The organism is Duganella sp. Dugasp78 (assembly GCF_059491455.1).
Genome location: NZ_CP168506.1, coordinates 6601694 through 6716021, shown reverse-complemented (window position 1 = coordinate 6716021; position 114328 = coordinate 6601694). Strand labels below are relative to the sequence as shown.

General features: G+C 64.4%; 98 protein-coding genes, 2 tRNA genes and 3 pseudogenes (2 of these 103 cut by a window edge). 68 read left to right on the top strand and 35 right to left on the bottom strand.

The window, feature by feature from the left end; translation table 11 throughout:
- Together ACEN9O_RS29795 and trxB are read right to left on the bottom strand one after the other, a co-directional pair.
- A protein-coding gene (locus ACEN9O_RS29795) for a Smr/MutS family protein (RefSeq protein ID WP_495615386.1) crosses the window boundary here: on the bottom strand, nt 1-237 show its start. 432 nt of this gene lie to the left of the window's left edge; the window shows 237 of its 669 coding nt (coding positions 1-237); the start codon lies at nt 235-237; its stop codon lies beyond the left edge, outside the window.
- Between the two features lie 4 nt (nt 238-241).
- Nucleotides 242-1195, bottom strand: a complete 954-nt coding sequence (gene trxB, locus ACEN9O_RS29790; RefSeq protein ID WP_495615385.1) for a thioredoxin-disulfide reductase — start codon at nt 1193-1195, stop codon at nt 242-244.
- A 247-nt stretch (nt 1196-1442) separates the two neighbouring features.
- Here trxB and ACEN9O_RS29785 point away from each other — a divergent pair, with 247 nt between their 5' ends.
- The 6 genes from ACEN9O_RS29785 (at nt 1443) to ACEN9O_RS29760 (ending at nt 10140) form a co-directional block, all read left to right on the top strand.
- Nucleotides 1443-3800 (top strand): DNA translocase FtsK, encoded by a 2358-nt coding sequence (locus tag ACEN9O_RS29785; protein ID WP_495615384.1) that lies wholly within the window; start codon nt 1443-1445, stop codon nt 3798-3800.
- A 72-nt stretch (nt 3801-3872) separates the two neighbouring features.
- Entirely contained in the window at nt 3873-4529 is a 657-nt protein-coding gene (gene lolA, locus ACEN9O_RS29780) for an outer membrane lipoprotein chaperone LolA (RefSeq protein WP_495618556.1), read from the top strand.
- A gap of 65 nt (nt 4530-4594) precedes the next feature.
- Nucleotides 4595-5899, top strand: a complete 1305-nt coding sequence (locus ACEN9O_RS29775; protein WP_495615383.1) for a replication-associated recombination protein A — start codon at nt 4595-4597, stop codon at nt 5897-5899.
- 320 nt (nt 5900-6219) lie between these two features.
- The gene (locus ACEN9O_RS29770) at nt 6220-7515 is read left to right on the top strand and encodes an NRAMP family divalent metal transporter (RefSeq protein ID WP_495615382.1); all 1296 of its coding nucleotides are present in this window, start codon (nt 6220-6222) and stop codon (nt 7513-7515) included.
- A 92-nt stretch (nt 7516-7607) separates the two neighbouring features.
- Nucleotides 7608-9242, top strand: coding sequence for a diguanylate cyclase domain-containing protein (locus ACEN9O_RS29765; RefSeq protein ID WP_495615381.1), 1635 nt, complete (start codon nt 7608-7610; stop codon nt 9240-9242).
- A 61-nt stretch (nt 9243-9303) separates the two neighbouring features.
- Entirely contained in the window at nt 9304-10140 is an 837-nt protein-coding gene (locus ACEN9O_RS29760) for an alpha/beta fold hydrolase (protein ID WP_495615380.1), read from the top strand.
- Nucleotides 10141-10144: 4 nt separating this feature from the next.
- On the opposite strand, the gene ACEN9O_RS29755 is transcribed toward ACEN9O_RS29760, so the two are convergent.
- The gene (locus ACEN9O_RS29755) at nt 10145-10558 is read right to left on the bottom strand and encodes a hypothetical protein (RefSeq protein ID WP_495615379.1); all 414 of its coding nucleotides are present in this window, start codon (nt 10556-10558) and stop codon (nt 10145-10147) included.
- A gap of 87 nt (nt 10559-10645) precedes the next feature.
- The gene (locus ACEN9O_RS29750; RefSeq protein ID WP_495615378.1) at nt 10646-10969 is read right to left on the bottom strand and encodes a DUF2917 domain-containing protein; all 324 of its coding nucleotides are present in this window, start codon (nt 10967-10969) and stop codon (nt 10646-10648) included.
- Nucleotides 10970-11145: 176 nt separating this feature from the next.
- Here ACEN9O_RS29750 and ACEN9O_RS29745 point away from each other — a divergent pair, with 176 nt between their 5' ends.
- From ACEN9O_RS29745 to ACEN9O_RS29680, 14 genes are all read left to right on the top strand, one after another.
- Nucleotides 11146-12597, top strand: coding sequence for an aminotransferase-like domain-containing protein (locus tag ACEN9O_RS29745; protein WP_495615377.1), 1452 nt, complete (start codon nt 11146-11148; stop codon nt 12595-12597).
- A gap of 154 nt (nt 12598-12751) precedes the next feature.
- Complete coding sequence (locus tag ACEN9O_RS29740; protein ID WP_495615376.1) at nt 12752-12949, top strand: hypothetical protein; 198 nt, start codon at nt 12752-12754, stop codon at nt 12947-12949.
- 90 nt (nt 12950-13039) lie between these two features.
- Nucleotides 13040-14329 (top strand): serine--tRNA ligase, encoded by a 1290-nt coding sequence (gene serS / locus ACEN9O_RS29735; RefSeq protein WP_445230684.1) that lies wholly within the window; start codon nt 13040-13042, stop codon nt 14327-14329.
- 66 nt (nt 14330-14395) lie between these two features.
- A tRNA-Ser gene (locus tag ACEN9O_RS29730) sits at nt 14396-14485 on the top strand.
- 32 nt (nt 14486-14517) lie between these two features.
- A tRNA-Ser gene (locus tag ACEN9O_RS29725) sits at nt 14518-14607 on the top strand.
- Between the two features lie 291 nt (nt 14608-14898).
- On the top strand, nt 14899-16098 hold the full coding sequence (locus ACEN9O_RS29720; protein WP_495615375.1) for a helix-turn-helix transcriptional regulator: 1200 nt from the start codon (nt 14899-14901) through the stop codon (nt 16096-16098).
- Between the two features lie 534 nt (nt 16099-16632).
- On the top strand, nt 16633-19137 hold the full coding sequence (locus tag ACEN9O_RS29715) for a cellulose binding domain-containing protein (protein WP_495615374.1): 2505 nt from the start codon (nt 16633-16635) through the stop codon (nt 19135-19137).
- Nucleotides 19138-19169: 32 nt separating this feature from the next.
- Entirely contained in the window at nt 19170-19754 is a 585-nt protein-coding gene (locus tag ACEN9O_RS29710) for a PEP-CTERM sorting domain-containing protein (RefSeq protein ID WP_495615373.1), read from the top strand.
- Between the two features lie 171 nt (nt 19755-19925).
- A complete protein-coding gene (locus ACEN9O_RS29705) occupies nt 19926-21125 on the top strand; it encodes a XylR family transcriptional regulator (protein ID WP_495615372.1) in 1200 nt (399 codons plus the stop codon).
- A gap of 74 nt (nt 21126-21199) precedes the next feature.
- Nucleotides 21200-23143, top strand: coding sequence for a glycoside hydrolase family 97 protein (locus ACEN9O_RS29700; RefSeq protein ID WP_495615371.1), 1944 nt, complete (start codon nt 21200-21202; stop codon nt 23141-23143).
- Nucleotides 23144-23297: 154 nt separating this feature from the next.
- Nucleotides 23298-24548 (top strand): hypothetical protein, encoded by a 1251-nt coding sequence (locus tag ACEN9O_RS29695; RefSeq protein ID WP_495615370.1) that lies wholly within the window; start codon nt 23298-23300, stop codon nt 24546-24548.
- 97 nt (nt 24549-24645) lie between these two features.
- The gene (locus tag ACEN9O_RS29690; protein ID WP_495615369.1) at nt 24646-27771 is read left to right on the top strand and encodes a TonB-dependent receptor; all 3126 of its coding nucleotides are present in this window, start codon (nt 24646-24648) and stop codon (nt 27769-27771) included.
- 63 nt (nt 27772-27834) lie between these two features.
- Nucleotides 27835-29340 carry a tryptophan halogenase family protein gene (locus tag ACEN9O_RS29685; RefSeq protein ID WP_495615368.1) on the top strand — a complete coding sequence of 502 codons (1506 nt, stop codon included), beginning with the start codon at nt 27835-27837 and terminating at the stop codon, nt 29338-29340.
- A 222-nt stretch (nt 29341-29562) separates the two neighbouring features.
- On the top strand, nt 29563-30606 hold the full coding sequence (locus ACEN9O_RS29680; protein ID WP_495615367.1) for a glycoside hydrolase family 62 protein: 1044 nt from the start codon (nt 29563-29565) through the stop codon (nt 30604-30606).
- 162 nt (nt 30607-30768) lie between these two features.
- On the opposite strand, the pseudogene ACEN9O_RS29675 reads toward ACEN9O_RS29680, so the two are convergent.
- The 3 genes and pseudogenes from ACEN9O_RS29675 to ACEN9O_RS29665 all read right to left on the bottom strand — a co-directional run.
- Nucleotides 30769-31138: pseudogene (locus ACEN9O_RS29675) on the bottom strand (transposase); the annotation flags it as partial.
- 148 nt (nt 31139-31286) lie between these two features.
- Nucleotides 31287-32711, bottom strand: a complete 1425-nt coding sequence (locus ACEN9O_RS29670) for a sugar porter family MFS transporter (protein ID WP_495615366.1) — start codon at nt 32709-32711, stop codon at nt 31287-31289.
- Nucleotides 32712-32839: 128 nt separating this feature from the next.
- Nucleotides 32840-34501, bottom strand: a complete 1662-nt coding sequence (locus ACEN9O_RS29665; RefSeq protein ID WP_495615365.1) for a glycoside hydrolase family 32 protein — start codon at nt 34499-34501, stop codon at nt 32840-32842.
- Nucleotides 34502-35062: 561 nt separating this feature from the next.
- Between ACEN9O_RS29665 and ACEN9O_RS29660 the strand changes: the two genes are divergently transcribed.
- The 10 genes from ACEN9O_RS29660 (at nt 35063) to ACEN9O_RS29615 (ending at nt 46036) form a co-directional block, all read left to right on the top strand.
- Nucleotides 35063-36091 (top strand): LacI family DNA-binding transcriptional regulator, encoded by a 1029-nt coding sequence (locus ACEN9O_RS29660; protein WP_495615364.1) that lies wholly within the window; start codon nt 35063-35065, stop codon nt 36089-36091.
- Nucleotides 36088-37356, top strand: coding sequence for a sugar ABC transporter substrate-binding protein (locus ACEN9O_RS29655; RefSeq protein WP_495615363.1), 1269 nt, complete (start codon nt 36088-36090; stop codon nt 37354-37356). The genes ACEN9O_RS29660 and ACEN9O_RS29655 overlap by 4 nt, the downstream gene beginning before the upstream one ends.
- Nucleotides 37353-38405, top strand: coding sequence for a carbohydrate ABC transporter permease (locus ACEN9O_RS29650; protein ID WP_495615362.1), 1053 nt, complete (start codon nt 37353-37355; stop codon nt 38403-38405). Before ACEN9O_RS29655 ends, ACEN9O_RS29650 begins: the two co-directional genes overlap by 4 nt.
- The gene (locus ACEN9O_RS29645) at nt 38402-39286 is read left to right on the top strand and encodes a carbohydrate ABC transporter permease (protein ID WP_495615361.1); all 885 of its coding nucleotides are present in this window, start codon (nt 38402-38404) and stop codon (nt 39284-39286) included. The genes ACEN9O_RS29650 and ACEN9O_RS29645 overlap by 4 nt, the downstream gene beginning before the upstream one ends.
- A 26-nt stretch (nt 39287-39312) precedes the next feature.
- Nucleotides 39313-40296, top strand: a complete 984-nt coding sequence (locus tag ACEN9O_RS29640; protein ID WP_495615360.1) for a hypothetical protein — start codon at nt 39313-39315, stop codon at nt 40294-40296.
- Nucleotides 40297-40300: 4 nt separating this feature from the next.
- Complete coding sequence (locus ACEN9O_RS29635; protein ID WP_495615359.1) at nt 40301-40435, top strand: hypothetical protein; 135 nt, start codon at nt 40301-40303, stop codon at nt 40433-40435.
- Nucleotides 40436-40455: 20 nt separating this feature from the next.
- Nucleotides 40456-41550 (top strand): ABC transporter ATP-binding protein, encoded by a 1095-nt coding sequence (locus ACEN9O_RS29630; RefSeq protein WP_495615358.1) that lies wholly within the window; start codon nt 40456-40458, stop codon nt 41548-41550.
- Complete coding sequence (locus ACEN9O_RS29625; RefSeq protein WP_495615357.1) at nt 41547-41774, top strand: hypothetical protein; 228 nt, start codon at nt 41547-41549, stop codon at nt 41772-41774. The genes ACEN9O_RS29630 and ACEN9O_RS29625 overlap by 4 nt, the downstream gene beginning before the upstream one ends.
- 92 nt (nt 41775-41866) lie before the next feature.
- On the top strand, nt 41867-44416 hold the full coding sequence (locus ACEN9O_RS29620) for a TonB-dependent receptor domain-containing protein (protein ID WP_495615356.1): 2550 nt from the start codon (nt 41867-41869) through the stop codon (nt 44414-44416).
- Nucleotides 44417-44527: 111 nt separating this feature from the next.
- Entirely contained in the window at nt 44528-46036 is a 1509-nt protein-coding gene (locus ACEN9O_RS29615; RefSeq protein ID WP_495615355.1) for a tryptophan halogenase family protein, read from the top strand.
- 475 nt (nt 46037-46511) lie between these two features.
- Here the strand turns inward: ACEN9O_RS29615 and ACEN9O_RS29610 are convergent.
- Both ACEN9O_RS29610 and ACEN9O_RS29605 read right to left on the bottom strand, forming a co-directional pair.
- A pseudogene (locus ACEN9O_RS29610) lies at nt 46512-46694 on the bottom strand (IS3 family transposase); the annotation flags it as partial.
- A gap of 260 nt (nt 46695-46954) precedes the next feature.
- The gene (locus tag ACEN9O_RS29605) at nt 46955-48505 is read right to left on the bottom strand and encodes a glycoside hydrolase family 43 protein (protein WP_495615354.1); all 1551 of its coding nucleotides are present in this window, start codon (nt 48503-48505) and stop codon (nt 46955-46957) included.
- Nucleotides 48506-48693: 188 nt separating this feature from the next.
- Here ACEN9O_RS29605 and ACEN9O_RS29600 point away from each other — a divergent pair, with 188 nt between their 5' ends.
- Nucleotides 48694-48960, top strand: a complete 267-nt coding sequence (locus tag ACEN9O_RS29600) for a PAAR domain-containing protein (RefSeq protein WP_495615353.1) — start codon at nt 48694-48696, stop codon at nt 48958-48960.
- On the opposite strand, the gene ACEN9O_RS29595 is transcribed toward ACEN9O_RS29600, so the two are convergent.
- Nucleotides 48957-49466 carry a UPF0149 family protein gene (locus ACEN9O_RS29595; protein WP_495615352.1) on the bottom strand — a complete coding sequence of 170 codons (510 nt, stop codon included), beginning with the start codon at nt 49464-49466 and terminating at the stop codon, nt 48957-48959. The two genes, ACEN9O_RS29600 and ACEN9O_RS29595, sit on opposite strands and share 4 nt — an antisense overlap.
- A gap of 111 nt (nt 49467-49577) precedes the next feature.
- Between ACEN9O_RS29595 and ACEN9O_RS29590 the strand changes: the two genes are divergently transcribed.
- Nucleotides 49578-50093, top strand: a complete 516-nt coding sequence (locus ACEN9O_RS29590; RefSeq protein WP_495615351.1) for a hypothetical protein — start codon at nt 49578-49580, stop codon at nt 50091-50093.
- A 1-nt stretch (nt 50094) separates the two neighbouring features.
- Here the strand turns inward: ACEN9O_RS29590 and ACEN9O_RS29585 are convergent, their stop codons facing one another.
- On the bottom strand, nt 50095-50244 hold the full coding sequence (locus ACEN9O_RS29585) for a hypothetical protein (RefSeq protein WP_495615350.1): 150 nt from the start codon (nt 50242-50244) through the stop codon (nt 50095-50097).
- A 118-nt stretch (nt 50245-50362) separates the two neighbouring features.
- Here ACEN9O_RS29585 and ACEN9O_RS29580 point away from each other — a divergent pair, with 118 nt between their 5' ends.
- The 6 genes from ACEN9O_RS29580 (at nt 50363) to ACEN9O_RS29555 (ending at nt 56705) form a co-directional block, all read left to right on the top strand.
- Nucleotides 50363-51094 carry an SIMPL domain-containing protein gene (locus ACEN9O_RS29580; RefSeq protein WP_495615349.1) on the top strand — a complete coding sequence of 244 codons (732 nt, stop codon included), beginning with the start codon at nt 50363-50365 and terminating at the stop codon, nt 51092-51094.
- Nucleotides 51091-52077: a phosphotransferase family protein gene (locus ACEN9O_RS29575; protein ID WP_495615348.1), complete on the top strand. Its 987-nt coding sequence runs from the start codon at nt 51091-51093 to the stop codon at nt 52075-52077. Before ACEN9O_RS29580 ends, ACEN9O_RS29575 begins: the two co-directional genes overlap by 4 nt.
- 194 nt (nt 52078-52271) lie before the next feature.
- Complete coding sequence (locus ACEN9O_RS29570; RefSeq protein ID WP_495615347.1) at nt 52272-52415, top strand: hypothetical protein; 144 nt, start codon at nt 52272-52274, stop codon at nt 52413-52415.
- A 141-nt stretch (nt 52416-52556) separates the two neighbouring features.
- A complete protein-coding gene (locus ACEN9O_RS29565; RefSeq protein ID WP_175001208.1) occupies nt 52557-52694 on the top strand; it encodes a hypothetical protein in 138 nt (45 codons plus the stop codon).
- Between the two features lie 141 nt (nt 52695-52835).
- On the top strand, nt 52836-53201 hold the full coding sequence (locus ACEN9O_RS29560) for a hypothetical protein (RefSeq protein WP_495618555.1): 366 nt from the start codon (nt 52836-52838) through the stop codon (nt 53199-53201).
- A gap of 75 nt (nt 53202-53276) precedes the next feature.
- The gene (locus ACEN9O_RS29555) at nt 53277-56705 is read left to right on the top strand and encodes a response regulator (RefSeq protein ID WP_495615346.1); all 3429 of its coding nucleotides are present in this window, start codon (nt 53277-53279) and stop codon (nt 56703-56705) included.
- A 108-nt stretch (nt 56706-56813) separates the two neighbouring features.
- Here ACEN9O_RS29555 and ACEN9O_RS29550 read toward each other — a convergent pair whose 3' ends face one another.
- Both ACEN9O_RS29550 and ACEN9O_RS29545 read right to left on the bottom strand, forming a co-directional pair.
- Nucleotides 56814-58217 carry a M16 family metallopeptidase gene (locus ACEN9O_RS29550; protein ID WP_495615345.1) on the bottom strand — a complete coding sequence of 468 codons (1404 nt, stop codon included), beginning with the start codon at nt 58215-58217 and terminating at the stop codon, nt 56814-56816.
- 4 nt (nt 58218-58221) lie between these two features.
- Entirely contained in the window at nt 58222-59535 is a 1314-nt protein-coding gene (locus ACEN9O_RS29545) for a M16 family metallopeptidase (protein ID WP_495615344.1), read from the bottom strand.
- Nucleotides 59536-59810: 275 nt separating this feature from the next.
- Here ACEN9O_RS29545 and ACEN9O_RS29540 point away from each other — a divergent pair, with 275 nt between their 5' ends.
- Genes ACEN9O_RS29540 through ACEN9O_RS29525 form a run of 4 tightly spaced genes read left to right on the top strand, consistent with a single transcriptional unit; the run spans nt 59811 to nt 61604 of the window.
- Complete coding sequence (locus tag ACEN9O_RS29540) at nt 59811-60290, top strand: acyl-CoA thioesterase (protein ID WP_495615343.1); 480 nt, start codon at nt 59811-59813, stop codon at nt 60288-60290.
- A gap of 9 nt (nt 60291-60299) precedes the next feature.
- Nucleotides 60300-60578 carry a KTSC domain-containing protein gene (locus tag ACEN9O_RS29535; protein WP_495615342.1) on the top strand — a complete coding sequence of 93 codons (279 nt, stop codon included), beginning with the start codon at nt 60300-60302 and terminating at the stop codon, nt 60576-60578.
- A gap of 14 nt (nt 60579-60592) precedes the next feature.
- Nucleotides 60593-61123, top strand: coding sequence for an SET domain-containing protein (locus tag ACEN9O_RS29530; protein ID WP_495615341.1), 531 nt, complete (start codon nt 60593-60595; stop codon nt 61121-61123).
- A complete protein-coding gene (locus tag ACEN9O_RS29525) occupies nt 61116-61604 on the top strand; it encodes an MgtC/SapB family protein (RefSeq protein ID WP_495615340.1) in 489 nt (162 codons plus the stop codon). The genes ACEN9O_RS29530 and ACEN9O_RS29525 overlap by 8 nt, the downstream gene beginning before the upstream one ends.
- Before the next feature lie 15 nt (nt 61605-61619).
- Here the strand turns inward: ACEN9O_RS29525 and ACEN9O_RS29520 are convergent, their stop codons facing one another.
- Nucleotides 61620-64463: a bifunctional diguanylate cyclase/phosphodiesterase gene (locus ACEN9O_RS29520; protein ID WP_495615339.1), complete on the bottom strand. Its 2844-nt coding sequence runs from the start codon at nt 64461-64463 to the stop codon at nt 61620-61622.
- Nucleotides 64464-64568: 105 nt separating this feature from the next.
- Complete coding sequence (locus ACEN9O_RS29515; protein WP_495615338.1) at nt 64569-65327, bottom strand: spermine/spermidine synthase domain-containing protein; 759 nt, start codon at nt 65325-65327, stop codon at nt 64569-64571.
- A 136-nt stretch (nt 65328-65463) separates the two neighbouring features.
- Between ACEN9O_RS29515 and ACEN9O_RS29510 the strand changes: the two genes are divergently transcribed.
- From ACEN9O_RS29510 to fdhD, 9 genes are all read left to right on the top strand, one after another.
- A complete protein-coding gene (locus ACEN9O_RS29510; RefSeq protein ID WP_495615337.1) occupies nt 65464-65739 on the top strand; it encodes a hypothetical protein in 276 nt (91 codons plus the stop codon).
- Between the two features lie 13 nt (nt 65740-65752).
- On the top strand, nt 65753-66928 hold the full coding sequence (locus tag ACEN9O_RS29505) for a GGDEF domain-containing protein (RefSeq protein WP_495615336.1): 1176 nt from the start codon (nt 65753-65755) through the stop codon (nt 66926-66928).
- A gap of 123 nt (nt 66929-67051) precedes the next feature.
- A complete protein-coding gene (locus tag ACEN9O_RS29500; RefSeq protein ID WP_495615335.1) occupies nt 67052-68506 on the top strand; it encodes a Ppx/GppA phosphatase family protein in 1455 nt (484 codons plus the stop codon).
- 15 nt (nt 68507-68521) lie between these two features.
- On the top strand, nt 68522-69328 hold the full coding sequence (locus ACEN9O_RS29495) for a substrate-binding periplasmic protein (RefSeq protein WP_495615334.1): 807 nt from the start codon (nt 68522-68524) through the stop codon (nt 69326-69328).
- 28 nt (nt 69329-69356) lie between these two features.
- Nucleotides 69357-71984 (top strand): ATP-binding protein, encoded by a 2628-nt coding sequence (locus ACEN9O_RS29490; RefSeq protein WP_495615333.1) that lies wholly within the window; start codon nt 69357-69359, stop codon nt 71982-71984.
- On the top strand, nt 71981-72358 hold the full coding sequence (locus ACEN9O_RS29485; RefSeq protein WP_495615332.1) for a response regulator: 378 nt from the start codon (nt 71981-71983) through the stop codon (nt 72356-72358). Before ACEN9O_RS29490 ends, ACEN9O_RS29485 begins: the two co-directional genes overlap by 4 nt.
- A gap of 64 nt (nt 72359-72422) precedes the next feature.
- A complete protein-coding gene (locus ACEN9O_RS29480) occupies nt 72423-73010 on the top strand; it encodes a hypothetical protein (protein WP_495615331.1) in 588 nt (195 codons plus the stop codon).
- 108 nt (nt 73011-73118) lie between these two features.
- Complete coding sequence (locus ACEN9O_RS29475) at nt 73119-73892, top strand: GNAT family N-acetyltransferase (RefSeq protein ID WP_495615330.1); 774 nt, start codon at nt 73119-73121, stop codon at nt 73890-73892.
- 53 nt (nt 73893-73945) lie between these two features.
- A complete protein-coding gene (gene fdhD, locus ACEN9O_RS29470; protein ID WP_495615329.1) occupies nt 73946-74764 on the top strand; it encodes a formate dehydrogenase accessory sulfurtransferase FdhD in 819 nt (272 codons plus the stop codon).
- Nucleotides 74765-74837: 73 nt separating this feature from the next.
- On the opposite strand, the gene ACEN9O_RS29465 is transcribed toward fdhD, so the two are convergent.
- Complete coding sequence (locus tag ACEN9O_RS29465) at nt 74838-77159, bottom strand: FdhF/YdeP family oxidoreductase (RefSeq protein ID WP_495615328.1); 2322 nt, start codon at nt 77157-77159, stop codon at nt 74838-74840.
- 72 nt (nt 77160-77231) lie between these two features.
- Between ACEN9O_RS29465 and ACEN9O_RS29460 the strand changes: the two genes are divergently transcribed.
- From ACEN9O_RS29460 to ACEN9O_RS29435, 6 genes are all read left to right on the top strand, one after another.
- Nucleotides 77232-77489 (top strand): ArsR family transcriptional regulator, encoded by a 258-nt coding sequence (locus tag ACEN9O_RS29460; protein ID WP_495615327.1) that lies wholly within the window; start codon nt 77232-77234, stop codon nt 77487-77489.
- A 64-nt stretch (nt 77490-77553) separates the two neighbouring features.
- Nucleotides 77554-80112, top strand: coding sequence for a cation-translocating P-type ATPase (locus ACEN9O_RS29455; protein ID WP_495615326.1), 2559 nt, complete (start codon nt 77554-77556; stop codon nt 80110-80112).
- 21 nt (nt 80113-80133) lie between these two features.
- A complete protein-coding gene (locus ACEN9O_RS29450; RefSeq protein ID WP_495615325.1) occupies nt 80134-80676 on the top strand; it encodes a cytochrome b in 543 nt (180 codons plus the stop codon).
- Between the two features lie 92 nt (nt 80677-80768).
- Nucleotides 80769-81236: a nuclear transport factor 2 family protein gene (locus ACEN9O_RS29445; protein WP_495615324.1), complete on the top strand. Its 468-nt coding sequence runs from the start codon at nt 80769-80771 to the stop codon at nt 81234-81236.
- Between the two features lie 25 nt (nt 81237-81261).
- The gene (locus ACEN9O_RS29440; RefSeq protein WP_495615323.1) at nt 81262-81834 is read left to right on the top strand and encodes a TetR/AcrR family transcriptional regulator; all 573 of its coding nucleotides are present in this window, start codon (nt 81262-81264) and stop codon (nt 81832-81834) included.
- Nucleotides 81835-81879: 45 nt separating this feature from the next.
- Nucleotides 81880-83604 carry a putative bifunctional diguanylate cyclase/phosphodiesterase gene (locus ACEN9O_RS29435; protein WP_495615322.1) on the top strand — a complete coding sequence of 575 codons (1725 nt, stop codon included), beginning with the start codon at nt 81880-81882 and terminating at the stop codon, nt 83602-83604.
- On the opposite strand, the gene ACEN9O_RS29430 is transcribed toward ACEN9O_RS29435, so the two are convergent.
- The gene (locus ACEN9O_RS29430) at nt 83601-84788 is read right to left on the bottom strand and encodes a DUF1501 domain-containing protein (protein WP_495615321.1); all 1188 of its coding nucleotides are present in this window, start codon (nt 84786-84788) and stop codon (nt 83601-83603) included. The two genes, ACEN9O_RS29435 and ACEN9O_RS29430, sit on opposite strands and share 4 nt — an antisense overlap.
- A gap of 115 nt (nt 84789-84903) precedes the next feature.
- Nucleotides 84904-86457, bottom strand: coding sequence for a DUF1800 domain-containing protein (locus ACEN9O_RS29425; protein WP_495615320.1), 1554 nt, complete (start codon nt 86455-86457; stop codon nt 84904-84906).
- A gap of 104 nt (nt 86458-86561) precedes the next feature.
- Here ACEN9O_RS29425 and ACEN9O_RS29420 point away from each other — a divergent pair, with 104 nt between their 5' ends.
- Together ACEN9O_RS29420 and ACEN9O_RS29415 are read left to right on the top strand one after the other, a co-directional pair.
- Nucleotides 86562-87896: a hypothetical protein gene (locus ACEN9O_RS29420; RefSeq protein WP_495615319.1), complete on the top strand. Its 1335-nt coding sequence runs from the start codon at nt 86562-86564 to the stop codon at nt 87894-87896.
- Between the two features lie 28 nt (nt 87897-87924).
- Nucleotides 87925-88524: a YdeI/OmpD-associated family protein gene (locus tag ACEN9O_RS29415; protein ID WP_495615318.1), complete on the top strand. Its 600-nt coding sequence runs from the start codon at nt 87925-87927 to the stop codon at nt 88522-88524.
- Between the two features lie 10 nt (nt 88525-88534).
- Here ACEN9O_RS29415 and ACEN9O_RS29410 read toward each other — a convergent pair whose 3' ends face one another.
- The 7 genes from ACEN9O_RS29410 to ACEN9O_RS29380 all read right to left on the bottom strand — a co-directional run bounded on the left by ACEN9O_RS29410 (nt 88535) and on the right by ACEN9O_RS29380 (nt 94880).
- Nucleotides 88535-90151, bottom strand: coding sequence for a methyl-accepting chemotaxis protein (locus ACEN9O_RS29410; RefSeq protein WP_495615317.1), 1617 nt, complete (start codon nt 90149-90151; stop codon nt 88535-88537).
- A gap of 233 nt (nt 90152-90384) precedes the next feature.
- A complete protein-coding gene (locus tag ACEN9O_RS29405) occupies nt 90385-90672 on the bottom strand; it encodes a hypothetical protein (protein ID WP_008447145.1) in 288 nt (95 codons plus the stop codon).
- 180 nt (nt 90673-90852) lie between these two features.
- Nucleotides 90853-91548: an ABC transporter ATP-binding protein gene (locus ACEN9O_RS29400; protein WP_495615316.1), complete on the bottom strand. Its 696-nt coding sequence runs from the start codon at nt 91546-91548 to the stop codon at nt 90853-90855.
- A gap of 16 nt (nt 91549-91564) precedes the next feature.
- Nucleotides 91565-92359, bottom strand: a complete 795-nt coding sequence (gene phnE, locus ACEN9O_RS29395; RefSeq protein ID WP_495615315.1) for a phosphonate ABC transporter, permease protein PhnE — start codon at nt 92357-92359, stop codon at nt 91565-91567.
- Nucleotides 92356-93183, bottom strand: coding sequence for a PhnE/PtxC family ABC transporter permease (locus ACEN9O_RS29390; RefSeq protein WP_495615314.1), 828 nt, complete (start codon nt 93181-93183; stop codon nt 92356-92358). Before ACEN9O_RS29390 ends, phnE begins: the two co-directional genes overlap by 4 nt.
- Nucleotides 93183-94001 carry a phosphonate ABC transporter ATP-binding protein gene (locus ACEN9O_RS29385; protein ID WP_495615313.1) on the bottom strand — a complete coding sequence of 273 codons (819 nt, stop codon included), beginning with the start codon at nt 93999-94001 and terminating at the stop codon, nt 93183-93185. The genes ACEN9O_RS29390 and ACEN9O_RS29385 overlap by 1 nt, the downstream gene beginning before the upstream one ends.
- 3 nt (nt 94002-94004) lie before the next feature.
- A complete protein-coding gene (locus ACEN9O_RS29380) occupies nt 94005-94880 on the bottom strand; it encodes a putative selenate ABC transporter substrate-binding protein (RefSeq protein WP_495615312.1) in 876 nt (291 codons plus the stop codon).
- Nucleotides 94881-95035: 155 nt separating this feature from the next.
- Here ACEN9O_RS29380 and egtD point away from each other — a divergent pair, with 155 nt between their 5' ends.
- Nucleotides 95036-96046, top strand: coding sequence for an L-histidine N(alpha)-methyltransferase (gene egtD, locus ACEN9O_RS29375; RefSeq protein WP_495615311.1), 1011 nt, complete (start codon nt 95036-95038; stop codon nt 96044-96046).
- A gap of 15 nt (nt 96047-96061) precedes the next feature.
- Nucleotides 96062-97315, top strand: coding sequence for an ergothioneine biosynthesis protein EgtB (egtB, locus tag ACEN9O_RS29370; RefSeq protein WP_495615310.1), 1254 nt, complete (start codon nt 96062-96064; stop codon nt 97313-97315).
- 14 nt (nt 97316-97329) lie between these two features.
- Here egtB and ACEN9O_RS29365 read toward each other — a convergent pair whose 3' ends face one another.
- Nucleotides 97330-98907 carry a cytochrome C gene (locus tag ACEN9O_RS29365; RefSeq protein ID WP_495615309.1) on the bottom strand — a complete coding sequence of 526 codons (1578 nt, stop codon included), beginning with the start codon at nt 98905-98907 and terminating at the stop codon, nt 97330-97332.
- A 153-nt stretch (nt 98908-99060) separates the two neighbouring features.
- Between ACEN9O_RS29365 and ACEN9O_RS29360 the strand changes: the two genes are divergently transcribed.
- The 3 genes from ACEN9O_RS29360 to ACEN9O_RS29350 are packed head-to-tail and all read left to right on the top strand — an operon-like array spanning nt 99061 to nt 101867.
- Nucleotides 99061-100626, top strand: a complete 1566-nt coding sequence (locus ACEN9O_RS29360; protein ID WP_495615308.1) for an ATP-binding protein — start codon at nt 99061-99063, stop codon at nt 100624-100626.
- A gap of 11 nt (nt 100627-100637) precedes the next feature.
- On the top strand, nt 100638-101309 hold the full coding sequence (locus ACEN9O_RS29355; RefSeq protein WP_495615307.1) for a response regulator: 672 nt from the start codon (nt 100638-100640) through the stop codon (nt 101307-101309).
- Between the two features lie 30 nt (nt 101310-101339).
- The gene (locus ACEN9O_RS29350) at nt 101340-101867 is read left to right on the top strand and encodes a GNAT family N-acetyltransferase (protein ID WP_495615306.1); all 528 of its coding nucleotides are present in this window, start codon (nt 101340-101342) and stop codon (nt 101865-101867) included.
- On the opposite strand, the gene ACEN9O_RS29345 is transcribed toward ACEN9O_RS29350, so the two are convergent.
- A complete protein-coding gene (locus tag ACEN9O_RS29345; protein WP_495615305.1) occupies nt 101842-103389 on the bottom strand; it encodes a methyl-accepting chemotaxis protein in 1548 nt (515 codons plus the stop codon). The genes ACEN9O_RS29350 and ACEN9O_RS29345 overlap by 26 nt on opposite strands.
- A gap of 227 nt (nt 103390-103616) precedes the next feature.
- Nucleotides 103617-105317, bottom strand: a complete 1701-nt coding sequence (gene leuA, locus ACEN9O_RS29340) for a 2-isopropylmalate synthase (RefSeq protein ID WP_495615304.1) — start codon at nt 105315-105317, stop codon at nt 103617-103619.
- A 423-nt stretch (nt 105318-105740) separates the two neighbouring features.
- Here leuA and ACEN9O_RS29335 point away from each other — a divergent pair, with 423 nt between their 5' ends.
- The gene (locus ACEN9O_RS29335) at nt 105741-106127 is read left to right on the top strand and encodes a DUF8817 family protein (protein WP_495615303.1); all 387 of its coding nucleotides are present in this window, start codon (nt 105741-105743) and stop codon (nt 106125-106127) included.
- A gap of 60 nt (nt 106128-106187) precedes the next feature.
- Complete coding sequence (locus tag ACEN9O_RS29330) at nt 106188-107123, top strand: cupin-like domain-containing protein (protein WP_495615302.1); 936 nt, start codon at nt 106188-106190, stop codon at nt 107121-107123.
- Here ACEN9O_RS29330 and ACEN9O_RS29325 read toward each other — a convergent pair.
- Nucleotides 107107-107997 (bottom strand): LysR family transcriptional regulator ArgP, encoded by an 891-nt coding sequence (locus ACEN9O_RS29325; protein ID WP_495615301.1) that lies wholly within the window; start codon nt 107995-107997, stop codon nt 107107-107109. The two genes, ACEN9O_RS29330 and ACEN9O_RS29325, sit on opposite strands and share 17 nt — an antisense overlap.
- Before the next feature lie 85 nt (nt 107998-108082).
- Here ACEN9O_RS29325 and ACEN9O_RS29320 point away from each other — a divergent pair, with 85 nt between their 5' ends.
- Nucleotides 108083-108901, top strand: a complete 819-nt coding sequence (locus ACEN9O_RS29320; protein WP_495615300.1) for an arginase family protein — start codon at nt 108083-108085, stop codon at nt 108899-108901.
- 3 nt (nt 108902-108904) lie between these two features.
- Here the strand turns inward: ACEN9O_RS29320 and ACEN9O_RS29315 are convergent, their stop codons facing one another.
- The 3 genes from ACEN9O_RS29315 to ACEN9O_RS29305 form a co-directional block, all read right to left on the bottom strand.
- Entirely contained in the window at nt 108905-109192 is a 288-nt protein-coding gene (locus ACEN9O_RS29315; RefSeq protein WP_495615299.1) for a hypothetical protein, read from the bottom strand.
- 1 nt (nt 109193) lies between these two features.
- Nucleotides 109194-109514, bottom strand: a complete 321-nt coding sequence (locus ACEN9O_RS29310; protein ID WP_495615298.1) for a heavy metal-binding domain-containing protein — start codon at nt 109512-109514, stop codon at nt 109194-109196.
- A gap of 92 nt (nt 109515-109606) precedes the next feature.
- Nucleotides 109607-110485 carry a LysR family transcriptional regulator gene (locus tag ACEN9O_RS29305; protein ID WP_495615297.1) on the bottom strand — a complete coding sequence of 293 codons (879 nt, stop codon included), beginning with the start codon at nt 110483-110485 and terminating at the stop codon, nt 109607-109609.
- 75 nt (nt 110486-110560) lie between these two features.
- Between ACEN9O_RS29305 and ACEN9O_RS29300 the strand changes: the two genes are divergently transcribed.
- Nucleotides 110561-111217 (top strand): glutathione S-transferase family protein, encoded by a 657-nt coding sequence (locus tag ACEN9O_RS29300; protein WP_495615296.1) that lies wholly within the window; start codon nt 110561-110563, stop codon nt 111215-111217.
- A 17-nt stretch (nt 111218-111234) separates the two neighbouring features.
- Here ACEN9O_RS29300 and ACEN9O_RS29295 read toward each other — a convergent pair whose 3' ends face one another.
- The 3 genes and pseudogenes from ACEN9O_RS29295 to selD form a co-directional block, all read right to left on the bottom strand.
- Nucleotides 111235-111771, bottom strand: a complete 537-nt coding sequence (locus tag ACEN9O_RS29295; protein ID WP_495615295.1) for a prolyl oligopeptidase family serine peptidase — start codon at nt 111769-111771, stop codon at nt 111235-111237.
- A gap of 313 nt (nt 111772-112084) precedes the next feature.
- Nucleotides 112085-113386: pseudogene (locus ACEN9O_RS29290) on the bottom strand (prolyl oligopeptidase family protein); the annotation flags it as partial.
- Between the two features lie 78 nt (nt 113387-113464).
- Nucleotides 113465-114328: the 3' portion of a selenide, water dikinase SelD gene (selD, locus tag ACEN9O_RS29285; protein ID WP_495615294.1), read on the bottom strand. Its footprint extends 186 nt past the window's final position; 864 of the gene's 1050 nt are visible here — the last part of the coding sequence; its start codon lies beyond the right edge, outside the window — the gene reads right to left on this strand; it ends in the stop codon at nt 113465-113467.

Below are 114328 nucleotides of genomic sequence, written 5' to 3'. Positions count from 1 at the left end.
GGTCAGCTTGCGCGCCGGCGCGGCGGCCACGGACGCCGTCTTCGGCATCTGCGGCACATAGCGGTCCGACACCGGCATGCGCTTGACGCCGCCCACGCTGGACTGGAAGATATTCGCTTCCGCTGCCTGCACCTTCTCGCGCTTGACGCGTTCCGCCTCGGCGGCGGCGCGCGTGTCGGCCTGCTCCTTGAGCTGCTTGGCCAGCGATTTCAGATCGGCGAAGTCTTTCAGTCCCACGGTATTACTCCTGGCCTTCGAGGTAGCGCTGGGCATCCAGCGCGGCCATGCAGCCGGTGCCGGCGCTGGTGATGGCCTGGCGGTAGATGTGGTCCTGCACGTCGCCGGCGGCGAACACGCCCGGCACGCTGGTGGCGGTGGCCATGCCTTCGGTGCCGGTCCGGGTCTTGATGTAACCGTTGTGCATTTCCAGCTGGCCTTCGAAGATGCCGGTGTTCGGCTTGTGGCCGATGGCGATGAACAGGCCGTGCACGGTGACGTCGGTGACGGCGCCGTTTTCAGTCGAGGCGATCTTGACGCCGGTAACGCCGCTGTCGTCGCCGACCACTTCCTGCAGCGTGTGGTTGTACTTGATGACGATCTTGCCCTCGGCGACCTTGGCGTTCAGGCGGTCGATCAGGATGGCTTCGGCGCGGAACTTGTCGCGGCGGTGGATCAGCGTGACCTTGGTGGCGATGTTGGACAGGTACAGCGCTTCCTCGACGGCGGTGTTGCCGCCGCCGACCACGGCCACTTCCTGGCCACGGTAGAAGAAGCCGTCGCAGGTGGCGCAGGCGGACACGCCCTTGCCCATGAAGGCCTGTTCCGACGGCAGGCCCAGGTACTGTGCCGAGGCGCCGGTCGAGATGATCAGCGTGTCGCAGGTGTACTCATGGCTGTCGCCGATCAGGCGGATCGGTTTCTCTTGCAGCTTGACGGTGTGGATATGGTCGAACACGATGTCGGTATTGAAACGTTCTGCGTGCTGCAGGAAGCGTTGCATCAGGTCCGGGCCTTGCACGCCCATCGGGTCCGCCGGCCAGTTTTCCACGTCGGTGGTGGTCATCAACTGGCCGCCTTGCTCGACGCCGGTGACCAGCATCGGCTTCAGATTGGCGCGGGCGGCGTAGATGGCGGCGCTGTAGCCGGCTGGGCCGGAGCCAAGAATCAGTACACGGGCGTGTTTAGGTGTGGTCATGGAAGGCTTCTTAATATGTTGGATTAATCCGAATTTGGGGGCAATTTTAGTGACGGCAAGGGCGGCGGCAGGGCTGCCGCTATTGCATTCACGTAGGCAATACAAGATTATAGTGCAAGCAGCCGATCAGGATGAATCGTCGGGCCGGTTGGGGCCCATATGCCTTAGAATAGCCATATCCGAATTTCCTGACCGATAAGATTGCAACACCTTTATACCTATGAGCAGTAAAAAAGTTCAGGAACGCATGCCAAAAGCCTCTTCTGCCGGATCTTCCGCCTATACCCGTACCCCGACCGAACGCCAGCCCCTGCCCAATCGGCTGGTGCGGCTGCTGTCCGAGGCGCGCTGGCTGGCGCTGGCCGTGCTTGGCCTGTATTTCGTGCTGATACTGGTCAGCTACGACAAGATGGACCCCGGCTGGTCCCACGGAACGCTGGTGCCCAAGGTGCACAACCTGGGCGGGCGCGCGGGCGCCTGGCTGTCCGATCTGCTGCTGTATATCTTCGGCTTCTCGGCCTGGTGGTGGGCGTTTTGCCTGCTGCGCATCGTCTGGCTGGGCTATCGCCGGCTGACGCAGAAATACGTGCTGTCCAGGGAGCCTGATCCGGAACACGCGCAGGAGCCGCTGATACGCGGCATAGGCTTCGTGCTGCTGTTCATCGGCAGCGTCGGGCTGGAATACCTGCGCATGTACACCCTGCATGTGCAGCTGCCGCGCGCGCCGGGCGGCGTGCTGGGCCAGTTGATCGGCCATTCGGCCCACGTGGCGTTCGGCTTCACCGGCGCGACCTTGCTGCTGTTGCTGCTGTTCGGCCTGGGGCTGAGCCTGTTCTTCCACGTCTCGTGGCTGACCCTGGCCGAGCGCATCGGCGGCGGCATCGAGACGGCCATCGACTGGTTCATCCAGCGCTACCAGTACCGTGAAGACCGCCGCCAGGGCGAGGTCGCGGCCGTCAAGCGCGAGGAGGTGGTGGTGATCGAGCGCGCCAAGCACGTGGAGAAGCATCCCGTGGCCGCGCCGCCGGTCAAGATCGAGCCGCAGGTGGTTGCCGTGGTCAAGTCCGAGCGCGTGGAGAAGGAACGCCAGGCCAATCTGTTCCAGGACCTGAGCGGCGACAGCGCATTGCCGGCCCTGTCCCTGCTGGACGAGGCGGCCGAGGTGCAGGAAACCGTGTCCATCGAAACGCTGGAATTCACCAGCCGCCTGATCGAGAAGAAGCTCTCCGACTTCGGCGTCGAAGCCAAGGTGGTGGCGGCCTATCCGGGCCCGGTGGTCACGCGCTACGAGATCGAGCCGGCCACCGGCGTCAAGGGCAGCCAGATCGTCGGCCTGGCGCGCGACTTGGCGCGTTCGCTGTCGCTGACCTCGATCCGCGTGGTCGAGACGATTCCGGGCAAGAACTACATGGCGCTGGAGCTGCCCAATCCCAAGCGCCAGATCGTGCGCCTGAGCGAGATCGTCGGTTCCAAGGTCTACAACGACAATCCGTCGCCGCTGACGGTCGCGCTGGGCAAGGACATCGCCGGCAAGGCCGTGGTGGCCGACCTGGCCAAGATGCCGCACTTGCTGGTGGCCGGTACCACCGGCTCGGGTAAATCGGTGGGCATCAACGCCACCATCCTGTCGCTGCTGTACAAGTCCGACCCGGCCGACGTGCGCATGATCCTGATCGATCCGAAGATGCTGGAGATGTCGGTGTACGAGGGCATACCGCACCTGCTGGCGCCGGTGGTGACCGATATGCGCCAGGCCGGTCATGCGCTGAACTGGGCGGTCAACGAAATGGAGCGCCGCTACAAGCTGATGTCCAAGCTGGGCGTGCGCAACCTGGCCGGCTACAATGCCAAGATCGCCGAGGCCAAGAAGAAGGAAGAACACATCCCGAATCCGTTCAGCCTGACGCCGGATTCGCCGGAGCCGCTGGAAAAACTGCCGACCATCGTCATCATCATTGACGAGCTGGCCGACCTGATGATGGTGGTCGGCAAAAAGGTCGAGGAGCTGATTGCCCGTATCGCGCAGAAGGCCCGCGCCGCCGGCCTGCACTTGATTTTGGCGACGCAGCGTCCATCTGTAGACGTGATCACCGGCCTGATCAAGGCCAACATCCCGACCCGTATCGCGTTCCAGGTCTCGTCGAAGATCGACTCGCGTACCATTCTGGACCAGATGGGCGCGGAAACCCTGCTCGGCATGGGCGACATGTTGTACATGCCGCCGGGCACGGGCCTGCCGGTGCGGGTGCACGGCGCATTTGTGTCGGATGACGAGGTGCACCGCGTGGTCAAGCACTTGAAGACCACCGGCGAGCCGAACTATATCGACGGCATCCTCGAAGGCGGCACGCTGGAGGGCGAGGGCGGCGGCGCGGGCGGCGAGGCGGGCGAGGCCGGCGGCGAGGCCGATCCGATGTACGACCAGGCGGTGCAGGTGGTGTTGAAGAACCGCCGCGCCTCGATCTCGCTGGTGCAGCGCCATCTGCGCATCGGCTACAACCGCGCGGCGCGCTTGCTGGAACAAATGGAAAATAGCGGCGTGGTCTCCGCCATGCAGTCGAACGGCAACCGCGACATTCTGGTGCCGGCTGCCAGTGCAGAATAAAACAGGATAAATCGTATGACTATTTTCACCACCACCTCGTCATTCCCGCGCACGCGGGAATCCATGCTGACTATGGATTCCCGCATGCGCGGGAATGACGTGCTCAAGTCCCTGGCCGTCGTGGCGTGCGGGTTGTTGTTGTCAGGCTTGGCCCAGGCCAGCGCGCTGGAGCAGTTCAAATCCTTCGTCGCCTCGACCAAGGCCGCCAAGGGCGAGTTCACCCAGAAGCAGGTAAAGAACACCAACGGCGAAGCGCCCAAGGTGTCGACGCCGGCCACCGGCACCTTTGTGTTCGCCCGTCCGGGCAAGTTCATCTGGACTTACGTCAAGCCCTACGAGCAGGTGCTGCAAGCCGATGGCGACCAGCTGTTCATCTTCGACAAGGACCTGAACCAGGTCACCGTGAAGAAGCTGGGCGATGCGCTGGGCTCGTCGCCGGCCGCGATCCTGTTCGGCAGCAACGACCTGGAAAAGAACTTCACGCTGTCGGAAGCCGGCGCCAGGGACGGCCTGGAATGGCTGAAGGCCGTGCCCAAGGCCAAGGACACCAGCTTCGAGCAGATCACCATCGGCCTGCGCAACGGCTTGCCGGAGGCGATGGAGCTGAAGGATTCGTTCGGCCAGACCTCGGTGCTGTCGTTCCGCAAGATTGAAAAAAATCCGGCGCTGACTGCGACGAGTTTTAAATTCGTCATGCCCAAGGGCGCCGACGTATTCAATAATAACTAAGCCCCTGCTGTCGCGGGCGCCAACGCCGCAGCTGCGACGCTGCGGCGTTTTTCCTTTCAGAGATCATGGCAGATTTATTTTCCACCGAACCGCGCCAGCCGCTGGCCGAAGCGCTGCGGCCCAAGACGCTGGACGACGTCATCGGCCAGCATCACCTGCTGGGGCCGGGCAGGCCGCTGCGCCTGGCGTTTGAATCGGGCCAGCCGCATTCGATGATACTGTGGGGCCCGCCGGGCGTGGGCAAGACCACGCTGGCGCGGCTGACCGCCAACGCCTACGAGTGCGAGTTCATCGCCCTGTCTGCCGTGTTCTCCGGCGTGAAGGATATCCGCGCCGCGATGGAGCAGGCCCAGCACAACCTGGACATGGGCAAGCACACCATCCTGTTTGTCGACGAGATCCACCGCTTTAACAAGTCGCAGCAGGACGCCTTGCTGCCGTACGCCGAATCCGGCCTGGTGACGCTGATCGGCGCGACCACCGAGAACCCTTCGTTCGAAGTCAACTCGGCACTGCTGTCGCGCTCGCAGGTCTATGTGCTGCACTCGTTCGACGAGGCCGAGCTGCGCCAGCTGGTGGACAAGGCCCGTACCAAGGTGCTCACGCACCTGGAGTTCGACGAGGCCGCCATTGACACGCTGATCGGCTACGCCGACGGCGACGGCCGCCGCCTGCTGAACCTGCTGGAGCAGACCAGCACGGCCGCCAACGCCGCCAAGACCAACAAGATCACGCCCGAGTTCATCCAGAACGCGCTGACCCTGAACGCGCGCCGCTTCGACAAGGGCGGCGACAATTTCTACGACCAGATCTCGGCCCTGCACAAATCCGTGCGCGGCTCGAATCCGGACGCCGCCCTGTACTGGCTGTGCCGCATGCTGGACGGCGGCGCCGACGCCAAGTACCTGTCGCGCCGCATCGTCCGCATGGCGTGGGAGGACATCGGCCTGGCCGACCCGCGCGCCATGCAGCTGGCCAACGACGCCGCCGCCACCTTCGAGCGGCTCGGTTCGCCGGAGGGCGAGCTGGCGCTGGGGCAGGCCGTGATCTACCTGGCCATCGCCGCCAAGAGCAACGCCGGCTACAACGCCTTCAACCAGGCGATGGCCTTCGTCAAGAAGGACAAGTCGCGCGAGGTGCCGGTCCACTTGCGCAACGCGCCGACCAAGCTGATGAAGGAACTGGGCTACGGCCATGAATACCGCTACGCCCACGACGAACCGCACGCCTACGCGGCCGGCGAAACCTATTTCCCCGACGACATGCGCGAGCCCGGCTGGTACCAGCCGGTTCCGCGCGGCCTGGAAAGCAAGATCGCCGACAAGATGGCCTTCCTGCGCAAGCTGGACGAGGACGCCGGCAAGAGCTGAGGCGCCGTGGCAATAATTGTTATTGACTAAACCAGCAAATTTCCCGTATCTTTCGCTTGTTTTCCATTTCCGGAGACCCTCATGGGTACTTGTTCGAGTGATAGTTGTAGCCAGACCAGCTCTGGCACCGCCTCGGCAAGATAACGCAGTTTCCCCTGCCGTCATCTTGCTCACCGCGGATGATGGCGTCTAACGCGGGCCCGGCCCGCGTCACACCCATCCAATGTTTGTTGCTGCGCCGCGCCCCCACCGGTTGCGCCGGCGTCGCCGCACCTTCGTTTTGCGCCCGCCGCCGGGCGATCTCTGTTGTTGGATGATTTATGTTGAATGCTTATCGTGCCTCCACCGCGCCCGCGCGCGCCTTCGCCGCCTCCTGGCTGAAAAAACTCGGCCCCGGCCTGATCACCGGCGCCGCCGACGATGACCCGAGCGGCATCGCCACCTATTCGCAGGCCGGCGCGCAGTTCGGCTTGCAGATGCTGTGGACCGTCCTGTTCACCTACCCGCTGATGGTCGGCATCCAGGTGGTGAGCGCGCAGATCGGCCGTGTCAGTGGCAAGGGCCTGGCCGGCAATATCCGCGAACATTTCCCGGCATGGCTGGTGCGCGTCATCGTCGCCTTGCTGCTGATCGCCAATACCGTCAACATCGCGGCCGACGTCTCGGCCATGGGCGAGGCGGTGACGCTGGTGGTCGGCGGTTCGTCGCGCTGGTACGCGGCGCTGTTCGGCCTGATCTCGCTGCTGTTGCAGGTGCTCATACCGTACCACCGTTATGTGCGTTTCCTGAAGTGGCTGACGCTGGCCTTGCTGGCGTATGTGGCCACGGTGTTCACCATCCACGTGCCGTGGTTGCAGGTGGCGGCGGCCACCACGATGCCGCGGCTGGAATGGTCGCCGGCCTACATCACCACCATGGTGGCGGTGTTCGGCACCACCATCAGTCCCTACCTGTTCTTCTGGCAGGCCTCGCAGGAAGTGGAGGAGTTGCAGGCCTGCCCGCAGTCGCAGGCGTTGCGCGAAGCGCCCCAGCAGGCGCGCGCCAATTTCCACCGCATCAAGGTCGACACCGTGATCGGCATGGGCTTCTCCAACCTGGTGGCGTTCTTCATCATGCTGACCACGGCGGTGACGCTGCACATGCACGGCGTCGCCGTGATCGACACCTCGGCGCAGGCCGCCGCCGCCTTGCGTCCGCTGGCCGGCGAGTTTGCGTTTGCCCTGTTCAGCGCCGGCATCATCGGCACCGGCATGCTGGCGGTGCCGGTGCTGGCCGGCTCCGCGGCGTACGCGGTGGCGGGCGCCCTCCAGTGGGAGAAGGGGCTGGAGAAAACCGCGTCGCAGGCCAAGGGCTTCTACGGCATCATCGCGGTCTCCACCATCGTCGGGATTTTGCTGGGCTTTACTTCCATCGATCCGATCAAGGCCTTGTACTGGAGCGCGGTGATCAACGGCGTGATCTCGGTGCCCATCATGGTGGTGATGATGCTGATGGCGGGACGCGCCGCCATCATGGGCCGCTTTGTGATCGGCCGCCGCCTGCGCATACTGGGCTGGAGCGCGACGGCGGCCATGACGCTGGCGGTGCTGGCCATGTTCTGGATGATGATGGCTTGATGGTGTTGTTATGTGGCAACTGAATCGGTGTGGTCCCCAACCGGCGTAATATACTGTTTATATCCTGACGGACCGGCATCGCAGGAGTTGTCATGCGGCCTCTATTTGGCTTCTTTCTCAGCTTTAAGTTCAAGATCACCTCACTCGTGATCGCGCTGGTGCTGTTCGCGGGCATCGGTGCGGGCGGCATTTCCCTGCTCATCGCGGAATCGGAAATGCGGCAGGTGATCGCGCGCCAGGAGCTGGCGCTGCTGACCAGCGCGTCCGCCCTGATCGACAGCGATCTGCAGGACAAGCGGCAGCTCCTGAGGCTGCTGGCCGAGCAGTTCCAGGCGCACGAGCTGACGCTGGACCAGGTGCAGCTGGAACTGGAAAGCCACGAATCCCTGCGCGACGCGTTTTTCAACGTCACCGCCTTCGACGCCACCGGCAAGCTGATCGCCAGCCTGCGCGACCGCAACGCCAAGCGCATCAGCATCGCCAACCGCCAGTACTTCCAGGAGACCTTGCGCCTGAGGGAGGGCGTGATTTCGGCGCCTTTCAAGAGCATGCTCTCGGGCCGGCCGGTGTTCGTGCTGACCCAGCCGCTGCGCGACGCCAAGGGCAAGATCGTCTGCGTGCTGCTGGGGGCGATCGATTTGCTGCGGCCGTCGTTCTCCGCGCAGATCGACTCGCTGCGCGCCAGCTCCGAGGGCTATCTGTTCATCGTCACCGACGACGGCGTGATGGTTCATCATCCGAATAAAAACCTGCTGCTCGAAAAGGGCGACGACGGCCCCGGCACCGTGCTGGAGGCGGCCCTGCAGGACGGCGAAGGCTGGCAGGACGGCGTCCTCGACGATGGCGTGCCGGTGCTGCTGGTGCATAAGCACCTGCGCGAAGTGGGGTGGACCATCGCCTTGTCGTATCCGGTGGAAAGCGCCTTCGCGCCCATGCGCAGCGTGCGGCTGCGGGCGTTTGTCGGGGCGGCGATCCTGACCGGGCTGGCCGGGCTGTTCGGCTGGGGGATCACCAAGAAGCTGTTGCAACCGCTGGGTCGGCTGCATCGGCACGTCGAGGACATCAGCGCCGGCAAGGCCGGTATCGCCGTGTTCGATGTGGACCGGGCCGACGAGTTCGGCCATCTCAGCCGGGCGTTCTATGCGCTGTCGCAGAGTCGCGAGCGGGCCGAGGTGGAGCTGCACCGCCTGGCCACCACGGATGTCCTGACCGGCATCGGCAACCGGCGCATGTTCGACGATTTCCTGCCCAAGGCGCTGGCGCGGGCGGCGCGCGCTGGCGCGCAGGTGGGGCTGGCCTTCCTCGATGTCGACCATTTCAAGCAGATCAACGACACCCTGGGCCACGCCGCCGGCGACCAGGTGCTGGTGGAGTTTGCCCGCCGCCTGGCCGCGGCGGTGCGCACCACGGACACGGTGGCCCGGCTGGCCGGCGACGAATTCGTGATCGTGTTCGAGCAGCTGGCCTCGAATACCGAAATCGACGTGCTGGGCCGAAAAATACTGGAGGCCATGCATGAGCCCTTCCTGTGCGGCGGGACGTCGCGCCAGGTCACGGCCAGCGTCGGCATTGCGGTCACCACCAGTCCGACCGTCACCGTCGACGAAGTCATGCGCGCGGCGGACCAGGCGCTGTATGGCGTCAAGGCCGCCGGCCGAAATGGTTTCGCGGTGAACCAGGTCGGGGCGGAGCGCGTCCTGCGGGCGCGGCAATTGCCCGGCCGATGATTTCGGCCGCGCCCAAATGTTGTAAGATGACGGATTGTGGACACGCGTAACGGGGAGTAGCATGCAGCAGGTGACCAAGGTCGACGGCATCGAAGTCTATATCGAAGGCGAGGGGACCGAGACCATCGTGATGATTCACGGCTGGCCGGATACCTACCGCGTGTGGGACGCCCAGGTTGAGGAACTCAAGCATCGTTACCGTTGCGTGCGCTTTACCTTGCCCGGCTTCGACATCAGCAAGCCGCGCCGCGCCTACTCGCTCGACGCCACCATCCGCCTGATTTCCTACATCGTCAACAGCGTGAACCAGAAACAGAAGGTGATCCTGATGCTGCACGACTGGGGCTGCGTATTCGGCTACGAGTACTACATGCGCAACAAGCAGGCGGTGTCGGCGATCATCGGCGTCGACATCGGCGACGCCCAGTCCAAGGCGGTGGAGCGGTCGCGCACCATGTCGCAGAAAATGATGGTCAAGGGCTACCAGAGCACGCTGGCGCTGGCCTGGGCGATCGGCGGGCCGATCGGCACCATGATGACGCGCTACATGGCGCGCGTGCTGCACGCGCCGTCGCCGCGGGAATACATCAGCGTCAAGATGAACTTCCCGTACTACATCCTGGCCGCCGGCGAGGCCGGCTCCTATCGCAACCTGGTGCCGTTCGTGCCGCAGGTGCCGCTGTTGTTCATCTACGGCACCCGCAAGCCCTTCATGTTCCATTCCGATGCGTGGGCCGACAAGCTGGAGGCCAGGGAAGGCTGCAAGGTGGTGGCCCTCAACACCGACCACTGGCCGATGCTGCGCCAGCCCGAGCGCTTCAATGAGGTCGTGCTGGGCTGGCTGGAAAAGCCGGCCGACAACGACGATGGCGCCGCCGAGCAGGACGCGGCGGCCTGATCCATCAGCGCAGCTTGATCGGCTTCACGTAGGGCGCGAACGGCGGCGCCGGCAGCTGGGCCGAGGCGTACGCCTGGCGGAAGCACTCGGCCTTGCTGTTTTCCACGTCGGTGGTGCTGCGCACGACCTTGCCGCTGGCGTCCAGCGTCAGCACGATCACCACCGGATACCTGGACTTGTTGTGGCAGTTGCCGCGCTCGTCCAGCTTGTTCGAGTTGTTGTAGTTGATCGACACTTCCTCATACTTGCTGGCCTTGTCGTTCGGGAACTGGGCGTTGAATTTGGCCATCTCGCCGGCGAAGGCCGGGTTGGCCGGCGGCGGTGCCTCGTCCTTGGGCGGGCCGCCCATGGTCGAGCAACCGGCCGCGATCGTCATGACGGCGCCGGCGGTGGCGATTTTCAGGAATGGACGGTTCAAAATTGTTCTCCTCGGTGTCAATACTGTTGACGCATCGTACATAGTCCGGGGATAGCGTGGCGCACGATTAGTTGCGTAGGAGAAATCCTACAACCCCCATTCATGCAGCGCGGAGGCGAATCTGGCCTGGAATGCGGCCCATCCGTGCGGCACTTCGGTCTCGGCCGGCAGCCGTACCCGCACCGCGCGCGGGCCGACCGCGTCGATCAGCGTCAGGCCGTCGTTCGGCACCTCGAAGGTCTGGCCCTGGCGCAGCATGAAGTCGGTATGCTCGCCGTAGGCGGTGATCCAGGCGGTGCCGGCCAGGCACTCGATGTGCCGGCCCGCCGCGCCGGCGATGCGCAAGGGATGGTTCTCCGACAGGCTGTATTCGGCTTGGCCCTGGGTCAGTGCGAGTAATTCCGGTTTCATGGCAGCTCCCGCTGTGGTGGTTCGAGCAGCCAGAATACGCAGCGGCGGCCGGCCATAACAGATGCAGCAAATCGAAATTGTGACCGTCACAATGGCGGATGCACTAAACTGTGATGGTCGAAATTTGCGCCCGCTGTACCTGTCGCCACAGGGCCGGGCGGGGGCACAATAAGCGGATGTCCAATCAACTCAACCTGTACGAGCACCTGGCCAACGAACTGGGCGGGCTGATCGCCAGCCGCGTGTTCGCGCCGGGCGACCGCTTGCCGTCGATCCGCCACCTGGCGCAGCAGAAGCGGCTGTCGATCAGCACGGTGATGCAGGCGCTGCGGCTGATGGAGGATCGCGGCCTGGTCGACGCCAAGCCGCAGGCGGGCTACTACGTGCGCCATCGGCCGCGCGTGATGGCGGTGATGGCCGGGGCCGAGCATTTGCAGGAGCCGGCCTATGTCGGCATCAACAACCTGCTGATGCGGGTGCTGAGGGCCAACGAGGACCCCGGCCTGGTGCAGATGGGCTCGGCGTGGCCGCTGCAGGAACTGCTGCCGATGAAGCGCATGCAGAAAACCGTGGCCGCCGTGGCGCGGCGCGATCCAGGCCTGCTGAGCACGGTCAGCTGCTACGACACCAACCATCCCGAGTTCATCCGGCAGATCGCCCGCCGCGCGCTGGACTGGGGCCATCTGGACCTGAGCGAAATCGTCGTCACCGGTTCCTGCACCGAGGCGCTCAGCCTGTGCCTGCGCGCGGTGGCCAAGGCCGGCGACACCATCGCGATCGAGTCGGCCACCTATTTCGTGCTGCTGCAGTTGATCGAGTCGCTGGGCATGAAGGCGCTGGAGATTCCGACCCATCCGAAGACCGGCCCGTCGATCGACGCGCTGGAGCTGGCGATGAACGCCGGCCTGGTGCAGGCGGTGCTGCTGATCCCGAACGCCAACAATCCGCTGGGCTGCATCATGCCGGAGGCGAACAAGCAGCGGCTGGCCGGGCTGCTGTCGCAGCACGATATTCCGCTGATCGAGGACGATGTCTACGGCGACCTGTGCTTCACGCCGGAGCGGCCGCGGCCGGTCAAGGCCTACGACACCGGCGGCCATGTGCTGCTGTGCTCGTCGTTTTCCAAGCCCATCAGCCCCGGTTCGCGGGTCGGCTATGTGGTGGCGGGGCGCTACGCGCAGGATATCGTGGTGCAGAAGATGATCTCCAGCGGCGCCACCAGCCACTTCTTCCAGGCCGTGCTGGCCGATTTCCTGACCGGCAGCGCCTATGAAAACCAGCTGCGCAAGATGCGGCGCGCGCTGTCGCAGCGCATCGCCCGCATGTCGGACGCGATATGCGAGGCTTTCCCGCAGCAGTGCACGGTGTCCGAACCGCAGGGCGGCTTCGTTGTGTGGGTCGGCCTGCCGGAGCAGGTCGACGCCCTGGCCCTGCACGGCGACGCCGTGGCGGCCGGCGTGGCCTCGATGCCGGGGCAGTTGTTCTCCGCCACGGGCAAGTTCCGCAACTATCTGCGCCTGAACTGCGGCAATCCGTGGGGGCCGCGCACCGAGGCCGCCATCGCCACGCTGGGCCAGCTGGTGCACCGCCATGCCGAGCAGCCGGGTGTGCTGCGCAGCGCCGCCTGAATCTTTCGTTTCCGACCCGTTTTTTGCAGTTCAGGCGCCGTTTCCGGCGCTTCGTCGCATCCCGATGGCGACGCGTAGGGCCTTTAGGTACAGTACAACCATACCAAGCAGCGTTACAAAGTAGCGCGAAACCAACCACCTGAAGGAGTACATCATGAACATCGCTAAAAACATGGAAATCATCTTCGTCGCCGCTACCGTACTGGCCGCCGCCACGAGCTTCGCCACCGCCGCCGACACCGTTGTCGCACCGGTCGCGCCAGCCGCCAAGGTCGCGTTCGCCAGCGCCAAGATGCAAGTCGTGACCGTGAGCGCCAAGCGCCTGACCGCCGCCGAAAAAGCTGCACTGTAATCACCGCAGCCGGCGGGCTGTTCAAAACTCGCAGGGAAGTGGCATCCTCTTGGTACAATTGACGTTTTCGATACAACGGCACTTGTTCCCATGATTGATATCCAACTTCTCCGTAAAGATATAGCCAACGTCGCCGCGCGCCTGGCGACCCGCAAGTTCCAGCTCGACGTGGACGGGTTCAACGCCCTCGAAGCCGAACGCAAAGCGATCCAGACGCGCACCGAAGAGCTGCAGGGCAAGCGCAACTCGCAGTCCAAGCTGATCGGCATGATGAAGGGCAAGGGCGAAGACACCACCGCCCTGATGGCGGAAGTGGCCGGCCTGGGCGACGAGCTCAAGGCCAACGAAACGGCGCTGTCGGCCGTGCAGGCCAAGCTGGGCGATTTCATGCAGGCGATCCCGAATCTGCCGCACGAATCGGTCCCGGTGGGCACGGATGAAAGCGGCAACGTGGAAGTGCGCAAGGTCGGCACCCCGCGCAGCTTCGAATTCGAGGTCAAGGATCACGTCGATGTCGGCTCCCCGCTGGGCCTGGATTTCGATGTGGCGACCAAGCTGACCGGCTCGCGCTTCTCGGTCATGAAAGGCGGCATCGCCCGTCTGCACCGCGCACTGGCGCAGTTCATGCTGAACACCCACACCGACGAGCACGGCTACACCGAGTGCTACACCCCCTACATGGTCAACGCCGACTCGCTGCGCGGCACCGGCCAGCTGCCGAAATTTGAAGCCGACCTGTTCTCGGTGAAAAAAGGCGGCGCGGAAGGCGAGGGCGAGAACTTCTACCTGATCCCGACCTCGGAAGTCACGCTGACCAACCTGGTGCGCGACGAGATCGTGGCGGCCGACACGCTGCCGCTGAAGATGACCGCGCACACCCCGTGCTTCCGCTCGGAAGCGGGCAGCTACGGCCGCGACACCCGCGGCATGATCCGCCAGCACCAGTTCGACAAGGTCGAGATGGTGCAGGTGGTGCATCCGGACACCTCGTACGCGGTGCTGGACGAAATGGTCGGCCATGCGGAAACCATCCTGCAGCGCCTGGGCCTGCCGTATCGCGTGATGTCGCTGTGCACCGGCGACATGGGCTTCGGCGCCACCAAGACCTACGACCTGGAAGTGTGGCTGCCGGCGCAGAACACCTACCGTGAAATCTCGTCGCTGTCGAACTGCGAAGCCTTCCAGGCGCGCCGCATGCAGGCGCGCTTCCGCAACGCCCAGGGCAAGCCGGAACTGCTGCACACGCTCAACGGATCGGGCCTGGCGGTGGGGCGCACCTTGGTCGCCGTGCTGGAAAACTACCAGCAGGCGGACGGCTCGGTGGAGATCCCGCCGGTGCTGCGTCCGTACATGGGTGGCTTAACTCACCTGAAGGCGTAAATACTCCTTCCCTTTTCCCAGCGGCCTGCTATAATCTTGCCTTCTCGCAGCAGCAGGTGGGAAAACGGAGAGGTGGCAGAGTGGTCGAATGTACTTGACTCGAAATCAAGCGATGGGGCGACCCATCCGTGGGTTCGAATCCCACCCTCTCCGCCACAAAACGCTGCTGCAGGAAAAATGTACCACCAGGAGAGGTGGCAGAGTGGTCGAATGTACTTGACTCGAAATCAAGCGTACGTTAAATCGTACCGTGGGTTCGAATCCCACCCTCTCCGCCATAATTAAACGAAAAAGCTCCCGCAAGGGAGCTTTTTTGTTTCTGCGGCGGAAAGGAGCGAGCGCAGTTCGCGCGTGGGATTCGAAGACTCGCGCGTACTAGCGCGAGGGCGGCCTGCGAAACGTAGGCGAATCCCACCCTCTCCGCCATAATTAAACGAAAAAGCTCCCGCAAGGGAGCTTTTTCGTTTCTGTAACGGGTTGGGATCGACCTCTCCAAGCTTCGCCTGTTATGATGCCGGAACCGTACCATCAAGAAGTGCGGCGACGAGACAGGCCCATACCCTATATATATGCAAGAGTTCTATAAGAAGACGCTGCTGGCGCTGATTTTCCTGCTGGTCGTGGATGCGCTGCTGGCGGTGTTTTTCGTCTATCAGGCCTTTCCGACACGCACGCTCTTGCCGAGGCATAAAGATGGCGCGCGCACGCGTTTCGGCACGTATTCCGATGTGTTTACGGGGGGCGCGTCGACGGTGCGCTTGCACGCTACCTCGCCCGACAGGCTGCGCTTCGACTTCACGCTCAAGGAGAGCGCCTATCCTTTTGTCGGCGCCGACCTGGTCCTCGATGACGACAAGGGGCGTCCGGTCCACGAGGATTGGTCGCGGTTCCGTACCATTACCTTCGTTGCCAAATGCGCGCCGGCCACTTCCCTGATGATGGAGATGTCCACCTTCGACGAAAAATTATCCAAGCCGGGCCTGTACGCGACCTACGTTCCGCCGAGGGCGTATTTTTCGTGCAGCGAACAGGGCATGCCGGTGACGCTCGACCTGGCCCGGCTAATGATTCCCGAATGGTGGTTCCCTACGAGGAAGCGGGACCTGGCGCTCCAGGAGTATAGGCTCGACAAGGTTGGGAAGATCATGTTCGGCACCAGCACGGTCACGCCGCGCAATGTGGATGCCTACGCTGAAATTAGCGAACTGACCTTGCATGGCCGCGATTACCGCTATCTGGCTGCGCTGGCGGTCATGGTCCTGGGGGGCTGGGTGGTATTTGGTGTCTGGTTTTTCCTGGCCTATTCCCGCGCGCTGCTGGCCAGCGTGGATTCAAAAATGAAAATAAATTTGCCCTTGGTGGCTTATCGCCAGTTAACCCTGGAACCGTATAAGGACAAGGAAAAGGCGTCGATCTTGCGGTATATCGCCAGCTCTTATACCGATCCCAAACTGGATCTGGAAACCGTGGTGGAGGGGACCGGGGCGAACCGCTATAAAATCAATGAAGTGCTGAAATCTGAACTTGGCATGACATTTACCGGTTACCTGAATAAACTGCGGCTGACCGAGGCATCCAGATTGCTGACTGAGAAAAGCAGCGCCGCCGTCTCGGAAATCGCGTATTTGGTTGGCTATTCAAATGTTCCTTATTTTAATAGGCTGTTCAAGGAAGAATTTGGCTGTGCGCCGAAGTCATTCCGGATGCTGGCCGCTCAGCGGCAGCCGGAGCAGCCCACCGACAGCACCACGTCAGAAACAGTCGCCTGACCCCCCCTTATCCCAATCATTCAGCCTGAGCCGGCTTGTTCCGGCCAGGCAACCTGATCCTGTTCTTCCCCTCGCCACCCGGCCTGAACACCCCGGCTGAGCCGCTGCCGGCCAGTGCTCGCGCCAGGCGCAGGCGCGCACCCGTCATCCTGGCCCTTGCCGGCGCCCATTGCTTCCGGCCCGCTCGCCCCGGCTCGCGCCAGCTGCCACGGCCGATTTGCACCATAGCTAACATTGTTTGCAATTTCTGCGCTGTGCAAGAAATTCGCTTAACGGCAATACCGTTACCCATGCTGGACGGCCTATGCTTCAGACGTGGGCAGGATTCCGCCACCACCCCGGTCGTAGATGGAACAGATTTATGCGCTGATATCCCCAGGCTGATTAAAGGCGCCGACGGTCCACTAATTACTGGCTAATAAATGTTCTTCATATATCAAAAACTTAAATCGATTAAATCGATTTAAAACTTGCGCGCCGCCGATGGTTGCGGCTTGCAAGTTGAAAAATAAAATAAATATAAAGGAGATGGTAATGCAGTTGAAGAAAATGATCGCCTGCTTGACCACAGGCTGGCTGATGTCGCTCGGCGCCACAGCTGAGAATTATCATTGGGATAATGTCGCGATGGGCGGCGGCGGCTTCGTCAGCGGCATCGTGACCAGCAAGAGCGAGCGCGGCGTGGTATTCGTACGCACCGACGTCGGCGGCGCCTACCGCTACGACGCCCAGAACGGCCGCTGGACCGCCCTCATGGATTGGGTTTCCGCCAACGATAGAGGCCTGATGGGGGTGGAGTCGCTGGCGATCGACCCGCGCAACGCGGCCAATGTGTACATGCTTGCCGGCACCAGCTACTTCAGCAACGGCAAGACCGTGATCCTGCGCTCGAGCGACTACGGCAAGCACTTCGAGACGACCGACGTGAGCGCCCAGTTCAAGGCCCATGGCAACGGCCTGGGCCGCTCGACCGGCGAGAAGCTGCAGGTCGATCCGGGCTCGGGTAATGTGCTGTACGTGGGGACGCGCCGCGACGGCCTGTTCAAGAGTGTCGATGCGGGCGCGACCTGGGGCCGGGTGAGCTCACTCAACGTGACCAGCACCCCCAACGACAACGGCATCAGCTTTGTGCTGCTCGATCCCACCAGCGTGAGCCAGGGTACGGCCAAGCGCATCTATGTCGGCGTGTCGCGCTACGGTTCGGTGGGGCCGAACCTGTATATGAGCAAGGACGGCGGCGCCACCTTCACCCCGGTCGCGGGCGCACCGGGCGGCCTGATGCCGCAGCGCGCCGCGATCACCTCCAAGGGCCGCCTGTACCTGACCTATGCCAATGGCGCCGGACCGCACGGAGGCGCCGACAGCGAGCCGATGAACACGGGGCAGATCTGGGAGTACAACACCATCGGCGGTGCTTGGACCAACATCACGCCGCCCAACTTCGCGCAGGGCGGCATGACATCTCCGTTCAGCGGCATCAGCGTCGACCCGGGCAATCCCAAGCATCTGGTGGCGTCGACCGTCAACACCTGGCAGTACCAGCAGCATCAGCCCGCCACTTGGGGCGACCGCGTCTTTACCTCGCTGGACGCCGGCCGCAGCTGGACCGACGTGTTCGGGGCCGGCATGACGGTGGACACGAACGGCATCGACTGGATCGGCAGCGAGGCGATCCACTGGTCCGGCTCGGTCGAGTTCGACCCCTTCGATCCGAAGAGCGTGTGGATGGTGTCGGGTAACGGCCTGTTCAAGACCAGCGACATCGACGCGCCCACCACCAGCTGGAAATTCGATGCGCACGGGATCGAGGAGGCCGTCCCGTTCACCGCCGAGAGCCTGCCCGACGGGTCGCTCGCGTCCGTGATCGGCGACTTCGACGGCTTCATCGCCGATCCGGCCCAGTACAGCCGGCGCCTGACGCCGTCGATGGGGACGAACACCGGCCTGGCCGTGGCCGCGCAGGCTCCCCAGGTGATGGCGCGGGTGGGCAACCAGCTCTATACCTCGGCCAACTCGGGCGCCAGCTGGACACGGGCGTCGTCCATGATGGCGGCCAAGGGCAGCTTGGCCCTGTCGGCCGACGGCTTCGTGCTGATGCACAGCCCGGAGAATTCGACCACCAGCTACCGTTCGACCGATTTTGGCACCAACTGGACGGCCGTGAGCGGCCTGGCCGTGAACAACGCGCGTCCGGTGGCCGATCCGGTCAACCCGGCCAAGTTCTACGTCTACGACCGCGACACCGGCAAACTGATGGTGAGCACCGACGGCGCCGTCTCGTTCAGCGCCAAAGCCCAACTGGGCAGCTTCGGCTCGGACTTCCTGCGCGCCACCCCCGGCATCGAGGGCGACCTGTGGGTATGCCTGAATGGTGGCGGCCTGAACCATTCGACCGATTCCGGCGCCACCTTCACCAAAGTAGCCGGCGTGAACAGTTGCGCCGCCTTAGGCCTGGGCAAGGCAGCGCCGGATGCCCTCTACCCGACGCTCTACATGTGGGGCGCGGTAGGCGTCGACCGCGGCCTGTTGCGTTCCACCGACAAGGGCGCGAGCTGGGTCCGCGTCAACGACGATGCGCACCAGTACGGCGGCGGCGACCGCATGGTGGTCGGCGACATGAACACCTACGGCACGGTCTACATGAGCACCAACGGCCGCGGCATCGCCTACGGCAAGATCGACCCGGACGGCGAGGTCCAGGCGGTGCCGCAGGTGCCGGCGGTGCCAGGGAAGGGCACGGCTGTGTGCACCTACGCCGTGACCGCCAAGTGGTGGGGCGGCGGCATCGCCGAGGTGAGCATCGCCAACCAGGGAAACGAGGTCATCAGCGGCTGGTCGGTGCACTGGACCTACGACGACAACTCGCAGGTGAATGGGATCTGGGGCGGGGTCGTGAGCGGCAGCACACCGACCTTCACGGTGACCGGCGGCGGCGACATCTATCCGGGCCAGACCTATAAGTTCGGCATGTCCATCGGTGGCCAGGCCGGTCCGGAACCAGTCTCGATACCGGTCGTGACCGGTGACGTGTGCAAATAACCCATCTTTATTGAGTATTGAGCAAACACATCATGAAAAAAACCTTGTTCGCATTGCTCGCCGGCGCCACCGTGCTGCTCGCTGGCGCCGCCCATGCCGGCGTGACCAATTTCGATGACCTGACCACCGGCGGCGACTTCAGCGGCCTGAACGATATCAACCCGTATGCGGGCCTGACCTGGAGCGCCGACTGGTATGTCGGCGACAACACCATCGGCGGCTATGCGAACGCGGCCCACTCCGGCCAGAACTTCGCCGTCAACGGCTTCGGTGACGATGCCGCCAGCGTCAGCAGCGCTACGGCGTTCCATTTTGCCGGCGCCTGGTTCGCCACGCCCCAGGGCGGCGCCGACCAGGCCAGCTGGATCAACATCAGCGCCTACGATGCCGCCCACCAGCTGATAGGCAGCACCGGCAACGTCGCCATCGGCGCCGCCTACGTCTGGGTGGGCGCCGGCTTCGACAAGGTGTCGTCCCTGAGCATCACGCGCGACAGCGGCTGGTATGTGATGGACGACTTCACCGCCGCCGCCGCGGTGCCCGAGCCCGGCACACCGCTGATGCTGGGGGCCGGCCTGCTGGCGCTGGCGGTGGCGCGGCGCAGAGCTTCGCGCTGAAGATCCCGTCAGTCCAGCCGCCACACATTTTTGCTCTCCTCGCTGCGTGCTTGCGCGGCGATTTTACGGGGCAGCTTTGGCTGCCCCTTTTTTTTGCGAGCGAAGCCAACGGCGGGCAAGTGTGCGGCTGTTATCGTTTTTTCGGAAATGTTCTCTAGGCATATAAGTAAAATGAAGACGACGAAAGTACACCGGATCGCGCTGTTATTCAACGCGAACAAGATATTCGATCACGAAGTCATCGCCGGCATTGCCGCATATGTTGGAAGTACGCGCGCGGCCTGGGATGTCTACCTGGAAGAAGATTTCCAGTTGCGCCTGTCAGGCATAGAGCACTGGCAGGGCGATGGCATTATCGCCAATTTTGACGATCCGGCCGTGGCGCAAGCGTTGTCGCGCTGTCGCGTACCGGTGGTGGCGGTGGGCGGTTCCTACGCCGACCCGGCCAGCTACCCGGCCGGGGTGCCGTATGTGGCGACCGACAATTTCAAGCTGGTCGAAATGGCACGCCAGCATCTGATTGATGTCGGCCTGCAGCGTTTCGCCATGTTCAGCGTTCCCGCCACCGGGGAAAACCGCTGGGCGCAGGAGCGCGAGCATGCCTTCCGCAGCCTGATGCAGGGCGACCAGCTGAAGGCGGAGATTTTCCGCGGCTGGGAAACCAACGCCCACTCGTGGGATGCGGCGGTCCAGGTCCAGATCGACTGGTTGCGCAGCTTGCCCAAGCCGGTCGGCGTCATCGCCGTCTCGGACGCGCGCGCGCGCCAGCTCTTGCAGGCCTGTATCCTCGCCGGCATCGAAGTGCCGGAACAGGTGGCGGTGATCGGCATCGACAACGACCCGCTGGTGCGCAGGCTCACCCGCATACCGCTCAGCTCCGTGATCCAGGGCACGCATGAGATGGGGCGCACGGCAGCCCAGCTGATGGAGCAGATGCTGCACGGCGTACGCCCGCCGCACACGCCGGCCGTGGTGCCGCCGGCCGGTGTCAGCGTCCACGCGTCCAGCCAGTATCAGCTGATCAAGCATCCCAACGTGATGCGGGCGCGCCATTTCATCCGCCAGTATGCCTGCCAGGGCATCAGGACCGAACAGGTGGCCCAATACGTGGGCGTATCGCGCTCTTCGCTCGACGCCGACTTTCGCCAGGAGCTGGGATGCAGCGTGCATGACGTGATCATGAGCTTCAAGCTCAATGCCGCCAAGGCCGGCCTGGAAAGCGGGGATTGCAGCATCGCCGACGTGGCGCTGGGCAGCGGCCTCACCTCCACCCAGTACATGCATCGGGTATTCAAGCGCGAACTTGGCTGCACACCGCGCGCCTACCGCGACCGCGTGCTCAACGAGCTTCGACAGGATTTGCCGGCTTAGCACCGGACGAGGTTGTACCTCAGGCCTGCGAGCGATATCCGGGCCGCCATGACATTTTGAATCAGGAGTTTTTTTTGAAGCTATCGTCCCCGTTGATTGCGGCCGTTGCAGTTTTCACGCTGTCTGGCATGACCGGCCCGGCGGCTGTCGCGGCGGCGCCCGGCGCGCTGGTGGTCACCTCGCCGGATGGCCGCTCGTCCATTACGATCGAACGCGATGCGAGCCGGTTCTCGGTGGCGCGCCGGGGCGAGAGCGTGATCGCCTCGTCGCCGCTGGGGCTCGATCTCGATGGCGTTCCGGCCTTCGGCCCGCTGGTGCTGGAGCGCCGTCAGGATACCAGGGTCGACCAGGTCGTTGCCCTGGTCGCCACCAAGGCCGACCGGGCGCGCGACCATTATCGCGGCGCCACGCTCACTTTTCGCGAGAGCGCGGCCGACGGACGCCGGCTGTCGATCGATGTGCGTGCTTATGACGACGGGGTGGCGTTCCGCTACCGCATCGACGGCGATGAGCCGTTGAGCTTGCGCGGCGAACGCACGGCGTTCACCCCGGCCGGCGACCCGGAATGCCTGGTCACGCCCGCGCAAGGCTCGCATGAGGAAGCGTTTGCGCGCATGAGGGTGTCGCAGCTGCCAGCCGACCGCGCTTACGATGTGCCGGTGGTCTGCAGCACGCCTTCCGGGCGCACCGCGTATGCCGTCACCCAGGCGCATCTCGCGGGCTATACCGGTGCCTCCCTGTGGCGCGAAGGCAGCGCCCTGCGGCTGCGCTTGTCGGCGGTGCCGAACCGGGCCGGGCCGGCGTTCGTGTCCAAGGCCGGGCTGACGACGGCCTGGCGCGTGGTCATGCTGGGCGAGCGCGCCGGCGACCTGATCGGCTCTGATCTGATCGGCAACCTGAATCCGGCGCCGCAGGGCGACTTCAGCTGGGTGCGGCCGGGCAAGGCTGCCTGGGACTGGTGGTCGGGCCCCTTGAAGGGCATGAAGCCCGGCATGGACAGCTATCGCCGCTTCATCGATTTCGCCGCCGCCGCCGGCTTGCCGTATTACCTGATCGACGCAGGCTGGGCCTCGGGCCCCGCCGAGTGCTGCGACGCGTTGCCGACGGTCGACATCACCCGTGCCGCCGACGGCATCGACATGCCGGCGCTGGTGCGCTACGCTGCCGGCAAGGGCGTGGGGCTGCTGCTGTGGGCGCACTGGGAGCACGTGGCGCCGCGCATGGACGAGGTGCTCGATACCTATGTGCGCTGGGGCATCAAGGGCGTCAAGGTCGATTTCATGAACCGCGACGACCAGGACGTGGTCGCGTTCTACCAGCGTGTCGCGGCCGCCACGGCGCAGCGCCATCTGCTGCTCGATCTGCACGGCGCCTATATTCCCGACGGGCTGCAGCGTACCTATCCGAATTTCATCACCCAGGAAGGCGTGCTGGGCGCGGAATGGAACAAGATGACCGACCGGGTCACGCCGCGGCACAACCTGACGCTGCCGTACACGCGCATGCTAGCCGGTCCGATGGACTACACGCCGGGCGGCTTTCGCAACGGCACGCCGGCCAGCTTCGAGGTGCGCGCGGAGATGCCGCTGACGCAAAGCACGCGCGGCCAGGCGCTGGCCATGTACGTGGTCTACGACAGCCCGCTGCAGATGGTGTCCGACCATCCCGACGCTTATCGCGACGCCGCCGGCTTCGATTTCATCAAGAGCGTGCCGACGGCCTGGGACCAGACCCGGTTCCTGTCCGGCCAGCCTGGCGTGGACATCGTGCTGGCGCGGCGCCAGGGAACAACCTGGTACGTCGGCGCCATGCAGGCCGAGGAAAACGGTGGCGCCGTCAAGCGCGTGCCGCTGCGCTTCCTGGGGCCGGGCAAGTACCGCGCGACCGTCTGGGAGGACGGCGCCACGCCGAACCAAGTGGTGCGCGTGGAGCGCGAGGTCGGTGCCGGCGATGTGCTGGAACTGCATCTGGCGTCCGCGGGCGGCGCGGCGGTGATCCTTGCACCCCTTACAAAATAGCCCATCGGCCCGGGACCTTGGGGCGGCAATGAAGGCGCCGCGAACGCGGAGTGGAGCGGGGCAGAGCCCCCTCCCTCCTTGTTATCGGCGCAGCCGGTGCCGGGCAATTGTAGTCAACATAAAAGAGAGGACTATCCCAATGAGGAGACATACCATGAGATTCCAGCTGACGGCAGTCGGACTGGCCTGTGCCACGTTGCTGGCCGGTTGCGGTGGCGGTGGCGGTGGCAGCGGCAGCGGCAGCGGCAGCGAGGGCGGGTTGATGCAGGCCATTTCCTTCCCGTTCCCGGGCGGCGCGACATTGACGCCTCCGCCCGAGGTCGCAACCGTTACGCTGGCAGCGACGGCCAGTTCCGGCGGACCGGTGACCTACGTGTCGAACACGCCGGCCGTGTGCAGCGTCAGCGGCGCCACGCTGTCGCTGCTGAAGGCGGGCGAGTGCTCGGTGAGCGCCAACCAGGCCGGCGGGAATGGCTTCGCCCCGGCCACGGAACGCCAACTGTTCGTCGTTCCCAAGACTGACCAGACGATTCTGGGCTTCCTCAACCCGGGAGGCGTGCCCGTTGGGACGTCGATGCAGGTGGCGGGAACTTCCAGCAAGAGCGCTGTGGCCGACCTTCCCGTCACCTTTGCCACCAGCACCCCCGCAGTGTGCTCGATGACCGGAACCACACTGCAGACGCTCGCCGATGGGCTGTGCATCGTGTCCGCCACCCAGGCCGGCAACGATTACTTCAATGCGGCTTCGGTGAGCAAGACCATTCCGGTCGGCACCGCGGAAGCACCCACGCTGACTTTCACCGGCGGCTACAAGGCAAACGATAACGGACGTACCGCGGAGAACGGCAAGATCGAATGGTACGCCTCCTCTCCCAACAAAACCGCTGCGGCCGCCGACGGCAGCACCTACACGTTCTCCATGGACAAACCGTCGAACGACTCTGATCCCGGCGGCTACTTCGGTCTCCGGTTGTACGCCGCCACCCTGGATGGTCTCGTCGCCGACGCCGACACGACTGCCGGTGTGCGGATCGATTCCCAGAAGGCCATCAAGTTCGATCTGATGATGAATCCGGAAATGATCACTGCGCAAAAGACCCAGCTCAGGGTCTGGCTCTACCTCGGCCACCACGTCAAGGACAATTGCAATGTGATTCTGGAGAAGTTCATGACCCCGGTGTTTGCGTCACCCGTACAGGGCCTGCAAGAGCAAAGCATCGATCTCAAGACGTTCACCGTGTCGGAGAGCTGTGGCCTGCCAGCGCTCGACGTCTGGAAGGAGCTGCAGGGCTATTCGATCGCCAAGCTCGAGTTCAATGTGCCTGATATCAACAATAAGGTGCTCACCGCCGGAACCCAGACCTACACCACCAGCATGACGATGGGAAAAATCACCTTCAAGTGACGGCGTACGAGGTAGGTAATTAGAACAACTACACGAATTCAAGAGGACAGAGACAATGAGAACAATAGTAAAAACGGCCAACCGGAACCCTTTGAGGATGACCGCCCTGGCATTCGCGGCAGCGCAGCTGGCGGCGCTGTACAGCGCCGGCGCGCAGGCGCAAACGGCGCCTGCGGCGCCGGCCGCCAAGGAAGGCGAGGTCGTCACCGTGGTCGTCAGCGGTCAGCGCGAGGCAATGAAGTCGGCTGCCAAGCTCAAGCAGAATGCCGAAGAGGTGATCGACGGCGTCGTCGCGGAAGAGGCCGGCAAGCTGCCCGACAAGTCGATCACCGAGGTGCTGCAGCGCGTTGTCGGCGTGACGATGGACCGCAACAAATCGCGCACCGACCCGGAGCACTTCTCGGTCGAGGGTTCCGGCATTTCGGTGCGCGGCCTGACCTGGGGTTCGTCGACCTTGAATGGCCGCGAATCGTTCTCGGCCGGCTGGCCGGGACGCGAATTGAGCTGGGGCGACATTCCGCCCGAGCTGATGTCCGCGGTGATCGTGCACAAGAATCCGCCGGCCGAACTGATCGAAGGCGGCGTCAGCGGTCAGGTCGACTTGCGTACCGCGCTGCCGTTCGACTACAAGGGCGATAAATTCACCGCCGCGACCAGCCTCAACTACAACGCGCTCGGTTCGAAATCCTCGCCCGCGCTCTCCGGCCTGGTGTCGAAACGCTGGGAAAACGACTTCGGCCAATGGGGCGCGCTGCTCGACCTGTCCGCCAACGAGAGCAATACCCACAACGACTCGCTCCAGGTGGACTCCTACTTCCCGCGCACCGACGTGGTCGCGGGACAAACCGTGTGGGTGCCGAAATCCGCATCGTGGCGCACCAACACCAGCAAGAACGACCGCGCCGGCATCTATGGCGCGCTGCAGTGGAAGAAGTCGGGCATGGAATCCTCGCTCACCTATTTCCACTCGGGCTACAAGGAGACCAGCGTCGAGAATGCCTCGTTCAGCGGGGTGGAAAACCCCTATATGTCCAAGCTCATCGACCCCGTGTTCGACGCCAACGGCATCCTGCAATCTGCCAAGTACACCTATCCGATCGGCGGCGCGGGCGCGAACCAGTTCGCGGCGGGCGGCCTGGGCTTCAATTCCAACCAGGCTTTTGCCGAGCGGAAGTCGCAGACCCGGGAGATCGCCTGGAATGCCAAGTGGACCATCAATGATCGCTGGTCGGTCCAGAACGACCTGCAATGGGTCCATGCAACGAACAGGTCGATGGGGGGCGGCATCGTCCTGGCCACCTTCGTGCCGAGCATGACTGTCGACCTGAGCAAAAATCCCGGGCAGATCACGTTTGACGACGCGGCGAGAAAATTCCTGGCCGATCCGGCCAATTACTACATTACAAACGTGCAGGCCAACAATGACAAGGCGAAAGCCGACCTGTACGCATGGAAGACCGATGTGCGCTTCAAGTTCGACCACCCGGTGCTGCGCGACCTGCGTTTCGGCGTGCGCCTGACCAAGCGCTCGTCCGACCACACCGAGGCCACCGGCGATACCTGGTACAGCAACGCCGAGCCATGGGCGGTCCTGCCAACGAGCACGCCGGGCCAGCTGCCCAGCCAAACTGATAAGGACAAGAGCTGGCAGCCGTACGCCAACTTCGGCTATTTGAGCGATCCGAAGTACGCGGCCCTGGTGCCGGTCACCGCCTTCAATTACACCAACTTCTTCAACGGCAAGGTCCCCATGCCGCCGACCCTGGTGCAGCCGACCATGGACGCGGTCAAGGACTATCCCGCGGCCTACCAGAAACTGGGGCTGATCCGCCAGTACTCCTGCGAGGACGCCAACGCGTATTGGCACCAGAACAACGACTGCTCGAACAAGGTGGACTGGAAGCCGTTCGTCTTCGACGGCAACCCGGCAAAAACCAGGCTGCAGTCGGAGAAGACCCAGGCCGCCTACATGATGACGCGTTTCGGGTTTGACGATCTGCGCTTCCCGGTCGAGGGGAGCGTCGGCGTGCGCGTGGTCCACACCAACACGACCGCCCATGGTTACACGGTGTTCAAGCCGACCTACAGCAGCACCACGCCGGCCTCGGTGCCGCGGTTTGGAACCATCGACCAGCCGATCGACTCGAACCACGACTATCTCGACGTGCTGCCGAGTGTTAACCTGAAGGCGGACTTGACCGACAAGCTGCAGGCGCGCCTCGCGTTCGCGAAGTCGATGTACCGGCCGAGCTTTGGCGACCTGGCCGAATACGTCGAGCTGGAGCAATCGCTCGGCTTCAACAGCCAAACCAAGAACTTGCAGAGCATCCTCTACAAGGGAACCAACAAGGGTAACGTCAAGCTGAACCCGACCAGGGCCAACAGCTTCGACGCGACGCTCGAGTGGTATCCGGGCAACGGTTCGTCGCTGACGGGCGCCTTCTTCTACAAGAAGGTGCACGACATCGTCCTGAACTCGGCCTACGTCGCTGAATACAACGACCTGGCCGGCAGCCCGCAGACCTTCCTGATCAGCGCGCCGACCAATGCAGCGGACGGCAAGGTGGCCGGGCTGGAGCTTGCCGGCCAGACCTACTTCAACAACGTGCCTGGGCTGGAGGGCAAGCTGCCGGAGTGGGCCAAGGGCTTCGGCATCTCTGCGAACTACACCTACATCAAGAGCAAGCAGACGCTGCACCATCCGTTCCCGCTGAAGTACTGCCCGGCCGCCGGCTCGTTCAATAACAGTTCCTTGAGCTTGTATGGCTGCGACACCGACGGCCTGCCGTTCACCGACATGCCCCTGCAGTATATGTCGCCCAACGCCTTTAACTTGATGTTCCTGTACGACCGGGGGCCGCTGTCGTCGCGCCTGGCCTACAGCTGGCGCAGTCGTTTCCTGCAGGGCGTGAACGTCAATGGCACCTCGGATCCCCTGGGCGGCGCCACCAGCGCCGATCCATCCCGGGCAACGGTGGTCGACGGCAAGACGGTCTATCCGACGGACGTGGCCTGGGGTCTGCCGACCTGGCAGGAAGCGACCGGACAGCTGGACTTCGGACTCGACTATCGATTCAGCGACCATGTGCAGGTCAGTTTCTCTGCAAGCAATCTGCTGGATGTCATCGTTAGGCAGACCCAGCAGCAGCATATCGGCGCCATGACCCGTGCCTGGTTCGAGCCTGGCCGCAGCTATCGCCTGTCGCTGCGCTACACGTACTAAAGGGCCCAGGCGGTCCCGCGTGCGGGACCGCCTGTCAAGGTACACCATCAGAAAGTGACACTTATGTCCGATACCGGAATCCGGAAAGTCGTCATCGTCGGCGGCGGCACCGCCGGCTGGATGACGGCGGCGCCGCTGGCGCTCAAGCTGGGCGGGCGCTGCGAGATCGTGCTGGTCGAGTCGCCCGAGATCGGCACCGTTGGCGTGGGCGAAGCGACGCTGCCGACCATCCGCTACTTCAATCACGCGCTGGGCCTGGACGAGGCCGATTTCGTCAGGAAGACCCAGGCGACGTTCAAGCTCGGCATCGAGTTCAAGGATTGGGGGCAGGTCGGCAACCGCTTCTTCCACGGTTTCGGCGACTTTGGCCCGCCGATCGACAATCGACCGGCTTATATGTACTGGCTGCGCCTGTCGCGCGCCTTCAAGGATATGCCGTCGTACGAGCAATGGTCGATGGCGACGGCGATGGCGCGCAACAACCGCTACGCGCCGCCGCACGACGAGCTGCCCTCGATCACCGACGCCTATAGCCACGCCTACCATTTCGACGCCGGCCTGTATGCCGCCTATTTGCGCGACGATGCCATGCGCCGCGGCGTGGGGCGGATCGAGGGCATGATAGACGGCGTCGAACAGCACCCCGAGACCGGCTTCATCACCGCCCTCAAGCTGCGCGACGGACGCCGCGTCGAAGGCGACCTGTTCGTCGATTGTTCCGGCTTTCGCGGCCTGTTGATCGAAGGCGTGTTCAAGGCCGGCTACGACGACTGGAGCGCCATGCTGCCGTGTAACAGCGCGCAGGCCATGCCAAGTGCCCGGGCCGGCCAGCTCATGCCCTACACGACATCGACCGCCCGTAGCGCCGGCTGGACCTGGCGCATTCCGCTGCAGCACCGCACTGGCAACGGCCATGTGTACTGCGACGCCTTCACCACCGACGAGGAGGCGGGCCGCGTGCTGCTGGACGGCCTGGACGGCGAAGCGCTGGACGCGCCGCGCCAGCTGCGCTTTACCACCGGCCGGCGCCGCAAGTCCTGGATCAAGAACTGCGTCGCCATCGGTCTGTCGGGCGGCTTTCTGGAGCCGCTCGAATCGACCAGCATCAACATCATCGAACTTGCGGTCGGCTGGCTGCTCCAATACTTTCCTGGTCGCGATTGCCGTCCCGAGCTGGCCGACGAGTTCAACCGCCTGATCGCGGAACGCTACGCGTTCGTGCGCGACTTCATCGTCTTGCACTACAAGGTCACCGACCGGACCGATTCGGCATTCTGGCGCTACTGCGCCAACATGCCGATTCCGGATTCGCTGCGGCACCAGATCGACATGTTCCGCGAAACCGGGCGCGTGGTCGTCTACGATCCGCAGGGCTTTGGCGCGGCGTCCCACGTCTCGCTGCTGATGGGACTGGGCGTGGTGCCCAAGCAGGACGACCCGCTGATCGACACCCTGCAGTTCGAGCAACTGCTGGCGCATTTCGCCAGCCGGCGCGAGATGATCGCGCAGACGGTCAAGGCGATGCCCGACCACGCCGACTACCTTTCCCGGTACTGCGGCCCGCCATGAACCTTCCGTTCAAACGCATCGTGGTGGCCGGCGGCGGCACGGCCGGATGGATGACGGCATTGTCGATCGACTTGCTGGTCAGACCTAACACTTCCGTCACACTTTCTTCAAAAAAATAGCGAGTTGTAGAAGTCATTACGCTCTGCTTTATCTGTAGCACGTGTTTCGGTCTATGCTCCGTTCCGCAAAAAAGTTTTGATACGCAAAAAAAGGAAGATATTAATGAGACTAAAAAAACGCAGTTTGGTGGTGGCTCTGTGGGCCGCCTTGGCGGTATGTGGCGTGAGCAATGCGATGGCCAACAGCACCACATTTAACTGGACTTCGAGCCCGCAGCTTATTGCGCCTCAACCAGACCCAACCCAGACAATTTACGGCGTGAAAGATCCTTCGATAGTTTACGCGAATGGAAAATATCATGTATTTATGACCACCGCCGGATCCGCTGGCTGGGGGCTTGGGTACGCCAGCTTTGACAAGTGGTCGAACGCGCCGGCCGCGAAAATAGTCCCGCTCGACAAGTCCCCCATGGGGCCAGGCTATCGCGCAGCGCCGCAAGTATTCTATTTCGCTCCGCAGAAAACCTGGTATCTCGTCTATCAAGGTGGCGATCCGCAGTATTCAACCTCGAAAGATATCGGCGATCCGATGTCCTGGAGCGCGCCCAAGCCGTTCTTTTCGGTCGTACCCGACATCGTCAAGGCTCCGCAAGGCACCGGCTGGCTGGATTTTTGGGTGATCTGCGACGATAAAAAATGTTATCTGTTTAATACCGACGACAATGGACGTTTGCTTCGCTCAGAAACCGAGTTAGGCCAGTTCCCGATGGGATTCCATAACACCGTCGCTGTCATCAACGAAAAAAAGGAAGACGTGTTCGAGGCGAGCAATACCTATAAGATTGCCAACACGAATACCTACATTACTCTGGTGGAGGCAATTTCGAACAAAGGACGTTACTTCCGGATTTGGAAGAGCAACGGCCTGGACGGAAAATGGGAGCCGTTCTCTTCCGCATCAATGAACGCTTTCGCGACGCGCGATAATGTTGAACAGATTTGGTCGGAAGGGATTTCCCACGGTGAGATGGTGCGGACTAACCCGGATCAAACGATGACTATCGATCCTTGCCGGCCGCTCGAATACCTCTTCCAGGGGAATGACCCTGCAGTGCGTACGGACGATTACATCAAAATTCCATACCGCCTGGGTGTTATCACTGCGAAGGGTGACAATCCGGTAAGCGCACTCTGCCGATCGAAGTAAAATAAAAGGGGCCTAATGGCTAATGCCGTTCAGTCAAGGGCTTTTCTTTAACGCCTTGGCGGCATATTTTCTGGGTCTGCCCTTGACGGCCCGGTCGGATTTACGACCGGGCCGTTCTTCATTGGGGAGGCTAACCAGCCTTTTCCGCAGAGTTCATCGACCTCCGGTACTATCGACCAGCAAGTACAAGCCCGACGTCGTCCCGTTCGCCGTAATCGTCACGGCAAGATGTTTTTGTCGGCGGCTTACGGTGCTGAAATCAGGAGCTTCCCCATCCAGGCCCGCTGGCTTGAGCACGCTTTGCGCCATGCCCACCGCCTGCAGCCCCCCAGTTGAACAGGCCCTGGATGGTCAAGCAGAATTGAATCGCCGCTTCGCTGTACTTCTGGCGGCGCCCACGCTTTCCACTTGCACTGCCGTGCCAGCACATGTCCTGGTCCAGCCAGATGAGCAGCGAGCCACGCGCCTTGAGCGCCGCGTTGCACTCCTTGCAGTTGGTCGTTCGATACTTTGGTTTGGCCCGTGCGTTCATCTTGTCAGTTTACCCGAACGTCATGTCAGGCGATGCTGGCGCGGATTTGTGCAACAAGGCCTATCTCGACCTTGTTGGCAAGCAACGCATGCACCAAGGCGCTGCAGACCGGACCGATGCGCTGTCTTGGTCGTGCTGGCTGGTAATTTCAAGAACCTGATCTACCTGGGCTTGATGGTCCGTGTCCCCGGGTGATGGCGCGCGGGCGGCTATCGGCCGCTTCGTCGGCAGCGCCTTGCCCGTTCGTGGTGTCGCCTGGCTGGCCGAGTGATCGTGCCATGTCTTCGAGCGCCACCCCTTTTGTTTCAGGAAAATATCTCATGACCACAAACAGCTGCGCGACCATTGCCAGGGCGAAAAAGATAAACGGCAATCCCTTCGAGTACGCCGCGAGCAGCGGAAACGCCGTGGCTATAATGGCGTCCATGAACCAGTGGGTGGAGGCGCCTAGGCTCTGCCCGCGGGCCCGTACTTCGGTTGGAAAAATTTCCGCGATGTAGACCCAGATGACCGCCCCCTGCGAGAAGGCGAAAGAGGCGATGAACAGGATCAGCATCCACAGCAAAAGCGCCTGATAGGTCCCGGTCAGCTGAATGAAGGCGGTACCGAACAGCGCGGCTATCATGCCCACCGACCCGATCAGCAATAGGGTCTTGCGCCCGACCCGGTCGATAATCGTCAAGGCCAACAGCGTAAACAGCAGATTGGTCGCGCCGATCGCTACCGACTGCAGATCGGCGGACACTTTCGCGAACCCGGCCGCGGCGAAGATGTCGTTGAGATAATACAGAATCGCATTAATGCCGGATAACTGGTTGAACGCGGCTAGCGTGAAGGCCAGCAGTATCGGCTTGCGATAGCGGCTCCACGACAGTCGCGCCGCCTTGCCGGCACCAGCCCCCTGCGCCTGGACGTAGCTGTTCAATTCCGCCGCGACATTGATGATCCCGACCTGGTTCAGCACCCGGATCGCCTCGTCCCGCCTGCCTTTGACGGCAAGCCAGCGCGGACTATTGGGGATCAGGAACAGCAGGCCAAACAGCAGCAGCGACGGCAGCGCCGCGACGCAGAATTTCCAGCGCCATTCCTCAGCCCCCAGACCCAGCAATCCGATCAGATAATTACTGAGATAGGCCACCAGGATACCCAGCACGATATTGAACTGGAAGGCGCCCACCATGGCGCCGCGCCACTTGGCCGGGGCGATCTCTGCCAGGTAGATCGGCGCCAGGACCGACGAGGCGCCAATCGCGATGCCGCCGATAATGCGCGACACGATCAGCAGCGTCAGATTGGGCGCAAAAAAGCAGCCGATCGCCGACACGATATACATGATGGCGATGACGCGCAAGCAGTTGCGGGCGCCGAAACGGTCACCCGGGGTACCGGCCAACAAGGCGCCGACCAGGGTGCCCCACAGTGCGCTGGAGACGGTCATGCCCAAGCCGCCGGGATCGAGCTGGAATGCGGCGGTCAGCCCTTGGGTCGTGCCCGCGATGACCGCGGTATCGAAGCCAAACAGCAAGCCGGCCAGTCCACCGACCAGCGTTCCCTTCAAGAGTGTCGAATTCATGCTAAAAATACCTTTTCTTGTAACGTGGTAGGGATGCCAGCCATGACGCCGGCGACTTCATATGGTGTGCGGTGCCCACCGCAGTCGGCCTGGCGCGCACGCGCGCCCGACCAGTGCTGCAATGGGGCTTATTTCACCGCGGGCCAGATCGATCCCAAGGCCCAGATGTGCAAGTCGTGCACCTGGGCTGGCGCGCCTTCGGCAAACAGCGCCAGCCCGTGAGCGGCAGGATCGGGGAATATCTGGCTGGTCAAGACGGTCTCGCCCTCGCCGGCAAACACCGTCACCGATGCGCTATCGACCAGGATGCGCAAACTGAGCTGTCCTTGGCGCAGCGATACCGGCGCAATCTGCCGACCGGCAAACTCGGGGTGGAAGGCATGTTCGCCGGCATGGCTGCGATCGAGGTACAGGAGCCCGAGCGCGCTGTCATAGCCGACTTCGGTGTGCCTGCCGTCGGCGCCGCCACGCAGACGCACGCCGGCGCGACCGGCCTTGCCGGGTTCGAGCCGCAATTCCAGTTCGATCGGCCCGGGCTTGTCGGCCAGTGCGATCGGTTGGACCCCGGCCGCCACGTCCAGTGTGGGCGCGCTGTAGAGCAAGTCCGAGCGCAGCCGCTTGAACTCGGCGATCGGTTGCTGGACCAGTCGCACGCGGCCATCGAGGGTGCGCAAGGACAGTTCGCGCGGCACCGATTGGGCGCTGCGCCAGGGCGCGGTCGGCACCTGTTGTGCGTACGTCCAATTGCTCATCCAGCCGGTCAGGTAACGGCGGCTGCCGGCGACGCCGTTCCAGCTCACCGCGGCATAAAAGTCGGCCCCATAGTCCAGCCATTGAACTTGATCGCCGGGCCGCGCCGTCGCCACCAGCGGTGAGCGCGCCGCGCCGGCATCGGGCACCGGCGTATCGGCCACAAAGCGGGTCCCGTCAAACGCGCCGATGAAGTACTGGGTGCCGGAGCCGCCTGCCGGGCCGCCGGGATTGAGGCTAATCACCAGCACCCATTTGCTGCGCGTGGCATCGCCGTCGACCGGCAGTTCGAACAGGTCGGGGCACTCCCACACGCCGCCGACCGCGTTGCCCGGGCCGAATTCGCTCATGTAGTCCCAGTGCAGCAAGTCTTTCGAGGAGTAGAGCAAGGCCTTGTGGTGGGTCGGCAAGGCTAGCACCATCACCCACTTGCGCTCCGGCGCGTACCAGAACACCTTGGGATCGCGGAAGTCGCGGAACTCGTCCCCATACGGGGCCGGCGGCAGCGCGATCACCGGATTGCCGGCGTACTGCACCCAGCTGCGGCCACGGTCCAGGCTGTAGGCGAGCGATTGCGCCTGCGTGCCCGCGCGCACCGACAGGCCGTTGGCCAGCGACAGCGCCTGGGGATAGACACCGGTGAACAGCGCGACCATGGCAGGGTGGCCGGGCCGGCCCAGGCCGCTCGTATTGGCCGCGTCGACCACCACGCTACCGGAGAAAAACATGTGCGTGAGCATACCCTTTTCATCCTTTTCAGCCAGCAGCGCCGGCGCCAGTTCGTCCCAGTGGACCAGGTCGGTACTGACCGCGTGCCCCCAGGACATGTCGCCCCAGGTGTTGCCATTCGGGTTGTATTGATAAAACAGGTGGTATTCGCCGTCGTGATACACCAGGCCGTTCGGATCGTTCATCCAGTTGTGCGCCGGCGAATACGACAACTGCGGGCGATATGCCTGGTGATAGGGCGCCGTTGGCGGCGTGGACCGGGTGGCGCATCCGGCGCTCAGTAGCGCGATGCCGATGGTCAGCAGTTGCATGGGCTTTCTTGTTTTCATCGATGAGTTCCTGGACAGGTTGTTCAATAACGTGGCGACGGTCGCTGTCGAGCCGGCCATTACAACGCTTGCTGCGGCGCCAGGCCGGTTGAGTGCCGACAGGTCGGCCTGGCCCAAGTCGTACGGCTGAACAGCGGCCGCGCCACACGTATCGCTTAGGCGGCATGGTTTTATCTAACGTTGTCATCCCTGGCAAATGACGCCAGGACGGTATGCCGGGGAAGCGGGATTGATCGCCCGTTTCGCCATGCGCGACATAGCTTTTGGTGAAGCGCCTGCAGTTTCGGCGGTACCGCGCACGGTGGGCACGGTTGTCTCCTTCGCACGATAATTGTCTATCGTTGTCATTTTGGTCCATGATATGCAAATACGCCTGAGAAGTCAATCGATGACGTTGTTGCCGCCGGCATGGGGCTGCCGGGGGAGATGGAAGGCGCGTAAAGGCAAGGTCAGGGCTATTGACTTTGATTATGGTGGCGCGTATACTCGCCAAAAATGACAACGATAGACAGTTGTCGCCACAGAAAATATTGGGAGATCGCAGTGGCTACCATTCATGATGTTGCCGAGAAGGCCAATGTCTCGATCAAGACCGTATCCCGCGTGATGAATGGCGGGGCCGACGTGTCGGAAAAGACGCGGCTGCGGGTCGAGCGTGCCATGGCCATGCTCGACTTCGCGCCATCCGCGGCCGCCCGCTCCCTGCGCGGCATGCCCGCCGGGCTGGTGGCCGTGGTGGCCGACGAGATCACCACCACTCCCGATTCCTACGAGATCATCAAGGGCATCCAGAAGGTGTGCGACCAGCAGGGCAAGATCCTGCTGATCGGCGAGGCCGGCGGCCGGCCCGGGGCGATTCACAATCTGGTGGCCAGCTTCCGCGCGCACCGGGTGGAAGCCATCCTGTTCGCCACCCAGTCGCACCGCCAGACGATGCTGGAGGCGACGCTGGGCAGCACGCCGGTGGCGCTGGCCAACTGCTACGAACCCTATCCGCGCTATATGCAGATCGTTCCCGACGACGAGGAGGGCGGCTACGAAGCGGCCCGCATGCTGCTCGACGCGGGACATCGCGAGATCGCTTTCCTTCAGCTCGTTCCCGGTATGGTGGCGACAGGGCTGCGCCTGCGCGGATTCCAGCGGGCGCTACGCGAATACGGCGTGGTGGCCCATCCCGAGTGGCTGCTGCACGGCGCTGAACCGAGCCAGCATGATGAGTTCTCCCATCTGTCGGAAACGCTCGACCGGCTGTTCCAGGGCGAGCGCCAGCCGACCGGCATTCTGTGCGGTAACGACAAGATGGCCATGCGCGTAATCTTCCTGCTGCAGGGCCGCCAACTGCGCATACCGGAGCAGGTATCGGTGGTGGGGTTCGATGATTTTCGCTTGATCTCCGAGGCGCTGCATCCCGGACTGAGCACGGTCGCGCTGCCTTACCGCGAGATCGGCGAACTGGCCACCCGGCACGCGTTGGCGGGCGGTGTCGCCCAGGCGTTCAGCATCAAGGTGCCGTGCCTTCCCGTCCGGCGCGGCACGGTCGCAGCGCCCGCCACTGGCAGGGCGGTGACATGAGGGGCGCCTGCCTGGCCGCCTGCCTGCTGCTGCCGGCGCTGGCGGGCGCCGCCCCGACGGAAATCCGCGCCTGGCGGCACGATACGGGCGACGCCGAAATGGCCGCCAGCAAGGCCGCCGTGGCGCGCTTTAACGCGTCGCAGCGGCAATGGAAAGTGGTCATGGAGGCCATCCCGCAAGGTTCGTATGAGCAGGCTATCGGCGCCGCCTCGCTGGTCGAGGGTTTGCCCTGCGTACTGACGATGGATCAGCCGAGCGTGCCCAATTTTGCCTGGGCCGGCCATGTGCGTCCGCTCGATGGCCTGCTGCCGGAGGCCAGCATCAACGCGCTGCTGCCTGGCGGGCGGGGCACTTACCAGGGCCGGACCTACAGCGTCGGCCAATTCGACGTGGTGCTGGCGCTGTTTGCGCGGCGCTCGGCGCTGCTGGCGCTGCGCGCGCGCGCGGCCACCATGGAGCAGCCCTACAGCGCCGCAGAACTGCGCGACATCCTGCTCAAGGCCCGGCGTGAGGGCCGCTATCGCTATCCGTTGGACCTGAACAGCGGTTACAAGGCGGAGTGGCCCAGTTATGCGTTTTCGCCCTGGCTGCAGAGCGCCGGTGGCGACCTGATCGACCGGCGCGATTATCTGCGCGTGGACGGCGTGCTCAATGGTCCCGACGCGGTGCGCGCCGCGCGGTATTTTGGCCAGCTGTTCAGCGACCGCCTGGCGGAGCGCAATCCGGCCGACGACCAAGCGTTCATACAGGGCCGGGCGCTGTTCCATTACACCGGCTCGTGGGCCGCTGGCGCGTACCGCCAGCGCTTCGGCGACGATTTGCTGGCGATGCCGCCACCGGATTTCGGCCAGGGTCCGAAAGTCGGCGCCGGTTCCTGGCAATGGGGGATCAGCCGTTCCTGCCCGACGCCGCAAGGGGCTGCCGCCTTCCTGGCCTTTCTGGTCACGCCCGCCGAAATGGCCGCCGTATCCAACGCCACCGGGCTGGTGCCGATGAGCGAACAAAGCGCGGCGCTGAGTGACAACTACCGTCCCGGCGGTGCGTTGCGGTTTTTCTACGAATTCGCCCGGCGCTACGCCGTGGTGCGGCCTGCCACGCCGCTTTACCCGGCCATGTCGTCGGTGTTCGCGAAGGCGCTGAGCGATATCCGCAGCGGCAAGGATGCCGCCGAGGCGCTCGACGAGGCGGTCGAGGCAATCGAATACAACATCGCGCGCAACAAAGGCTACGGCTTGCAGGCGCCGCACACCGGAACCATGAAATGAAATCCGCTTCCTCCCTTGGCCAGGACAGCGCATGGTCGGCGGCCTTGTTTGTCGCCCCCGCCATGCTGCTGTTCCTGGTGTTTTTGCTGCTGCCGCTGATCGTCGCGGCGGGCGCAACCTTGAGCAATCACCGCCTGGTGTCGCCGCAGCCAACCGAGTTCGTCGGCCTCGATAATTTCCGCCGCCTGCTGTCGCTGCAAGTGGTCGTCGTCGAACCTGTCGCCGCCGACGGTGCGCCGCGCTACCCCGGCTGGCGCGCCGTGCGCGCCGCCCAGCCGCGCCTGGACGGCTATCGCGAAGCGTTCCGCCTGCAATTCGGCCGTACGCGCGTGGTGCTGGCGGCCACCGACCCGCTGTTCTACCGCTCGCTGGCGAACACCTTCCGGTTCGCGGCGATGGCGATGCCGCTGCAATGCGCCATGGCGCTCGGTCTGGCCCTACTGGTCAACCAAAAAGTGCGTGGACGCGGCTTTTTCCGCACCGTATATTTTTCGCCCGTCGTGACCTCGATGGTGATCGTCTCCATCGTCTGGTCCTTTCTGCTGAACACCGATCGAGGCATGATCAATGAGCTTCTGCGCGCCGTGACCGGCGACGGCAACGCCGGTCCCGACTGGCTGGGCGACCCGGCCTACGCGCTGCCCGCCATCGCCGTGATGTCGGCCTGGCAGGGCGCCGGCTTCCAGATGCTGATCATTCTGGCCGGCCTGCAGTCGATCAATCCCGAACTGTACGAGGCCGCGACGTTGATGGGCGCCAACGCCTGGCAGCGCTTTGTTTACGTCACGCTGCCGGGCTTGCGCAACACCTTGATTTTCGTGTTGCTGTCGACGACCATCATGGCCTTCGGCCTGTTCACTCAGGTCGACGTGATGACGGCCGGCGGCCCGCTGGACTCGACCAGCACCGTGATCTACCACGCGGTGCGCACCGGCTTCCGCGAGCAGGACGTCGGCTATGGTTCGACCGTGGCGCTGGTCTTCTTTGTGCTGGTACTGGCTGCCACATTGTTGCAGCGCAAGTGGTCGTCCCAAGAGGCGGCCGCATGAGGCCGCTGATCGCGCGCCGGCTGCGCGCGCTGGGCATGGGCATGGTGATGAGCGCCATCGGCCTGCTGTTCGCCTTGCCGCTGCTGTTCATGTTTGCTGCGTCGTTCAAGAGCGACACCGCGATCTTCAGGGACTTGAGTAGCTGGACCGCCTTGCTGCCCGCGCCGGACTGGTCGCTTGTCAACTATCGCGCCGTGTTCGAGAAAAGCGAGCTGCCCACCTTCATGCTCAACTCGACGGTCGTCGCCGCGCTGACGGTCGCCGGCGGCATTCTGGTCAACAGCATGCTGGCCTTCGCGCTGGCGCGGCTGCGCTGGAAAGGACGCCAGGCTGTGCTGACGCTGGTGCTGGCGATGCTGGTGGTGCCGTTCGAGGTGATCGCCATTCCCTTGCTGTCCGTGGTGGCGCGCCTGCCATGGCCGGGCTACGCGCATGGTGCGCTGCTGCTGCACCACGGCTGGTTCAACAGCCTGCAGGTGCAGATCGTGCCCTTCCTGGCCAACGCGTTCTGCGTCTTCCTGTTCTATCAGTTTTTCCGCGACATCCCCGCGGAGCTGGACGAGGCGGCCAAGATGGACGGCGCCGGTCCGTGGACCATCTACTGGCGCATCATCATGCCCAACAGCGGTCCCGTGATCGCCACCGCCGCCATCGTGCTGTTTCTCGGCGCCTGGAACCAGTACCTGTGGCCGTCGATGGTCATCCAGGGCGCCGCGCTGAGGCCGGTGCAGCCGGGCATACAGCAGTTCTTTGGCCGCACCAACTCCTGGGGACAGATCATGGCTTACGCCTCGATCATCACGCTGCCGGTGCTGGCCGTGTTCATGGCCTGCCAGCGTCGTTTCGTGGCGTCGGTGCTGGGCTCGGGCATCAAGGGTTAAACCATTTACCACCAGGAGCATAGACGATGGCATTAAAGTTGGACGACAAATATATCTGGGATTTCTGGCATTACGCCGAGCAAGGTGAGCAGCATCTGTTCTTCCTGCAGGCCGACAAGGCCATCGGCGATCCCAATCTGCGCCACTGGAATGTGTCGATCGGCCATGCCGTGTCCGGTGATCTGCGCGACTGGCGTTACGCCGGCACCGTATTCGGCCCGGCGGCGGAGCCGGCGTGGGACGATTTCACCACCTGGACCGGTTCGGTCATCCACGCCGAAGGCCGCTACCACCTGTTCTACACCGGCACCTGCCGTGCCGAGCAGGGCCTGCGCCAGCGCATCGGCCACGCCGTCTCCGCACATATCGGTGGCCCATGGCAGCGCGTCGGCAGCGGCCTGGCGCTGGATCTGGATACCCGCCACTACGAGGAGCACGACGCGGCCGATCCGCAATGGCACGACCGCGCACTGCGCGACCCGTATGTATTGGCCGAGAAGATCGACGGCATGTACCACATGTTCTTCACCGCGCGGCGGCCGGACGGCCCGGTCTATGGGCGCGGCGTGATCGGGCATGCGGTGTCGGCCGACCTGGTGCATTGGGAGGCGACCGCGCCCGTTTACCAGGGCGGACATTACGGCCAGCTCGAGGTGCCGCAGGTGTTCGAGCGCGACGGCCGCTGGTACTGCACCTTCTGCAACGTCCGTGAACACTGGATGCCGCATATGCGCGAACAGCAAACGGGCGGCGTATCCGGCACGCATTACCTGATGGCATCCGATCCGCTCGGGCCGTGGGCGCCGGCGCCGGGCTTCCTGGACGGCGACGCGCCATGCCGCCGCTACGCCGGCAAAATCCTGCCCGACCCGTTGACCGGGCAGGACAGCCTGATGGCGTTTGTCGACAATGCCGCCGACGGCCAGTTCGGCGGATTCATCTGTGATCCGATGCCGTTGCGGCGGACCGATGGCGAATACCGCGTCGCCGATTTTTTTGCCAAGAAATGACAACGTGAGACATTTTATTTTTTTCCTGCTTAGGGCGGCTCCGGCCGGGCATGGCGGCGTGCAGCGTGTCGCGGTGATCGGCGATCCGGAGGATCGCTTCCAGGCGCCGCAGGTAGGGCGGCCGGCCGTGACGCACTGACAATAACAGCGGAGACAACAATGGCAGAAATCATATTGCAAGGGGTGGCCAAGACCTACCCCGGCCGGCTGGCCCGGCAATTGCTGAATAACGTCAGCCTGGAGATCGGGGATGGCGAGTTCGTGGCGCTGGTCGGTCCTTCCGGTTGCGGAAAGTCCACCTTGCTGCGCATGATCGCCGGCCTGGAAGACGTCAGCGGCGGCGAGATCCGCATTGATGGCGTGCGCGTCAACGAGCTGGCGCCGGTCAAGCGCGGCCTGTCGATGGTATTTCAAAACTATGCGCTGTACGGCCACATGAGCGTGTTTGAAAACATCGCCTTCGGCTTGCGCCTGAACCGCACGCCGCGAGCGGAGCTCGATCGTCGGGTGCGCGATGCGGCCCAGCTGCTGCAGATCGACCATCTTCTGGAGCGCCGCCCGCCGCAACTCTCGGGCGGACAGCGCCAGCGGGTGGCGATCGGTCGCGCCATCGTGCGCGCGCCGCGCGCCTTCCTGTTCGACGAACCCTTGTCCAATCTGGACGCCGCGCTGCGCGCCGACATGCGCGTCGAGATCGCCCGGCTGCACCGGCGGCTGGGTGCCACCATGGTCTACGTCACCCACGATCAGGTCGAGGCGATGACGCTGGCTGACCGCATCGTGGTGCTGGGGCCGGACGGTGTCCAGCAGATCGGCGCGCCGATGCGCTTGTACGAGCGCCCGGCCAACCTGTTTGTGGCCGGCTTTATCGGCAGCCCGAAAATGAATCTGTTCGCGGCCCGGCACGACCAAGCGGACCGGGTGGCGGTGGGCGACGCCACGCTGCCCTGGCGCGCGGCCGACGGCGCGGCCGGCCACGGCGCCGTGACGGCCGGCGTGCGGTCTGAACACTTGCTGCTGGCGGCCGACGGTCCTTTGCGCGCGACATTGCAACTGGTCGAGCGCCTCGGCGCCGAATCGCTACTGCATCTGTCCGTGCCGGGACTGGCGCAAGCGCTGGTCGCCAGCGTCAAGGAGGAGCCGCCGCCGGAAGGCAGCGCCGTGCGGCTGGCCGTGCGGCCCGGCCGCCTGCATCTGTTCGACGCGGCCGGCACGCGTATCGCCGCCGCCGGCGAGCAGGAGGCGCGGCCATGATCGTCGTCTGTGGTGAAGCATTGGTCGACATGTTCGTCGATGCCGGCGAGCGCTTGACGGTGGCCGCGCATGCCGGCGGTTCGCCGTTCAACGTGGCGGTCGGGCTGGCGCGGCTCAGGCGGCGCAGCTGCTTCTTCGGCGGCCTGGCCGGCGACCCTTTCGGCCGCTATCAAATCGGCGAGGAGGAGTGCTGGCGCGCAGTGCCGGCGGCGCAAGAGCAGTGAGCGCTTGAATTAAATGAAGTTGCAACACCGTAGTACGTTTCGCCTGGTCTTTTTTTTGTCAATCGCAGCTATAAGAACTAATGGAGATGAACATGAAACAATCCGCATTCAATCGCGCCGCGCTGGGGCCGGTATCGGCCCTCTCGCTGGCGATCGCCGGCGCGCTGATGTCGCCGGCCTGGGCGCAGGACAATGCGGCCGCGGCCAAGGTCGCGGTCGATGACAAGACTTCCGACGCGCTCGGCATGGACCGCGTGGTGGTAACCGGCACCTCGCAAGCGGCGTCGAAAATGCGCAGTTCCCTGTCGGTCACCGACATCGGACAAGAACAGATCAAGGACTTCGGCGCCCGCTCCGAGTCGGAAGTGCTATTGCTGATTCCCGGCATTCAGACCGAGGCTGGCGTCGGTCCCGGCGGTAACGCGAACATTTCGGTCCGTGGTCTGCCGATTTCATCGGGCGGTTCCAAGTATGTGCAGCTGCAGGAAGACGGTCTGCCGACCGTGCAATTCGGTGACATGAACTTTGGCAACAACGATTACTGGATCCGCTTCGACAACAACGTCGACTCGATCCAGACGCTGCGCGGCGGTTCCTCGTCGGTGTTCGCCTCGCACGCTCCTGGCGCGGTCATCAATTACCTCAGCAAGACTGGCAAGGAAGACGGTGGCTCGATCGGCCTGTCGCACGGTATGAACTATGTCGAGACGCGCTTTGACGGCGACTTCGGCGCGCATCTGGCGCCAGACCTGTACTACCACATTGGCGGCTACTATCGCGAAGGCGAAGGCGCCCGTCACACCACCCCGAATGCGCTGCAGGGCTATCAGTTCAAGGGCAATATCACCAAAGAGTTTAACGGCGGCAAGGGCTATATCCGGCTCAACGTCAAGCTGCTCAACGAGCATGCACCAACCTCGCAGGGCTTCCTGAGTGCCAGACAGAACGGCAACAATATCGGCAGCTTCTCGCTGCCCCCTGGATTTGACGGCGCCCGCGATTCGCAGTACTCGATCTACAACAGCACGATGTCTGGCATCGATCCGCTGACCCACCAGCTATATACGTCCTCGCTCGTGGACGGCATCACGGTCAATTCCAAGTCGCTCGGCTTCGAATTCCATAACGTCCTGGAAAACGGCTTTACGGTTGACAACAAGTTCCGCGTATCGCAGAACGCGAATGCCTTCCAGGTACAATTCTGGAATCTGTCGACCCTGTCGAGCATGCTCAGCAATTTCGGCTCCGGCGCCACGTATGCCAAGTACTACAACGGACCGAACGTCGGCCAGGTCGTCACCGAGGCCAATCTGAAGGCCGGCCTGGTGTCGCAGAGCGCAGCGATCCACACCACCAGCTCCGACATGGGCAACCTGGTCAACGACCTGTCGCTGTCGAAACTGTTCAAAACGTCGTTCGGTTCGGTGGAGGTGCACACCGGCTTGTACCATTCGACGCAAAACGTGGTTCAGCGCTGGTCGATCAATGATCGCGTGACGGAAGCCGGCCAGAACGGCGCGGTGCTCGATGTCTACGACGCCGCCGGCATCGCCTTGACCACCGCCGGCCTGACTGGTTACAACAACGAGTGGGGCGGTTGCTGCGCGCGCGACGTCGACGCCAAGTTCACCACCAACGCGCCGTACCTCGGTTTGAACGCGTCGGTCGGCGATTTCGATCTGGACGCCGGACTCCGTCACGAGTCGTTCTCCGCCAACGGCAGCTACGTTGCCGGCACTGCGGGCGCCAAGGATGTCAATGGCGACGGCATCATCACCGGCGCCGAGAAGAACGTCTACCTGATCGATCCCAACGTGCCGCGCGGCCTGGTCGATTACACGATTCACTACAACAACTACTCGCTCGGTGTGAACTACCGCATCAATAAGGACTTGAGCATGTTCGTGCGTAACAGCAAGGGTTATCGCGCAATCGCCGATCGTTTCTTGTTCTCGTCGAACATCGACGCCGTAACCGGCAAGCTGACCGCCGGTGGCCAGTCTTCTGCGCTGGCGGCGGTCAAGCAGAGCGAACTGGGCATGAAGTACCGCGGCCGTGCCGACTGGGGTAATTACGGCCTCGCCGCGACCTTCTTCCACTCGACCACGAACGAGTTCGACTTTGACCAGGGGCGTCAGGACGATCCGGCCAAGCCGGGTTATCAGGGACCCAAGCTCAATGTCCTCGGCTACAAGGCGAGCGGCGTGGAACTGGAATCGGGCGGTTCGATCGGCAATCTGGCGCTGGTCGCCAACCTGGTGTACTCGGACGAGACGATGACGTCCAACCAGGGCGATCCTTCGCAGGTCGGCAAGACTTCGGGGGGCACGCCCAAAGTGCGTTACACCATTTCGCCGCGCTATCAGATGGGACCTGCGGTGGTCGGTATGACGGTGCGTGGCCAGAGCGAAGTGTTTGCTGACAACAACAACGTCGTGAAGATCAACGGCCACTACATCGTCAATGCGTTTCTCAACTACGACTTCGGCAACAACATCGTCGCCTCCCTGAATGCCAATAACCTGGCAAACAAGATCTACCCGACCAGCGGTGGCGGCTTCGTGAACGGTTCGACCACGGTGTTCGCCGGCGGCGGGGAAACTGGCCGCACCATCAGCGCATCGCTTCGCTACAACTTCTAATGGGTAAAGCGCCGGTTGAGCGCGGTATGACATTGCGCGCAACCGGCGTTGAAAAGGGACCTAACGCAAGCTTGATAGTCTAATTCTCAGTACCAGACAGAGGAAGCATCCATGCATACACAAGACCGCAGGCTGCGCCGCATCGTCATCGTCGGCGGCGGCTCTGCCGGCTGGATGGCCGCAGCCGCCCTTTCTGCCGCTGTGGGCAAGGGCTGCAGCATCACATTGGTTGAATCTGACGAGATCGGCACCGTCGGGGTAGGTGAAGCGACCATCCCGCCGATCAAAATATTCAACCAGATGGTGGGCATAGATGAAGTGCAATTCCTGAGGCGGACCCAGGGCACTTTCAAACTGGGCATCCAATTTCTCGACTGGGCGCAATCCGGTCAGCGCTATTTCCATCCCTTCGGCCCCCACGGCATCCAGTTCGACCTGGCGCCACTGCATCAGCATTGGTTACGCCAGCGCGGCCAGGCCGGCGCCTTGCCGCTGGATCAGTACTCGATGGCGTGGGCGGCCGCCAGCCGGGGCCGTTTTGACAAGCCGTCGCGCGACCCGCGTTCTCTGCAATCCTCGTTCGACTATGCTTATCATTTCGACGCCACGCTATACGCCCGCTTGCTTCGGGAAATATCGGAACAACGCGGCGTGATCCGCACCGAGGGCAAGATCAGCCACGCGGTGCTCCGCCCCGAGGATGGTTTCATCAGCACGGTCTGCCTGTCCGACGGACGCGAGATCGAAGGCGACCTGTTCATCGATTGTTCGGGCTTCCGCGGCCTGTTGATTGAAGAGACCTTGCACACCGGTTACGAGGACTGGAGCCAGTGGCTACCCTGCGACCGGGCCATGGCGGTGCCCAGCGCAGCCACTGCCGAACTGGAGCCATACACGCGCTCGACCGCGCGCAGCGCCGGCTGGCAATGGCGCATCCCGCTGCAACACCGCACCGGCAACGGCTACGTATACGGCAGCGCATTTCTCGGCGATGATCAAGCGGCCACCACCCTGCTCAGCAACCTGGACGGTAAGGCGCTGACCGAACCGCGCCCACTGCGCTTCACCACTGGACGCCGCAAGCAATGCTGGAACAAGAATGTGGTGGCCCTTGGCCTAGCGAGCGGTTTTATGGAACCACTGGAATCGACCAGCTTACATATGGTCCAGTCAGGTATATCCCGATTGCTTGCGTTGTTCCCGGACCGCGACTTCGATCCACTGGTGACAGAGGAATTCAACCGCATCGCGGCAAATGAATCGGAGCGCATACGCGATTTCCTGATCCTCCACTACAAGTTGACCTCGCGCGACGACTCGCCGCTGTGGCGCTATTGTGCCGCCATGCCGATACCGGACACGCTGCGCTACAAGATCGATCATTTTCGTCGCTATGGCCGCCTAATTTCGGATGGCCAGGAATTGTTCGGCAATGCCTCGTGGCTCGCGGTGCACATTGGCCAGCATAACCACCCGGAACGGCACGATCCACTGCTCGACCTCCGCGGCGCAGGCAGCGCCCACATGCTGGAGCGGCAACACCAGGCAATGGCGCGCGCAGCGCAGGCCATGCCCAGCCACGCCGCCTTCATTCGCCGCTATTGCGCCGTAGAAGACTAGAGTGATTGTCCGACCGCATCCGTTCCAGACCTTGGACAAACGGGTGCCAGCGGCCGCATCTACCTGCCCATGCTGGCTGGCCAGCGCTTCACCGTGATTGTGGCTGCGCCATCAATCAGAAGCTGGTGCGCACGCCGGGATAGCCGGTCAGCCGGTCTGTACAAAATAATTTCTAACTGCACGCATGCTGGCTTTCCAGGACTGTGCAAAATGAATTTTGTGGCGTGGAAATCAGCGTATTGCTGGCAGAGGCGCTGCGTTTGTAATGCAGCTTCCTGGTCTTTGGCGTGTCGTGATTCGAGATGATGACGGTCGCGCCCCGAGCCCGTGCCTCCCAAGCAAGTGCAACGCGGGCAACATGGTCAGCTGTTGAGAAGCGGCCGGAGGTATACCCTATAAAACAATTTTTTTCTCGTCACTGTCGGCATAAGGCGGATCGCAACAGAGCACGTCGCCAGCTGTTGCCTTCACGGGAGCGCGGCGATGTATCAGCTCCGCCTTGTACAAGCCAGCGACCCAGAGTTTCGGATGTACAGCCTATCTTGGCTGCGATGGACGTGATGGCCGCCCACTGCGACGCGTACTCGCTGCCGGCCTCTTGGACCATGCGCACGGCGCGTTCCATCACTTCGGGGGAATATCGGACTGATTTCTTGATGGCGGCTCCATTCTCTCAAATGTTGGAGCCTCCTTCAAACCCGGGGCGATTCAACCGCTTCTTCGATCCAATCGTAGGGTAGGTGTTGCCCTAGCCGCCGCCAATCGGGGGACTCTAAACCATCGGCGAGGAAATGACGGGCGTCGTCTGGCATCGCGCCGCAGGTTAGCAGCGTTTTGCAATGTTTATAACCACAAAATAAAAATGCCGCTCAGTCTTAACTGAACGGCATTAGCCTATTGGCCCCTCTATCATTTATCTTAGTATTTAATCCTGAACCAATCGAAATCTACATATCCGCCGGTATTTTTGGTCGCATAATTAAATAAGCCAAAACGGTAGCCCATAAAGTGTGGGATGGCGTAGCTCATTTTCAATTTGTTGCCAATAGGACTCCACGATTTCCCATCCAGGCTGTACGCGAAGGTGGCTTCGTCTTTTGTATCGGTAAAATCACAATCGATCTTCAAATAGACGTGGTTGCTTGTCAGAGGAACTTGCTGTACCTCTACAGGCTTATCTGAGCCGGCATTGACCATTACTATCCATTTTTTGCCGTTTTCGACCCTGACGCCAACCTGTCCGTAGTTTTTTTGAAAGGCGCTTAAGCCTGCGAAATCGCCTTCCTTCATTTTGGAAACGTCCAACAAAGTGGAGCCGGTGCTCGTCGGGCCAATGGTACGTTGCGTAAGTGTATTTCTGGCCTGTACAAACGAGGTGTCGAGCCTGGCTGTTTTAAGCCGGAGATATCCCTTTCTCTCCTGCACAGACCAAAGCTTGTTGTCCGGATTATGGTTCCATTGCCAAACCAATGGCAATGCTGCTTGCCCTTTCTCCCGATTGAATTCGTCAGAAGCAACCAAATTCGGAATCAAACCTGTGCTGGCTGGCAGGTCCAGCTTATCCGGAGCCTTCCCGTTTTCTCCCAATACAGGCCAACCGTCTTCCCACTTGACGGGCACCAGGTACGGAATCCGGCCGACAGAACCGAAGTCGCGGAACAGATAAGAGAACCAGCGTCCGTCGGGCGTGTCTATCAATCCGCCTTGAGCAATGCCTCTATCTTGCAGGGCAACTTTTCCTTCCCACGGACCGTTGATACTATCGGCCCGATGTATCACTACGGTCCGGCCCTTACCCTCTGGCGCGCAGATGTTAAATAAATAGTACTTGCCTTTTATTTTGAATAATTGGGATCCTTCAGCTACAAGGCCCATTTTTTCGCCCGCTGGCGCGTCGGCATTTTGGATAAGGACTTTCTCCGGAACGCCTTCTTTAACCCCTGTCAGGTCATCATTCAATTCGACAATCTTGAGCGTATGCGCGTTGTGAATCAAGTAGGTTTTGCCGTCATCGTCAAAAAACAGGGAAGAGTCATGATACGCAGGTTTGAAAGAAATTCTTTCCCAATTTCCTTTTTCTATATCCTTCGTTTTAAAAATATAGGTTTCGCCTGTGGTTTGCGAAAAAGTGCTGACGTAATACATGCCTTTGTGGAAGCGCAGGCTGCTGGCCCAAGTACCCTTGCCGTAGGTGTTTTTTCCATCGGCCAAATTCAACTCCGGCGTGTCGGCCAAAGTATCGTAGGCATAATTAATGATTTTCCAATTGATAAGATCGGTGGATTTCATGATGGGCAGACCGGGATTCATATGCATGGTCGTACTGCTCATATAATAATTTCCACCAACCCTGATCATGGCCATGTCAGGCACGTCAGCAAAAATGACGGGATTTTGAGCTTCTGCCAAAGCGGCGGCCGAACCGGGCAAGACCAGGCAGGCGAAAACGAGGTTGAGTATTTTTTTCAAGGGGATTCCTGGTCGAGCGATATCGCGGTTCTGCATTTTGCGCGTTCGTCGTGTGTGCCGCAATTTTCAAAATCACCAATGCGTGGAGTTATTTTTCCCTTGGCAGCTCAGCTGTCGTGCGACGCTGTCGTGCGACGTAGAGAAAATGGCAATGCTATGATCGCCGCATTGAATTAATGCGAGGCTATATGGGCGGGAAAGCGATCATCAGGCTGGGGGACAAGACGTCGCACCACGGCACCGTGCTGGAAGGCCATCAGGACGTGATCGTGATGGGCAAGCCGGTGGCCGGCGTCGGGCACAAGGTCAGCTGCCCCAAATGCCGTGGCACGCAGACCATCGTCGAAGGCGCGGTCACGCATACCATCATGGGCGTCAGCACCGCTGTCGAAGGGATGAAGACGTCCTGCGGCGCCGTCCTCATCGCCTCCCAGCAGACCGATACGATAGGCTAGGCGTCAGCGCAGCACTTCTTGTACTTCTTGCCGCTGCCGCAGGGGCAGGGATCGTTGCGGCCGACTTTCGGGCCTTTCGGCGGATGCCAGTAGGCGTTGATCTGGATGACCGACGACGTTACCGCGTCGGTCCAAGCGTCGCCCTCGCGCTGGAACGGCGCCAGCCATTCCGGATGGACCGCCTGCAGCGGCGTCCAGGCGGCCGCATCGACCTGCATGCCTGCCACGAATCCTTCGCACCATTGTTCCGGTCCCCAGTTGCCGCCGCATTCGTAGATGGGCTCGAAGCTGCCCGGGTCCTTGCTCATCCAGGTCCGCATGTAGTGGTAGTGGCGCAGCGCCAGCGGTTCGGCGGCAGGCGTCTTCAAGGCGGCAGGCAACCAGCTTTCCGGCGCCTGTGCGCTCGGGCCGATAACGACGGCGGTCAGGAAGCCCTCCAGCCAGGACACGTCCTGCATCGCGTCCAGCGCATCGTATTCGTCGTCGTTCAGTGGGGTGTGCTGCATGGTGTGGACCTCGTTGACTGTGTGAGCCGACATTCTACGCATCAATCATGTGGCCATGTTCGGGTCTTTACCAATATGATGCGTTCCAATAACTACATCCGAGGAGCAGATATGAAAGCCATAAAAATGCTGGCCGCGGCCAGTTTGCTGATGAGCGCCACGTGGGCGCACGCCGCAACCTCCGCCGCCGCGCCGGACGCCGCCCAGATCAAGGCCGCGCACGACCTGATGGCATCCATGCAGGCCGAGAAAATGCTGCGCACCACCGCCGGCATGAGCAAGTACCCCAGCCCGGCCCAGCGCGAGCAGGTGATGGCCAAGCTTGACAAGCTGCCCGCCGAAACCATCTACAGCCGCATGGCGCTGCCGGTGGCGCGCCTGCTCAGCACCGAGACGGCGGTCGAGATGACCCGCTACTACCAATCCAGCTACGGCCAGAAAGTGCTGACCCAGACCTACAACGGCCCTGCGGCCCTGTATGTCTCCGATCCGACACCGAGCGCCAAGGAAAAGGCCGAACTGAAGAAGCCGGCCTTCGTCAAAGCCAATCAGGAATTCAAGGCCGCCGAGCAGGCCATTCACCACGAAGCCTTCCTGTTGGTCGCCGAGATCAACAAGGGCAAGTAAGCTACTTGGCTTTCGGCGGCGCGGGCTTGGGCTTGGGCGTCTCGACGATCAGCACATGCTTGTCGACTGCGCCCGACTTCTCCTGCTTGACCACCTGCACCGCGACCGGGCGGTTGTCATGTACCGACCGTGGGCGTCTTGGAGCCAGCATGGTCTTCCCCTGAGTGATTGTTGTTGGAGTGGCAAATGGGTGCGCCCCCACTTTTTGCAAGTTGTCAGATAGTAAAAAGTATTGGATACTCCGACTTTCACTTTTGAAGGATGATTCGATGTTGAAGAAACTCGCTCTTGCCGTTGCCTTGTTGCCGATTGCCGCGCAGGCTTCCAACCTGCCGGATTATCCCTTCATCCACGTCGGCGGCGAAGGCTTCATGTCGGTCATGCCGGACATGGGCGAGATCGATTTCGACATCAGCGCCTTCGACGCCGACACCAACGCCGCCGTGGCCGTGGTGCAGGCGCGCGTGGCGGAAGTGCAGGCCTTGTTGGCCGGGCAGGGCGGCGATGCAGGCAAGGATGGCGGCACCGAAATCAACTTCCGCGACATGCGCAAGGAAATGCGCAAGTCCGCCAACCCCGATCCGAACGCGGCACCGGAATATGAAATCCGCAGCTCGGTGCACATCGTCGTGCGCAACCTGGGCACGTGGCGCGCCATCATGCAGGGTCTGCTGGGCAAACCGAATATCGACCACATGAGCACCAGCTTCGGCAAGAGCGACCGCCTCCAGACCGAGCAGGAGCTGACCGCCGTCGCGATCAAGGACGCGCAGCGCCGCGCCGAGGGCATGGCGGCCGGCTTCGGCAAGAAGGTGGGCGCCGTCACGGCCATCTCGTCCGGCCAGCTGCGCAACCTGACCAATGCCGTCGGCCTGCTGCCGGTGGACTTCTACAACAACAATCGCCGCGGCACCAATGCCTCGTCGGCGGAGAAAGACTTCCTGTCGATCCAGTCGCTGCAATGGACCCAGACCGTGGACGTGATCTTCCGCATCAAATGACAGCCTTCCTCAATCGCCTGCCGCGAGGCGTCGATAATGCCGCGTGCCGTGACTTCATCGAAAACGCCCCGTTGACCTCCTGGCTGCCGGCACTCGAGCATCTGCGACAGGAGTTGGGCTTGGCGGACGGCCCATGGCAGAAAATCCCGCAAGGATCCAATGCCTTGTTCGGACTGGGCGACGATGTGATCGTCAAGCTGGTGCCGCCCAACTGGCGCCGGCAGGGCGATAAGGAGGCGCTGGTTGCGCCGCTACTGGACGGCAAGCTGTCCTTGCAAACGCCTCGAATGATCGGCAGCGGGGAAATCGACGATTGGGTATTCGTGGTCTTGACCCGCCTGGACGGCGTTCTGCTGGCGGACCTGTGGCCGACGCTGGAGATCGAGCAGAAATGCGCGATCATGAAACAGACCGGCCAAGTCCTGCGCGAACTGCGCGCCGTGACCTTCGACGCGGATATCGCGATCAAGGTGGATTGGCCCTCGTACTTACGGGCTCTGGTGAACGGATGCATCGCGCGGCATCAGCGCCGGATGATGCCCAAGGGCTTGCTGGACCAGGTCCTGCCGTACCTCGCAGCGGCGAAGGACTTTGCGCCACCGGGGGCGCCGCGCTTCATTCACATGGACGTCCATCCATGGAACCTGATGGCGAAGCTGGAAGGTGGCCGCTGGAAGCTGAGCGGCCTGCTTGATTTCGGCGATGCGATAGTCGGCAACAGCGACCGCTTCGAGTTGTTGACGCCCATGATCTTCATGGCGCAAGGCAGCCCCGTGCTCCTCAAGGCCTTGCTTGCATCGTACGGTGGGGCAGGCGATATCGGTCCGTCCGCGCTGCAGCGCCAACTGACGGCGTGCATGCTGATCAGGCCGGATTCCGACGTCATGTTCTGCATGCAGCAAGTCCCGGCCAGCGGCCCGCGCGACAACTGGGACCAGATCGCCGCACAGATTTTCCCGTTAGCACCCCGGGGTCAAGTCTGACATTCGGACACGAGCTCCGCCGTAATGCTGCTTACGGCAGAGCTCGTGTCCGAATGTCAGACTTGACCCCGACGGTGAAGCGACGGCCAGCGTGCGATAGCGCACGCTGGCCTGCAATCGACCGCTTGTTTATCCGCCGCTTCCCCTAATCTGCCTCTTGAACAGCTTCTTTTCCACTTCTAGGAGGACAGTCCATGAACATCCGCGCCCACACCACGCCCGAACCCGATATGCCGCCGCCCCAGCCGGAAAAAGATCCGCCGCCCGACAATATGCCACTGCCCGACCAGGCGCCGATCGAAGAGCCCCAACCCAAGCAACCACCGATCAAAACCTGAGCATGTTATGCGGTGAGAAAGTGTGATGGTTGTTGCTCAATGGATACATATTTTAAACTTTGTGCTGACCGTCACATTAGGGTAATCAAAGTGTTTCTATAATTAAGTCATGTCATCGATTCACCTCTCACGGAGAGCATCATGGGCAATTCCTTACACAACAAAATCTACCTCGGCCGTCGTAGCGTCGCCTTTAGTGCGAAGCGTGTTCAAGCCTTGATTTGTGTAGCGGCATTTGCCACCATCGGCCTGATCTGGCTGGCGATACGAGCGTTTTGAACCGCACTTTATTCTCGTTTTGAAGCGGCCATGCCGCCTCCGATCGCGTATCGGAGGCGCCGTGGAGGCGCATAGCCTTGCCGTCGCTCCGCCGGGCGCGTACCATGAGGGCCGCAGCAGTCTCTTATGGATAAAATGGCAATGAAGAACGAGAAATTAACACAAGACGAATACAACGCGCTCGATGAAGTGAAGCGCGGCATCAAGGGCGAGCGTGTCAGCGCCTGCGTCGGACGCAATACCAAGCGCCTGGCCGGCATCAAGCTGTTCACCATCGCCAAGAACGGCCGCATTTCCCTCACCGACAAGGGCGAGGAAGTCTTGTTTCTGCGCCGTTGCGTGCTGGGCCTGCGCGCCATCGAGGCCGATCCGGCCAGCGCCATCGACGCCGACGTCGCCCAGTTCCTCGGCAAGAAGTCCCACATCGTGCCGCGCGCCGAAGGCGGCTACGATATCAGCGACAAGGGCCGGGAATCGCTGGCCGATATCGCCAGGCAGGGCTTGTAAGACAAAAACGCTCCCCGGGGCGTTTTTTTTGGTTTAATGTAGAGGTATTAAAACAAGAACAGAGCGCCCGCCGCCATGAGACTGTACACGTTGCAGAAATTCCGCAGGCTGTTCGGCGTGCTCGTCGCGGCGGTCGCCGCGGTGCTGCTGCTGGTGTCGCTGTTCGTCGCCCATGTGCTGCAGGTGAGCCAGGCGCGCTACTATGCCAACGCGGCCGAGACGGCCCACAACCTGGCCGTCTCGCTGGAAAATTTCCTGCACTCGCATATCGAAGAGGTCGACCTGGCGATGCGCCGCGCCGGCGTGGAGTTCCGCGCCATGCAGGCGACCGGCCACTTCGACCCTGAGCAGTTCAGCGCCTACCTGCGCACGCTGCGCGAACGCATCCCGAACGCGCAGGCGGTGCGCGGCTCGGACGCCGCCGGCCGCGTGATCTACGGCGAACAGGTCGATCCGGCCCATCCGCAGAACCTGTCCACGCGCGAATTCTTCCCGCGCGCCAAGGTCGAACACGAGTTGATCGTCGGCGTGCCGGTTAAATCACGCATCACCGGCGAATGGGTGCTGCCGCTGGTCTATCCGCTGGCCATGCCGGACGGCAGTTTCGGCGGCACCGCCTACGCGCTGATGAACAGCTCGCGGCTGACCGAACTGTTCTCGTCGCTGAACGTCGGCGCCAACGGCTCCATTGTGTTGCTGGACGACCGCCACCGCGTGCTGCACCGCCATCCGCTGGTCGACAACATGAAGATCGGCAGCACCATCCCGGTCTCGCCGCAAACCCAGGCCATCCTGGACGGCAAGCAAAAGGGCGACACCTACACCATTCTCAGCGAGCGCGACGAGCGCGAGCGCACGGTGAGCCTGGCGCGCGTCGGCAACTATCCTATCTATGTGGTGGTCGGGCTGGCCAGCGAGGATTTCCTGGCGCCGTGGCGCAAGGAGGTGCGCAACGCCGTGCTGTTCCTCGGCATGCTGGCGGCCATCGCGGCGGCCTTGCTGGCGGGCGTATGGTATTCGATGCGCAAGCAATACCAGGCGGTGCTGCAGCTGCTGGAGGCCGACCGCGCGCTGCAAGCGTCGATGGCCCGGCTGACGGCCTCGGAATCGCGCTGGCGTTCGCTGACCGAGGGACTGCCGCAAATGGTGTGGACCGTGACGCCGGCGCTGCGCCTGGACTTCATGAGCCACCATTGGGAGCGCTTCAGCGGCGTGCCGTCGGCGCGGATGGTCGAGGCGGGCGACTGGACGCCGGTGCTGCACCCCGACGACCGCCCGGCCTTGCAGGCCGAATGGCGGCGCGCCAGCGCAGCGGGCGACGCCTTCCGCTGCGATTGCCGGCTGCGCCGCGCCGACGGCGCCTGGCGCATCTTCGACAACCACGCGCTGCCGCAAAAGGATGGCGACGGCAAGGTGCTGGGCTGGGTGGGCAGCAGCACCGACCACACCGAGACGCGCGCCGCGCACGAGGCGCTGCTGCTGGCCAAGGAGGAGGCCATCAAGGCCGGCCGCGCCAAGTCCGAATTCGTCGCCAACATGAGCCATGAGATCCGTTCGCCGATGAACGCCGTGCTGGGCATGCTGCAATTGCTGCAGCAGACCGAGATGAACGAGCGCCAGCAGGATTACGCGGCCAAGGCCCATGCGGCCGCCAGCGCCCTGCTGGGCCTGCTCAACGACGTGCTGGATTTTTCCAAGGTGGAGGCCGGCAAGCTGGCGCTCGATCCGTACCCGTTCCGGTTCGACAAACTGTGGCGCGACCTGGCGGTGATCCTGTCGGCCAACGTCGGCAGCAAGAATATCGAAGTGCTGTTCCGCATCGATCCGCAGCTGCCGGCGCTGGTGGTGGGCGACGCCTTGCGCCTGCAGCAGATCCTGCTCAACCTGGCGGGCAACGCCATCAAATTCACCGAGCAGGGCGAGGTGGTGCTGTCGGCGCAATTGCTGGCGCGCAGCGCCACCACGCTGTCGGTCGCCTTCTCCATCCGCGACAGCGGCATCGGCATCTCGGCGGAGCAGCGCCTGCGCATCTTCGACGGCTTCTCGCAGGCCGAGGCCTCGACCGCGCGCCGTTTCGGCGGCACCGGCCTGGGCCTGGCGATCAGCCAGCGCCTGGTGCGCCTGATGGGTGGCGAGCTGAGCGTGAGCAGCGAACTGGGGCGGGGCAGCGTGTTTTCCTTCACCGTCGATTGCGGCGTGATGCCGGCGCCGGCCGAGGTGCCCGAGGCGCCGCCGGCGCCAGCGCAACCAGCGTTGCTGAAGGAGCTGAGCTGCCTGGTGGTGGACGACAATCCGGTGGCGCGCATGGTGCTCAGCGAGATGGCGGCGTCGTTCGGCTGGCAGGTCGATGTGGTCGGCGGCGGCCGCGAGGCGCTGGCCGCCGTGACGGGACGCATGGTGCAGCAGCGCGCCTACGACGTGGTGTTCATCGACTGGCGCATGCCGGCCTTCGACGGCTGGGAGACCAGTTGCGAGATCCGCAAGCTGGCGCCGCACGGCAAGCTGCCGCTGATCGTCATGGTGACCGCGCACGACCGCGAACTGCTGGCGCAGCGTCACATGGAAATGGAGCCGGTGCTGGACGGCTTCGTGGTCAAGCCGGTCACGGCGTCGATGCTGTTCGACGCGGTGGCCGATGCGCGCATGGAAAAGCGGGCGCCGCTGGCCGCCGTGGCGCTGCCGTCGCTGCGGCGGCTGGTCGGCTTGCGCTTGCTGCTGGTGGACGACAACCCGGCCAACCAGCAAGTGGCCAGCGAGCTGCTGGGCAACGATGGCGCGCAAGTCGAGGTGGCCAGTTCCGGCCAGATGGCGATCGCCGCCGTGTCGCGCCCCGGCCCGCTGCCGGACCTGATCCTGATGGACATCCAGATGCCGGAGATGGACGGCTACGAGGCGACGCTGGCGATCCAGCGCAGGCTGGGCGCACAGGCGCCGCCGATTGTCGCGATGACGGCCAACGCCATGCCGGCCGACCGCGTCGCCGCGCTGGACGCGGGCATGGTCGACCACATCGGCAAGCCCTTCGACCTGGCGCAGTTGATCGCGGTGATCCTGAGGCACGCGCGGCGCGGGGCGCTGGCGGTGGAGGGCGCAGGCATCGGCGATGCCGCCGGCGACACCGCCGGCACGGCGCCGCTGCCGGACGCCGGCATCAACAGCGCCGCCGCGTTGAAACGGCTGGGCGGGCTGTATTCGGTGTATCTGATGGCGCTGCGCAGTTTCGCCATGGAGGCGGGCAAGATGTCGGCCCAGCTGCAGGCCGCTTGCACGGAGAAGGATCTCCAGGCCGCGCTGCCCTTGCTGCACACGCTGAGAGGCCTGGCCGGCACGGTGGGCGCCGATCGCCTGATGGGCCTGGTGCACCTGGCCGAGCAGGCCCTGAAGGCGGACGCCAGCGCCGCCGCATGGGACCAGATGGCGCTGGTGATCGACACCATCCCCACCGTCGTGGGCGACGTCGAACAGCTGGTGCGCCAGCTGGACCCGACCGGCACGCCCGCTTGATTTTCTTAGTCGTTCCCGCGCAGGCGGGAACCCATACGCCGCGTCACATCACGCGAAGCATGGATTCCCGCCTGCGCGGGAATGACGGGTAGGCGCGGGAATGACGGGTCAGGGCTGGAAGCCGTCCGCGCTGATTTGCAGCTCGGTCACCGTGCCGTAGGTCTTGGCGATCTCGCGGATGGCGTCGGCTTTCCCCACCAGCACCGTTTGCAGATTCTTGCGCGGGAAGTGCTTGTCCACCAGCGCCTTGGCGCGTTCCGGCGTCAGGCTGTCGACATCCTTCATGAAGTTGTCGATCTGCTCGCGGCCCACCTTGTACGCGTACATATCGCCCAGCAATCCGGCCAGCTGCTCGCTGGTCTCGTAGCGCGGCGGGAACTGGCCCTTGACGTAGGCCTTGGCCGACTCCAGCGTGGCCTTGTCGATGCCCTTGTCCCACAGGCGCTGGTAGGTCTTGTGCGCCAACGCCAGCGCCGCCCCGGTCTTGGGCAGGGCGGTGAAGCTGGAGATGGCGAAGGTGCCGGTCTGCGACAGCGGAGCGAACTCGCTGCGGGCGCCGTAGGTCAGGCCGGAGTTGACGCGCAGCTCGTCGTTGAGCCACGAGGTGAAGCGGCCGCCGACGATGGTGTTGAGCACCTGCAGCGGCACGTAGTCCGGGTCGTTGCGGGCGATGCCGAGGCCGCCGATCAGGAAGGTGGTCTCGATCGCGTCCGGCTTGTTGACCAGCCACACGCGCGCCTGGTCGGCCTGAACCTTGCCGTTGTCCTGCTGCGGCAGCGCCGGCCCGCTGGCCTGCCACGCGCCGAACAGCGATTCGATCTGCTTGCGCATCTCGGCCGTCTGGAAGTCGCCGACCACGATGACGGCGGCGTTGTCCGGGCGGTAGTAGTGCTGGTAGTAGCCCCGCACGTCGCCCTGCTTGAGCGCGCTCACGCTGCTGACCGTGCCGCTGGCCGGAATCGCGTACGGCGCCTGGCCGAACAGCATGGCGCGGTAGTAGTTGCCCACCACGTTGCGCGGCGCTTCCTTGGCCTGCTTCAGGCCGTTGACCTTGCGGTCGCGCAGCTTGGCCAGCTCGGCTTCGTCGAAGCTCGGCTGCTGGATGATCTCGGCAAACAGCGGCAGCAGGGCGGCGCTGTCGGCGCGGGCGAAGTTGGCCTGCACGGTGCTGGCCTCGGTGCCGGCGCCGCCTGCCAGGCGGGCGCCGCGGAAGTCGAAGGCCTGGTCGATGGCGGTCTTGTTGTGGGCTGTGCTGCCCAACAGCAGGGCGTCGCCGGTCAGGTTGGACAGGCCGGGCTGCGTGGCGTCGTTGACGGCGCCGGCCTTGACCACGGCGCGCACCGAGATCAGCGGCACTTCGTGGCGCTCCATCAGGTACACGGTCAGGCCGTTGGGCAGGGTCACGGTGTCGAACGCCGGCAGGCGGAAATCAGCTGCGGCGGCGCCGGCCGTGGGCGCGGTGCCGATGGCGGCCAGCACGGCGGCGGCCATTACGGTTGCTTTGATGGTCATCGGATCAATCCTCCTTCGCAGCCAGCACGCCGACGGTGCGCTGCGATTTTTTCAGGTATTTGGCGGCGACCGCCTGGATATCGGCGGTCGTCAGTTTTTCGTAGGCGGCCGGGGCGTCGAACATTTTCTTGTAGTCGCCGAAGAACACCTCGTAGTTGCCCAGCTGCTGGGCCTTGCCGTTGATGGTCTCCTGTTCGCGGTACAGGTTCAGCAGCTTCTGGTTCTTGACCTTTTGCAGCTCGTCGGCCGTCACGCCGTTCCTGACCACGTTGTCGACCTCGGCCAGCAGGGCTTTCTCCAGCTGCGCCGGCTCGGTCCTGGCGGTGGCCACGGCCGACAGGTAGAGCAGGCCCGGATCGAAGCCGTCCATGCTGCTGGCGCTGACCTGGGTGGCCAGCTGCTGTTCGACCAGCGTCTTGTACAGGCGCGAGGTCTTGCCGTCGCCCAGTATGCTTTGCAGCACTTCCAGCGCGTAGTAGTCGGCGCTGTTGGCGGCCGGGACCTTGTAGGCCACCACCAAGTTGGCCGAGGTGGCCGATTCCTTGGCGACGAACACGCGCCGTTCGCCTTTCTGTTCAGGCTCCACGGTGCGCACGGCCGGCGGCAGCGCGCGCTTGGGGATGCCGCCGAAGTACTTGGTGGCGAGCTTCTTGACCTCGTCGGTCTTGACGTCGCCGACGATCACCGACACCGCGTTGTTGGGCGCGTAGTAGGTGGTGAAGTAGCGTTGCAGGTCGTCCTGGGTCCAGGCCTTGATGTCGGATTCGTGGCCGATCACCGGCCACGAATACGGATGGGCCTGGAAGGCGACGCCGTTGATCTCTTCGCGCAGCGCGCGGATGTTGGAGTTCTCCAGGCCGGTGCTGCGCTCGGACAGCACCACGCCGCGCTCGCTGGCCACCATTTTCGGGTCGATGGTCAGGTGGGCGATGCGGTCGCTCTCCAGCGTGAAGATGGTCTCCAGCGACGAGGCCGGGAACCAGTCCTGGTAGACGGTCAGGTCGTTGCTGGTGTAGGCGTTGTTGGAGCCGCCCCGGGCCTCCATGGTGCGGTCGAACATCTTCGGGCCGAAGTTTTTCGAACCGTTGAACATCATGTGCTCGAAGAAGTGCGACAGGCCGGTGATGCCGGGCGCCTCATTGCGCGAGCCGACCTTCCAGAACGTGTACATATTGGCGTTGGGGATGGTGTGCGATTCCAGCACGATGAACTTCATGCCGTTGGCCAGGGTGAAGGTGTGCACCTCGTCGGCCGTGACGGCCTGGGCGGTGGCGGCCGCGCCAAGCAGGATGCTGGCGGCCAGGACTTTCCATTTCATGAGTGCTCCTTGGGTCGTGAAGCGCAAAGCATACGATAAAGTTAGTGAACTGTAACGTTTAAATCGGTAGCGCCTGCCGCGCAGGCGACGCGCATGGCGGCGTTGCAAATGCTCGCGATAGCTAGCTATCGCTGCGCTTTGCGCCTTGCCCTGCGCGCCGCCCGCGCGTCCTTCGCTCCCAATTTAATCGTTACAGTCCACTAGTTGTTTTTGATAACTATTTGCGAATGACAAGCTTAGCGGATAGCATGGGGAAAACAACTAAGGAGTCTGCAATGCAAAAACCGATGAGCTGGACCGCCCATGAACTGAGCATGACCGTGCTGATGACCCCGGACATGGCCAATTTCTCCGGCAACGTCCACGGCGGCACCATCCTCAAGTACCTGGACAGCGTGGCCTACGCCTGCGCCAGCCGCTATTCGGGCAGCTATGTGGTGACGCTGTCGGTGGACCAGGTGATGTTCCTGCAGCCTATCCACGTGGGCGAGCTGGTGACCTTCCTGGCATCGATCAACTACACCGGCCGCACCTCGATGGAGGTGGGCATCCGCGTGGTGACGGAAAACATTCAACAGCGTCTGGTGCGGCACGCGAATAGCTGCTACTTTACGATGGTGGCGGTGGACGAAAGCCGCAAGCCGGTCGAGGTGCCGCCGCTGGCGCCGGAAACCGAAGAGCAGAAACAGCGCTGGGACCAGGCCCTGCTGCGCAAGCAGGCCCGCCAGATGGTGCATGGAGCGCGCAAGGCCTGAGGAGGCTGTATGGAAATGAAACGCATCAATGCCGGCAAGCTGCGCGCCATCGGGTACGATGCGCGCGACCGCATGCTGCGGGTGGAGTTCGACGACGGCAGCGCCATCGATTATTCGGGCGTGGGCAACGAGGTGTGGCGCAAGCTGTCGACATCGGGCGCCGCGTGGAGCTATTATCGCGATAATATCGAGGATGAATTCACCGGCCGGCGCGGCGTGGTGCGCAAGCCCACCAGCCGCGCCGAGCTGGAAGACCTGTTCAAGCCGCCCGGCGGCGACGCCACTTAACCTGATCCGTATTAATGCTCACTGAATTTATGCTCACCGAAAACGTCCTGGAAAGTCCCGCCGTATTGTCCGACCAGCTGGCCTACGTCGTCCGGACCTCGCCGGTGCATGGCCGGGGCGTGTTCGCCAGCCGCGACATCGCGGTCAGCGAATGCGTGATCGAATACACGGGGCGCGAGATCCCGTGGTCGGAGGCGCTGGAACGCGCGGCCGCGCAGGATATGCCGCACAACCACACCTTCTTCTTCAGCCTGGCCAACGGCAACGTGATTGACGGCGGCGACCAGGGCAACGAGGCGCGCTTCATCAACCACTCGTGCGAGCCCAACTGCCAGGCCATCGAGGACGAGGGCCGCATCTACATCTACGCGCTGCACGACATCAAGCGCGGCGAAGAGCTGAGCTATTCCTATCCGCTGATCTACGACGGCCGCCACACGCCGGCCATCAAGCGTTCCTTCGCCTGCCACTGCGGCGCGCCGGGCTGCACCGGCACCATGCTGGCCCCCAAGAAGCGGCGCCGCAAGCAGACCGCGCATGATTGATTACTGGAGCGTGGCCGGCCGGCTGGTGATTGCGCTGCTGTTCGGCTGCGTCATCGGCATCGAGCGCAACCTGCGCGGCAAGCCCACCGGCATGAAAACCATGGGGCTGGTGGCCCTGGGCGCGGCGCTGGTCACCACGGCCAGCATGGAATTCGCCTCGGTCTCCGGCGAATTCAGCCACGACGCGCTGAGCCGGACCATACAAGGCGTCATCACCGGCATCGGTTTCCTGGGCGCCGGCGTGATCGTATTCCACCACGAGACCTCCAAGATCAAGGGCCTGACCACCGCGGCGTCGATCTGGGTGACGGCGGGCATCGGCATCATCTGCGGCATGGGCGCCTGGCAGGTGGCCGGCATCGGCCTGGTGCTGGTGCTGCTGCTGTTTTTCCTGGGAAATCCGCTGGAGCGCATGCTGCACCGGCGCTGGCTGGGCATGAGCGAAAAGGAAAGGGCGGAAAGCGATCTGCACAACGAATAGGGGTGCGGCGTGCCGCTAGGTCGTCGCCGTTTGCAGCTGCTTGCCCGCGACCAGCAGCTGTTCGAAGGCCGCCACCGGCACCGGCTGGCTGAAGTAATAACCCTGGATCTCGTCGCAGCCGTTCAGCCTCAGGTAATCGAGCTGCGCCGCGCTCTCCACGCCCTCGGCGATCACGCGCAGCTTGAGGTTGTGGGCCAGCGCGATGATGGACACCACGATGGCCGCCTGGTCGTCGGCGCCGATGTCGCTGACGAAGGAGCGGTCGATCTTCAGCACGTCGATCGGGAATTTGCGCAGGTAGGACAGGCTTGAATAGCCGGTGCCGAAATCGTCGATCGACAAGGCCAGGCCCAGCGCCTTGAGCTTGTGCAGCAACTCCACCGCCAGCGCCACGTCGTGCATGAACAGGCCCTCGGTCAGCTCGATGTCCAGGCAGGACGGCGGCAGGCCGGTCTGCTCCAGCACCTGGGCGATCGAGGCCAGCAGGTTCGGCTCGCCGAACTGGCGCGGCGACAGGTTGACCGCGATCCGCAGTGGCCCATGGCCGGCGTCCTGCCAGGCCTTGGCCTGCGCGCAGGCGGTGGCCAGCACCCAGGCGCCGATCGGCACGATCAGGCCGGTCTCTTCGGCCAGGCCGATGAAGCGGTCGGGCGCCACCATGCCCAGCTCGGGATGCCGCCAGCGTATCAGCGCCTCCATGCCGACCACGCGGCCGCTGCGCAGGTCCACCTGCGGCTGGTAGTGCAGCACGAATTCGTCGCGCTCGAGCGCGCTGCGCAGCGCCGTCTCGATGCGCACCCGCTCCAGCGCCTCCTCGTTCATGGCCGGCTGGTAGAACTGCGTGTTGTTGCGGCCCAGCTTCTTGGCGCGGTACATGGCGATGTCCGCGTGCTCGATCAGGCGCTGCGCCGGCGTGCCGTCCGGGTCGTAGACCGCCACGCCGATCGAGCAGGTGACGAAGAACTCCTTGCCCTCCAGCAGCACCGGCTGCGCCACCGCCCGCATGATGCGCTGGGTGACGTCCAGCGACAGCGCCTCGTCCGGGTACTCGGTGAGGATGGCGACGAACTCGTCGCCGGACAGGCGCGCCACGGTGTCGCTTTCGCGCACGCTGTCCTGCAGGCGCTGGGCCACGGTCTTGAGCAGCAGGTCGCCGGCCTTGTGGCCCAGGCTGTCGTTGACGAACTTGAAGCGGTCCAGGTCGATCAGCATCACCCACAGCGGGATGCCGCTGCGGTTGGCGAAGGCGGCCGCCTGCGTCAGCCGGTCCTGCAGCAGCACGCGGTTGGGCAGGCCGGTCAGCACGTCGTGGTGGGCGATGTGGTGGATGCGCTGCTCGGAGAGCTTGCGCTCGGTGATGTCGGTGCCGGTGCCGCGATAGCCCTTGAACGCGCCGTCCTGGTCGAACAGCGGCTCGCCGCTGATGCTGAACCAGTGCTGCTGGCCGTCGGTGCCGGGCAGCGCGTAGTCGAAGTTGAGGAAGGGCTGGTGCGCCTCCAGCAGCGCGATATGGTCCTGCCCCCAGCGCGCCTGCAGCATTTCGGGATGGTGTTCCCAGCGCGTCTTGCCGATGAAGTCGTCGGGGTCCTGCTTGCCCTTGTCGAAGAAGCCGCCGGTGATGCTGGTGAAGCGGAATTGCTCGTCCTGCTCCCAGTACCAGTCGGACGACAGCGCCAGCAGGCGGCGGAAGCGCAGCTCGCTTTCCTGCAACGCCTGCTCGGTGCGCTTGCGGGCGGCGACGTCGTCGTTCAGGCGCTCGTTGCTCAGCTGCAGGGCGCGGGTGCGCTCGTCCACCAGCCGCTGCACCCGCACCGAGCGGCGCGCCAGCGAGTTGACGAAGGCCGTTGTCAGCAGCGAGAACAGCAGGCCGCCGGTCAGGGTCGACAGCGAACCGAGGTGGTTGGCCAGGAAGGGCGGGGAGCGCGGCGCCACCTGCACGTGCCAGGCCTTGCCGGCCGCGCTGAAGGTGCTGGTGTAGAGGTCGTGGTAATCGAACGCCAGCCAGCGCTGCAGGGGCTTGGCCGCCGCCGTCTGCCCGGCCGGCTGGCCCAGGCTGTAGATCAGGTTGTCCGGCCGGACGTCGTCGCCGACGTAGACCCGCACCACCAGCGAATTGTCGTCCAGCAGGTTGGCGGCATACAGGATCTTGTGGATCAGATCGGTGGAGCGGATGACGGCGCCGGTATTGCCTATCCACGCCGCGCGCCGTTGCGCCGCCGTGGCCGTTTGCGCGCCGGGGCGGTAGACCGGCATCAGCAGCACGAAGCCTTGCTGGTTGCCGCGCTCCTGCACCAGCCGCAGCAGCGGCGTGGCCATGACCGCGCCGGCCGCCACCGCCTGGTTGATGGTGTTGGACATCGGCCCCAGCGACATCACGTCCAGCCCGAACGCCGCCTCGTTGCCGGCCAGCGGCTCCAGGTAGTCGACGATCGCATGCTGCGGCCGCGGCGACAGCGGCAGGCGGCCGCCGTCGAACATCGCGTAGCCGGGATAGCGCTGCTGCAGCGCGGCGGCGTGGCGGCGCGCCTCGTCGTCGTCCAGCACGCGATGGTAGTTGAACGCCTGCACGAAGGGATAGCGCGCCAGCAGCGGCCGGGTGAAGTCGCCGAACTGCTCGCGGCTGACCGGCCCCACCGACTTGAACAAGTCGTTGAGGATGGTGACCAGTTCCAGCGTGTCGTCCAGGCCGCCGCGGATGGCGGCCGCCCGCGCTTGGGCGCGCTGCTGGAAACTGAGTTCCATCTTGCTGTATTCCAGCGCGCTGACCGCCACGAACAGCAGGCCGGTGACGGCCATCCCGGTGACCAGGGTCAGCGTCGCGGCCAGCGAGAACGGCGGTGACTTGACGAACGGCGGCATGCGGCGCTTTCTGTGGGGGACAGCCGGGCTGGCGGATGAAACTAGTTTGTCACAAGTCGTGCTTTTGTGACAGTAATTTGGGTTGCCCGGCCCATGGCGATTGTCTTATGCAAGCCACGCTCCGGCGCCCCAGCGCAGGCGCAGCACGATCCAGTGCGCCAGCAGGCGGTTGAACAGGGCGAAGCCGAGGCCGTGGCTGCGCGCCACCTTCTGCTGCATGGCCAGCGCCGGCGACGGCTGGCCGCCCTTGACCGCGAACAGGATGCGGTTGTTGCCGGCGATGCCGCGGAACCAGCAGATGCGGCCCTGGAAGGTCTCGCGCAGGCGCCGCAGCATGGGGCCGTACTGCGGATCGTAGCTGAAGATATTGGCCACCATCACGCCGCCGGGCCGCAGCGCGCGGCGGCAGTCGGCGTAGAAGGCGGCGCTGCCCAGCGCCGGCGGCAGGCCGTCGGCGTCGAAGCCGTCCACCAGCAGCACGTCGGCGGCGCCGTTCAGGCCGGCCATGTAGGCGGTGGCGTCGGCCTGGATGATGCGGAAGCGCGCGTTGTCGCGCGGGATGGCGAACTGGTCGCGCAGGGCGATCACGTCGGCGCGCAGCTCCAGCACGGTGATGCGGCTGTGCGGCAGGTAGCGGTAGCAGAACTTGGCCAGCGAACCGCCGCCCAGCCCGACCATGACGATGTGCTCCGGCTGAGGCTGGAACAGCACAAAGCACATCATCGCGCGCGCGTAGCTGAGCACGAGGTCGTCGGGCCGCGACAGGCGCATCTCGCTCTGGACCATACCGGGCTGGAATTCCAGCGAGCGCTTGTCGCCGCGCGTATGCACTTGCGGCGGGTGGGAGGGCGGGGGAACGGTCATATTGTGGATCTGCCAGGTCAATTTATAGTAGCATGCCGGCCAGTAAGCCACATTGCATTTACAGAAGCAACATTTGTAGGTACATTGGCGATAGCATAGGCCAGCCCGTCCGGCGGCCCCCTTGGAGACAGAGACGATGTTTTTAGACCACCCCACGCTTACCGCCACCAACAGCTTCACCGAGCCTGACCGCCTGGAGCGGCTGACCCGCGTCTATGGCTACGTGGTGGCGCTGGCCGACATGGCCGGCAAGCAGTCCTTTATCGAAAAAGTCAGCCAGATGCACGACCACAAGGGCACGCTGATCGTGTTCTGGCACGACGCCCCGACCGACGACGAAAAAGCCTATTTCGCCCAAGCCTGGGCCAGCAAGATGGGCGACGGCAGCACCAACGTCGAGCACGAGGTCTGACCCGCCCCAGGTCATGGATATAAAAACCCTGGTACTGGCGCTGGCGCTGGGCAATCTGAGCCTGTGCGCGGCGCTGTTCTTTTTTGAGCAGGAGCGGCGCCGCGACGGGCTGCCGGCGGCGGCCGCCACCTGGGGCATGGCCAAGCAGTGCCAGGCCGTGGCCTGGGGCCTGCTGTTCCTGCGCGGCACGCTGCCGGACTTCCTGACCATCCCGGTCGCCAACGCCCTGCTGTTCGCCGGCTACGCGCTGGACGCCTCGGCGCTGTGGGAGCAGGCCGGGCGCCGCGTCTGGCGGCGCTACCTGCTGCCGGCGCTGGGCGCGGCGATCGGCGTGTTCGCCGGCGCCTGGCTGCTGGAGCTGCCGGCCGCCACGCGCATCGCCGTCGCCTCGCTGATCGTCGGCTTCTTCTTCATTGCCGGCGCCGCCGCGCTGGGCCGGGGCTGGCGCGCCGGCACCCTGCTGCGGCGCTACCTGGTGCTGTCCTCGCTGCTGCTGGCGCTGGCCGTGATGGCGCGCGGCCTGCTGACGGCGCTGCTGCCGGGCGGCTGGGGCTGGGTCAGCCCGGCGCTGATCCAGGGCGTCGGCATCGCCGCGCTGTACCTGATGATGTTGTGTAACGCCTTCGGCTACCTGTTGCTGACCCGCGAGCAGCAACAAGGCGAGCTGGCGCGGCTGGAAGTGGTGGACGCCCTGACCGACGTGCCGAACCGGCGCGGCTTCTACCAGACGCTGACGCCGTGGATCGCGCTGGCGCGCCGGCCCGGCATGCCGACCGCGCTGATCATCCTCAACCTGGACCATTTCAAGCGCGTCAACGACAACTATGGCCACCCGGTGGGCGACCTGGTGCTCAAGGCCATGGTCGACGTCTGCAAAAAACAGCTGCGCGACAGCGACCTGATGGGCCGCCTGGGCGGCGCCGAATTCGCCATCCAGCTGCCGCGCACCTCGCTGGAGGACGCGCTGACGGTGGCCGAGCGCATCCGCAACGCCGTCGCGGCGCAGCCGGTGAAGGCGGAAAAAGCCGTCATCAACATGACCGCCAGCCTGGGCGTGACCACCATCCGCGCCGACGACACCACCGTCAGCCTGTTCAAGCGCGCCGACGAGGCGCTGCAAGTGGCCAAGCAGGCCGGCCGCAACCGCGTGGCCGAAGCGCAGGCCGGCGCCGGAGCGCTGGAAGCCTGAATTGCCACATCCCTGTCATCAGCCGGTAACAAACTGCGCTTATCGTGATTATAATCATGTAAATCGTTTAGTTTGATTCATCCGCGAGCCTTCGTTGCCGTTTGCCGAGAGAGGCTTTCAAATATGTACGCAGCAGTAGATCTGGGTTCCAACAGTTTTCGTCTCCACATCGGCAAGCATGACGGGGAGGCGATCCGCGTCCTGAAATCCGTGCGCGAGCCTATCCGCCTGGCCGCGGGGCTGGACGACAAGGGCAACCTGAGCGCCGCCGCCATGCAGGCCGCGCTGGCCTGCCTGAAGAACTTCCGCGCCGTGCTGGCAGCCTACAAGCTCGATAGCGTGCGGGTGGTGGCCACGTCGGCCATGCGGGTGGCGCGCAATTCCGCCGCCTTCCTGCCCGAAGCCGAACTGGCGATCGGCCACCCGATCGAGATCATCTCCGGCGAGGAGGAGGGGCGCCTGATCTACATGGGCGTGGCCAACGCGCTGGCGCTGCCGGGCGAACGGCGGCTGGTGATCGACATCGGCGGCGGCTCCACCGAGTTGATACTGGGGCGCGGCCAGGAGATCGAGCGGGTCGAATCGTTCAGCGTCGGCACGGTCAAGCAAAGCCTGTCGTTCTTCATCGGCGGCCGGGTTGACGGCCCCTCGTTCGAGGCGGCCATCCTGTCGGCGCGCAGCCATTTCGAGGACGCCGCGCCGCCTTATCATCCGCAGTACTGGAAGCAGTGCTACGGCTCCTCCGGCACCGCCCGCACCATCGCCGACATCATCGTCAAGAACGGCATCGGCCGCGAAGTCAATATCAACACGCTCGCCGCGCTCAAGCAGCGCTTCATCGAATTCGGCCACGTCAGCCGGATCGAGATGGCCGGCCTGCGCCCGGACCGCGCCGGCACCATCATCGGCGGCCTGGCGATCCTGATAGGACTGGTGCGCGAGCTCGATATCCCGGTGGTGCAGCCGATCGAGGCCGGCCTGCGCATGGGCGTGATGTGGGACCTGCACCTGCGTTCGACCAAGCGTGACCGCCGCGAACAGTCGGTGCAGGCCTGCCTGGTCAGGTTCCATTGCGACGAGCGGCGCGCCAACCGCGTGGCCGACGACGCGCTGGCGCTGTACATGCAGACCAAGCCGGCCGGCGACCAGTACACCCGCCACCTGTACTGGAGCGCGCTGCTGCACGAGATGGGCATGGTGGTGTCGCACACCGGCTACCACAAGCATGCCGCCTACATGATCGAGAACGCCGACCTGCCGGGCTTCACCGCGCGCGAGCAGAAGACCATGGGCCGTTTGATCGCCGCCCACAAGGGCAACCTGCGCAAGGTGGCCGAGGCGCTGGCGGAGCCGGACTTCGTCAAGGCGGTGGTGGCGCTGCGGCTGGCGGTGCTGTTCATGCACTCGCGCATGGATGTCGACTTCACGCTGATCAAGCTGCGCATGAAGAGCCGCATCGAGCTGGAAATCCGCCGCGAGTGGATAGGCGACCATCCCACCCTGTCCTACTGGCTCGAGAAGGAGCAGGAGCAGTGGGATGAAGTTGGAGTAGACTTCAGCATCCGCACCATCGGCTAATCGCAGGGGAGGTCCATGACGAACGACGGCATCTATCGCAGCTGCGCCGGCGCATTGCTTGCGCTGCCCCTGGCGCTGGCGCTGCTGTCGCTGGCATCGCCGGCCGGCGCGGCCGGCAAGAAGGAGGGCGTCGTCCTGTGCTTCGAGCAGCAGGACGTGCGGCCGTGGCGCACCGAGCAGGGTGGCGGCCTGAATTTCGCGCTGCTCAAGATGGTCGAGCAGCGGCTCGACATCCGCTTCGATTACCAGAGCATCCCATGGAAGCGCTGCCTGGCCGAGCTCAAAGCCAACGCCGTCGACGGCGCCTTCGCCGTCAGCTACAAGCCGGACCGGCGCGAGCTGGGCGAGTATCCGGGCGGCCAGCAGATCGACGCCAGCAAACGCATGCACATCGACAGCTACGTCGTGGTACGCAAAAAAGGCAGCAAGGTCGAATGGGATGGCAAGAGCTTCCGCAACCTGGACGGCGCCATCGGCTTCCAGCTGGGCTACTCGGTGGGCGACGTGCTGCGCGCGCAGAACGTCGAGGTGGACGAGGGCAGCCAGCGCGCCGACGAACTGGCGCGCAAGCTGATCGCCGGCCGCATCGCGGCGGCGGCGATCGGCGGCAGCGACGCCCACGGCTTGATGCACGGGCCGCTGGCACCGCAGCTGGAGGAACTGCCCATCCCCATCATCGAGAAGCCGTACTTCCTGATCCTCTCGCACGGCATGGTGGCGGCGCGGCCGCAGCTGGCGGAGCGCATCTGGCAAGCCATCGAGGAAGCCCGCAACAGCGCGGCCTACCACAAGCTGGAAGCGGCCGAAGGAGTGCGTCATTGATGCGCCGGCGCATGTGCTGGAGCCGGCGTTGAGCGGCGGCCTGCTGGCGCGCCTGCGCCGCGCCTGGCGCCGCAACATCCTGCTGCGGCTGGGCTTTGGCATCTTCGTGTCGGTGGCCGTGTCCACCGCCATCTACACCACGTATGTGATGCAGACGCTCAGGAGCGAGGCCGAACAAAACCTGCGTGAACGCGCCGAACGGCTGGCGGCGGTGCTGTCGCAGGCGCTGGCGCGGCCGCTGTTCGACATCAACAGTGCGGCCGTCTCCAGCGTGGTCGACGCCTCCGGCGCCACGCCGGAGGTGCTGGTGCTGCGGGTGCTGGCGCCCAACGGCGCGGAACTGGCCAGCTATGTCTCGCCGCTGCGCGAGCCGGTGGCGGCGATCAAGGTGCACCGCGACATCAGCTTTACCGACGTCCGCCGCAGCTATCCGGTCGGCTCCATCGACCTGGCTTTCTCGCGCCAGCAGATCGACCAGGACCTGCGGCGCCAGATCTACAACACGGTGGCCGCCAACCTGCTGCTGGCGCTGGGCATCGTGCTGTCGATCTTCGTGGTGGGACGGCGCGCGGCGCGGCCGTTCGCCGACATCCAGGGCGGCCTGGAAAAGCTGACGCGCGGCGAGACCGACATCAAACTCTCCGGCATCGGCCGCGAGGACCAGGTGGGACGCCTGTCCAGCGCCGTGCTGCGCTTCCGCGACACGCTGACCCGGCTGCGCGACGCCGAGCAGGAACTGCGCGAGTTGAACAACGACCTGGAACTGCGCATCGCCGCCCGCACCGCGGAGCTGACCAGCTCCATGCGGCAGCTGGGCGACAGCCAGGCCAAGCTGCAAACCATCCTCGACACCGCGCTCGACGCGGTGGTGCGCATGGACCTGGCCGGCCGCATCGTCGGCTGGAACGCGCAGGCCGAGCGCATCTTCGGCTGGAGCCGTGAAGAGGCGCTGGGCCTGGCGCTGGACCAGACCATCATCCCGGCGCGCTACCGCTACGACCACCGGCGCGGCATGCAGCGCTACATTGCCGGCGGCGGCAGCGCCCCCGTGCTCGACGCCCGCATCGAGGTGGCGGCGCTGCGCCGCAACGGCGAGGAGTTCCCGATCGAGCTGGCGATCACCCAGGTCAAGTCGGAAGGGCAGGACAGCTACGAGTTCTGCGCCTTCATCCGCGACATCAGCGACCGCCGCGAGCGCGAGCAAAAGCTGGTCAGCGCCAATGTGGCGGCGGAGGCGGCCAACATCGCCAAGTCGGAATTCCTGGCCAATATGAGCCACGAGATCCGCACCCCGATGAGCGCCGTGATCGGCATGGCCTACCTGGCGCTGCGCACCGAGTTGACGCCCAAGCAGCACGAATACATCAGCAAGATCCATCGCGCCGCCTTGTCGCTGCTGGGTATCATCAACGACATCCTGGATTTTTCGAAGATCGAGGCGGGGCGGCTGGAGGTGGAGGCGATTCCCTTCGTGCTGGAGGAGGTGCTGGACCACGTCTCCAGCGTGACCGCGCAGCGCGCCGCCGACAAGCACCTGCGCTACCTGGTGTCGACCGCGCCCGACGTGTCGCGCTTCCTGGTGGGCGATCCGCTGCGGCTGGGGCAGGTGCTGGTCAACCTGGCCAACAACGCGGTCAAGTTCACGGCCGAGGGCGAGCTGGAATTGCGCTGCGAAGTCGGTGGCGCCGAGGCCGTGGACGGCAAGGCCACGCTGCGCTTCTCGGTGCGCGACACCGGCATCGGCATGACGCAGCAGCAGAAGGCCAGGTTGTTCCATGCCTTCAGCCAGGCCAACGGCTCGACCACGCGGCACTACGGCGGCACCGGCCTGGGGCTGTCGATTTCGCAGCAGCTGGTGCGGCTGATGGGCGGGCGCATCGAAGTCGAGAGCGAGCCGGATCGCGGTTCGACCTTCCACTTCGACCTTCAGTTCACGCTGTCCGACGCGGCGGCGGTGGCGGTGCAGGCGGCGGTGCACCACGGGCCGGTGGGCGACCTGACGCTGCAGGCGTCGCCGCGCCGCGCGGCGCGCGTGCTGCTGGCCGAGGATAGCCCCGACAACCAGGATGTGACGGTGGAGCTGCTGGAGTTGCAGGGCATCGTGGTCGAGGTGGTGGGCAACGGCCGCGAGGCGCTGGACCGCCTGCAGGCCGCCGATCCCGGCACCTACGACCTGGTGCTGATGGACCTGGGCATGCCGGTGATGAACGGCCACGAGGCCACGCGCCTGCTGCGCCAGGACAGCCGCTTCAGCGAGCTGCCGGTGATCGCACTGACCTCGCACGCGCTGGCCGGCGTGGAGGCGCGCTGCATGGAGGAGGGGATGCAGGACTACATCACCAAGCCGGTCGATCCGCAGCGGCTGTTCAGCGTGTTGTCGCGCTGGCTGGGCGTGTCGATGAAGGCGATACCGCCGCTGCCGCCGCGCGCCGACGCCGGCCAGGTCGATCCGCAGCTGGCGCTGGCCGAACTGCGCGCGCTGCTGGCGGACTTCAGCGGCGACAGCGTGGACTATTTCGGCAGCGTGCAGGCAGCGCTGGCGGCGCTGCTGCCGCCGGTGACGATGAGCCGCCTGGCCGGCCATATGGCGCATTATGAATTCGAGGCCGCCGGAAAACTGCTGGCGGCGGTAGCTGGAGAACAGGAGGGACCATGAACGAGAAAACCAAGCGGCCGACCATATTGATCGTCGACGACACGCCGGACAATATCACGCTGCTGTCCAATCTGCTGAAGGACAAGTACAACACCAAGGTCGCCACCAGCGGCGCGACGGCGCTGCAAATTGTCGCGGCCTCGCCGGTGGACCTGATCCTGCTCGACATCATGATGCCGGAGATGGACGGCTTCGAGACGTGCCGCCGCCTCAAGGCCGATGCGCACAGCAGCGCCATTCCAGTGCTGTTCCTGACGGCGAAAAGCCAGTCCGAGGACGAGGCCATGGGGCTGAGCCTGGGCGCTGTGGATTTCTTGCGCAAGCCCGTCAATCCCGACATTTTATTTGCCCGCGTCGCCCTGCATTTGCGTTAGGACAAGCAAAAAATACGTAAATGATATATATTGTTTATATTGTTGATTAAAAAACGGAGTTGATATGAACAAACCTGTCAGTGGCGCGTTGAATGGAAAAGAACCTGCAACGCCGAAAAAGCCGGCCGTAAAGCCGGTTTCCAAGACGGCCGCCAAGCCGGTGGCCAAGGCCGCAGTCAAGCCTGCCGCGCCTAAAGCCGCCGCCAAGCCGGCCGCAGCGAAGGCCGCGCCGAAAGCCGCCGCCAAGCCAGCCGCCGCCAACGCCGCGCCTAAGGTAGCACCCAAGGCAGCACCCAAGGCCGCGGCCAAACCAGCCGCCAAAACAGCTCCCAAGGCCGCCGCCAAGCCCGCACCAAAAGCCGCCGCCAAGGCCGCCCCGAAGGCCGCAGCCGCCAAACCGGCCCCGGTGGACGCCACCAAGGACAAAACCCGCAAGGAAAAGCTGGTGCGCGACAGCTTCACCATGCCGGAACAGGAATATGCGGTGCTCGGCCAGGTCAAGAAAGCCTGCCTGAAGGCCGGCTTTGAAATCAAGAAAAGCGAATTGCTGCGCATCGGCGTGGCCCTGATCAGCCAGATCGATCTTGCTACGCTGCAAAATGTGTTGGCAGGCCTGCCGCAATTGAAGACCGGCCGTCCAAAGAAGGACTAAATAAAAAAACAACACTTCGGCCCATGTCACGGAACTGACACCACCTTGTCATTTTCCTGAAGTATTCGACCGTTACGCTTGCTTCGTCTCCCACAGAAAGGATGAAGCATGCAAACTTCGATCATACAAGCCGACGTCCGAGCAACGTCCGGTAAGCTCGTACTCAGTATGGCAAGCACACCGGAGGAGCTGCGCGAAGTACAGCGCCTGCGCTACAAGGTGTTCATCGAAACGATGGGATTGAGTTCGCTGGTCCGCGAGGATGGCCTGGACAGCGACGAATTCGACGAACACTGCGATCACCTGATCGTGCGTGATTCGAGCACGCTCAAGGTGGTGGGCACCTACCGCCTGCTGAGCGCGGCGCGCGCCCGCAAGCTGGGCCGCGTCTACTCCGAGGGCGAGTTCGACCTGGGCCGCCTGAACAACCTGCGCGGCCGCATGGTTGAAGCGGGGCGCGCCTGCATCCATCCCGACTACCGTGGCGGCAGCGTCATCATGTTGCTGTGGTCCGGCCTGGCCGAATACATGCGCCGCGAGAACTGCGACTACCTGGCCGGCTGCGCCAGCATCAGCCTGGCCGACGGCGGCCACAATGCGGTGGCCGTCTACCAGTCGCTGGCCGGCGCCCACCTGGCGCCGTCCGAATACCGCGTCACGCCGCACCTGCCGTTCCCGTTCTCGAAGCTGGAAGCCGCGCAGAAGCCGCAAGTGCCGCCGCTGCTGAAGGGCTATATGCGTTCGGGCGCCTGGATTTGCGGCGAACCGGCCTGGGATCCCGATTTCGAAAGCGCCGACCTGTTCCTGCTGCTGCCGCTGGCCAACCTGGACGGCCGCTACGCCCGCCACTACGGCGTGGCCGGCGAACCACTGGCTGCCTGAGCTCAGCCGGCCCCGTGTAGAATAAGCTGTTGAGCTTATTCTGCGGGGCGGTGATGAAGTTTGAGACAGGGACGGAACGAACTGGATTGCAGGAGCGGTCTGTGTTGCGCCGTCGCGGCACGGCGCAGCAGGACGCCAGCCGCACCACCGACCGCGTTGCCGAGGAAGCCCCGGTGGCGCTGGTCTTCAATGGCATTTCGCATGCCGTCATGATGGTCACGCCGCGCGAGCTGGAAGCGTTCGCGCTCGGTTTCGCGCTCACCGAAGGCCTGGTCGGCAAGGCCGCCGACGTATTCGACATCGAACTGCGCGAACATGCGCGCAGCTTCGAGGTCGCCCTCACCATCGCCCAGGAAGATTTCATGCAGCTCAAGCAGCAGCGCCGCTCGATGGCGGGCCGCAGCGGTTGCGGCGTGTGCGGCGTCGAGAGCCTGGAGCTGCTCGATCTGCAGCCGGCTCGCATCGACGCGGCGGCGCTGCACGACGCGCACACGCTGCCGCCGGCCATCGCCCGCGCGGCGGCGGAGCTGGGTGCGCACCAGGAGTTGATGCGCGCCACCGGCGGCGTGCACGCCGCTGCATGGTGCGCGGTGGACGGCGCCGTGCTGCGCGTGTGCGAGGACGTGGGCCGCCACAACGCGCTCGATAAACTGATCGGCCACCTGGCGCGCGACGGCGTCGACATGCGGCGCGGCTTCGTTTTCATGTCCAGCCGGGCCAGTTATGAACTGGTGCGCAAGGCGGCGCGCATGCACATCCCGATGCTGGCGACCATCTCCGCCCCCAGCACGCTGGCGATCGACGTCGCCATCGACGCGGGCGTCAAGCTGGTGAGTTTCTGCCGCCAGGACGGCTGCGTCGAATATACTTGACGTCGTTCCCGCGAAAGCGGGAATCCATGCTGAATTGGCTCAACATGGGTCCCCGCTTTCGCGGGGACGACGGCTATTCGGCCGACGACTGCTTGGCCGACAGGTGCAGCAGCACCGGGATCGATTTCGAGGTTGGCGTGCCGGCGCCGTCGGCGGTGCTGTGCAGCGGGACCAGGCCGTTCGTCTCCGGGAAGTAGGAGCCCAGGCAGCCGCGCGGGATGTCGTATTCCACCAGCAGGAAGCGCTCGGCGCGGCGCTCCACGCCGTCGTCCCACACGCTGACCAGGTCCACCCACTGGCCCTTGCGCATGCCCAGCAGCGCCAGGTCCTCGCGGTTGATGAACACCACGCGGCGCAGGCCGAATACGCCGCGATAGCGGTCATCCATGCCGTAGATGGTGGTGTTGTACTGGTCGTGCGAGCGCGCCGTCATCAGCGTCATCAAACGTTCGCCGTGCAGGGCGCGGGCGCGGTGGATGGGGGTGTCGGTGTCGACCGCGCGCGGCAGGAACTGCGCCTTGCCGCTGGCGGTGCGCCATTCGCGCTCGCGCGAGGCCACCTTCAGGTGGAAGCCGCCCGGCTTGGCCACGCGCGCATTGAAGTCGTGGAAATCGTCGAACACTTTTTCGATGGCGTCGCGGATGGCGGCGTAGTTGCTGCCGTAGGCCAGCCAGTCCACCTTGTCGCTGCCCAGCGTGGCGTGCGCCAGGCGGGCGGCGATCATGGTCTCGGACAGCAGGTTGCCGGACGCCGGCGTGTTCATGCCGTACGACAGGTGGACCATGCTCATCGAATCCTCCACCGTCACGCCCTGCGGCACGCCGGCCTGCAGGTCGATCTCGGTGCGGCCCAGCGTCGGCAGGATCAGCGCGTCCTTGCCGTGCACCAGATGGCTGCGATTGAGCTTGGTGGCCACGTGCACCGTCAGGTCGCAGGCGCGCAGCGCGTCGAAGGTCAGCGGCGTGTCCGGCGTGGCCATGGCGAAGTTGCCGCCCATGCCGAAGAAGACTTTCACCTTCCCGTCCAGCATGGCCTGGATGCTTGCCACCGTGTCGTAGCCGTGCGCGCGCGGCGGCTCGAACGCGAACACCTGCTGCATGCGGTCGAGGAAGGCCTTGGTGGGCTTCTCTTCGATGCCCATGGTGCGGTCGCCCTGCACGTTGGAGTGGCCGCGCACCGGGCACAGGCCGGCGCCGAGGCGGCCGATATTCCCGCGCATCATCATCAGGTTGGACAGCATCTGGATCGTCGCCACCGCGCCCTTGTGCTGGGTCAGGCCCATGCCCCAGGTGCAGATGACCCGCTCGCCCTTGATGTAGATGTCGGTCAGCTCGTCGATCTGCGCGCGCGGCACGCCGGACTCGGTCAGCAGCTGGTCCCAGTCCTGGGCGCGCAGGTCCTGCTCGAAGGCTTCGTAGCCGCTGGTGTGGGCGGCGATGAACTCGCGGTCCAGCAGGGAGGCGTGGCCGGCGGCCAGCGCGGCGTCGTCGCGTTCGACCAGGCGCTTGGCGACGGCCTTGATCAGCGCGAAGTCGCCGCTCAGTTTCGGCTGCACGAACATGCTGCTGATGCTGGTGCTGGAATTGGTCAGCATCTCCATCGCGTGCGAAGGGCTGGTGAAGCGTTCCAGGCCGCGCTCGCGCAGCGGATTGATCGAGACGATGGTGGCGCCGCGTTTTGCGCAGTCGCGCAACTCGCCCAGCATGCGCGGGTGGTTGGTGGCTGGGTTCTGGCCGAAGATCAGCAGTGTGTCGGCGTGCTCGAAGTCCTCCAGCGTCACCGTGCCCTTGCCGACGCCGACCGTGCCCGGCAGGCCGCGGCTGGTGGGCTCGTGACACATGTTCGAGCAGTCCGGGAAGTTGTTGGTGCCGTACATGCGCACGAACAGCTGGAACAGGAAGGCCGCCTCGTTGCCGGTGCGGCCGGAGACATAGAACGTGGCTTGGTTCGGGTCGGGCAGGGCCTTCAGGTGGCGGGCGATCAGCGCGAAGGCGTCGTCCCAGGCGATCGGCCGGTACTTGTCGCTGGCGCTGTCGTAGACCATCGGGTCGGTCAGGCGGCCGTGCTGTTCGAGCTGGTAGTCGGATTGCGTCAGCAGCTCGGCCACGGTGTGGGCGGCGAAGAAGTCCGGGCGCACGCGCTTGCTGGTGGCCTCGGCCGCCACCGCCTTGACGCCGTTTTCGCAGAACTCGAAGGTGGACGCGTGCTCGCGGTCCGGCCAGGCGCAGCCGGGGCAGTCGAAGCCGTCCGGCTGGTTTTGCTTGAGCAGTGTTTTGTAGTTGCCGCCGCTAACCTTTTCGCGCACCAGATTGATCGCCACCTGCTTCAATGCGCCCCAGCCTGCGGCTGCGTGTTGGTAGGGTTCGATGCGTCCTTCGGGTTTGGTCTTCTGCATGGCGTGGTTAAGTCGTTCTTGTTGAGCGGAGTATAGTGCAGAATGACGGTTTGAGCTTGAAGGGTGTGTCGCATGGATGAGGAAGTAATGGCCGCGCTGGTCGGCGTGCTGGAGGCGCTGTGGCGCATCAACGCGGAGCGGCCGGACAAACCGTGCACGCTGGCAAAACTGAGCAAGCAGTCGGAGCGCCCGATGTCGGTGCTGCGGCGCCAGCTGACCATGCTGGTCGATGCCGGCTGGGTCGCGCTGGAGCTGGAGGAGGGCGGCGTCGCCGGCACCGTGCTGCTGACCGCGAGCGGCCGCCAGCTGGGCCGGGAGTTGTTCGCCTGAGCGCACGACTTACTCCGTTGGCAGACTTGATTGTTATGACAGCCAGGTATTTTGTGATGGGAGGATGGACACCATGCCGGCGCAGCAGCGCACTGAAGGCCTGACCTGTTCGGAGGTTGCGGAAAATCTCAGCGCCAACGGCCCGAATGAGCTACCCGTTTCGCGCCCGCTCAGTACCTGGCGGTTGCTGCTGGACGTGGTTGCGGAGCCGATGTTCCTGCTGCTGGTGGCGTGCGGCGGTATCTACCTGGTCCTCGGCGATCGGAGCGAGGCCTTGATGCTGCTGGGTTTTGTGTGCATCGTCATCGCCATCACCTTTTTTCAGCAACGACGCACGGAGCGCTCGCTGAGCGCATTGCGCGACCTGTCCTGCCCCCGCGCGCTGGTGATACGCGATGGCAGGCAGGAGCGCGTCGCCGGACGTGAGCTGGTCGTCGGCGACCTGGTCCTGCTGGCCGAGGGCGATCGCGTCCCCGCCGATATCGACCTGTTCACCGCGTCCAATTTGACGGTGGACGAATCCATGCTCACGGGCGAGTCCGAGCCGGTGATCAAGCACGGCGCCGCCGGGGCCGGCGACGCACAGAAAAGCCGGGTCTACTCCGGGACGCTGATCACGCAAGGCACGGCGAGCGGCCTGGTGGTGGCCACCGGATCGCACAGCGCGCTGGGGCGTATAGGCGTATCGCTTGCCACCTTGGGGACGGAGCTCACGCCGATACAACTGGAAACGCGCAAGGTCGTCAAGGCCGTCGCCGCGGGCGGATTGTGCCTGGCCGCCGGCCTGGCGCTGGCCTACTGGTGGCTGCGCGGCGATGCGCTGCAGGGATTGCTGGCCGGCCTGACGCTGGCCATGGCCATCCTTCCCGAGGAATTGCCGGTCATCCTGACGCTGTTCCTCGGGCTGGGCGCATGGCGGCTGGGGCGCGAGCAAATCCTGGCGCGCAGCATCCCCGCCATCGAACTGCTGGGGGCGACGACGGTGCTCTGCGTCGACAAGACCGGCACGCTCACCGCCAACCGCATGCAGGTTGTCCAGCTGTGGTCCGAGCAGTGCGCTTACGACTGCCGCTCCGCCGGCGCCGTCCCGTTGCAGGAGGAGCTGCATGGCCTGCTGGAATACGCTGTGCTGGCGAGCCATCGGCGAGCGTTCGATCCGATGGAGTCGGCCATCGGCCAGACCGGCGCGCGCCTGCTGGCCAACACGGAGCATCTGCACTCCGACTGGACGCTGATCGACGACTATCCGCTGTCGCGCCAGATGCTGGCCATGTCACGGGTCTGGCAATCGCCGGACCGTTCGGAATATCTGATCGCGGCCAAGGGTGCGCCGGAAGCCGTCATCGATCTGTGCCACCTGGAGCCTGCGCGCGCCGCGGCCATCGCGGCGCAAGTCGCGGCGATGGCGGACAGCGGCCTGCGCGTGATCGGCGTCGCCAGCGCCACGTTCCCGGCGGCCAGCCTGCCGGACAACCAGCATGTGTTTGATTTTGTCTTCCTCGGACTGGTCGCGCTGCAGGACCCGGTGCGGCCGGAAGTGCCCCAGGCCGTGGCGCAATGCCACGCGGCCGGCATGCGGGTGGTGATGATTACCGGCGACCATCCGGCCACCGCATGGGCGATCGCGCGCCAGGCCGGCATCGCCACAGGCGCGCAGGGCGGCCTGCTGTCCGGCGCGGACCTGGCGGCGATGGACGACGCGGCGCTGCAGTTGCGGCTGAAGGATACCGATGTCTTTTGCCGCATCGCGCCGGAGCAGAAGCTGCGGCTGGTGCAGGCCTTCCGCCGCGGCGGCGAGATCGTTGCCATGACCGGCGACGGCGTGAACGACGCGCCGGCGCTGAAGGCCGCCAGCATCGGCGTGGCGATGGGCGCGCGCGGCACCGACGTCGCCCGCGAAGCGGCCGCGCTGGTGCTGCTCAGGGACGACTTTTCCTCGCTGCTGCTGGCGGTCCAGCACGGGCGCCGCCTGTTCGCCAACCTGCGCAAGGCGATCGTCTTCATCGTCGCCGTGCACGTGCCCATCGTTGGCCTGTCGATCCTGCCGGTGCTGTTGGGCTGGCCGATGCTGCTGATGCCAGTGCACATACTGTTTCTGCAAATGGTGATAGACCCGGCCTGCTCCATCGTGTTCGAGGCGGAAGCCATGGAGGCCGACGCCATGGTCAGCAAGCCGCGCCGGCCGGACATGCATTTGTTCGATCGCGAAATCCTGGTGCGCGGCCTGCTGCAGGGCGGCGGACTGCTGGCGATGCTGGTGGGGTTTTACCTGGCGGTCAGATGGTCGGGGCAGTCCGGCGATGTCGCGCGCACGACCACGTTTCTGACACTCGTCCTGTCCAACCTGGGCCTGATTTACACCAACCGCAGCTGGTCGCGGTTGTCCTGGCGGCGGGGCGGGGCGTCGAACCGTCCGTTTGCCTGGATCAGCCTGGCGGCCGTGCTGCTGTTGCTGTTGGTGCTATGGGTGGCAACCATCCGCAACCTGTTCGCCTTTTCACTGCCGGGCCTGAAGTTGCTGCTCGCATGCGGGGCAGTCGCCGCGCTGAGCATCGCCTGGTTCGAATTAATAAAGCGCCTGCCGGCGAGATGGAGCGATCCATCCGGGATAGCGGCAAATTGAGTAAGCAACCGAGGAAACGAAATGGAAAAGCAAATGAACTCAGCATTCTGGAAATATCAGCGTCCGGCGATCTGGCTGCATTGGATATCGGCGCTCTTGATCATCGGGCTGTTATGCCTGGGTTGGTACATGATGTCGATTGAGGACGAGCCTGGCGCGGGTTGGTATTTTGATCAGCACAAATCTTTCGGGCTGCTACTGTTCGCGCTCGTCCTGGTTCGCCTCGTCTGGCGTCTAACACACAAGCCCGAGGCATTGCCTGACAGCGTGCCGGTTTGGCAAAGGAAGCTGGCAAGCCTTACCCAGTGGCTGCTTTATGGCTGCATGGTGGGTATGCCCATCGTCGGCATGTTGGGCGCACTCCATACCAAACGGGGTGTGGCTTTATTCGGGATGAAACTCCCGTTCGGGATAGTTCCCAACCATGACGTTGCGGAGCAGTTTTTCGAGGTGCATTCAACATTGGCGGTCGTCCTGACGGCGCTGATCGTGCTCCACGCGCTCGCAGGCCTCAAGCATCTGCTGCTGGACAAGGACCGGGTCTTCCACCGGATCTGGTTCTGAAACGACGATAGAAAATCCGCTTGCAATCCTCCTGGAGGGCGATTACACTTCGATTGTACCGATCGGTACAAACAACATGAAAAGGTAATCAAATGACACGACCACCGCTCCCTCCCTTCACCCGCGAAACCGCGATCCAGAAAGTTCGCCTGGCCGAAGACGGCTGGAACACCCGCAACCCGGAAAAGGTCTCGCTGGCCTACACCGAGGACTGCCGCTGGCGCAACCGCGCCGAATTCGTCACTGGCCGCGCCGCCATCGTCGGCCTGCTGACACGCAAATGGACGCGCGAGCTGGAGTACCGGCTGATCAAGGAATTGTGGGCGTTCGAGGGCAACCGCATTGCGGTTCGCTTCGCCTACGAATACCATGACGACTCCGGCCAGTGGTATCGCGCCTACGGCAACGAGAACTGGGAATTCGCCGAGGACGGCTTGATGCGCCTGCGCCTGGCCAGCATCAACGAAGCGCCGATCGCGGCGGCCGACCGCAAGTTCCACTGGGACCTGAACGGCCCGCGTCCGGCCGACCACCCCGGGCTGAGCGAGTTCGGATTCTGAATGCGCGGTTTTTAAGAAGGCAGACATGGCAAGAACGATGGTTGAACGCGGCGACGTGATCCCGCTGCTGGCGGAAGTGTTTCGGACTTACGGTTTCGAAGGCGCGAGCCTGGCCCGGATTTCCGAAGGCACCAAGCTGGGCAAGGGCAGCATGTATAACTTTTTCCCCGGCGGTAAAGACGAGATGGCGGACGCCGTGCTGGCCGAGATCGACGGCTGGTTCCGCGACCAGGTGTTCCAGCCGCTGCGAACCGCCGACGACGCGGCGCAGGGGATAGAGCGGATGTTTGTCGCGGTCGGCCGCTACTTCGAGTCGGGCCGGAAGGTGTGCCTGGTGGGCGTGTTCGCGCTGGGCCATGAGCGCGACCGTTTCACCGTCAAGGTGCAGGGCTACTTTGCCGAGTGGATCGCCGCGCTGGCCGATGCGCTGGCGCGCGCCGGCCATGACGCCGGGACCGCGCTGGCGCTGGCCGAGGATGCGGTCGGCGCCATCCAGGGCGCGCTGGTGCTGGCGCGCGCCGCCGCCGAGCCGGAACTGTTCATGCGCACGCTGGAGCGCTTGCGGCAGCGCCTGGCCTGGCCAGCGCCATCGCGGTGAACTGTTTGGCAGCTGGCAGGTCAAACTTGTTTTGGCCGCGCCATCATGACCGAACCGCTGACATCAGATATCCTGCTCAGGCAGATTTACCGGAACGTTCGCGATTTCGCGATCTTCACTGTCGACAGGCGTGGCGTCGTCAACAGCTGGAATGTCGGCGCGGAGCTGATCTTCGGCTATACCGCCGCTGAAATCACTGGCAGCGGCATCGAGCGCATCTTCACCGAGGACGACAGGGCGCAAAACCAGCACCTGCAGGAGATGGAGTCCGCCGCAGCCTGCGGCCGCGCGGCCGACTATCGCTGGCATATGCGCAAGGATGGCTCGCTGTTCTGGGCCGACGGCGTGCTGACGCCCATCCCCGACGAGCAGGGCCAGTTGATCGGTTACCTGAAAATCCTGCGCGACATCACCGACCGCAAGCTGGCGCAGGATGAGATCAGCCGGCTCGCCTCGATCGACGTGCTGACGGGGCTGTCCAACCGCGCTTCCTTCGACGCGCACCGGGGGGAAATGGTGGCGCTGGCCGGCCGCACCGGCCAGTTGTTGCTGCTGCTGATGATAGATCTGGACCAGTTCAAGCAGGTCAACGATGTGCTGGGACATCACGCCGGCGACCTGCTGCTGCAGCAGACCGCCCTTCGCCTGCGTTCGGTCAGCCGGGAAAGCGATTTCATCGCGCGGCTGGGCGGCGACGAGTTCGGCCTGTTGCAGCTGCATCCGCCGACGCCGGCCGCCGGCGGCGTGCTGGCGGAAAAGCTGCTGTCCGAACTGGACCGGCCTTTCCTGATCGGCGAGCGCGAAGTGCGCATCAGTGCCAGCATCGGTATTGCCGTCTGTCCGAACGACGCTGCCGATCCGGACGAGCTGCTGAAAAGAGCCGACCTGGCGCTGTACCACGCAAAGAATTCCGGCCGCAACTGCTTCCATTACTACACGGCCGAGCTGGACGAAGTGGCGCACCGCAAAAATGCCGATCACAGCGAACTGCGCTCGCTGATGAAGGCCAAATCGTTCTGGCTGGCCTATCAGCCGATTATCGATAGCGCCAGCGGCCGCACCATCGCCATGGAGGCGCTGCTGCGCGTGCCCGGGCGGCTGGCGGCGCAGTCGGTCGACTACATCATCGAACTGGCGCAGGAAAGCGGGATGCTGCCCGATCTGGGCGCCTGGGTATTCAGCCAGGCCTGCAGGCAGTTGCGGCGCTGGCGGGAGGCCGGCCTGTCCGAGCTGCGCATCTGTGTCAATACCTGCGCCAAGGAACTGCTCGATCCGTCCTACCTGGAGCGGACCGAGCTGGCGCTGCGGGACAACCATCTGGAGGCCTGCGAGGTGGAAGTCGAGCTGACCGAGCGCGACGCGATCGAACTGGAACTCAACGGCAGCAACGTCATCAAGCGGCTGCGGCAGCGCGGCTTCCTGCTGTCGCTCGATGACTTCGGCACCGGCTATTCCTCGCTCAGCTACCTGCGCAAGCTGCCGGTGACGACCATCAAGCTGGATAAGAGCTTTCTGCACGGCGTGCCGGACAACGCCGACGCCAACGCGGTGGCCCGTACCGTGATCCAGCTGGCGCAGAACTTGCGCCTGGGCGTGATCGCCGAAGGTGTGGAAAGCCAGGATCAGGCGCACTTTCTGGAGGCGTTGGGATGCAGCGCGCTTCAGGGACATCTCTATTCCGCCGCGCTGCCGGCCGATCGCGCCACCTCGTGGTTGCGAACCCACGAGACCGCAGCCGCGCCGTCAGCGGCGCCGCATTTAGGCATTTAGACCAGGCCGATGTCACGTCCTTTGGTGCCGAAGATGTGCTCGACCTGTGCGGCATTGAGGCCGTACATGCGCGCGAACAGGCCGCCAAACATGGCGCGGTATTCGTTGAGCACCGGGTAGTCGCGGTTCTGGAACAGCGTGGCCTGCTCCAGCCTTACCTGCTCGCCGCGCACCTTGCCGCCCTGGACGCCGCCGCCAAGCACCCAGTAGACGGTGCCGTGTCCGTGGTCGGTGCCACGGTTGCCGTTCTCGCGGAAGGTGCGGCCGAATTCACTGACGACGATCACCACCGTGTCCTTCCAGTCCGGCCCCATCTCCTGCGCGAAGCCGGCCAGGCCGCGTCCCAGCTCGTCCAGCCGCCCGGCCAGGTAGCCGGTGGCGCCGCCCTGGCCGACGTGGGTGTCCCAGCCGCCGACGTCGACGAAGCCGATGTTGTACTTGTCCTTCATCAGCTTGGCGATGCGGCGCGCTTCCAGCTCGAAGCCCTTGGCCGTGATGGCGTTGCGGTTGGCCGCGTCCATTTCGCCGATCATTTCCTTCATCACGTCCTCGCGCACCGCGAAGCCGTCGCGCACTGGCTGCGACAACGGCGTGCCGTCGTACATGGCGGCGATCAGCTTGGCCTGGCGGGCGTCGACCGAGGGCTTGGCGATGGAACGCAGCGCCATGTTCGGCAGCTGCACGCCGCCCTGCATCACCAGTGGCAGCTGGTCGGTGAAGGAGATGGCGCTGGCACGATCTGCGGTCAGCGTCTGCGCCAGCCGGTTCAGGAAGCCGGAGCGGTAGTCGCGCGTGCGGTCCAGCGCTTGGCCGAGTTCGATGCTGTCCTGGGTTTCGAAGTGGCTGCGCGAGATGTCCTCGGTGCCGGCGAACGGCACGAACGCCGCCTGGCCGGCCGTGAACAGCGGGTAGATGCTGTCGCGCAGGGCGGGGTGCAGGCCCCAGTCGCTGTCGATCGGCAGCGCGGAATTGAGTTCCGCGCTCGGCTTGGGAATGGCGATGTTGGGGCGCACCTGGTAGTAGTACTGGCTGGAGACCGGCACCAGCAGGCTGGTGGCGTCATAGCCGCCGCGCATGAAGACGAACAGCAGCCGGGTCTTGCCGGCCGGGGCGGCCCACAGGTTGCCGGCCATCGCCGGCAGCGCCAGCGCGGACATGGACTTGAGCAGGGTACGGCGTTTCATGGCGCGGTTCCTTGGAAGTTGTTTAAAAATGCCGGCAGCTTCGTTGTGGCGCCTAGCCGTGCATTCGCACTGTCTTCGGCGCCACGCCTCGCTGCCGTCATTTTTAAACAACTTCTTAGCGGTGCATCAGTTCGGGTGACGACAGCAGGAACGCATTCCACTCCTGCGGCGAGGTGGCCTGGTCCAGCACCTGGCGGGTGGCGGAGGCGATGGTTTTTTGCAGCGACTGGTAGTACAGCGCGTTGGCCAGTTGCGGGAAGGCGGCGCGCTCCTGCGCCTGCGGGCCGTCGGTCTTGAACAGGCCCGCGCTGCCGGAGCCGATGGCCTTGGCGATCTCGAAGCGGGTGGTCATCTGGCCCGGACTGGCCCAGCCGGATTGCGTGAGCTGGTAGCCGTCCGGCGTCTGGCGGCCATACAGCGGTTCGGCCATGCGCGTGAGCCAGTACAGCATCGGTCCCGTGTTGAGGATCACCTTGTCGTCGTAGGCCAGGCGCACGGCGGACACCACGTAATGCGCCGGGTCCTTGAACTTGCGGCCCAGCGACTGCGCGAATTCGGCCGACGCGAACATGGTGCGCAGCACGGCGGCGATGTCGCCGTCGGTGGACAGGAAGGTGGCCGCCATGCGCTCCACCAGCGCCGGCGGCGCTTCGTCGGCGACGAAGTAGAGCGCCAGCTTGCGGCTGACGAAATGCGCGGTGGCCGGGTGGCGGCTCAGGCGGTCCAGCGCCTCGTCCACTTCGGCCAGGCCGCGTCCCTTGACGGTCTGGCCGAGGAGTTCCTTGTTGCCGTAGTCGTGGCGGTTCGGGTTGAATTCAAACAGCCCTTGCCGCACATACTGCGCTTGCAGATCCTTCTTCACGCCCGGCGTCGCCGTGCCCATGTTGACGCCGACGCCGGTCAGGATGCGCGCCAGTTCCTGCACGTCGCGCTGGGTGTAGCCGCCGTCCACGCCCAGCGTGTGCAGCTCCATCAGCTCGCGTGCGTAGTTTTCGTTGATATGGCCGGCCGCGTTCTGCTCGTTGTCCAGGTAGCGGATCATGGCCGGATGGCGCAGCGTGGCCGCCAGCAGGTCGCGGAACCTGCCCAGCGCGTGAGCGCGCACCGCCGTGTCCTCGTAGTCGCCGACCAGCACGCGCAGGTTGCTCTTGCCCTGGTGGACGTTGAAGTGGTTCATCCAGAACCACGTCATCTGCTCCTGCAACTGGTTGGGCGAGTACAGGTCGCGCAGCAGCGAGCGCGTGGCGGCCTCCCTGGCGATGCGGTTCAGCTCCTGCTGGTAGGCCTGCTGCGCGGCCTTCTTCTGGTCGTCGCCGGTGGTCTTGTCGGCGTCCCTGCGCTGCTGCTCCAGATCCTGGTTCAGCTGCACCAGCGGCTTTTGGGTGATCGTCATGGCGTCGATCTGCGCCTGCGCGGCGGCCGGCAGCCTTGCGGCGGCAGGGTGCAGCTGCTGCTCCAGCCAGGCGTCGTAGCCGAGTTTTTCAGCCTGCTGGTAGGTGCTCAGGTTGACGCCCCAGCTGACGCGATTCAGCGCGCCGCTAAGCTGCTCCGGCTTGACCGCGGACGGACTGGCACCGCCGTTGCCGGTTGCGGCGCAGCCGGCCAGCATCAGCAGCGCGCCGCATGCGGCCGGCGACAGGGGTAAATTCGGCAGGGTGCAAGCTCTCATAAGGTTTGAGCAAAAAAACGTTGTATTGTTTGAGCAAAAAAAACGTTGTATTAAATGACAAGCCCATCTAGCATGAATTTTTTACCAACATCAGACGAGTACCTATGAATCGATTTCAGTTGCTGGCGCTGCTAGCGCTGGCCTGTGGCGCCAGCTGCCAGGCAGCGGTCACGCTGGAAGTCACGACGTCCATGCACCACGAGCCGTTGAAGTCCGCGACCGACTCGCCGGCGGACAGCAAGTCCACACTCTACGTCACCTTGGCCGACGACTACATCGCGGCGAAGTCGGAGCACGCGTCGACGATATACGATTTCAAGAACCGGCGGCGCGTGGTACTGGACGAGGTCGGTAAAACCTACGTCGACTACTCGCTGTACGACACCGCCGGATTCCGGATCTTTGAAATGCACAACCGCGTCAGCATGAACGCCATGCTGGCCAAGCTCGATCCCCAGATGAAGCCCGCCCGGAAGGTGGACGTTGAACAGGAGCTGACGCTGGCCGAGGACAGCGCCACCGTTATCGACGTTTCCGCCAGCGGCGACGCATTGAAATTCTCCAGCGAGGGCAGCCCGCTCGCCACATGGAGCAAGCATGGCGCCAAAGCCGGCGCACGCGACGTGGCGCACTTCACGCAGCTGCTACGCTACACGCAGTCCATCCATCCGCAAGTGCTGGCCAGGCTGGCCGAAGGCGGCGTGATTCCCGACAGCCTGACCTTCACCGTCAACACTGCCTTCGCTGTCGTTACGGTCAATGTCGCCGTGGAGCAGGTGAAGAGCGCCACGCCGCCGGCCTATACGCTGCAAGGCTACAAGCGCCGCCAGGCCGCGCCCGCGCAAGGCGCGACCGAAGCGCTGATGGACCGCATGGCGGCGCTGTCGCCGCAACAGCTGGACGCCCTGCGCGCCGCGCATCCCTGCGACACCGAGGCTGCCTACCGCGAAGACCAGCTGCTCGACACGATGCTCGGCCGGGTCGAATGCACGCTGTCCACCGGCGCGGCCATGCTACCATTTACGCCGACGCAGCTGGAGCAGGTACGCGCCAGCGGCCCGGTCAGCCTGGCCTTCAGCGCCTTCCAGATCAGCAAACAGGAGGACTTTACGCCCGCCGTGACGACCCTGTCCGGATTGCGCAGCCAGGCGCCGCGCAAGGCCTATGTGCTGAAGCTCTTCGAAGCCAATAACCGCGCCAGGCTGAGGCAGTTCAAGGAATCGGAGCAGTTGTTCGCCGAGGTGCTGGAGGCCAATCCGGTGCTGGGCGGCGCCTGGAAGGACATGGGTGACCTGATGATCCTGCGCTTCGATATGCCCAGCGCGTGGCGTAGTTGGGACATCGGCCGCCGCATCGCGCCGACGCTGCCGAATTTTGCCTACGTCAACCAGCTGGAGGGCGAAATCGCCAAGCGCCACCCCGAGTATTTGGTATATTGACGCAAACAACAACCAGCCGAGCATCGTCATGCCCACCATCGATCCGCGCGTCGACGCCTACATCGCCAAGTCCGCCGAATTTGCGCAGCCCATCCTCAAACATCTGCGCGCCATCGTGCACGAGGCCTGCCCCGATGTCGAAGAGACGATGAAGTGGAGCTTCCCGCACTTTATGTACAAGGGCATGATGTGCGGGATGTCGGCCTTCAAGGCCCACTGCGCGCTGGGCTTCTGGAAGGGCGAGCTGCTGATGGCCGATGAGGCCAACCGCGAGGCGATGGGGCAGTTCGGCCGTATCGAAACGGTCAAGGACCTGCCGTCCAAGAAGGTCCTGACCGGCTACATCAAGAAGGCGATGAAGCTGAACGATGACGGCATCGCCGTGCCGGCCCGCGCCAAGCCCGCCGAACCGCGGCCGCTGGTCATCCCCGACGATTTCGCCGAGGCTTTGCGGTCGGTGCCGGCGGCGCAGCAGCACTTCGAAGCCTTCAGCCCAAGCAAGAAGCGCGATTACGCGGAATGGATCGCCGAGGCCAAGACCGAGGCCACCCGCACCCGCCGGCGCGAGCAGGCCGTCGAGTGGATCGCCGAGGGCAAGGCCCGCAACTGGAAGTACGAGAAGTGCTGAGCCGCTCTTCCTAGCGGGCCAGCAGCGCCGGCTTGCGTCCGGCGCGCGCCAGCACGGGGCGCGCCGCCGGCTCCGCATTGAGCTTGAATACCTGCACCGCCTCGGTCAAGTGTGCCGCCTGTTGTTGCAGGCTGCCGGCCGCCGCTGCCGCCTGTTCCACCAGCGCGGCGTTCTGCTGCGTGACCGCGTCCATCTGCGACACCGCCTGGTTGATCTGCTCCAGGCCCTGCGTCTGTTCGCGGCTGGCGGAGCTGATCTCGCCCATGATGTCGCTGACGCGCCGCACGCTGTCGACGATTTCCGTCATCGTGGTGCCGGCTTCGCCGACCAGGCGGTTGCCGATGGTGACCTGGCCTACCGAGTTGTCGATCAGGGTCTTGATCTCCTTGGCGGCGCTGGCCGAGCGCTGCGCCAGGTTGCGCACCTCGCTGGCCACCACCGCGAAGCCGCGTCCCTGTTCGCCGGCGCGCGCCGCTTCCACCGCCGCATTGAGCGCCAGGATGTTGGTCTGGAAGGCGATGCCGTCGATGACAGCGATGATGTCGACGATCTTGCGCGACGAGTCGTTGATCGAGTTCATGGTGTCGACCACCTGTGACACCACGTCGCCGCCCTTGGCCGCGACGCTGGTGGCGGTGGCCGCCAGCTGGTTGGCCTGGCGCGCGTTGTCGGCGTTGTGCTTGACGGTGGAGGTGAGCTCCTCCATCGAGCTGGCCGTCTCCTCGAGCGAGCTGGCTTGCTGCTCGGTGCGTGCTGACAGGTCCAGGTTGCCGGTGGCGATCTCGCCGCAGGCGGTGGCGATTTCGTCGGTGCTGTGCCGCACCTGGCCGACGATCTTCAGCAGGTTGTCGTTCATATTGCGCAGCGCGAGCATCAGCTGTCCGGTCTCGTCGGCCGATTCGACTTCGATCGACGACGTCAGGTCGCCCTTGGCCACCTGCTGCGCCACGTCCAGCGCGGTGCGCAGCGGACGGGAGATGACGCGCGCCACCCATATCGCCAGCACCAGGCCGCCGGCGACGGCGGCGGCCAGCAGGGCGATGGTCCACATGCGCGACGCGGCAAACACCTTGGCCGCGGTCTGCCCCGACTGGTCGGCGCCGTCCAGGTTGATCTTGACCAGTTGATCTATCTGATCAAGCACTTCGCCCAGCTGGCGGGCCGAATCGCCGGACAATACCGCCTTGGCATCCTCGGTCTTGTCCGGGCCTGCGGCCAGCAGGGACATGATTTTTTCGTGCGAGGCCAGGTACGCGGCCATCGTCTTGACCATCTCCGCGTGTATCCGCTTCTCTTCCGGCTCGGACACTTGCTCCGCGTAGACGGCGGCATCCTTGCCGAGCGCGGAGATGGCGGCCGCCATACGCGTGTTGATGTTGGTGCGCGCCGGTCCGTCGTTGTAGAGGAAGGACGACAGTTCCCAGCGGCGCACCAGCAGCAGGTCGGTCTTGACCGTCATGACCGTGCGCACGGCGGGCAGCCAGTTGGTGTACAGGTCCAGCGTGGAGCCGTTGATGGTGCCCATGTTGGCGATGGAGATGACGCCGTTGGCCAGCATCAGGGCCAGCACAACCATGAACGAGGCGACCAGTTTGGTGGCGATTTTCAGATCGTAGAACCATTTCATGATATTTCCTTTCGGGAATAATGTGACGACGCAAGAAACGGTACGGGAATAGGAATATGGAAATCAGTATAAGCCTGATTTTTGTCGCTCAGTATCAAATTGCATGGGTGTGGAAGGGGCGCTACAGGAGGGGTAATGCGGCGTTCAGCGGGGTTTGGGCTGTACGCAGTATGCATCAGAGGGCGCCGGATACCGCATGCCGGCGCCTGGCATGGCAAGATCAGCTGGGCTGCTCAATGCATAGACGCGGTCGACAGATCCTTCAATTCCCGTATGCTGATATCTGACTTCTCATGCATACGCAGCAAAATGGTAGCCCCGACGGCCAGTTTCCGGTGCCGGATCTTGCTGATGATGGGCGGCTGCACCTCTAAAACTCGGCAAAGTTCCGCGTCGTTTTTCAGGTTCATCTTTTCGATCAAAGTATCAAGAAGCTTGTTCGGAACGAAACTGGATGGTTCCAGTGCCCGAGCGCGATTCATGGCTTCGATCAGTTCCAGCTTTTTTTGCCGTACGTTCATGATTGCTCCTCCTTTGCTCAAAACGTGAAAAGAAATAACGTTTCCCGGCAAGGCTAGCGTCCACACTTTTTTGGTCTCAATATGGTACGCATCTCAACATTCTTGATAACCATGCAAGTTGGTTTCAATAATACTACGCGGAGAAAAGATTGGAAGGGTTTGATAAAAAAATTATCTTGTTTATTGCTTAAACGGGTTGACGATTGTTGTTTCTTGTATGCCTGTTTTTGAAAGTTGTAGGACTTTGTCTGTCATTTCGGCCGCCGCCTGCGAATGGGTGACCATGATCGCGCAGGCGCCGGTGGCTTTGATCTCGCGCCGCAACAGCGTCAGGATGCTGTGGGCGGTATCGGGATCGAGGTTGCCGGTCGGTTCGTCGGCCAGCACCAGCGCCGGACGGTGCACCAGCGCGCGGGCGATCGCCACCCGCTGCATTTCGCCGCCGGACAGTTGATGGGGGAAGTCGCCGCCGCGGCCGCCCAGGCCCACGGCCTCCAGCATTTCCGCCGCGCGTTCCGTCGGCAGGCCGTTCAGCAGCAGCGGCAGCGCGACGTTTTGCAGCAGCGTCAGGTGCGGCAGCACGTGGAAGGCCTGGAAGATGAAGCCCATGCGCGCGCGCCGCAGCCGGGTGGCGGCGTCGTCGTCCAGGCCGGACATGGCCACGCCGTCGACGAGGATGGGCGAGTCGCCCGGCATGGCGTCCGGGCTTGCATCCGGCGTATCGAGGCCGGCGATCAGGTTGAGCAGCGTCGATTTGCCGACGCCGGAATCGCCCATGATGGAGACGAATTCGCCGGCCTTGAAATTCCAGGACAGGTTGGACAGCACCGGACGGCCGCTGGCATAGGACTTGGACAGGTTGCGCAGTTCGAGCATGGCGTTCTTATCGGGGTTAGCGGGTGAGGGCGCGGCGCAGCGCGAAGCTGATGCCGTCGACCAGCGCGACCAGCAGCAGCATGGCGATGATGACGGTGGCGGCCTTCTGCATCTGGAACAGCGACAGGTGGTACTTGAGCATCTGCCCCAGGCCGCCGGCGCCGACCACGCCGAGGATGGCGGCGGCGCGGATGTTGTTCTCCCAGCGGTACAGCGTGTAGGACAGCATCTGCGGCAGCGTTTGCGGCAGCGTGGCGTAGAAGAAGGCCGCGCCGGCGGAGGCGCCGTTGGTGCGCAGGCTTTGCTCCGGCAGCGGCGCGGCGTTTTCCAGCGAGTCGGCGAACAGGCGACCGAGCACGCCGGCGGTGTGCGCGGCCAGCGCCAGCGTGCCGCCGAACGGCCCCAGGCCGCAGGCGATCAGCAGGATGGAAGCCCACACCAGTTCCGGGATCGAGCGCAGCACATTGAGCAGGCCGCGCATCAGCGCCCGCGCGGTGCGGCCGAAGCGGCCGGACGCCGACAGCGAGAACGCCAGGCCGGCCAGCACCGCCAGCAGCGTGCCGAGCGCGGACATGGCCATGGTTTCGACGGCGGCCCAGCCGGTCTTGATCAGGAAGGGCGCGGACAGGTCGGGCGGCGCGAAGCCGGCCAGCAGCTCCAGCGTGCTGTTGACCGCTTCCAGCGTGAAGAACTCGCGCCACTTCAGCGGCAGCGAGGCAAAGCTGGCGGCCACCAGCACCGCCACCAGCGCCAGCATGGCCAGCACGGTCCAGTCGCGGCGCGGCGGCTTGGGCATCATGGGATGGTTCATCCGAGGCGCCTCCGCAGGATCTTGGAGAACTGGTCGGCCAGCGCCACCAGCAGCACGAACACCAGCAGCATCGACGACACCTCGGCGCCGGCCAGCATCTTCATCGATTCGTCCATGCGCTGACCGAGGCCGCCGGCGCCGACAAAGCCCATCACCACCGAGCCGCGGATCGCGCACTCCCAGCGGTAGACGGTGTAGGACATCAGTTCCGACGCCGCCTCCGGCAGCGCGCCGTACAGCAGCGCGGCCAGCCGCCCGCTGCCGTTGGCCAGCAGCGTGTCGCTGGCGTGGGCGTCGGACGATTCGAGGATCTCGGCGTAGACCTTGCCCAGCATGCCGCAGTAGGTGAGGGCGATGGCCAGCACGCCGGCCGTCGGACCGAGGCCGATGATGCGCACGAACAGCAGCGCCCACACCAGCTCCGGCACGCTGCGCAGCAGCACCAGCGCCCAGCGCACCGACTGCCGCACGATGCGCGCCAGCGGCCGCATGCGGCCCGTGCCCAGGCGCGAGACCGACAGCTGCTCGCTGATGACCAGCGCGGCGGGAACGGCGCCCAGCAGGGCCAGTGCCAGGCCGGAGGTGGCGATGGCGATGGTCAGCCAGGTCTGCTCCAGCAGCATGGCGAGGAATTCGGCGCCGTGCGCCGGCACCAGGAAGTCGGCCAGGAAGCGGCCGGTGGAGGTGAGGCTCTGCCAGTCGAACAGTATCCACGGCTTGAACTCGGTGACCACCAGCGCCGGCCACAGGAGCAGCAGGCAGACAACGGTGGCGGCGACGCGGCCGCGCCAGACCGGATCGGGATGGGCGTTCAGCGTCGCCATTACAGACAGGCGCCGACGCCGAGTTTGACGGCCATGGCCTCGTCCAGCGGCCGGGGGCTGGCGGCGGGCTGCTCGCCCTGGTACAGCGCGGCGATCATGTCAGGCGTGACCTGCGCGCGCGGCAGGTCGAATTCGATGCGGCCGCCGCGCAGGCCGACGATGCGCGGGAAGTGGCTCAGCGCCAGGTCGACCTGGTGCAGGCTGCAAATCAGCGTGGCATTGCGCGCCCTGGCTTCATCGCGCAGCGTGGCCAGCGTCAGCTCGGACAGCACCGGATCGAGCGCGGACAGCGGCTCGTCCACCAGCAGCGCCTTGGCCGGCGACAGCAGCAGCCGCGCCAGGCCGCAGCGCTGGCGCTCGCCGCCGGACAGGCGGTCGACGCGCGCATACAGCTTGTCGCCCAGGTTGAAGCGCGACAGCGCCTGCCACGCCGCTTCCGGGTCGGCCGGCTTGACCAGCGACACCAGCGCGCGCCACAAGCTCCATTGCGGCAGGCGCGCGGCCAGCACCGCCGTCACCACGCGCTGGCGCGGCGGCAGCGGCGGCGTCTGCGGCGCCAGGAACAGCTGCGCGCGCAGGCTGTGGCGCTCGGCGTGGCCCAGCGCCCACGGATCGACGCCGAAGGCCTGGAAGCTGCCTTCAGCCGGCTGGTGGGCGCAGGCCAGCGTCGCCAGCAAGGTGGTCTTGCCGGCGCCGGAGGGGCCGATCAGGGCCAGTTGCTCGCCCTGTTGTATCGTCAGTGAGATCGCATGCAGTGCAGCCGCCCGCGATGCGCCGAGGTGGCGCACCGTCAGGTTCTGCAAGTGGTAAGTGGACATCGATTACTTCTTCAGCAGGCCCGCGTTTTGTGCAGCGGCTTCGATCGCGTTGTAGTTCTCGGGCTTGGTCAGGATGAACTTGGAGGCGCGCTGCAGGTCCAGGATGACCTTGTCCTGCGGGTTCTTCGGATCCAGCGCCAGGAAGGCGTCGGTCAGTTTTTTCTTCAGGTCGGCGTTCATGTCGGTGCGCACGCTCCAGTTGTAGTCGTAGTAGCCTGGCGTGGTGTAGAACACGCGGACCACGGCCGGATCGACCTTCTTCTCGGCCAGCAGTTTTTCCCAGACCGAGATGTTCAGCGCGCCGGCATCGACCTTGCCGCCCGCAACGGCGGCCACGGTGGCGTCATGCGCGCCGGAGAAGGCGATGCGTTTGAGGTCGGTGTCCGGGTTGATCTTGGCGGCCAGCAGGTAGGAGCGCGGCATCAGGTGGCCAGAGGTCGAGGACTCGGAACCGAAGCTCAGCGTGTGGCCCTTGAGGTCTTCCAGCTTGTTGATGTCCTTGTTGGTGGTGATGAAGACCGAACGGAATTTCTCGTCCTCGGCGCGCTGCACCAGCGGCGTGATCTGGTTCTTGCTGCGCTCCTTGGCTTGCAAGAAGGTGAAGCCGCCGAACCAGACCATGTCGACCTTTTTGTTGATCAGCGCTTCGACCGAAGCGGCGTAGTCGGTCACTGGCGTAAACTCGACCTTCATGCCGATTTTCTTTTCCAGGTATTCGCCCAGCGGCTTGAACTTGCGCTGCAATTCGGTCGGCGCTTCGTCGGGGATGGCGGACACGCGGAACACGTGGTCGGCCGACTGGGCCTGGGAGTGGGCGGCTGCCAGCATCAGGCCGGCGGCAAACAGGGATTTGATCGTGCGCATGGCGGAAAATGTCATAGTCGTATGCCTTTTTTATAAGATTAGTGCTTCTATTGCGACGAAAGTGAAGAGCCGCACAGTTTTGTGGGCCCGACGCTGCAAAATGGATATTCGGCTATCATAACAAAAATGTTATCCGCGAATGGGATGACCTCCTTTAAAGGCAAAGCAATATGCAGATGTCCCGCTCCTCGGCGATCCGTGTTGTTTCGACCGACGCAAGCAACACGACGACGCCGCAGCCGCAACGGGTGCACGGCAGTGCCGGGGTGGTCGCCGAGATTAGCGCCGGCCTGCTGGCCACCAAGGCGCATATCTCGCCCAAATACCTGTACGACGGCCTCGGTTCCAAGCTGTTCGAGGCCATCTGCGAGCTGCCCGAATACTATCCAACCCGCACCGAGGCCGGCATCTTCGCCGCGCATGGCGCGGACATGGCGCGTGCGATCGGCACCGGCGCCACGCTGATCGACCTGGGCGCCGGTAACTGCGCCAAGGCCGCCAGCCTGTTCCCGCTGCTGCAGCCGGCGCAGTATGTGCCGGTCGATATCTCGCGCGATTTCCTCACCGAGGCCGTCAACCGATTGCAGCAGCGCTTCCCCGATATCGAGATGACGGCGCTGGGGCTGGATTTTTCGCACGGCTTCGAACTGCCGGACAGCGTGCGGCAAAGCCGCCGGCTGTTCTTCTATCCGGGTTCGTCGATCGGTAACTTCTCGCCGGAGCAGGCGGTCGGCTTCCTGCGCGGCCTGCGCGCTAACGCCGGCGAGGACGGCGGCCTGCTGATCGGCGTGGACCTGATCAAGGACAGCGCCGTGCTGGATGCGGCCTACGACGATGCGCTGGGCGTCACGGCAGCCTTCAACCTGAACATGCTGCGCCATCTGAACCACCTGGCCGGCGCCGACTTCGATGTCGGCCAATGGCAGCACCGCGCCTTCTTCAACGAGGCCGGAAGCCGCATCGAAATGCACCTGGAAGCGCGCGCCGCCCTGACCGTGCGCTGGGCCGGCGGCGAACGCCATTTCGCGCGCGGCGAGCGACTCCACACCGAGGACAGCTACAAGTACACGCAGGAGTCCTTCGTCAACCTGCTGGAACGCGCCGGCTTTGCCACGGCCCAGGTATGGACAGATCCGTCGAACTGGTTCGCGGTCATCCACGCCAGGGTTGCCACTCTCTGAAAGCAGACCACGCCTATGGACATGCGCCCACCGCAGCAAGACCTCCACGCCCGCTATGACAAGGTGCGCCGCCGTTCGCTGGCGCTGGCCGAGCCGCTGACCGACGAGGACTGCGGCGCGCAGTCGATGCCGGACGCCAGTCCGATCAAATGGCATCTGGCGCATACCACCTGGTTCTTCGAGACCTTCATCCTTGAGCGCATGGAGCATGGGTTCGCGCCGTTCCATCCGGCGTTCCGGGTGCTGTTCAACTCCTACTACAACGGCATCGGCGAGAAGCATCCGCGCGCGCAGCGCGGCCTGCTGACGCGGCCGGCGATGGCACAGGTGCGCGCGTATCGGGCCGACGTCGACGCCCGTGTCGCCCGCCTGCTGGCCAGCGATCTGGATGCAGAACAGCGCGCGCAGCTGACCATGCTGGTCACGCTGGGACTGGAACACGAGCAGCAGCATCAGGAGCTGATGCTCACCGACGTCAAGCACCTGCTGGCGCAAAGCGTGCTGCTGCCGGAGTATATGGACGTGCCGCTGGCGAGGGCCAAGGCCGCGCCGGCGATGGCATGGCTGCCATTCGCGGGCGGCCTGACCGACATCGGCTATCACGGCAACGGCTTCTGCTTCGACAACGAACTGCCGCGCCACAAGCAGTACGTGGCGCCGTTCGAGCTGGCGTCGCGGCTGGTGACGAATGGCGAGTACCTTGAATTTATCGCCGCCGGCGGTTACTTCAATGCGGCGCTATGGCTGGCCGAGGGCTGGGACTGGGTGCGCAGCCAGAACCTGAATTGTCCGTTCTACTGGCAGCAGGACGAGCAGGGCCAGTGGCGCGAATTCACGCTGCATGGCGCGCAGGCGCTGGATCCAGCGCGGCCCGTGACCCACCTGTCGCTGTTCGAAGCGGACGCTTACGCCCATTGGGCCGGCGCCCGGCTGCCGACCGAGGCGGAATGGGAGTACGCCGCCGCGCAGGCGAAGGTGGAAACCGGCACGCTGCATCCGGCAGGCGCCACCGATGCCGAAGGCCTGCAGCAGATGTTCGGCCAGTGCTGGCAGTGGACCAGCAGCAGCTACGCGGCCTATCCCGGCTTCCAGTGCGCCGCCGGCGCGCTGGGCGAATACAACGGCAAGTTCATGCTGAACCAATACGTGCTGCGCGGCTCGTCTTGCGCCACGCCGGACGGCCACGCGCGCGCCAGCTACCGTAATTTCTTCCCTGCCGGCGCCCGCTGGCAGTTCACCGGCATCCGGCTGGCGCGCCTGGCGCCGTAAGCCTTACAGCGACCTTACAGCGCTTTCATGAAGGCCGCCAGGTCGGCCGCCTCCTGCGCGGTGAAGCCGATGTTAAAGCGCTTGTCGTAGAAGGTCACGATGTCTTCGATCGTGTGCACCGAACCGTTGTGGAAGTAGGGCGAGCGCGATTCGATGCCACGCAGGCTAGGCACTTTGACGCGGCCGATGTCCTTCCATTTACCCGTCAACATGGCCGCACCCGGATCGGTGGTGGCGACCGTCTCGCCGCTGACGTTGTTACGCAGCGTATAGAGCGGCATGTCCGCCGTGCGGCGTGCACCATCCGATACGCCCGTGTTGAACATGCGGACCACCGAGTGCGTGCCGGAGTTGGGCGTGTCGTGGCAGCTGGCGCAGGAGCCGCGCTGCAGGGGGCGACGCAGTTCGTCGTTGAAGCCGGCCACGCCGGTGATATTGAACGGCTTGTTGTTGAAGATTTGCTCGCCGCGCGCGATCGAGGCGCGCGCCAGGTTCTGCGGGCTTGGAGCGGCCGGCGGAGGCGGCGCCGGGCGGCCGGGTGCTGCTGGCGGTGGCGGCGCTGCCGGACGATCCAGGTTGCGCCATGCGCCGAAGATCGCCATCACGTTGCGGTTGAAGGGCGCGCCGGTCTGGTAGTCGCCGGATTCGAGATCGTTGATGCCGAAGTAGAAAGCGGTGGAGGCCAGCCGCGCCGGGCCGCCCAGCGCACCGGCGTCGGTCAGGCTGCCGGCGTCTTTGGAGTTGACCTGGGTGGTGAACAGCGTCTTCTCGAAATTGACGATGGTGCGCTGCTCGGCGGCGGTCAGGTCCTGCGCCGCCTCGGCGTGGCCGCGCACCGCGCTGTTGGCCTGGTGTTGCAGGCTGGCGTCGAGGGTGGCGAAGCACTGGGCTGGCCGCACGTCCTTCAGGCACAGGGTGGACGTTGGAACACTGGCGGTCTCGCGGCTGTCCCACATCACGCTGCTGTTGAATTTGAGATTGGTGGTGGGCAGCGGGCGACGGAACAGCGACAGTTCCTTGGCGCTGGCGTAGTTGTACGGGTCGTCGGTTTTGATCAGCGAGAATTCGGCGCCGGCCGGCATCGGCAGGCCGACGCGGATCAGGCCTTTGGTCAGCAGCATGCTGTAGGCGACGCGCTTCTGGTCCAGCGTGGCGGTGGCCGCCAGCGGCGAGACGGCGCCGTCCACCGGTCGGAATACGGGATCGGTGCCGCCGCTGTTGGCGAAGCGGGCGGCCAGCTTGTCCGGGCCTATGCTCCAGCCGTTGTCCGGCTGGTGGCAGGTGGCGCAGGAGCGGCCATTGCCGAACGGTTTGAAGAAGGGATTGGCGGTGTCCACCGCGCCCACGGTGCTGAAGGTGAGGGAGGTGCCTTCATCGTTCGGCACCGGCGCCAGCACGACAGGCGGAGGGGGCGCCGGCGCGGCTGCCGCCTGCACGGTGACCGCCGCCAGCGTGGTGGCGGCTGGTGCGCCGCCTTGCAGCACCCGCTGGGTGGCGCTGGTCGTGGTATCCGCCGTCGGATCGCTGCCGCCGCATGCGGCCAGCAGGGCGGCGGCGATCGCCGGTGTCAGGTAAAGCGCGCGTTGATACATGGTGTTCTCCGTCTGGTGTGATGACGGTGCGAGATTGACGAGCAATTGTGTAGCAAAAATGAAGGCCGGCGGCGATGTAGCGTTTTTGTCAGCCCCTCATAATTTCTCCACATTTGGCGGTTATGATGGAGGCATGAAGCCAAGGAGCCAGCCATGCGGTTGACCATCGCCCGCAAGATCGCGCTGGCGGTGACCGCTATCGTCATCCTGTGCGTGGGCACGATGGCGTGGGTGGCCAGCAGTAACCTCAAGCGCGGCTTCGTCGCTTATCTCAACGAGCTTCAGGTTCAGGATTTCGACCAGCTGCGCGAACTGCTGGAGGACCGCTATCGGACCGAGGGCAATTTCGAATGGCTGCGTGGCCAGCCGCGCGCGCTCGGCGATGTGCTGGCGCGGATGACGCCGCGCAGCCAGGTGTTCGAGCCGGATGGCGATGCCCACCGGCCGCGCCGCGAACGCCGCCCGCCGCCGCTGGACGAACGGCCGCCACCGCGAGGCTACGGGCCGCCGCCGGGCGAACCGCCGCAGCGCGAAGATATGCCACGTCGCGCAGGTCCGCCGCAGCGCGCAGGTCCGCCGCAGCGCGCGGAACCGCCGCCCGGCGAAGCGCCGCCGCGCCGCAACGATCCATTGGACTTTGCTTCGCGCATCTCGATCACCGACGCCGAGGGCCGCAGGTTGATCGGCCCTCCCGATCTGCCGCAGGGCGTGGAGCGCGCCATCAAGGTCAATGGCGTGGTGGTCGGCCACATGCGGCTGATGCCCTTGCGGCAGACCGGCGGCGAGGACTCCAGCGCCACCGTCTTCCTGCGCGAGCAGCTGCAATCTATCCTGCTGCTGTCCGTGGTGCTGATCGGCCTTGCGGTGCTGGCGGCGATCTGGCTTGCCCGCCATTTGCTGCGGCCGGTGGCCGCGCTGCGCGACGTCACGGCGCGGCTGGCGCTGGGCGAGTTGAGCGCCCGCGCGCCCTTGCTGTCGCGCGACGAGGTGGCGGAGCTGGCGCTGCACGTCAACGCCATGGCCGAGGCGCTGGAGGAGAGCGAACGCCAGCGCCGCAAGATGCTGGCCGATGTGTCGCACGAATTGCGCACGCCGCTGACGGTGATACGCGGCGAGATCGAGGCGCTGCTGGACGGCATCCGCAAGGCCGACGTCAACGCGCTGCAATCGCTGCATGCCGAGGTGCTGCGCCTGAATAAACTGGTCGATGATCTGCACCAGCTGACGATGGCCGATGCCGGCGACCTGCACTATCATTGGCATGAACTGCACCTCGGCGAGCTGCTGCGGTCCATGCTTGAGCGCTACCAGCCGCGCGCGCAGACCTGCGGATTGGACCTGAGCTGGAGCCTGCCGTCCGCGCCGGTGGTGCTGCAGGGCGATGCCGGCCGCCTGCAGCAGGTGGTCACCAACCTGCTGGAAAACAGCCTGCGCTACACCGACAGCGGCGGTCAGATCGTGGTTGCGCTGAACTGCGCAGGCGGGTTCGCCGAAATCGTGATCGAGGACAGCGCGCCCGGCGTGCCGTCCGCCGTCCTTGGCAGCATCTTCGAACGGCTGTACCGCGTGGATGGCGCCCGTACGCGTGAGCGCGGCGGCAGCGGACTGGGACTGGCAATCTGCAAAGCGCTGGTGGAAGCGCACGGCGGCAGCATAGCTGCCGCGCCATCGGTACTGGGAGGCGTCAAGATGCTGGTGCGCCTGCCGATGAAAACATAGGAAGCAATGACGTGTCCACTATCCTGATCGTTGAAGACGACGCCAAGATCGCCGCGCTGCTGGCGGATTATATGAACGCCGCCGGCTGGCAAACCCGGCTCGTGGCCGACGGCCGCAGCGCGGTCGACGCCATCCGCAACGGCGGCGTGGACCTGGTGCTGCTGGATCTGATGCTGCCGGAGCTGGATGGCATCGGCGTGTGTCGCGAGGTGCGTGCCTTCTCGCAGCTGCCCATCATCATGCTGACCGCGCGGGTGGACGAGATAGACCGCCTGCTGGGCCTCGACAGCGGTGCCGACGACTATGTCTGCAAGCCGTTCAGCCCGCGCGAGGTGGTGGCGCGCGTGCGCGTGCACCTGCGCCACAGCGGCGCGGCGACGCAGGCAACGCCGGCGGTCTCCGGCTCGCCGTTCCAGATCGACCGGGCCGGCATGCGCGTGCTGCACAAGGGCGCCGCGCTGGCGCTCACGCCGCTGGAGTTCCGCCTGCTGGCAGAGTTGATCGATAATCCAAGCCGGGTCTACACGCGCCAGCAACTGCTGGACTTTGCGCACCAGGACCAGCGCGACATCAGCGATCGCACCGTCGATTCGCACATCAAGAACATCCGCCGCAAGCTGCCGGACGCCGAATGCCTGCAATCGGTTTATGGCGTGGGATATCGCTTCGAGCTGCCGCTATAATTGGCGATTCATTTGCAGCCAGGGAGCGCCATGTTAATTCGCCGTTTGCTTTCGTCCGACGCTGCCGCGTTTCAGTCCCTGCGGCTGGCGGGCTTGCGCGCATCGCCATCCGCATTCGGTTCCAGCTACGAGGAGGAATGCGAAATGCCACTCTCCACGACGGAGGCGCGGCTGGCGGCGGATTCGGGTCGCATCGTGTTCGGCGCTTTCGATGGCGATCATCTGGTCGGCATCGTCGGCCTGGCGCGCGAGACGGCGCTCAAGGTTCGTCACAAGGCGTTTGTATATGCCATGTATGTGGCCGAAACGCACCGTGGCCGGGGCATAGGGCGGCGCTTGATGGAGCAGGTGATGGCATGCGCCGCCACCCTGGACGGCGTGCTGCGCATGACGATCTCGGTCACCGCCGGCAATGCGGAGGCAGTCGGCCTGTACGAATCGCTGGGCTTCGTCGAATTCGGCCGCGAGCCGGAATCGATGATCGTCGATGGCCGGTTTTACGATGAAATCATGATGTCGCGCGTGCTCGCCGTCAGGCCGCCAACCGGAACTGACTGACCACCTGATTCAGCTGCCCGGCCTGGTCCTGCATCGCCGCTGCGGCGGCTGCCGCCTGTTCGACCAGTGCCGCATTTTGCTGCGTCACGTGGTCCATCTGGCTGATGGCGATATTGATTTGTTCGATGCCGCCGGTCTGCTCACGGTTGGCCAGCGTGATTTCGGCGACGATGTCGGTCACCTTGCGTACGCTGTCCTGCACCTCGTTCATGGTGCTGCCGGCCAGGTCGACCAGGCGCGCGCCCACCGCCACCTTGTCCACCGAATCGTCGATCAAGGTCTTGATTTCCTTGGCCGCGCCGGCCGAGCGTTGCGCCAGATTGCGTACTTCCGACGCCACCACCGCAAAGCCCCGCCCTTGTTCGCCCGCCCGCGCCGCCTCCACCGCCGCGTTCAGCGCGAGGATGTTGGTCTGGAAGGCGATACCGTCGATGACGCCGATGATGTCGACGATCCTGCGCGACGAGTCGTTGATCGAGTTCATGGTGCCGACCACCTGCGCCACCACGTCGCCACCGCGCTGCGCCACCTGCGTCGCCGACTGCGCCAGCTCGTTGGCCTGTTGCGCGTTGGCGGCGTTCTGCTTGACGGTGCTGGTCAGTTCTTCCATCGAGGCGGCGGTTTCCTCCAGCGAGCTGGCTTGCTGCTCGGTGCGCGAGGACAGGTTCATATTCCCGCTGGCGATTTCCGCCGAAGCCGTGGTGATGGCGCCGGTGCCGCTGCGCACGCGGCCGACGATGCTGGCGAGGTTGTCGTTCATCTTGCCCAGTTCCCCCAGCAGCTGGCCCATTTCGTCGCGCCGCTCATTGCTGATGCGGCAGGTCAGGTCGCCGGAGGCCACGGCGCGCGCCATCTTCAGGGCGTGGCCGATCGGATCGGTGATCGAGCGTGTCACGCGCCAGGCGAAGGCCAGGCCAAGTGCCAGCGCCACCACGCCGAGCCATCCCATCATCTGGCTGGCCGTCGCGATATCGTGCCTGACCAGTTCACCGTTGGAGACGACGACGGATTTTTGCATGTCCGACAGCTGGCGTATGCTGGCCTGCAGCTTGGCCAGCTTGGGCAGCATGTCGGCGCGCAGCGCTGCTTGTGCTTCGTCCCGCTGGCCGCCGGCCAGCATCTTGCCGACCTGCGTGAACGAGGCCACGTAGGCTTTGCGCTGTTCGCGGAGGGTCTGCAGCAGGGCTTTGCCTTCGTCGGTGTAGACCAGGGAGTCGAGCGTTTCGAGCGAGGCGGTGATGATCTTTTTGTTGGCGTCGATCTCGCGGTAGATTTCCGCCGTTCGCGCCGGGTCGGTGGTGGTGAACAGCTCCAGCGTCAGCGCCGCGTTGGCGCGGGTGGTGCTGCCGATCGTGGCCGCCGCATCCGCCTTGACCCAGTCCTTGTCGATGATGACCGCATTGAGTTCGCTGATGCTGTTCAGCCTTTGCAGGCCGACGCCGATCAGCACCGCCATCAATACCAGCACCGCACCAAATGCGACCGCAAGCCGCATACCGATTTTCAGGTTCGAGATATTCATGCATGACTCCATGAGAACACCGGGCGAGGAGTCAGTATAGCGACAATGGTGCGACGCGGCGGAATTGCTAGCGGCGGCTGTTGCGCGGGATGGACGGCCAATATTATTGTGACACTGTTGCCTAAGGCCTCTGCATGCTGGGACGTCTGGCGGTACCCCAGATAGCGAAAGGGCGCCCTCGTGGGGCGCCCTTCAGAATCCGGCTCAGGCGATGGCCGGTGCTGGCTTTATGCGGTGGCGTCGGCGCCCGCTGGTGCTGCCGCGGCTTGCTGCTGCGAGAGCTGGCGGTTGACGGCGCTCAGCACCGCCTTGAACGAGGCCGTGACGATGTTGCTGTCGATGGCGGCGCCAAACAGCGTCGGACCGTTGGACAGGCGCAGTTCGACATAGCAGGCCGCCTTGGCGTTGGCGCCGGAGCCGATCGAATGCTCATGGTAGTCCATCAGTTTGATGTCCAGGCCAAGCGCGTTGACGAAGGCGTCGATAGGGCCGTTGCCGCCGCCTTGCAGCGCCAGTGGCGCCTTGCGGTGGGTGAGGGCGATGTCGATCTGCACCGGCTCGTCGCTGCTGGTGTCTTCCACCATCTTGTGCGCGTTGTAGGCATACGGCGAGTTCTGCTCGAAGTATTCCTTGTTGAAGATGTCGTAGATGCCTTCGGCGGTGATCTCCAGGCCGGTGGAATCGGCCACGGCCTGCACCGCGCGGCTGAACTCAATCTGCAGGCGGCGCGGCAGCACCAGGCCGTAGTCCTGCTCGAGCAAGTAAGCCATGCCGCCCTTGCCGGACTGGCTGTTGACGCGGATGACGGCGTCGTAGCTGCGGCCCAGGTCCTGCGGGTCGATCGGCAGGTAAGGGATCTCCCACAGCGTGCCTTCCTGCTGTTTGGCGAAGCCCTTCTTGATCGCGTCCTGGTGCGAGCCGGAGAAGGCGGTGAACACCAGGTCGCCCACGTATGGATGGCGCGGGTGAACCGGCAGCTGGTTGCACTCCTCGACGCACTTGCGCACTTCGTCGATGTCGGAGAAGTCCAGGCCCGGATGCACGCCTTGCGTGTACAGGTTCAAGGCCAGCGTGACCAGGTCGACGTTGCCGGTGCGTTCGCCGTTGCCGAACAGGCAGCCCTCGACGCGGTCGGCGCCGGCCATCACGGCCATCTCGGCGGAAGCGACGGCGGTGCCGCGGTCGTTGTGCGGGTGGACGCTGATGATCAGCGAATCGCGGCGCGCCAGCTTGCGCGACATCCATTCGATCTGGTCGGCGTAGACGTTGGGGGTGCTGCACTCCACCGTCGACGGCAGGTTGATGATCATCTTGTTGTTCGGAGTCGGTTCCCAGATCGCGGTGACGGCGTCGCAGATATGCTTGGAGAAATCGAGTTCGGTGGTGGAGAACGATTCAGGCGTGTACTCGAAGCCCCATTCGGTCTGCGGGTGCTGCTTGATCAATTCCTTCACCAGCTTGGTGCCGGTGGTGGCGATATTGGTGATCTCTTCGCGCGACATGCCGAACACCACTTTGCGGAACACCGGTGCCACCGAGTTATACAGGTGGACGATGGCGCGCTTGGCGCCGGCCGCCGATTCCACGGTGCGGCGGATCAGTTCATCGCGCGACTGGGTCAGCACGATGATGGTGACGTCGTCGGGAATGCGGTTTTCCTCGACCAGCTTGCGCACGAAGTCGAAGTCGGTCTGCGAGGCGGAAGGGAAGCCCACTTCGATTTCCTTGAGGCCGATCTTCACCAGCAGTTCGAAGAAGCGCAGTTTTTTCTCGGCGCTCATCGGTTCGATCAGGGCCTGGTTGCCGTCGCGCAGATCGGTGCTCATCCAGATCGGCGGTTTGGAGATGACGTTGTTCGGCCACTGGCGGTCGGACAATTGGACAGGTGGGAAGGCGCGGTACTTCGCTGCTGGGTTCTGCAACATCATGGGGTACTCCTGGGTCTCAAATGGGGAAATGCGGATGCCACGGTTCGACGAATCGGTCTGGCGCTCTGTTGTGGCGAAGGGCTGCCGCGCGGCCACGGGATACTAGGCTCGGCAACCGATCGGTAGTTTTAGCAGTAGCGACAAGGCTGGGAACATCGGTGCAAACTTTCCTGGGATTTGTAGACAGGTGCGGCTTGTGGCCGGCACGGGGTACAGCTGGAACGCGGATTAGGCGCGTGCTAGTAGGCGCGCTGCCAGCGATAGGGCGCTGGTAGGCGATAGCAGGAAAGCGGATAGGTGCAGATGCGAGGTCATGGCCTTTAATGTACGAGATCGACGGCGTCGCTGTCAAGGAAATTTGACCTTGTTACAATGATTGCGTGGGGTTGTGGTGTTTTTGTTATGATCTGCGCGGAGGGGGGCATGGAAAAACTTATCGAGGCGGTGATGCCGGTGCTGATGTCGCGCGACGTCGCCGCATCGCTGGCGTTCTATGAAAAGCTGGGGTTCGTCGAGGTGTTCCGGGACCAGGCGGACAGCCCAAGGTATGCAGCCGTGGCGCGCGACGGCGTGGAACTCCATCTTCAGTGGCAGGACCGGTCGCATTGGGATCATGTGCTCGACCGCCCGGTCTATCGCTTTTATGTGAGGGACGTGGACAGGGCGTATGCCGAATTCTCGCGCAGCGGCGCAATCCCGGCATCGGACTCCAGCCCCTGGTGGCAGCCGGGCGATACGCCATGGGGAACCAGGGAGTTCCATGTTCGTGACCTGGACGGCAACGGTCTTCAGTTCTATCGGGCAGTGTGACGAGCCGCGTTGAAACCGCAGCAGTTATACTATCGCCCTGTAAAAATTTAAGTTCGGGATATGTCGAGAGAGAAGAAGTCGGAGGAAGCGCCGCGCGTGCCGCGCCTGCCGCCAACCAGGCAGGAATCGGAGTCCGCCTGGACCGCGGACCCTGCGGTTCAAAAGCAGGCGCGCGAGCGCAGGGATGCGCAGGTTCGCGGCGTCACATCGATCCATGAAATGCGCGAGGCGATCAAGCGCGTCTCGCGCGGACTGCCGGCGATGTCCGAAGTGCCGCGCATGCGGACGCTCGATGCCTCAGCTTTCCGCGAGCGCGCTGCGGAAGGCTTGCCGTTCCTGATGACTGGCCTGGTCGACCGTTGGCCGCTGTCCGCGCTCACCCCGCAGACGCTGCGCGACCATTACAGCCACCTGCCGGTGCGTGCGCGTGTGGGCGACTATATCAACACGGCTTTCGCGCCCGACCGGGCGATGCGGGATATGTCGATGCTGGAGTACCTGGAGCTGGTGGCCGCCGGCACGCACGACTTGCCGCCGTATCTGGGCAATCTCGAACTGCGTGAGCTGAACCGGCTCTGTCACTGGCCCACGTACTTCGACAAAATGGGCCCGCCGCGCTTCTGGCTCGGCCCTGCTGGCACGGTGACGCCGCTGCACTGCGACTACGACGACAATATCTTCGCGCAGATCTGGGGCACCAAACGCATCTTCCTGGCGCCGCCGCATCACGACGAGTTCCTGTACCCGAACGAGGCGAATGCCATCCTGTTTGGATCGCCGTTCGATCCGGAAGCGCCGGATTTCGAGAAGTTCCCCCTTGCGCGCCAGGCCGCCACGGTCGAAGTCATCGTCAATCCGGGCGATATGCTGTACGTGCCGGCCGGCTGGTACCACCAGGTGCGCGCGCTGACGTTTTCGCTTTCCTCGAACCGCTGGTCGCGGTCCATGCCGTTTGCGTTGAAAGGCGATCCGTCCCTGCTTACTGTGGAAGCCTGATGCGCGCCTGTTCGACCATGTGATCGATAAAGCGGCCGACGCGCGGGCTTTGCAGTTCCCACGCGTGCCAATGCAGCTGGACGGTCGGCCGGTCCGCCGGCATCAGGTCGACCAGCGCGCCGTCCGCCAGCATATCTTCCCATTGCAGCTCGGGGCAGATGCCGTAGCCCAAGCCACCCTGTATGCAATCGAGCAGGCTTTGCACCGAAGGCACGGTCATCAACGGGAACTCGCCGGCGGCCACTGCGAACCTGCTGGCGAGGTAATTGGTGTGCAGTGTGTCGGAGCTGCCGAAGGTGATGGCCGGCGCCCGCAGCACGGCGTCGCGGCTCATCCCGTGCGGGAAGTAGCGCGCCGCGAAGGCCGGCGTGGCGATGCAGCGATAGCGCATCTCGCCCAGGCGCGTGCTGGTGCAGCCGCTGGCGGGATGTTCGACACTGGTTACGCAACCGAGTACGTCGCCGTTCTTCAACAAGCCCAGTGTGTGCGCCTCGTCGTCGACCTTCAGCTGCAGCAGCAGGCGTTCCGTTATCAGGACCTGCGTCACCGCCGGGATGAACCAGGTGTGGAGCGAGTCGTTGTTGATGGCGATCGGCAGTTCGACCAGCCGTTCGCGATCGTCGCCCTGCAAATCGTCCTGCAGTTCCTGTTCCAGCAGGGCGACCTGGCGCGCGTGGCGCAACAGGCGCATGCCGGTGCTGGTGGCGATCGCCGGCGAGCTGCGCACCACCAGCGTCTGGCCCATGCGCTCCTCCAGCTGGCGTATCCGTTGGGAGACCGCCGACGGCGTGATGAACAGCTTACCCGCAGCGCGTTCAAAGCTGCCCGTATCGATCACGGCGGTGAGGGCGGCGAACAGTTTGTAGTCCTGCATAAGAATTTCTTATCATTCCTGAAATTGATTAATTTTACTGCATACGCGCGGGCGGCTACAGTCTCTGTTTTTGAGGAGGCAATCGATGGCTGAAATGGCGATTACCCTGTTCCAGGGCCGCGTGGCGGATCACAACAACCTGGCGATACCGGGTGCGAAGTCGATCGCGCGCCTGCTGGCCGAACAACTGGGGCTTGGCATCACCGTGGTCGGCGCGCGTGCGCCGGCGCTCGGTGCGGCATGGCGGACGGAATTGAACGAGGCCATGCCTGGCCTGCACGCGTTGGCCGCGCAGTTGGTCGAGGTGTTCGCGTGCGGAGCGAGGCCTTTGAGTGCGACCAGCCGCTGCGCCGCCTCGCTGGCGACCTTGCCGGTGGTGGCGCGCTATCGCCCGGATGCCTGCGTGGTGTGGTTCGACGCGCATGCCGACCTGAATACGCCGTCCACCACGGGCAGCGGGTACCTGGGGGGCATGGCGCTCTCCGGGCCGGCGGGGTTGTGGGAATCCGGCTTGGGTGCGGGCCTGGCGCTGTCCAATGTCGTGCTGGTGGGCCAGCGCGACCTCGATCCGGCGGAGGTGACGTTGATCGCATCGGGCGCGGTGGTGCATGTGGCGCCGGGGCCGGAGCTGGCCGAGCGGCTGCGCGCGGCCGTCGGCGGGCGTGCCGTCTACATGCATCTCGATTGCGATGTGCTCGATCCCGGCATTGTGCCGACCGATTATGTGAGTGAAAACGGATTGTCGCTGGAGGACTTGCACGCCGCCTGCGCGGTGCTGGCGGAATCGGAGGTGATCGGCCTAGAGATCGCGGAGTTCCAGGATGCGTGGGAGGAGGGCGGCGAGCCGGTGTCCCCGGCCCACCTGATCGACGCCCTGTCGCCTGTAGTGGCGGCGCTGCGATAGGCGTTAAGGCTTGCCGGCTTTGCTGACGTAGCGTCGTTCGCCGGTGGCGGCGTCGTACAGGACTTCCATCGCCTCGCCGGACTCCGGGTCAATGAACTGTTCGCCGGTTGGTTGCCAGTTGCCGCCGGTGGCCGGCGGCGGTTGATAGCGCCAGCGCTCGAACAGCACCGCCACCGTGAGGATGCCGCCCCAGATCGCCGCCGGCATTGCCCCGGGATGGCCGGTCGCCAGGGCGATGGCGCCGCCTGCGCCAATCAGCAAGGCGATGGCGAGTACCGCGTTGCGCAACATGTCAGGCTTTCTCGACCACGACGACCGTGCCGTAGGCGACGATCTCGCTCATGGTCTGGCCGATTTCGGAAGAGTCGAAGCGCATCATGACGACGGCGTTGCCGCCCATCTGCTGCGCGTTCTTGATCATGCGGTCCAGCGCATGGCGGCGCGTCTCCTCCAGCAGCGCGGTATATTCCAGGATCTCGCCGCCGAAGATGGAGCGCAGGCCGGCCATCAGGTTGCCCGCCAAGCCGCGGCTGCGCACAACGACGCCGAACACCTGCCCCTTCACTTCCAGTACCCGATAACCTGTGACGTTTTCTGTAGTGGTGACCAGCATGATCTTCCTTCGGTGGTTGATGATGGATCTACTTTAGCGCAGATCGCGGCGGATGCCACGGCAATCGTCGACGGCTTTCACCGGAATGCTATTCAATTCAGCTCCAGGCTGCGGGACAGGTGGCCGAACACCGTCGAGACGCGCCGCAGATGGCGCGATTCGGCGTGGGTGAGCAGCCACAGCTCGGTTTGCGCTTCGTCCAGTGTGCTGCCCAGTTGGGCGAGGTCGCTGCGTTGTCGAGCCAGGAACAGCGGCAGTATGCCGACGCCCAGTCCCAGCGCCACCATCTCGGCCACGCTCAGGATGCTGTTGACGCGGAATTGCGGCGTCACCTTCGGATGATGTTTTTTGCGCCAGACGACCGATGGATGCTCGGGCAGCGCGTCGTCCGGCGCGATCCAAGGTGCCTTGGCGGCATTGGATTTCTTCCATTTCCCGCCGCGCGCGGCGAACAGCGCCACGCGGATCGGGCCGATGTGTTTTCCGACCAGGTGCGCCGGTGGCCGGTTGGTGGCGCGCACTGCGATGTCGGCCTCGTGGCGGCTCAGGTCCGCCAGTCTGTTGCCGGTGTCGAGCTCGTAGGACAGCAGCGGATGGCTGGCCTGCAGATCGCGCAGTGCCGGCGCGACCAGCGCGTGCAGTATCGTGTCGGTGCTGGTGATGCGTACCGTGCCCGCCACCTGGTCGGGGCTTTGAAGTGCCGCCGAACGCGCCGCGTCCAGTTGCGCTTCCACCAGTTCACCGTGCCGCGCCAGCGATTGCGCCAGTTCCGACGGCTGATATCCCAGGCGCGAACGCTCGAACAGGCGCGTGCCCAGGCCTTTCTCCATCCGCTGCACCGAACGGAACACGGTGGACGGATCGACCGCAAGCAGTTCGCCGGCATCCGCCAGCGTGCCGCCGCGTACCAGCGCGAGGATGATTTCCAGATCCTGCGAATTCAGTCTGTATTGCGGTTTTGCATAGCTCATCTGCGTGATCGCATATTTTCATTGCGGATTTGAAATCGTATATTAACCCCATCGACTTTCGGAGAGGAGTAAAAAATGGATACGGTCCTGGTCAGCCATCCCTTGTGCCCTTATGTGCAGAGGGCGGCGATAGTGCTGGCCGAGAAGGGCGTGCCGTACGAACGGCGCGACATCGACCTGGCGGCAAAGCCGGATTGGTTCCTGGCCGTTTCGCCGCTGGGGAAGACGCCGGTGCTGCTGACTGGCGGCGCGGCGTTGTTCGAATCGGCGGTGATCTGCGAGTATCTGGACGAGACGCATGCCCCGCGCCTGCATCCGTCGGACGCCTTGCTGCGCGCGCAGCAGCGTTCCTGGATGGAGTTCGGATCGGCGCTATTGAATCTGATCGGCGGATTTTATAACGCTGCCGACCAGCAGGCGCTGGCCGCCAAGGCCGCTGAGATCCATGCGCGCTTCGAGCAGGTGGAGGCCGCGCTGGGGGAAGGGCCTTACTTCATGGGCGGGCAATTCGGCATGGTCGACGCGGTCTTCGGTCCGGTGTTCCGCTATCTCGACGTGTTCGACACGATCGCGGATTTCGGCATGCTGGCCGGGCTGCCGCGCACTATCGCATGGCGCGCCGCGCTCGCCGAGCGGCCGTCTGTGCGGCAGGCCGTGTCGGCGGCTTATCCCGACCTGCTGCGCGCCTTCCTGAAGCGCGGCTCAGCGTTGTCGGCCCGGATGGTGGGGTGATCAGGCCAGAAGCGTCTCTACATCGTATGCGCCAGCACGAAGGAGAAGATATCGGCCGATAGCGCGTTGCCGGCTTTCCGGTTATTGCTGAAATGGCCGGCGTCGTAATCGACCCGCAGCAGCACCTGCTTGCCGCTGGCGCTGGCGGCCTGCAGCCGGGCGGCGAATTTACCCGGCAGCCAAGGCTCGACCCGCAAGTCGTTGGCGCCGGTGATGATCAGCGCCGCCGGATAGCGCACGCCGTCGCGCACCGCGTGGTAGGAGTCCATCGCCAGCAGGGCCTTGAACTCCTCCTCTTTTTTGATGGTACCGAATTCGGCGTCGTTGCCGGGGCCATTGCTGGTCAGTTCGAAGCGCACGGTGTTGAATACACCCACCTCGCCGATGACGGCGGAAAAAAGATCGGGCCGTTCCGTGATGGCGCGGCCAGCCACGATGCCGCCCGCCGACGTGCCCCACAAGGCGATGTGTCCCTTGCCGGTCCAGCCCAGCCGGGCCAGGTGTTCGGCGCTGTCGATGACGTCGCGCCACGAATTGGCCTTGGTCGATTTCATGCCAGCCCTCGCCCTGTTCACCGCCGCCGCGCACGTGCGCGTAGACCATGACGCCGCCGGCATCGAGGAAGGCCAGTGTGCGTGGCTGGTAGCCCGGATCCAATATCACACCATAGGCGCCGTAAGCGATCAGCAGCAGCGGATTGCGGCCGTTTAAACGCGTACCCTTGCGGTGCAGGATCTCCAGTGCGATGCTGGCGCCATCGCGCGCGGGCGCGTGTATCCGGGTGGTGACGAAGTCGCCGGTCTTGAACGAAGGCGGGCGCACAAAAGCCACCTGTCGCACCGCGAGCTGTTCGCCTTCGACGCGGAACGATTCCGCCGGCCAGGTCAGTTCGTCCATGTGGAACCATGCACCGTCCTCGTCGACGGCGGAGGCAATGCTCCAGACGGCGCCGGTGCGCGTCAGCCGCACGCGCTCGACGCGGTCCTGATAGTCGATGCGGCGCAAGCCTCCCACGCCTTCCGCGATGTCGTGCACGTAGACGCCATCGCGCGCGGCGGTGATGAAGTCGATGACCTGGTCAGATGCCGGCAGCACCACCTTGCCGCTATCGAAGTCGCCACTGCCGGCGTCGATTTTGACGACTTCGCCCTTGTCCTTGCGGCCGTGGGCCAGGATGTAGACGCTGTCGCCGCGCAGCACCGCGTGCTGCACGCCGGCCGCACGTCCGGCCAGTTTGCGCCACTGCGGGCGGCCGGCCAGCAGGTTCTCGGCGCGGGCGATGTAGAGCTGTGCGACGTCAAGGCCGTTCAGCAGATGGCGGCCCAGCACCCAGTCGCTGCCGGCCGCGCCGTCCACGTACGGGGCATCGTCTTCCATCGTTTCGAAGTCCGGGCCCTCGCCGGAACCGAACACTTTCAGGTCGCTGGCCGGATCGGTGCCCAGCCGGTGCAGCCAGCAGGCGCCGCCTACGCCGAAGTCCGGCGCGCCGGGGACAGCGTCTGCGCGTACGCGATAGGAGAAGAAGCCGGTGCCGTCGGCGGTCCAGCCGGCGCCGCGCGACATCACGTGCGTGATCGCTTCCGACCTGCCGCTGGCGACGTCGCAGATATACAGCGTGCTTTGCTCGGAACCGCCTTCCGAGACACCGTAGGCGACGTGGCTGCCGGTGGGCGATGGCATGTGCCAGTCCAGCGCGCGCGTGGGCGCGCCAGCCGCGGCGCCGGCGGAGGGATCGAGCAGCAGGCGGTTGGCGTCGTCCGGTGTGTCGCGCACGAACAGCTGCATGCTGTTGGCGCCCGCCGGCCGCATCAGCAGGAACAGTTTGCCGCCGGCCGGCGTGACCAGGGCCAGTTGGTCAAGGTCGCCGGTGTAGTGCTCGATCCTGCGGGCCATGGCGGTGCGCGGCGGCAGGCGGTCCAGCTGGCGCCGCGCATAGTCGCCCTGGGCCTTGAGCCAGGCGTTCCAGCGCTCGCTGCGCGGCCGGGCTTCCATCCAGCGGTAGGGATCGACGAGTTCCGTGCCGAAGTAGCTGTCGGTGACCGGCTCCACCGGCGCGACCGGCGGGCCGCCGGCCGGACGTTTTGCGGACGGCGCGATAGCCCAGACGGGGGCTGCGCAGGTGGCGAGAGAGACGGCAAGCCATTGACGGCGCGAGATGCGGTTGCTCATGCGGTGCTCCTGTGGACGGAGGGCGGGGAGCGCTATATTACCATTTTGATATGGGGCCGCCGTCCCGGCCCCGCAGTGTCAGGCGCCTACCGTCACGCGCGGCGCGCCTTCGGCCATGCGGCCAATGACGGCGGCTTCGCCGAAGCCTTCGCGGCGGAACAGGGCCAGCACCTCGTCGACGCTGGCGGCGTCGCACGACACCAGCAGGCCTCCCGAGGTTTGCGGATCGGTCAGCAGCATGTGCTGCGCCTGCGATACCGATGGCGACAGGTCGACATCCTTGCCGTAGGCATCCCAGTTGCGGCCCGAGGCGCCGGTGAAGTAGCCGTCGTGCGCCAGCTGCTCTACGCCGGGCAGCAGCGGGATCTTGGCCATTTCCAGATGGGCAGCCAGCTTGGCGCCGCGCGCCAGTTCCAGCAGGTGGCCCAGCAGGCCGAAGCCGGTGACGTCGGTCAGCGCGTGCACGCCGGCCATTTCCGACAGCGCCTTGCCAGGCTTATTGAGCTTGGTGGTGTTGGCGATCATGGCCTGGTAGCCGTCGGCGTCGAGCTTGTCCTTCTTCAGCGCGGCGGACAGCACACCCACGCCCAGCGGCTTGCCCAGCACCAGCACGTCGCCGGCTTTGGCGTCGGCGTTGCGTTTCACTTTGGATGGATGGATCAGGCCCAGTACCACCAGGCCGTAGATAGGTTCGACCGAGTCGATGGTGTGGCCGCCGGCGATGGGGATGCCGGCTTCGGCGCAAATCGATTCGCCGCCCTTGATGATCTGGCCGATGGTCTCCAGCGGCAGTTTGTTCACCGGCATGCCGACCAGTGCCAGCGCCATGATCGGCGTGCCGCCCATGGCGTAGACGTCGGAGATGGCGTTGGTGGCGGCGATGCGGCCGAAGTCGAAGGCGTCGTCGACGATGGGCATGAAGAAGTCGGTGGTGGCGATCAG

Coding starts and splice junctions, on each gene's coding strand:
- ACEN9O_RS29420 (WP_495615319.1), top strand. CDS start 86,562: ATGAATCGATTTCAGTTGCTGGCGCTGCTAGCGCTGGCCTGTGGCGCC.
- ACEN9O_RS29515 (WP_495615338.1), bottom strand. CDS start 65,327: ATGACCGTTCCCCCGCCCTCCCACCCGCCGCAAGTGCATACGCGCGGC.
- ACEN9O_RS29310 (WP_495615298.1), bottom strand. CDS start 109,514: ATGCTGGTCACCACTACAGAAAACGTCACAGGTTATCGGGTACTGGAA.
- ACEN9O_RS29325 (WP_495615301.1), bottom strand. CDS start 107,997: ATGCAGGACTACAAACTGTTCGCCGCCCTCACCGCCGTGATCGATACG.
- leuA (WP_495615304.1), bottom strand. CDS start 105,317: ATGATGTTGCAGAACCCAGCAGCGAAGTACCGCGCCTTCCCACCTGTC.
- ACEN9O_RS29785 (WP_495615384.1), top strand. CDS start 1,443: ATGCCAAAAGCCTCTTCTGCCGGATCTTCCGCCTATACCCGTACCCCG.
- ACEN9O_RS29315 (WP_495615299.1), bottom strand. CDS start 109,192: ATGTTGCGCAACGCGGTACTCGCCATCGCCTTGCTGATTGGCGCAGGC.
- ACEN9O_RS29600 (WP_495615353.1), top strand. CDS start 48,694: ATGGGCGGGAAAGCGATCATCAGGCTGGGGGACAAGACGTCGCACCAC.
- ACEN9O_RS29385 (WP_495615313.1), bottom strand. CDS start 94,001: ATGTCCACTTACCACTTGCAGAACCTGACGGTGCGCCACCTCGGCGCA.
- ACEN9O_RS29455 (WP_495615326.1), top strand. CDS start 77,554: ATGGACACCATGCCGGCGCAGCAGCGCACTGAAGGCCTGACCTGTTCG.
- ACEN9O_RS29510 (WP_495615337.1), top strand. CDS start 65,464: ATGTTTTTAGACCACCCCACGCTTACCGCCACCAACAGCTTCACCGAG.
- ACEN9O_RS29640 (WP_495615360.1), top strand. CDS start 39,313: ATGGCATTAAAGTTGGACGACAAATATATCTGGGATTTCTGGCATTAC.
- ACEN9O_RS29305 (WP_495615297.1), bottom strand. CDS start 110,485: ATGAGCTATGCAAAACCGCAATACAGACTGAATTCGCAGGATCTGGAA.
- ACEN9O_RS29745 (WP_495615377.1), top strand. CDS start 11,146: ATGTCCAATCAACTCAACCTGTACGAGCACCTGGCCAACGAACTGGGC.
- ACEN9O_RS29590 (WP_495615351.1), top strand. CDS start 49,578: ATGAAAGCCATAAAAATGCTGGCCGCGGCCAGTTTGCTGATGAGCGCC.
- ACEN9O_RS29680 (WP_495615367.1), top strand. CDS start 29,563: ATGAGACTAAAAAAACGCAGTTTGGTGGTGGCTCTGTGGGCCGCCTTG.
- ACEN9O_RS29320 (WP_495615300.1), top strand. CDS start 108,083: ATGGCTGAAATGGCGATTACCCTGTTCCAGGGCCGCGTGGCGGATCAC.
- ACEN9O_RS29765 (WP_495615381.1), top strand. CDS start 7,608: ATGCGGCCTCTATTTGGCTTCTTTCTCAGCTTTAAGTTCAAGATCACC.
- ACEN9O_RS29650 (WP_495615362.1), top strand. CDS start 37,353: ATGAAATCCGCTTCCTCCCTTGGCCAGGACAGCGCATGGTCGGCGGCC.
- ACEN9O_RS29360 (WP_495615308.1), top strand. CDS start 99,061: ATGCGGTTGACCATCGCCCGCAAGATCGCGCTGGCGGTGACCGCTATC.
- ACEN9O_RS29535 (WP_495615342.1), top strand. CDS start 60,300: ATGGAAATGAAACGCATCAATGCCGGCAAGCTGCGCGCCATCGGGTAC.
- trxB (WP_495615385.1), bottom strand. CDS start 1,195: ATGACCACACCTAAACACGCCCGTGTACTGATTCTTGGCTCCGGCCCA.
- ACEN9O_RS29400 (WP_495615316.1), bottom strand. CDS start 91,548: ATGCTCGAACTGCGCAACCTGTCCAAGTCCTATGCCAGCGGCCGTCCG.
- ACEN9O_RS29770 (WP_495615382.1), top strand. CDS start 6,220: ATGTTGAATGCTTATCGTGCCTCCACCGCGCCCGCGCGCGCCTTCGCC.
- ACEN9O_RS29380 (WP_495615312.1), bottom strand. CDS start 94,880: ATGACATTTTCCGCCATGCGCACGATCAAATCCCTGTTTGCCGCCGGC.
- ACEN9O_RS29390 (WP_495615314.1), bottom strand. CDS start 93,183: ATGGCGACGCTGAACGCCCATCCCGATCCGGTCTGGCGCGGCCGCGTC.
- ACEN9O_RS29425 (WP_495615320.1), bottom strand. CDS start 86,457: ATGAGAGCTTGCACCCTGCCGAATTTACCCCTGTCGCCGGCCGCATGC.
- ACEN9O_RS29450 (WP_495615325.1), top strand. CDS start 80,134: ATGGAAAAGCAAATGAACTCAGCATTCTGGAAATATCAGCGTCCGGCG.
- ACEN9O_RS29555 (WP_495615346.1), top strand. CDS start 53,277: ATGAGACTGTACACGTTGCAGAAATTCCGCAGGCTGTTCGGCGTGCTC.
- ACEN9O_RS29335 (WP_495615303.1), top strand. CDS start 105,741: ATGGAAAAACTTATCGAGGCGGTGATGCCGGTGCTGATGTCGCGCGAC.
- ACEN9O_RS29415 (WP_495615318.1), top strand. CDS start 87,925: ATGCCCACCATCGATCCGCGCGTCGACGCCTACATCGCCAAGTCCGCC.
- ACEN9O_RS29585 (WP_495615350.1), bottom strand. CDS start 50,244: ATGCTGGCTCCAAGACGCCCACGGTCGGTACATGACAACCGCCCGGTC.
- ACEN9O_RS29565 (WP_175001208.1), top strand. CDS start 52,557: ATGGGCAATTCCTTACACAACAAAATCTACCTCGGCCGTCGTAGCGTC.
- ACEN9O_RS29705 (WP_495615372.1), top strand. CDS start 19,926: ATGAAGACGACGAAAGTACACCGGATCGCGCTGTTATTCAACGCGAAC.
- ACEN9O_RS29670 (WP_495615366.1), bottom strand. CDS start 32,711: ATGAATTCGACACTCTTGAAGGGAACGCTGGTCGGTGGACTGGCCGGC.
- ACEN9O_RS29530 (WP_495615341.1), top strand. CDS start 60,593: ATGCTCACTGAATTTATGCTCACCGAAAACGTCCTGGAAAGTCCCGCC.
- ACEN9O_RS29695 (WP_495615370.1), top strand. CDS start 23,298: ATGAGATTCCAGCTGACGGCAGTCGGACTGGCCTGTGCCACGTTGCTG.
- fdhD (WP_495615329.1), top strand. CDS start 73,946: ATGAAGTTTGAGACAGGGACGGAACGAACTGGATTGCAGGAGCGGTCT.
- ACEN9O_RS29365 (WP_495615309.1), bottom strand. CDS start 98,907: ATGTATCAACGCGCGCTTTACCTGACACCGGCGATCGCCGCCGCCCTG.
- ACEN9O_RS29410 (WP_495615317.1), bottom strand. CDS start 90,151: ATGAAATGGTTCTACGATCTGAAAATCGCCACCAAACTGGTCGCCTCG.
- ACEN9O_RS29500 (WP_495615335.1), top strand. CDS start 67,052: ATGTACGCAGCAGTAGATCTGGGTTCCAACAGTTTTCGTCTCCACATC.
- ACEN9O_RS29615 (WP_495615355.1), top strand. CDS start 44,528: ATGCATACACAAGACCGCAGGCTGCGCCGCATCGTCATCGTCGGCGGC.
- ACEN9O_RS29625 (WP_495615357.1), top strand. CDS start 41,547: ATGATCGTCGTCTGTGGTGAAGCATTGGTCGACATGTTCGTCGATGCC.
- ACEN9O_RS29295 (WP_495615295.1), bottom strand. CDS start 111,771: ATGAAATCGACCAAGGCCAATTCGTGGCGCGACGTCATCGACAGCGCC.
- ACEN9O_RS29475 (WP_495615330.1), top strand. CDS start 73,119: ATGCAAACTTCGATCATACAAGCCGACGTCCGAGCAACGTCCGGTAAG.
- ACEN9O_RS29750 (WP_495615378.1), bottom strand. CDS start 10,969: ATGAAACCGGAATTACTCGCACTGACCCAGGGCCAAGCCGAATACAGC.
- ACEN9O_RS29720 (WP_495615375.1), top strand. CDS start 14,899: ATGCAAGAGTTCTATAAGAAGACGCTGCTGGCGCTGATTTTCCTGCTG.
- ACEN9O_RS29545 (WP_495615344.1), bottom strand. CDS start 59,535: ATGAAATGGAAAGTCCTGGCCGCCAGCATCCTGCTTGGCGCGGCCGCC.
- ACEN9O_RS29575 (WP_495615348.1), top strand. CDS start 51,091: ATGACAGCCTTCCTCAATCGCCTGCCGCGAGGCGTCGATAATGCCGCG.
- ACEN9O_RS29495 (WP_495615334.1), top strand. CDS start 68,522: ATGACGAACGACGGCATCTATCGCAGCTGCGCCGGCGCATTGCTTGCG.
- ACEN9O_RS29460 (WP_495615327.1), top strand. CDS start 77,232: ATGGATGAGGAAGTAATGGCCGCGCTGGTCGGCGTGCTGGAGGCGCTG.
- ACEN9O_RS29645 (WP_495615361.1), top strand. CDS start 38,402: ATGAGGCCGCTGATCGCGCGCCGGCTGCGCGCGCTGGGCATGGGCATG.
- ACEN9O_RS29620 (WP_495615356.1), top strand. CDS start 41,867: ATGAAACAATCCGCATTCAATCGCGCCGCGCTGGGGCCGGTATCGGCC.
- ACEN9O_RS29405 (WP_008447145.1), bottom strand. CDS start 90,672: ATGAACGTACGGCAAAAAAAGCTGGAACTGATCGAAGCCATGAATCGC.
- ACEN9O_RS29740 (WP_495615376.1), top strand. CDS start 12,752: ATGAACATCGCTAAAAACATGGAAATCATCTTCGTCGCCGCTACCGTA.
- ACEN9O_RS29665 (WP_495615365.1), bottom strand. CDS start 34,501: ATGCAACTGCTGACCATCGGCATCGCGCTACTGAGCGCCGGATGCGCC.
- ACEN9O_RS29350 (WP_495615306.1), top strand. CDS start 101,340: ATGTTAATTCGCCGTTTGCTTTCGTCCGACGCTGCCGCGTTTCAGTCC.
- serS (WP_445230684.1), top strand. CDS start 13,040: ATGATTGATATCCAACTTCTCCGTAAAGATATAGCCAACGTCGCCGCG.
- ACEN9O_RS29580 (WP_495615349.1), top strand. CDS start 50,363: ATGTTGAAGAAACTCGCTCTTGCCGTTGCCTTGTTGCCGATTGCCGCG.
- ACEN9O_RS29570 (WP_495615347.1), top strand. CDS start 52,272: ATGAACATCCGCGCCCACACCACGCCCGAACCCGATATGCCGCCGCCC.
- ACEN9O_RS29435 (WP_495615322.1), top strand. CDS start 81,880: ATGACCGAACCGCTGACATCAGATATCCTGCTCAGGCAGATTTACCGG.
- ACEN9O_RS29465 (WP_495615328.1), bottom strand. CDS start 77,159: ATGCAGAAGACCAAACCCGAAGGACGCATCGAACCCTACCAACACGCA.
- ACEN9O_RS29430 (WP_495615321.1), bottom strand. CDS start 84,788: ATGAAACGCCGTACCCTGCTCAAGTCCATGTCCGCGCTGGCGCTGCCG.
- ACEN9O_RS29760 (WP_495615380.1), top strand. CDS start 9,304: ATGCAGCAGGTGACCAAGGTCGACGGCATCGAAGTCTATATCGAAGGC.
- ACEN9O_RS29710 (WP_495615373.1), top strand. CDS start 19,170: ATGAAAAAAACCTTGTTCGCATTGCTCGCCGGCGCCACCGTGCTGCTC.
- ACEN9O_RS29655 (WP_495615363.1), top strand. CDS start 36,088: ATGAGGGGCGCCTGCCTGGCCGCCTGCCTGCTGCTGCCGGCGCTGGCG.
- phnE (WP_495615315.1), bottom strand. CDS start 92,359: ATGAACCATCCCATGATGCCCAAGCCGCCGCGCCGCGACTGGACCGTG.
- ACEN9O_RS29345 (WP_495615305.1), bottom strand. CDS start 103,389: ATGAATATCTCGAACCTGAAAATCGGTATGCGGCTTGCGGTCGCATTT.
- ACEN9O_RS29505 (WP_495615336.1), top strand. CDS start 65,753: ATGGATATAAAAACCCTGGTACTGGCGCTGGCGCTGGGCAATCTGAGC.
- ACEN9O_RS29520 (WP_495615339.1), bottom strand. CDS start 64,463: ATGCCGCCGTTCGTCAAGTCACCGCCGTTCTCGCTGGCCGCGACGCTG.
- ACEN9O_RS29560 (WP_495618555.1), top strand. CDS start 52,836: ATGAAGAACGAGAAATTAACACAAGACGAATACAACGCGCTCGATGAA.
- ACEN9O_RS29595 (WP_495615352.1), bottom strand. CDS start 49,466: ATGCAGCACACCCCACTGAACGACGACGAATACGATGCGCTGGACGCG.
- egtB (WP_495615310.1), top strand. CDS start 96,062: ATGGACATGCGCCCACCGCAGCAAGACCTCCACGCCCGCTATGACAAG.
- ACEN9O_RS29485 (WP_495615332.1), top strand. CDS start 71,981: ATGAACGAGAAAACCAAGCGGCCGACCATATTGATCGTCGACGACACG.
- lolA (WP_495618556.1), top strand. CDS start 3,873: ATGGATTCCCGCATGCGCGGGAATGACGTGCTCAAGTCCCTGGCCGTC.
- ACEN9O_RS29440 (WP_495615323.1), top strand. CDS start 81,262: ATGGCAAGAACGATGGTTGAACGCGGCGACGTGATCCCGCTGCTGGCG.
- ACEN9O_RS29330 (WP_495615302.1), top strand. CDS start 106,188: ATGTCGAGAGAGAAGAAGTCGGAGGAAGCGCCGCGCGTGCCGCGCCTG.
- ACEN9O_RS29550 (WP_495615345.1), bottom strand. CDS start 58,217: ATGACCATCAAAGCAACCGTAATGGCCGCCGCCGTGCTGGCCGCCATC.
- egtD (WP_495615311.1), top strand. CDS start 95,036: ATGCAGATGTCCCGCTCCTCGGCGATCCGTGTTGTTTCGACCGACGCA.
- ACEN9O_RS29715 (WP_495615374.1), top strand. CDS start 16,633: ATGCAGTTGAAGAAAATGATCGCCTGCTTGACCACAGGCTGGCTGATG.
- ACEN9O_RS29480 (WP_495615331.1), top strand. CDS start 72,423: ATGAACAAACCTGTCAGTGGCGCGTTGAATGGAAAAGAACCTGCAACG.
- ACEN9O_RS29445 (WP_495615324.1), top strand. CDS start 80,769: ATGACACGACCACCGCTCCCTCCCTTCACCCGCGAAACCGCGATCCAG.
- ACEN9O_RS29630 (WP_495615358.1), top strand. CDS start 40,456: ATGGCAGAAATCATATTGCAAGGGGTGGCCAAGACCTACCCCGGCCGG.
- ACEN9O_RS29685 (WP_495615368.1), top strand. CDS start 27,835: ATGTCCGATACCGGAATCCGGAAAGTCGTCATCGTCGGCGGCGGCACC.
- ACEN9O_RS29540 (WP_495615343.1), top strand. CDS start 59,811: ATGCAAAAACCGATGAGCTGGACCGCCCATGAACTGAGCATGACCGTG.
- ACEN9O_RS29300 (WP_495615296.1), top strand. CDS start 110,561: ATGGATACGGTCCTGGTCAGCCATCCCTTGTGCCCTTATGTGCAGAGG.
- ACEN9O_RS29775 (WP_495615383.1), top strand. CDS start 4,595: ATGGCAGATTTATTTTCCACCGAACCGCGCCAGCCGCTGGCCGAAGCG.
- ACEN9O_RS29525 (WP_495615340.1), top strand. CDS start 61,116: ATGATTGATTACTGGAGCGTGGCCGGCCGGCTGGTGATTGCGCTGCTG.
- ACEN9O_RS29690 (WP_495615369.1), top strand. CDS start 24,646: ATGACCGCCCTGGCATTCGCGGCAGCGCAGCTGGCGGCGCTGTACAGC.